The sequence below is a fragment of the Streptomyces sennicomposti genome (genome assembly GCF_019890635.1).
GTDB classification, from domain to species: domain Bacteria; phylum Actinomycetota; class Actinomycetes; order Streptomycetales; family Streptomycetaceae; genus Streptomyces; species Streptomyces sennicomposti.
This window is the reverse complement of sequence record NZ_JAIOAB010000027.1, coordinates 1-88,890: the sequence shown is the minus strand read 5'-3', so window position 1 is coordinate 88,890 and position 88,890 is coordinate 1. Positions and strand designations below refer to the sequence as shown.

Sequence of the window (88,890 nt, the reverse complement as noted above, 5' to 3'; positions counted from 1 at the left end):
ATTGGCGGCCCGGCATGTGGTCACGGCTCACGGCGTCCGGCGTCTGCTGCTGCTCAGCCGCCGTGGACCCGACGCGCCCGGGGCCGGCGACCTCACCCGTGAGCTGTCCGAACTCGGCGCGCATGTCACCGTCGTGGCCGCCGACGCGGCCGACCGCGACCAACTCGCCGCCGCCCTCGCGGGCATCGACCCCGACCACCCGCTCACCGCCGTCGTCCACACCGCCGGAGCGCTGAGCGACGCCACCTTCACGGCGCAGACCGCGCAGCACCTGGACGCGGTGTTCGCGCCGAAGACGGACGCGGCCCGCCACCTGTACGAGCTGACGAGGGACCAGGATCTGGCCGCGTTCGTCCTGTACTCCTCCGCGGCCGGCACCCTCGGGAACCCCGGGCAGGCCAACTACGCCGCCGCCAACGCCGCCCTCGACGCCTACGCCCACGCCCTGCGCGCCGACGGCTTCCCCGCCGTCTCCCTCGCCTGGGGACTGTGGGCGGACGCGAGCGGCATGACCGGGCACCTCGACGGGGGCGATCAGGACCGCATGAGCCGGCAGGGCGCGCTCGCCCTGTCCGCCGAGGAGGGCATGGCCCTGTTCGACGCGGCGCTGCGCTCGTCCGAGGCGGTCCGGGTGGCGAGCCGGATGAACTTCCCCGCGCTGCGCGCCGCGGCGGCCGAGCGCAGGCTCCCGGTCGTCTTCCGCGCGCTGGTGAGCCCGCCCCGCAAGGCGGCCCACGGTGCGCACGCCGACGGGGCGTCCCTCGCCGGGGAGCTGGCCGGCCTGCCCGAGGCGGACCGGCGGCGCCGCGTCCTGGAGCTGGTGCGCACCCACGCCTCGACGGTGCTGGGCGGCCAGCCGGTCCGGCCCGAACAGCCCTTCAAGGAGGTCGGCTTCGACTCGCTCACCGCGGTCGAGCTGCGCAACCGGCTCGCCACCGCGACCGGTGTGCGACTGCCGGCCACGCTGATCTTCGACTACCCGGCCCCGGCCGCGCTGGCCCGCCACCTGCTGGCCGAGCTGCTGCCCGACACCGCGCCGGAGCAGGAGACGCCGGCCGAGCCCGCCGCCCCGGCCGCCGCGGTGGCGGTGGAGGCGGAGCTGCACCGCATCGCCGCCATGGACGCCGACGACCTGGTGGCCCGTGCCCTGGGCGCCCTCGGCGCCTGACCAGCCAACTGACCGCCCCACACGGAGGATCTGATGGGTACGACGCCCAGCGACAAGGTCGTCGAGGCGCTGCGCGCCTCGCTGATGGAGAACGAGCGCCTCAAGCAGGAGAACCAGCGCATGGCCGCGGCGGCCCGCGAGCCGATCGCGATCGTCGGCATGGCGTGCCGGCTGCCCGGCGGGGTGAGCACCCCGGACGAGCTGTGGGAGCTGGTCGCCGAGGGCCGTGACGCCGTCTCCGGCTTCCCCGACAACCGGGGCTGGGACCTGGAGCGGCTCTTCGACCCCGACCCGGAGCGCCCCGGCACCTCGTACGTGAACCAGGGCGGGTTCCTCGACGGCGCCGCCGAGTTCGACGCGGGATTCTTCGGGATCTCGCCGCGCGAGGCGCTCGCCATGGACCCGCAGCAGCGGCTGCTGCTGGAGACGTCCTGGGAGGCCCTGGAGCGGGCGGGACTCGACCCGTCCGCGCTGGCGGGCGGCAAGGTCGGCGTCTACTCCGGCGTGATGTACCACGACTACGCGCCGGGCCTGGAGTTCACCCCCAAGGGACTGGAAGGCTTCCTCGGCACGGGCAACTCGGGCAGCGTGGCCTCCGGCCGGGTCTCCTACACGCTCGGTCTGGAGGGCCCGGCGATCACCGTGGACACGGCCTGCTCGTCGTCGCTGGTCGCCGTGCACCTGGCCGCGCAGGCGCTGCGCAGCGGGGAGATCGACATGGCGCTCGCGGGCGGCGTCGCGGTGATGGGCACGCCCGGAGTGTTCGTGGAGTTCTCCACCCAGCGCGGACTGGCCCGGGACGGCCGCTGCAAGGCGTTCGCGGACGCGGCCGACGGCACCGGCTGGGCGGAGGGCGTCGGCGTCCTCGCCCTGGAGCGGCTGTCGGACGCGCGGCGGCTGGGACATCCGGTGCTGGCGGTGGTGCGCGGCTCGGCCGTCAACCAGGACGGCACCTCCAACGGCCTGACCGCGCCCAACGGGCCGTCCCAGCAGCGCGTCATCCGTGCCGCGCTCGCCAACGCCGGGCTCACTCCGGACGGGGTGGACGCGGTCGAGGGCCACGGTACGGGCACCGCCCTGGGCGACCCGATCGAGGCGCAGGCGCTGCTCGCGACGTACGGCGGGAACCGCGGCTACCCGCTGTTCCTCGGGTCGCTGAAGTCCAACATCGGCCATGCGCAGTCGGCGGCCGGCGTCGCCGGGATCATCAAGATGGTGCAGGCGATGCGGCACGGCGTGCTGCCGAAGACGCTGCACGTGGACCGGCCGTCCACGAAGGTCGACTGGAGCGCCGGCGCGGTCGAACTGCTCACCGAACGCCGGGAATGGCCGCGGACCGGCCGCCCCCGCCGGGCCGCGGTGTCCTCGTTCGGTGTGAGCGGCACCAACGCCCACATCGTCCTCGAACAGGCCCCGGAGCAGCCCGAAGCTCGGAGCGCGCCCCGGCCCGTCGTCGTCCCCTGGATCGTGTCCGCCCGGACCGAGGCCGCGCTGCGCGCCCAGGCCGGCCGGCTGCCGGCGCCGTCGGAACGGCTCGACGCCGCGGCCGTCGCGCGAGGGCTGGCCTTCCACCGGGCCCGCCTGAACCGGCGGGCGGTCGTGTTGGGCTCGACGGACGCGGAACTGTCCGGCGGGCTGACGGCGCTGGCCGCGGGCGAGCAGGCGCCGAACGTGGTGACGGGCGCCGCGGACGTCGACGGCAGGACGGTGTTCGTCTTCCCCGGCCAGGGACACCAGTGGGCGGGCATGGGCGCCCGGCTCCTGGAGACCGAGTGGGTCTTCGCGCAGGCCATCGCCGACTGCGCGAAGGCGCTGTCGGCGTACGTCGACTGGGACCTGCTGGACGTGGTGCGGCAGGCGGAGGGCGCGCCGGACTTCGCCCGGGTGGACGTGGTCCAGCCGGCGTCGTTCGCCGTCATGGTGGCGCTGGCCCGGCTGTGGCAGCACTACGGCGTGCAGCCGGACGCGGTGGTGGGTCACTCGCAGGGCGAGATCGCCGCCGCGCACATCGCGGGCGCCCTCGGCCTGGACGACGCCGCCCGGGTGGTGGCGCTGCGCAGCCAGGCCATCGGCTCGCGGCTCGCCGGGCGGGGCGGGATGATGTTCCTGCCCGTCTCCCGGGCGGAGGCCGAGGACCGCATCGCCGAGTACGGCGGGAGCATCGAGATCGCCGCGGTCAACGGGCCGGCGTCCACCGTCGTCGCCGGTGACGCGGGCGCCCTCGGGGACTTCCGCGAGGCGGCGGAGCAGGCCGGGATCCGGGCCCGCGTGATCCCGGTCGACTACGCCTCGCACACCGGCCACGTCGAGGCCATCGAGGACGAACTCGCCACCGCCCTCGCGGGGTTGCGGCCCCAGACCCCGAAGATCCCGATGTACTCCACCTACCGGGACGCCTGGCTCGACGGCACGACCCCGCTGGACGCCGCCTACTGGTACGGCAACCTGCGCCACGAGGTCCGCTTCGCCGCCGCGGTCGACGCCCTCACCGCCACCGGCCACCACGCTTTCGTCGAGGTCAGCGCCCACCCCGTGCTCAACATGGCGCTGCGCGAGAACGTGGAGCGGTCCGGGGCGCCCACCGTCGTCGTGGGGTCGCTGCGGCGCGACGAAGGCGGCCCGGAGCGGTTCGCCGCCTCGCTGGCCGAGCTGTACGTGCGCGGCGGCAGCGTCGACTGGACGGGACTGCTCGGCCACGACGTGCCGGTCCCGCCCGAGGCGCTCGCCGCGCTGCCCACCTACGCCTTCCAGCACCGCTCCTACTGGCTCGAGCAGTTCCAGCCCGCGACAGCGGCATCCGACGTCCCCAACCCCCTGTTCCAGGAGAGCGACATGCCCACCGACGCCGACGACCAGCAGTCCTTCCGCGACCGCTACGCCGCCCTGCCCGCCGGCGAACGCCCCGCGGCGCTCCTCGACCTGGTGCGCGCCGAGACCGCCGCCGTGCTCGGCCACTCCGACGCCGGCGCGGTCGACGCCGACGAGGGCTTCTTCGACATCGGCTTCAACTCGCTGACCGCCGTCGAGCTGCGCAACCGCCTCGCCGCGGAGATCGGCGCCGAACTGCCCGTGATGCTCCTGTTCGACCAGCCCACGCCCGGTCTGCTCGCCGAGTACCTGCTCGACCACGTGGCGGCGCCGGCCGCCGAGTACGCCTGAGCCCCGACGACCGCGACCGCCCGGCACCGAAGAGAAACGGACCTCACCATGTTCGACCTCGACCACTACCTGTCCGTACTGGGCCACACCGGCCCCGTACCGGCCCCCACCGCGGAGACGCTGCGGCTGCTGCACAAGCGGCACCTGATGACCGTGCCGTTCGACAACTTCCTCAACGGGGAACGCGGCACGGCCATCTGGGACGGCGTCGACATCGACGTCGACGCCGTCTACCAGGAGGTGATCGTCGGCGGCCGCGGCGGCGTCTGCTACGAGCTCAACGGCCTCTTCCGGGCGCTGCTGACCCGGCTCGGCTACGAGGTCGTGGTGCTGTCCGCCGGAGTGCGCGGCCCGGACGGCTCCTACGGCCCGGACATGGAGCACCTGTTCAACGGCGTGCGGATCGACGGCGAGTGGTACCTGGCGGACGTCGGCTACTCCGGCCCCTCCCTGATCGAGCCGGTCCGCGTGTCGGCCGAGCCGCAGGAGCAGTACGGCACGGCCTTCCGGGTGCGCGAGGACGACGACGGCTTCCACTACCTGGAGCGCCGCCCCCGGGACGGCGAGTGGGGCGTCGTCCACCGCTTCCGGCTGCGGCCGCGGGCGTTCTCCGAGTGGCTGGACGCCGACCACCCCGAGCTGGACGCCTACGCCCGGATGCTCTCCGCCCATGTGACGTACATCCGCGGCCGGGCCCTGGAGAACGGGCAGATGACGCTGACCGGCCGGCGCCTGCTGATCGTCGAGGACGGCCGGGAACGGGTGCGGGTGCTGGTGAAGGCGGACGACTTCGAGGCCGTGCTCGACGACATCCTGCTGCGGACCCGTTCCGCGGCCGCCTGAGGGGGGTGAGGCGCACATGACGGCAACGGCTGCCGAAGCCCGCCGGTGGCCCGAGGAGACGGCGGACCTGCTGATCGTCGGCTACGGGCCGGTCGGCCAGGTGCTGGCCAACCTGATGGCGCAGCGCGGGCGGCGGGTGATCGTCGTGGAACGGCATCCGCGTCCGTACCCCATGCCGCGCGCCGTGGCCTTCGACGGCGAGGCCGCGCGGATCCTGGCCGCGGCCGGGGTCGCCGACCACCTCGCCTCGGTCGGCGAACCCTCCGGCGACTACCTCTGGCGCAATGGCGAGGGCCGCGACCTGCTGTACATCGGCGCGGCCGAGGTGAAGGGACGCAACGGCTGGCCGGAGTCGACCTCCATGTACCAGCCGGGCCTGGAGGCCGCCCTGATCGCCCACGGCGAGCGGCTGCCGAACCTGACGGTGCTGCGCGGCCAGGAGGCCGTACGGCTCGCGCACGACGAGGACGGCGCCGTCCTGCACGTCGTCGGCAAGGACGGCACGCCGCGGCTGCTGCGCGGCCGGTGGGTGGTCGGCTGCGACGGCGCGAACAGCCTCGTCCGCCGCACGATCGGCACCGACTTCGCCGACCTGGGCTTCCACCACGCGTGGCTGATCTGCGACCTGGCGCTGCACGACCGGCGCGCCTTCGTCCCCAACAACCTGCAGATCTGCGATCCGGCCCGGCCGCGCACCCAGGTCTCGGCGGGGCCGGGGCACCGGCGCTGGGAGTTCATGCTGCTGCCCGGCGAACGCAAGGAGGACATGGACGATCCCGCGACCGCCTGGCGGCTGCTCGCCGGGTGCGGCATCACCCCGGACGACGGGGTGATGGAGCGGCACGCGGTCTACACGTTCGAGGCCGCGACCGCCCGGCAGTGGCGCCTGGGCCGCCTGCTCATCGCCGGCGACGCGGCCCACCTGATGCCGCCGTTCGCCGGCCAGGGCATGAGCTCCGGCTTCCGCGACGTCGCCAACCTGGCCTGGAAACTGGACCTGGTGCTGGCCGGGCGGGCCGGCGAGGAACTGCTCGACTCCTACGCCGAGGAGCGGGCCGCCCATGTGCAGCACGCCATCCGGATGTCGGTGAACCTCGGCAAGGTCATCTGCCAGACCGATCCGAAGGCCGCCGCCGACCGCGACGAGGTGATGATCGCGGCCCGGGAGCGGCAGCTGGCGCGCCCGCAGCAGTCGCCGTTCCAGCCGCTGACCCGGGGCCTGGTGTGGCGCGACGGCACGGGCCGCAGACGGCGCGGCGCGGGCGACCAGGTGCCGCAGCCGCGCGTCGCCGCGGGGGCGACCGAGGACCTCTTCGACGAAGTCGTGGGCCGCGGCTTCGTCTTCGCCTCCCTCGACGACCCGCGGGAGCTGCTCGGCGCCGGGCGCACCGAGTTCCTGCGCTCGCTCGGCGCCCGCCTGGTGCGGCTGCTGCCCGCGGACGCCGACCCGGCCGCGGCGCCCGCGGGCAGCGTGGTCGACACCGAGGGCGGCTTCGCCGCCTACCTCCACGAGGTGGGGGCCCGCTGCGTGCTCGTACGCCCCGACGCCTACGCGTTCGGCGCGGCGGACGGGGCCGAAGGCGCACGGGAACTGGTCGACGCGCTGAGCGACGCCCTCGCCGAGGCCGGGCGACCCGTGCCGGCGGCCGGATGAGTGACCCGCGCACCGGCTCGGACCTGCGCGGTTACAGCGGGGTTTCCGTCCGATGGCCGCGCGCGTGGCGTACTGGTCCCACGCGCGGGCGCGTCGGCGGTGAGCCCTGGAGTCCGAGTGCGATCACGATGTGACGACGAAAGAAGTGAGTGATGACCCCCCCGACAGCACAGGGCCGCTCGCGCGGCCTCGCGCTCAGCATTCTCTGTGCGATGCAGCTGATGATCATCCTTGACGGGACGATCGTCACTGTCGCCCTCCCCACCATCCAGAGCGGTCTCGGTTTCTCCCAGAGCGGTCTGTCCTGGGTGGTGAACTCCTACCTCATCGCCTTCGCCGGTCTGCTGCTGCTGTCCGGCCGGCTCGGTGACCTGATCGGCGCGAAGAAGGTGTTCCTCAGCGGTCTGACGACGTTCACCGTCGCCTCCCTGCTGTGCGGTCTCGCGAACTCCTCGGAGCTGCTCATCGCGGGCCGGTTCCTCCAGGGCGTGGGCGCCGCGCTCGCCTCCGCCGTGGTCCTCGGCATGATCGTGGGCCTGTACCCGGAGCCGGGCGATCAGGCCAAGGCCATGGGCATCTACAGCTTCGTCTCGGCCGGCGGCGCGTCGGTCGGGCTCATCGCGGGCGGCGTCATCACCGAGGCGTTCGGCTGGCACTGGGTGTTCCTGATCAACCTGCCGGTCGGCGCGATCGCCCTGGTCCTCGGCATGCGCGAGCTGGCCGCGCAGCCGGGACTGGGGCTCGGCGCGGGCGCCGACGCGATCGGCGCGGTGCTGGTGACGGTCGGCCTGTCGCTGGGCGTCTTCACCATCTCGCAGATCTCCGAGGACCGGTTCGGCGCCGGTGAGCTGGCGCTGTACGGGGCGGTCGCGGTGGCGCTGCTCGCGGCGTTCGTGTGGCGGCAGGCCGCCGCACGGCGTCCGCTGCTGGCGCTGCGGATCTTCCGCAGCCGGGAGATCGTCGGCGCCAACCTCGCCGTCGTCCTGGTCTTCGCGGCCGGATTCGGCTTCCAGTTCCTCAACGCGCTGTACCTTCAGCGGGTGCTGGGCTTCGACTCGATGCAGACCGGTCTCGCGTTCCTGCCGGCGCCGCTGGTGATCGGCACCATGTCCCTGTTCTTCACGGCCAAGCTCACCGCGCGCTTCGGCACCCGGCGGGTCCTGCTGACCGGCCTGCTGTTCCTCGCGGGCGGTCTGCTGCTGCTCAGCAGGGCGCCCGTGGACGGCGACTACTGGGTGGACGTCGCGCCCACCCTCGTCATCCAGGGCTTCGGCATGGGCCTGACCGTGCCGTCGGTCATCATGCGCGCCATGTCGGGCGCCGCCCCCGAGGACGCGGGCCTGGCGTCCGGCCTGAACAACACGGCGCAGCAGGCGGGCGCCGCGGTGGGCCTGGCGGTTCTCGCCACGCTGGCCACCTCGCGCAGCAACACCCTGCTCCACGAGGGCCACACGCAGGTGCAGGCGCTGCGCGACGGATACAGCCTGGCGTTCCTCTTCGCCGCCGGGTTCGTGTTCGTGGCCTGGTGCGTGACGTTCCTGGTGCTCAGGGACACCGAGGCCGCGGCCCCCAACGAGGCGCCGGCCGCGGCCGACGCCCCGGCCGTCAACGCCCACATCTGACACAGCGACACCTGGTCGGAGCGTGACCGGACCACCGGTCGCGCTCCGACGCGTATCCCGTGCGGCCCCTCGCCGCGCGGGCCGACCCGTACAGACGAAAGAGGTTTCACCGTGGCGGACAGGATCCGAGTGGGAGTCGTCGGCGCGCACGCCGAACGGGGCTGGGCCCGGGCCATCCACCTCCCGGCGCTGCAGGCGCTGGACGACTTCGAGATCGTCGCCGTCGCCGGCACGAGCGACGCCTCGGCGCGCGCGGCGGCAGAGGTCTGGGGCGCCGCCCGGGCCTACGACGACGCCCGCGCCCTGCTGGCCGACCCGGACGTCGACCTGGTCACCGTCGCCGTCCAGCTTCCCCGGCGCGACGGCCTGGTGGAGGCGGCCGTCGACGCCGGCCGGCACGTCTACAGCGAGTGGCCGCTCGCCCTGGACGCGGCGACCGCCGAGCGCTTCGAGGCGAAGGCGCGGGCCGCGGGGGTCCGGCACGCGGTCGGGCTGCAGAGCAGGCACCACCCGGCGGTGCGCCTGCTGCGGGACCTGCTGGCGCAGGGGCTCGTCGGCGAGGTGCTGTCGGCGTCCCTGCTGTACTCGCTGAGCACCCCGGACGCGTGGTCCACCCGGTACGCGGACCTGTTCGACGAGACGAAGGGCGTCAACCACGTGGCGGTGGTCGGCGGCCACTCGCTGGACATGTTCCAGTACGCGGTGGGGGAGTTCGCCGAGGTGTCCGCGACCCTCACCACCCGGATCGACCGGATCACGATGCAGGAGACGGGCGAGCGGATCGAGGTGACGTCGCCGGACCAGATCGTGATGGGCGGTCTGCTGCGCTCGGGCGTGGCCGCGTCCGCGCACTTCATGACCGGCGGTCCGCGCGGTGACGGTTTCCGTATCGAGGTGCACGGCCGGGCCGGGCGCCTGGTGCTGGTCTCCTCGGACGACTCGCTGGTCGGCCCGCAGTTCACGCTGACCCACGCCGCGGCGAACGGCTCGCCCGCGGTCCAGGTGCCGGTGCCGGACGCCTACCGGCCGCTGCTGCCGGGGCCGCCTTCACCGGTGAGCAACGTGGCCCAGGTGTACACGGACCTGGCCCGGGCGATCCGCACCGGCGACGCCTTCGGCCCGGACTTCACCACCGCGGTGCGCGTCCACCGGCTGCTGGACGCCGTCAAGGCGTCGGCGCGCCACGGCGGCCGCGAGACCCTCCCGCTCTGACCACCGTCCACACCCCCGGCCGGCCCGGCCCGCCGCCCGCTGCACGGCGCCGGCGGGCCACCGTCCCCCCCCCCGGCGGGCCGGCGGGCCGCTGTCCTCCCGGCCGGTCGGGGCGGCGGGGCGCTGTTCCCGCGCGGGGCGGCCGGTACGCCGTCGGGGCCGCCTCCCGCGGGAGGCGGCCCCGTGGCCGTGTGCCGTGGTGCGGCGCCGCCGCGGACCTCACGTCCGCGGGGCCACCGCCTTCCGGCGGGCCGCACGCGCCCGGTGACGGGCCCCGGCTCCCCGCTCGACCAGCCACCACTCCGCGAAGAGCAGCGGCAGGATCCACCCCGGCCACGACGCCAGACCGGCCCGCTGCTGTCCCCAGGCGATCAGCTCCGCCACGTTCTGCGTGACGGGCGGCGGCAGGATCGTGTGGTCGTACACCACCCCGAGGACGCGGCTGAGGACGATCGACATGGTGAGCGCGAAGCTGCGCACCATCCACCGGCGGTGCTCGGCGATGCGGCCCTGCCGGGCCATGCGCAGGCCCGCGACGGCCGTGCCGATCCACAGCACCGACGTCGTCATGGTGCTCATCTGCATCGACAGCCCCGAAGGGCTCGCGTACGCCACGGCCAGGGCCGCCGGGCCGCCCGACAGGACGGCCGCCACATAGAGCCGGCCGCTGAGCCGGTGCACCCGCGGGTGGCGCCGGCGCAGGGCCGGCCACACCTGGAGGCAGCAGGTCACGATCGCGACCGTGCCGGCCAGGATGTGCACGACCAGCACCGGGTAGTGCCAGGGGTACTGCGGGTTCGGCGGAATCTTGGAGTCCGCCGGGTCGAAGGTGAGGTAGCGGGGGATGCCCATGACCAGGAACACCCCCACCACCAGGGCGAGCGGCCCGACCCAGGGGCGCCGCCACCAGCGCGGCGGCGCCTCGGCCCCGCCGGCCTCGCGGCGTGGCTCCGCCGCGCCGTCCGGGGACCGCCCCGGCTCCGTCGTCGTGATCGTCACGCGGTTCTCCTGTCCGCCCCCGGTCCGCCGCGGACCCGGGTCAGTCGGCGGCGACCAGGGCTTCGCCCGTCGCCTGGTCGGTGATGTGGATGGCCCGGTAGGGGCAGTAGTCCGCGGCGTCGAGCACGTCCTCGTCGGGCTCGATACGGGACTCGACGGGCTGCGCCTTGCCGTCGACGAGCCGGAAGCGGTCGGGGAGCGAGCCGTTGCACAGCCCGGCGCCCATGCACACGCGGCGGTCGACGTCGATCTGCCAGGTCATGACGGTCACCACCGCACCGGCAGCGCGGCGACGCCCCGTACGACGTGGTCGCGCTTCCACGGCACCTCGGCGGCGGGCACGGCCAGTTCCAGGGAGGGCAGACGGCGCAGCAGCGTGCCGAGCGCCACCTGGAGTTCCAGCCGGGCCAGCGGGGCGCCCAGGCAGTGGTGGATGCCGTGCCCGAAGGCGATGTGCGGGTTGTGCTCGCGGGTCAGGTCGAGTTCCTCGGGACGCTCGAAGACCCGGGGGTCCCGGTTGGCCACGGCCGGGAACACCATGACGGCCTCGCCGGCCCTGACCAGCTGCCCGCCGACCTCGATGTCCTCCACCGCGATACGGGTGTTCTCCGAGTACGGGCTGAGCGGGGTGACCCGCAGCAGTTCCTCGATGGCGGTCGGCAGCGACTCCGGCCGCTCGACCAGCCGTTCCCACTCCTCGCGCCGGCTGAGCAGGATGTACAGGTGGTTGGCGAGCTGGTTGGCGGTGGTGTGGTGGCCGGTGGCCAGGAGCGCGATCGACATGGTGATCAGCTCCTCCTCGCTGAGCCGGTCCTCCTCGTCGCGGGCGGCCACGAGCGCGGACAGCAGGTCGTCGCCGGGCTCGGCGCGCCGCTGGGCGATCAGCGCGGACATGTACTCGGGCAGCTTCTCGAAGCGCGCCTCGTTCATCTCCTCGAGCGTGTGCTCGTTGCCGATGGTCAGCCAGGTGTCGATCCAGCCGCGGAACTTGTAGTGGTCCTCCAGCGGCACGGCGAGCATCTCGCAGATCACGGTGATCGGCAGCATCCACGCGTACTGCGCGGCCAGGTCGCCGGTGCGGTCCTCGGCGGCCAGCAGGCGGTCCAGGAGGTCGTCGGCGATCTCCTGGGCGCGGGGCCTGATCTGCTCCACGCGGCGCACCGTGAACGCCTTGGCGACCAGCTTGCGCAGCCGCGCGTGCTCCGGGTCGTCCATGGAGACGATGTTCAGTTCCTCGTACGCCTTGCGGACCCGCGGCACGTCCTTGCCGACCGTGGCGGCCCGGCTGAACCGCGGGTCGGCCAGGACGGTCTTGATGTCGGCGTGCCGGGTGGCGAGCCATGCCTCGCCGCCGTACTGCATGGAGACCCGGGTCAGGGCCCGCTCTTCGCGCACTTCGGCGTACGCGGGATGCAGATCGGTGGCCACGGGTTCGGCGAAGGGGTAGTCGAGCACCCGGTGCATGGGGCACCCGGGCGGGGGAACGGCGGCGTCGCCGGGCTGGAGGCCGGCGTGGTCGGTGACCGTCATCGGAAGGTCGCCCTCTCTGGCGCGGTAGGGGTGGTGGTCGTCAGTTGCCGATGGCGCGGGGGAAGTCGAACAGGCGGTGCGGGTCGTACGCCTGCTTGAGCGCCTTCAGGCGGGCGTAGTTGGAGCCGTAGTAGGCGTTCTGCCAGCCGCCGAGGTACTTGTCGGGGAAGTTGATGTAGGACTGGCCCTCGGACAGCGGGTCGATGACGCCGAAGCCCTTCGTCGCCCACGCCACGGCCGCGTCGGCCTCCTCCGCGCCCGGCGTCGCGGTGCCGAGGGCCACGCCGTAGCCGACGTGGAACAGCGCGTCGCGGTGGACGAACGCGGTGGCGTCCGGAGCGAGGTCGGCCACGGCGCCGCCGAGCCCCATGAAGCTCAGGTACCGGGTCTGCCCGGAGCGCGGTGCGGCCTCGAACGCCGCGAGCGCGGCGGCGGTGCCGGACGCCCCGAGGGGCCTGCTGACCAGGCGGGCGCGCATGCGCTGCCACTCGGTGCGCGGGTGGGAGCCGCCGTCGGCGAGGCCGTACACGTACTGCATGCCCTCGTCGAACGGCAGGTCGAGGACCCGGCTGGTGGCGGGCTGCGCCCCGACCAGCGAGGCGAGTTCGGCGAGGCCCGCGTTCGCGTCGTCCTCGGTGGTGTAGTAGGCGCCCTGCTGGAGGATGACCGGCGGGTTCCCGGAGCCGGCGTCCGGCTGGATGACGATGACCTGGCCGGTGGAGCCGCGGGGCGTGTCGGCGTACCACTCCTGCCAGGCGGTGAGGAACCGCTCGGCGTGGGACCAGTCCCAGGTCTGCTCGTAGAAGACCATGCGCGGGGCGGCGACCGGCCGCAGCTCGAAGTCGACGACCACCCCGAAGTTGCCGCCGCCGCTGCCGCGCAGCGCCCAGAACAGATCGGGGTTGCAGCGCTCGCTCGCGGTCACCAGACGGCCGTCGGCCAGCACCACCTTGGCGGAGACCAGCCGGTCGGAGCCGATGCCGAAGGCGCGGCTCTGGTAGCCGACGCCGCCGCCGGAGACGTAACCGCCCACCGCGACGTCGTGGCAGGTGCCCGTCACCATCTGCTGGTTGAACGGCTTCAGGGCGTGGAGCGCCTCGATGCTGATGGTGCCGGGGCCCACGTGCACGGTCGGGGAGCCGCCGCCGGTGACGTGGTTGAGGCGGCGCACGTCGAGGATCATGCCCTCGCCGGAGGACCAGCCGAGGAAGTTGTGGCCGCCGCTGCGCACGCGCGGCTTGACGCCGTTGGCGGCCGCGAACCGGATCGCGGTCTGGACGTCCTCGGCGCTCTCGGCGTAGACGACGGCCTGCGGGGTGAGGCTGTCGAACTCGCCGATGGCCAGTTGCTTGGCGGTGCCGTAGGCGGCGTCGCCGGGAAGGACGACGTCGCCGCCGACGGCCGCGCGCAGCCCCTCCCAGTCGGGTGCGGCGCTCGCGCGGATGGCGGCGGACGCCGACGTGGTGGCCGCGGCACCGGCCGCCGCTGACACGGCGAGGGCGCCCCCGGCGCGGAGCAGGTTCCTTCGGTCCATCATTGATTCCTCCGTGTGGCGTGAATACGCGAGAACGCTAGGGTGCCGAGGCCGGGGATGAATTCCCCTAACACCCCCCTGGATTCGTCCGGTGAATTCGGCTGGGGGAATATACGGGTGCCCGCCGGCCGCACCGCTCTTCTAGGCTCCTGGCATTCCAGATCCCAGTCGTTCACCGCTCGGGCCGAAACAGGAGACCATCGTGACCGCAACCATTCCTGAGGTGGACACCGGTGCGCCCGGGCCACGGCGGAAAGCCCTCCCGTCCCTGACGGGCATGCGGTTCTTCGCCGCGCTCCTGGTGTTCTTCATCCACTCCCTGCAACCGATCGGGCCGGTCGACCCCACGGGGCCGGTCAACCCGTTCGCCGACCGGTCCGTCGCCCAGGGGCTGCTGAAGTTCTTCGGGCCGGCCGGTTACCTCGGCGTGTCCTTCTTCTTCCTGCTGAGCGGATTCGTCATCACCTGGTCGGTGCGTCCGGGAGAGCGGCTCACCGCCTACTGGCGGCGCCGTGTCGTGAAGATATTCCCCAATCACCTGGTGATGTGGGCGGCGGCCATGCTGCTCTTCGCGTCGGCGTACACCCCGGTGAGCACCTGGCTGCCCAATCTTTTCCTGGTGAACTCATGGATCAATGAATTCACCGTCCAGATGAGCGTGAACGCGCCGTCCTGGTCGCTCTGCTCCGAATTGCTCTTCTATCTGTCGTTCCCGTTCCTGCTGCTCGCGGTGCGGCGGGTGAAGACGGAACACCTGTGGTGGTGGGCCGGCTGTGCGGCGGCGGCCACGGCCGGGGTCGCCCTGGTGACGAAGACGCTCCTGCCCGACACCCCGCGGCTGCCCGTGATCCCGCTCTCGCCCACCCAGAACTGGTTCAACTACACCTTCCCGCCCATGCGGATGTTCGAGTTCGTGCTCGGCATGCTGCTGGCCCGGCTGGTCATCGCCGGCCGCTGGCCCCGCATCCCGGCCGGCTGGGTGGTGGCCCTGCTGGCGGCCGGCTACGCCGCCGCGATGTACGCGCCCGCGCCGTTCAACTTCGTCTCGGTGACGGTCGTGCCGTTCGGCGTCGCCATCGCCTCCGTGGCCCGCGCCGACGTGCACGGGGTGCGCACCCGCCTGGACGGCCGGGTCCTGGTGTGGCTCGGCAACGTCTCCTTCGGCTTCTACCTGTGCCAGGGAGTGGTCATCTTCTGGGGCCGCCAGAAGCTCCTGGGCAACGGGCAGTTCACCACGCCCGTCGCGATCCTCGTCATGATCGGCATGTTCGCGGCCACCCTGCTCGGCGGCTGGCTGCTGTACGCCTGCGTGGAGATGCCCGCGATGCGCCACCTCAGCCGGTCCCGCGCCGAGCGCGCCGAACGCGCCGCCGCACGGTCCGCCCCGGCCGACGCCGTGACCGCCGGCGCCGGGACGGCGGACGCCGTGGCCGCCGGGACCGTGATCCCCATGGCCGCCGACGCCGGGACCGTGATCCCCATGGCCGCCGGCACCGGCACCGGCACCGTGGCCGGCACGGTGGTCGCCGACGCCGGTGCGCCGGCCGGGCTCGTCGCCGAGGCCCAGGCCGCGCCGATCACGCCAATCACGCCGGCCGAACCCTCCGCCGCCGGCAGCGGACCCGTCCGCGCCTCCTGAAGACCCCCTTCGTGTCCCTCCGTTCCCCCGCCCGGACACGAAGGGCCCGCCCCGTGGCGGGCACGGCACCCGCCGCGCCCGCCACGGGGCTTTCCGGCCCGGGCATCGCGGGATGGTCATCCCCGCATCAAGTCGTTGACGAGCCAGGCGAGTTCCACGGACTGCTCGGCGTTCAGCCGCGGGTCGCACAGCGTCTCGTAACGCGCCGCCAGCGCCGTGTCGTCCAGGGCGCGGGCGCCGCCCAGGCACTCGGTGACCTGGTCGCCCGTCAGCTCGACGTGCAGCCCGCCGGGGTGGGTGCCCAGCTCCCGGTGCACCTCGAAGAACCCGCGCACCTCGTCGATGATGTCGTCGAAGTGCCGGGACTTGTAACCGCTCTCCGTCTCCCGGGTGTTGCCGTGCATCGGGTCGCACTGCCACACGACCCGGTGGCCGAGCGCGGTGACCTTCTCCACGATGGGCGGCAGCACCTCGCGGACCCGGTCCCGGCCCATCCGCGAGATGAGGGTGAGGCGGCCGGGCTCCCGGTCCGGGTCGAGCCGCCGCACGTACTCGACGGCCTGCTCGGGGGACGTCCCGGGGCCGATCTTCAGCCCGATCGGGTTGGCCAGCTGCGCGGCCAGGGCGATGTGGGCGCCGTCCAGGTCGCGGGTGCGCTCGCCGATCCACAGGAAGTGCCCGGACAGGCCGTACAGCGCCGTACGGCCGGTGCCGTCCTCGTCGACGCCGCGCAGCAGGCCCCGCTCGTAGTCCAGGAGCAGCGCCTCGTGGGCCGCGTACACCTCGGTGGTGTGCAGGGCCCGGTGGTCGGCGCCGCAGGCCTTCATGAAGCGCAGACCGCTGTCGATCTCGTCGGCGAGGGCGCGGAAGCCCTGGCCGGCCGGCGAGGCCCGGACGAAGTCGAGGTTCCACTCCCGCACCTGGTCCAGGCCGGCCATCCCGGAGTCGGTCATCGCCCGCAGGTGGTTGAGGGCGGCGGCGGAGTGCGCGTACGCCTCCAGCATCCGGCCCGGGTCGGCGACGCGGGCGGCGGGAGAGGGCTCGGCGGAGTTGACGATGTCCCCGCGGTAGACCGGCAGGTTCAGTTCGTCCGAGGGCTTGGAGCGGGGCTTGGCGTACTGTCCCGCGAGCCGCGCGACCTTGACCACGGGCAGGCTCGCCCCGTGCGTGAGGATCACGGCCATCTGCAACAGGGTGCGGACGTTCGCGCGGACGTGCTCCCCGGTGTTGCCCTCGAAGGTCTCCGCGCAGTCCCCGCCGTGCAGCAGGAACGCGCGCCCGTGGGCCACGTCGGCCAGCCGCCGGCGCAGCCGGTCGACCTCGCCGGGCAGCACCAGCGAGGGGAGCCGCGCCAGGGTCGCGCGCACCCCGGTGACCTGGGCGGGGTCCGGGTACTCCGGCTGCTGCGCCGCGGGCCGGGCGAGGGCGTCGGCCACCCGTTCGGCCACTGCGGGAGGCAGCGCGGCGTCGGGCGCCGCGACTGTGGTCTGTATGAGTGGAGGCATGTCCAGGACAGTAGGCAGGGCGCGACGCGCACCGGGCCACTGAGCGGTAACCCGGCTCCCATCTGCCACGAAGGGGGGCCGGCGTCAGCCCAGCCGGAAGAACTCGCGGTACAGCGAGAGCTGTTCGGCCAGCATCGGCTCGCCGTAGTGGTGGGGCAGTCCCGCCTCCCGCGCCGCCCGCAGCAGGGGCGTCGACCGCGGCTTCATGATGATGTCGGCGACCCGTGTGCCGGGGCGCAACCGGGCCGGGTCGAAGGGCAGCGGATCGTCGGGACGCAGCCCCATCGGCGTGGCGTTGACGGCGAGGTCCGCGTCGACGTGCCGGGGGGAGACGGCGAGACGCCCCGGGAAGTGCGGGGCGAGACGGGCCTCCAGGGCGGCGGCGCGTCCCGGGTCCACGTCCCAGACGGTGACGCGCGCGCCCGCCGTCAGCAGCGCCACCGCGATCGCCGACCCGGCGCCGCCGGCGCCCGCCAGGCACACCGTCGCGCCCCGCGGGTCGTGTCCCGCGGCGCGCAGAGCGCGGACGAAGCCCTCCCCGTCGAAGTTCGCGCCCTCCCAGCCGCCGTCCGGCAGCCGACGCATCGCGTTGACCGAGCCGCTCAGCCCGGCGGCCTCCGTGACCCGGTCGGCGAGCGCCCGGCAGGCGGGCTTGTGCGGAACGGTCACCAGCAGCCCGTCGAGATTGCGTACGGCGCCGAGCCCCCGCACGGCCCCGTCGAGCCCCTCCGGCGCCACGTCCACCGGCACCAGTACGGCGTCCTTCCCGAGCCGCGCGAAGAGCGGATTGAGCAACGCCGGGGCCCGCACCTGCGTCACCGGGGCGCCGAGCACGGCGTACAGACGGGTCGTCCCCGTGATGGTCACCGCGTCCATGTCCTGACCGCCTTCCCCACCGGACCGCCGAGCCGGGCGGACGGGACGACGATACGGCGACCCGCACGCCGGGCCACCCCCTGACGTCCCCCTGAACAGCGACGCGAACCGTCCGGGGCCCGCGCTCGCGTCCGCGCCGGCGGGAGGCGTCCGCCGGCGCGGAGTCACCCCGCGACCGCGAGACATGCCCGACCAGTCGGTCCCGGTCCGGGCCGACCGGATGGAGGCGACGAATCTCAAGGCCCGGGCGCGGGGGGAAGACGGAGGGCTTCGACGAGGAGCAGAGGAAGGCGACCTGCACCGCCGGTCAGACCATGGCCGAGGCCCAGACGGTCGGGTGCAGGCGCAGGATCCCAGCGCGGGCCGGGCGCCCGACCCCGCGCGGGTCAGGCGCCGGACCCCGCGTCGATCAGTAGGCGCGGGCCACGATGGCGACGTTGCCCGGCTGGTCGTCGCTGTCGGGGACCGAGCCGTCCGCGGCGACCAGGCACCGTACGGACACACCCTGCTCGGCGAGGGCCGCCTCGCCCTCCGGGCCCAGCGTGGCCCAGGGGATGCGGGCCCAGCCCGTGGCCGCCGCCTCCGCGGCCTCCTCGATCGTGGCCGTATCGACCGTACGGTCCTCGCGGCGCTCGCGGGACTGCGCGAGCAGCAGCGCCTGGTCCTCCTCCAGCACCTTCGGGAGCAGCGCCTCGATCTCCCCGATCCGCACCGGCGCCTTGCCGCCGGGGATGCGGCGGGCCAGCATCGCGGTGCCGTTCTCCAGGTCGCGCGGGCCCACCTCGATACGGACCGGCACGCCCTTCAGCTCCCAGTCCACGGCGCGCCGGCCGAAGGGGACGTCGGTGCGGTCGTCGACCCGGACGCGCACCCCGGCGGCCTTGAGCCGATCGCCGATCTCCCGGACCTTCGCGATCACCGCGTCGTCGTCCTTGACTGCGAGCACGACGGCCTGGACCGGCGCCAGCCGCGGCGGCACGCGCAGCCCGCTGTCGTCGCCGTGCGACATGATCAGCCCGCCGACCATACGGGTCGACGTACCCCACGAGGTCTGCCAGACCAGCTCCTGCCTGCCGTCCTTGGACAGATACTGAGTGTGGAAGGCCTTGGCGAAGTTCTGGCCCAACTCGTGGCTGGTGCCCATCTGGAGCGCCTTGCCGTCGCCCATCATGCCTTCGAGCGTGAGGGTGTTGATCGCCCCGGCGAAGCGCTCGCGGACGGTCTTGCGGCCGAGGACCACGTCGATGGCGAGGACGCCGACCATGAAGTCGTGGTAGACGTCCCGGTGGATGCGCGCGGCGTAGGCGCGGGCGTCCTCGTAGGTGGCGTGGGCGGTGTGCCCCTCCTGCCACAGGAACTCGGTCGTCCGGAGGAAGACGCGCGGACGCATCTCCCAGCGGACGACGTTCGCCCACTGGTTGATCAGCAGGGGCAGGTCGCGGTAGCTCTGCACCCACTTGGAGAAGTACTCGTTGACGATCGTCTCGGAGGTGGGCCGGACGACGATCGGCTCCTCCAGCTCCTTGCCGCCGCCGTGCGTGACGACCGCCAGCTCGGGCGCGAACCCCTCGACGTGCTCGGCCTCCCGGGTCAGGTACGACTGCGGGATGAAGAGCGGGAAGTAGGCGTTGGCGGCGCCCGCGTCCTTGATCCGGGCGTCCATCTCCTGCTGCATCCGCTCCCACAGCCCGTACCCGTACGGTCGGATGACCATCGTGCCGCGCACCGGGCCGTTGTCGGCCAGCTCGGCCTTGTTGATCAGTTCCTGGTACCAGCGGGGGAAGTCTTCCGCCCGGGGGGTGAGAACGGGTGCCTTTGCCATAGCGCGCATGCTAGAGCGCGCGCTCGGCCCCACGCGAACGGCTTTACGGCGGTGGGGATGGCGGGCGGGGGCGGCAGGTTCAGTAGCTCCCCTTCCTGGCGGCTCCCCGTCCCGGCAGGTCATCGTCCCGGCAGGTTCCAGGTCTCCGTCCCGGCAGGTCACCGGCTTGACCTTGACATGATGACAAGGTGTCCCCTGGAGGCAGGAGGTGGTTTCGATCAATCCGACAAACGGAACCCCGCGCGACACCCGTCTGGCCGGCGCCCTGAGCGCCGGCGACCCGTCGGTCCGGCTCCAGGCGGCCCTGGCGGCCGGTTCGAACCCCGGCCCCGCCCTCCTGGAGCCGCTCGTCGAGCGGTGCGCCGTCGAACCGGATCTCTTCGTACGGGACATGCTGTCCTGGGCGCTGACCCGCCTGCCGCCGGAGACCACCCTGCCCCGGCTCCGCCGGGAACTCGGCTCCGAACGCGCTCAGGCGCGCAGCCAGGCGCTGCACACGCTCTCCAAGATCGGTGACGAGCGCGCCTGGGGCTGGATCACGCACGCCATGCTGCGCGACCCCGACGACGAGGTCGCGCGGACCGCGTGGCGTGTCGCGGTCGCCCTGGCGCCCGAGGACGAGAAGAAGGACCTGGCGGGCGAACTGGCCGGGCAACTCGGGCGCGGGGACCGTGAGGTGCGGCTGAGCCTGAGCCGGGCCCTGGCCGGTCTCGGCGATGTCGCCGAGACCGCCCTGGCGACGGCCGCGGCGAGCCCCGACCCGGCGGTGTCCGCCCACGCCCGCGCCACCCAACTGCTCCGCCGGGACCCGGAGATCGGCTTCGACGCGGCGGTCGAGGAGGCGAAGCGCGTGGTGGCCCTCGGCCCGGAGCGAGCCGCTGCCGCGGGGGCGGGCACCGGCACCGGGGGCGGGCCGGGGGCCGACGGGGCAGGGGAGACCGCCGACGCAGGGGAGACCGCCGGGCCGATGGGGGCCACGGAGGCGAGGGGAGGGCGCGAACCCACGGGGCCGTCCCAGCCCACGGGGCTGACCGAGCCCGTGGGGTCCATCCAGCCCGTGGAACCGACCCAGCCCGTGGGGTCGATCCAGCCCGTGGAACCGACCCAGCCCGTGGGGTCGATCCAGTCCATGGGGCCGACCGAGCCGTCGGTGCCGTCCGAGGCCGTGAGGGATTTGAGGGCCGCGAGGGCCGAGGAGGCGGAGCGATCCGGGCGGGCCGACAACGCCGAGAGGGCTGACAACGCCGAGAGGGCCGACAACGCCGGGCGAGCCGAGAACACCCAGAAGGCCGAGAACACCGGGCGAGCCGAGAAGACCGAGAACGCCCGGCGGGCCGAGAACACCGGGGAGACCGCGGAGTGCTGATCGGCGAGGTGGCCCGTCGCTCGGGGGTGAGCCCCCGGATGCTCCGGCACTACGAGGCCCTGGGGCTGGTGCGGCCGACCGGCCGCACCGTCGGCGGCTACCGCGAGTACTCCGCCGGGGACGTCCGCAGGATCTTCCACGTGGAGAGCCTGCGTTCCCTCGGCCTCTCGCTCAAGCAGATCGGACGCGCGCTGGAGGACCCGGGCTTCTCCGCGTCCGCCCTGGTCGGCGATCTCGTCCGGCGGACGGAAGAGCGCCTGGAGCGGGAACGGGAACTGCTCGGGCTGCTCCGCGCCGTAGACGCGTCGGCGCCCGCCGGCTGGCCGGACGTCCTGCGCATCGTCGCGCTCATGCAGGGGCTCGACTCGTCCAGCGCCGCCCGCAGGCAGCAGGCGGTCCTGGCCCGGCCGGAGGGCGCCCCGGTCCCCGCCGAACTGCTGGCCGGGGCCGTCCTGACCGAGTCCGACCCCCATGTCGCCGGCGCCCTGCGCTGGGCGCTCGCCCGGTCGGGCGGCGACGCCGTGGCGTCACTGGCCGCCGGACTGCGCTCGGCGGACGTGGACATCAGACGGCGCGCGGTGCTGGCGATCGCCGAGATGCCCGAGGCCCCGGGAGCGACCGCGGCACTCGCGGACGTGCTCGGGGACCCGGACCCGACGGTGCGCGGACACGCCGCTCTGGCGCTGGGCAGGTGCGGCGAGACCGCGGCCGTTCCCGCGCTCGTGGGGATGGTGGTCGAGGGGGACCACGACGTCGAGGCGGCGGAAACCCTGGGCCTGCTGTCCCGGGACCCCGAGTGCGCGGACCGGGTCCTGACCGCGCTGGCCGGCCGGCTCGCCTCGCCCACCGCGGACTCCGCGACGCGGATCCGTCTCACCCAGGCACTGGTCGAGCTGTCGGGGACGTCCGTACGGGAGATCCTGCGCCGGCTGACCCACGACGACGACCGCGCCGTCGCCCTCGTCGCCTCGGCCTTCCTCACGCCCCTCGCCGAGCGCTCCGCAGACGACGAGGACGAGGACGACGGAACTTCCTGAGGACCCCCTGAAAAGCCAAGGACCCCCCGCAAAAGCCAAGGGCTCCCTGAAAGGGCGAGGACTATCCGAGGCGAGGACTTCCCGAAAGGGCGACGAGGCCTCCCGCACGGGGCAGCCGATCCACCGGACGCGCCCACGCGCCGATCTCCAGCAAGTACGCCTTCTCCACCCGCGGAAGCAGCCGCCGTCTCCGCGGGCGCCGCCGCGGGCGGAAGCCCGGACGAGGCTGTACGGCGGCTCGGCGAACGGCTGGCGCAGGAACTCGGCATCGCCGTGGACGTCCATGTCACGGGTACGCCCCGGCCGCTGCCGCCGGCCGTCGAGGTGGTGGCGCCGCGGGCCGCCCAGGAGGCGCTGGCCGACGTCCGCGAGTCCCCCGTCCACCGGCCTCACCGCGCCGGCGACCCCGTCCACCGGGGCCGCATGCTCGACGGGCGGCCCGACCCGGAGGTCGTCGGCACCGCCTCCTCCGGTCCCGAGGGCGTCGCCCTGTGCGCGCGGCTGCCGCCCGACATCGTGCCGATGGACCTGAGGATGCCCGGCGGGGACGGCGTGGACGCCACCCGGCGGATCGTCGCCGCGCACGCGGACGCCACCCGCGTAGCTTCGGCAAACTCGGCGTCTCCGACCGCACGGCCGCGGTCGCCCGTGCGATGAGACTCGGGCGGCTCGCGGCGGGCTGACCGCGAACCGCCCGCTCAGCGCCCTGAAGCCCCATCTCCCCGCCCCGTACGAGCAGTTCGCCTTGTCCAACCCCTTGACCGAGTGCGCTCCCCGAGTATGGTCTAGACCAAGTCCAGGGCAGGTCTAGACCTGTGCGCCTTCTTTCGGAGTGTGAGCGCCGACTCCCGCGCGGCGCCGGCTCCGGTCCATCGAGGAGAGTGGTATGGCATGAACACGAAAAGACGGGTGGCCTGTGTGATCGGCGCGCTGGCCGCGCCCGTGCTCGCCGTCAGCCTTCCCGCGAGCTCGGCCAGCGCCCACGGCTGGGTCACGCTGCCCACGAGCCGGCAGGAGCAGTGCGCCGAGGGCGTCGTCTCCTGCGGCCAGATCAAGTACGAGCCGCAGAGCGTCGAAGGGCCCAAGGGCCTGTTCAGCTGCAGCGGAGGCCACGCGGAGTACGCCGAGCTGGACGACGACAGCAAGGGCTGGAAAGCCACGCCGGTCGGCTCCTCGGCGACGTTCACCTGGCACAACACCGCCCGGCACGCCACCGCCAACTGGCAGTACTTCATCGGCGGCCAGAAGATCGCCGAGTTCGACGGCCACAACGCGCAGCCCGGCGCCGACGTCAGCCAGCAGGTGGACTTCGGGAGCTTCACCGGCCGTCAGAAGGTCCTGGCCGTCTGGAACATCGCGGACACCGCCAACGCCTTCTACTCCTGCGTCGACGTCGTCATCGGCGGCGGCGGTGACGGCGGCGGCAGCGGTGGCGGGACCGGGGGAGGCGACGGCGGCGGCACCGGCGGCTCGGACACCTGCACCGCGGCCGCCTGGGACCCCGCACGTGTCTACAACGGCGGCGACACCGTCTCCTACGGAGGCCACACCTGGCGCGCCAAGTGGTGGGTGACCGGCGACAAGCCCGGCACCACCGGCGAGTGGGGCGTCTGGGAGGACCTCGGAACCTGCCCTGCCTGACCGTCCCGGCGACACCCGGCCTCGGCCGACCCCTCCAAGGGGGTCGACCGAGGCCGTTCTCGTTCCACCGGCCATTCTCGTCGTCCCACCGGCGGTCCCCGTTCCGTCGGCTGTTCTCGTTCCACCGGCTGCCCACGTTCCACCAGCCCGTCGCGGATCGCCTTCGAAACATTCGCAAGCCGTCAGCGCGCCGATGATCCAGGCATCGGAGACCGCGCCATGTGATGCGCCGGCATTCGCCGTCCTGCCCCAACTGAGCTGCGCGTAACGCCATTTCGAGCGAATCGTCGGGTCGCGAAGCTTTCGAAACAATTACCGAAACCGTTGACACCCGACAGGGGCGGGCCAACACTCGGTCGTCGTCACCTCCTGGCGCCGGCGCCGCCCTCACGGGCCCGCCGTGCTGCCCGCCCCCACCTGCCCGCACGAGGAGGAAGCACGGACATGAACGCACTCGTACGGCTCAACCACCCGCAAGAAGGCCGCTTCAGACTGCTCGTCAGGAGCGTTTGGGCCGTCGCGCTGCTCGCCCTGGCCGTCCTGGCGATGCCGGGCGCCGCGAGCGCCGACACGGTCATCACCTCGAACCAGACCGGCACCAACAACGGTTACTACTACTCGTTCTGGACCGACGGCGGCGGCTCGACCTCCATGAACCTCGGCTCCGGCGGCAACTACAGCACCTCCTGGACCAACAGCGGCAACTTCGTGGCCGGCAAGGGCTGGAGCACCGGCGGCCGCAAGGCGGTCGGCTACTCCGGCAGCTTCAACCCGTCCGGCAACGCCTACCTGGCGCTGTACGGCTGGACGACCAACCCGCTGGTCGAGTACTACGTCGTCGACAACTGGGGCACCTACCGGCCCACCGGCACCTACAAGGGCACCGTCACCAGCGACGGCGGCACCTACGACATCTACGAGACGACCCGGGTCAACGCCCCCTCCATCGAGGGCACCAGGACCTTCAACCAGTACTGGAGCGTACGGCAGTCCAAGCGGACCGGCGGCACCATCACCACCGGCAACCACTTCGACGCCTGGGCCTCCCATGGCATGAACCTCGGCGCCTTCAACTACATGATCCTCGCCACCGAGGGCTACCAGAGCAGCGGAAACTCCAACATCACGGTGAGCGAAGGCGGTTCGGGCGGCGGCACGGGCGGCGGGGGAACCGGCGGTGGCGGTGGTGGTACGGGTGGTGGTTGTACGGCGACGTTGTCGGCGGGGCAGCAGTGGAGTGACCGGTACAACCTGAACGTGTCGGTGAGCGGGTCGAGCGACTGGACGGTGACGATGAACGTGCCGTCGCCGGAGAAGGTGCTCGCGACGTGGAATGTGAGCGCGAGTTATCCGAGTGCGCAGGTGTTGTCGGCGAAGCCGAACGGCAGTGGCAACAACTGGGGTGTGACCATCCAGACGAACGGCTCCTGGACCTGGCCCACGGTCACCTGCACGGCCAACTGACCGCCCCCGACGACCCGCGAAGGAGGACCCTTACCATGCGCGCTACCGCACACCCGTCGCCGCGTGCCCGGGCCGTGAGAGCGGCCGTCGCGGCGCTCGCCGTGACCGGCGCCGCCACCGTCGGCGCCACGCCGAGCCAGGCCGCCCCCGCGCCCCGGACCGCCCCCGCACTCAGGACCGCCGACGCGCCCCGGGCGGCCGCCGCCTGCACCGGATACGTCGGGCTGACCTTCGACGACGGCCCGTCCAACGACCACACCCCGGCCCTGCTCAACGCGCTGAGGCAGAACGGCCTGCGGGCCACCATGTTCAACGAGGGCCAGTACGCCGCAGCCTATCCGGCGCAGGTCAAGGCGCAGGTGGACGCCGGCATGTGGGTCGGCGACCACAGTTACACCCACCCGCATCTCACCCAGCAGAGCCAGGCGCAGATCGACTCGGAGATCTCCCGCACCCAGCAGGCCATCGCGAACGCGGGCGGCGGCATACCGAAGCTGTTCCGGCCGCCGTACGGGGAGACCAACGCGACGCTCAAGGCGGTCGAGGCGAAGTACGGTCTGACCGAGATCATCTGGGACGTCGACTCGCAGGACTGGAACGGCGCGAGCACCGACGCGATCGTGCAGGCCGTCAGCCGGCTCACCGACGGCCAGATCATCCTGATGCACGAGTGGCCCGCCAACACCCTCGCGGCGATCCCGCGCATCGCGCAGACGCTGGCGGCCAAGGGCCTGTGCGCCGGCATGATCTCCCCGCAGACCGGCCGCGCGGTCGCCCCCACCGGCGGCGGCACGGGTGGCGGGGGAACCGGCGGTGGCGGTGGTGGTACGGGTGGTGGTTGTACGGCGACGTTGTCGGCGGGGCAGCAGTGGGGTGACCGGTACAACCTGAACGTGTCGGTGAGCGGGTCGAGTAACTGGACGGTGACGATGAACGTGCCGTCGCCGGAGAAGGTGCTCGCGACGTGGAACGTGAGCGCGAGTTATCCGAGTGCGCAGGTGTTGTCGGCGAAGCCGAACGGCAGTGGCAACAACTGGGGTGTGACCATCCAGACGAACGGCTCCTGGACCTGGCCCACGGTCACCTGCACGGCGAACTGACCGCCCCGGCACACCCGTGCCGCTCACGGAGCACACCCACGTGTGACGCCGCGGTCCCGGCCGCCGCGTCACACGTGTCGCCCGTCCGGCACGTCATACGGACGTGACCGGCCCGCCCGGCCCCGCCGCCGTCGCCTCCATGACCGGGCCCGTACCGTACCCGGCCTCCGGCGGTTCCGTACGGCGGGTCAGGCGCCGTACGTCCGGGACGCACAGCACCGCAAGTGTCAGCAGCAGCACCAGCGCCGAGCAGCCCCACAGCGCGGCCGGGCGGCCCACCGCGTTCTGCACCGGACCGGCCGCCGCCGTCGCCAGCGGCACCAACGAGATCGAGCCCAGCCAGTCGTACGACGACACCCGGGAGAACTTCTCCTCCGGCACCTCCTGGTGCAGCGCCGACATCCACGCCACCGCGAACACCTCGACGCTCACCCCGGTCGCCAGCATCACCGCCACCAGCGCGGGCGCCGGCACCGGCACCGCCAGCGCGGCGGACGGCAGCGCCAGCGGCAGCACCGCGAGCACCCCCACCAGCAGCATCCGCCGCGGCGCCCAGCGGGTCATCAGCAGCCCGCCGAGCACCGTGCCCACCCCGAAGGCGGACAGCGCGAGCCCCCAGGGCTGCGGTCCGCCCAGCCGCTCCCGCGCGACCAGCGGGCCGTAGACCGTCTCGGCCGCCGCGACCATCGCGTTCACCACGGAGAACTGCAGCACGATCGACCACAGCCAGGGACGGCCGACCACCTCGCGCCAGCCGTCCCGCAGATCCGCGAACAGCCCGGCGCCGCCCCGCCGCTCGGGCATCCCGCGCACGTCGAGGAAGGCGCGCAGCGCACCCGCCACCGCGAAGGCCGCCGCGTCGATCGCCAGCACCCACCCCGGCCCGGCCACCGCGACCAGCGCGCCGCCGAGCCCGGTGCCGAGGATGCCCGCGCCGTTCACCCCCATCCGGAAGACGGCGAAGGCGCGCCCCGACCGGCTCCCGGAGACCGTGGCCAGCACCATCCCCTCGGCGGCGGGGGAGAAGAACGCCTGACCGGTGCCGCCCAGCGCGGACAGCGCCGCCATCTGCCACACCTGTGCCGAGCCGGTCAGCACCAGTACGGCGAACAGGGCCTGCGAGACGCAGTTGAGCGCGTTGGCCGCGACCATCACCCGGTGCCGGGGCAGCCGGTCCGCCAGCGCACCGCCGACCAGCAGAAACACGATCAACGGCACCGTCCGGGCGGCCGCCACCAGTCCCACGTCGGTCGCCGAGCCCCCGACGGCGAGCACCGCGAAGGCCCCCGCCACCAGCGCACCGGAACTGCCGAGGCCGGACACGACGGCGGCGGCGGTCAGCAGCGTGTAGTTGCGTCCCGCCCACGCGGGACGAGCGAGGCGGGCGGGGCGGGCGGGCAGGCGAAGGGGACTCACCCACGGATTATCCCCGCACCGCGCACCCGGCTCCCGCCGCACCCCTTGCCCGCCCCCTCCGTCCGCAGCCCGCCCCTCTCGTCCGCAGCCCGCCCGTCCGTCGGCAGGGCGCCCCCTCCGTCCGCAGGCCACGTTCTCCGTCCGCAGGCCGTCCGGTCCCGTCCGCACGCCGGCCGGTCCCTCCGCCGGCCGGTCCCTCCGCAGGCCGGCCGGATTCGCCGGGGGCGGGGATGGCCTCCGGGGGACGGGGCAGGCGTCCGGGGGCGGGCGTGACGTTCGCCTCGTGTTCGTCGCCCAACGTGTCGCTGTTGGGCCGAACAGGTGACATGGCGTAAGAATTGGCTGGTGCAGGCGATGAGTGCGAGGCAGATCGGGGGGAGCCGGTGAACAGCCACGATGTCACCGATGAACAGTGGGAAGGGCTCGCCCAGGTCGTGCCGCTGCGCGGCCGCGACTCATGGCCGTCCGCGGTGGACCACCGCGCCCTGCCGGAAGCGGCGACGGAGATGCGCCGCCGCTTCGTCGTCCTCCGGGTCAACGTGTTCGCGGACGCGCGCGACGTCGCCGAGACGCTGATGGCGGGGATTCCGGTGCTGCTGGACCTCACGGGCGCCGAGGGCGAGGTCGCCAAGCGCATCCTGGACTTCAGCACGGGCGTTGTGTTCGGCCTGGCGAGCGGGATGCACCGGGTCGACCGCAACGTCTTCCTGCTGACCCCGCCCGGCACCGAGGTGAGCGGGCTGATGGAGAGCGCCGCCGTCCCCGGCATGTGAGCCCGGCGCGGCGGGCCGGGGCCGGTCCTCATGGGCCCGCGTCGTCAAGTCCCGCTGACGCGGCCGGACTCGGGGCCGTCCCCCGATCGTGGGAAGGCGGTCCGGGCGGAACGGTTCGCCCTGGTCGCGGGGTTCTACGGTCCGGACATGACCGCGTTCCCGGCGCCCGCCACGCCCGCCTCCCCGACCATGCCGTCCCCGCTCCGGTCCCCGGACCCGTCCCCTTCGTCGCCGGGTCCGTCCCGGCCGGAGCGGGCATGCGTCACGGAACTGCGGCTGTCCGCCTTCGCCCGCCACCGCGGGCTTCGTCTCCCGTTCGACCCGCTCACGCTGCTGGCCGGGCCCAGCGGGTCGGGCAAGACCGCGGCGCTGCGCGCCTACGAGGCGCTGGCCCGGCTCGCCGGCGGGGCCGCGCTGGACGAGGTGTTCCCCGATCCGTCGGCCTGCGTACCCGAGGGGGCCCGGCCCGACGCCCAGCGCCGCCGCGGCTTCCGTATCGGCTGTACGGTCGACGGCCCCCGGGGACCGGTGCGGCTGGACCTCGCCGTCCAGGCGGAGCCGACGCTGCGGGTGGTGGGGGAGCGGCTGAGCGCGGGAGGCCTCGTCCTGCTGGAGACCGCGCTGCGCGATCCGGGGCGGCGGACGGTCGAGGCATCCTGGTACACGGGCGGGCCCGCGGCGGTGACCCGTGCGGCGCTGCCCGACGACCGGCTCGGCACCGCGCTGCTGCCGCTGCGGGTGGCCGGACGCACCGAGGGGCAGCGGCAGGTCCTCGCCGCGGCCGAGCAGACGGTCGTCGCCCTGCGCTCGGTGTACGTCTGCGCACCGCGCCCCGGACGGATGCGCGCGCCCGCTCCCGTGGACGCCGGGCGGCTGACCCGCGGCTGCGACAACCTCGCCGCCGTGCTGTGGCGCACCCGCGCCGAGTGCGGGCGGCGGCACGCGCTGCTGGTGGAGGCGGTGCGGGCCGGCTGCGCCGGGCCGGTGGCCGATGTCCGCGCCGAACCGGCGGGCGAGGGGCGGGTACGGGCGGTGCTGGATCGCGGGGACGGGACGCGCACCGGGTTCGAGCGGCTGGGCGACGGCGAACTGCGGTACATCGCACTGGCGTTGGTGCTGCTGACCGGACCCGGGGTACTGGAGGTCGATCCGGCGGGCGAGGTGCCGGAGGCCCTCCAGACGCTCACGGTCCTCGTCGACGGTCTCGACCTGGGCCTGGACCCGCGTCAGCGGGCCGCGCTGCTGGGACTGGCGGCGCGGATGTGCGAGCGGGGGCACATCCGGCTGGCCGGGGCGGTGAGCGACGGGGGCCTCCTGGGCGAGGAGCCCGCGGCGCGGGTGGTAGACCTGGTGCCGTGACCGATCACCACGACTCCGCGTCCGCCGGCTCCGCCGCCCCGCCGGACCTGGCGGCGCTGCGGCGCAGGCTGGCCGAGTTCGCCGCGGCCCGCGACTGGCAGCCGTACCACACCCCGAAGAACCTGGTCGCCGCGCTCAGCGTCGAGGCCTCCGAGCTGGTGGAGATCTTCCAGTGGCTGACTCCGGAGGAGTCGACGCGGGTCATGGCGGACCCGGACACCGCGTTCCGCGTCCGCGACGAGGTCGCCGACGTCCTCGCCTACCTGCTCCAGCTGTGCGAGGTCCTCGACATCGACCCCCTGGCGGCCCTGTCCGCGAAGATCGACCGGAACGAACAGCGGTTCCCGCCCCGGTCCGCCGGTTCGGCCCGGGGCGCAGCCCCCGCCCCGGGTGGCCGTCCCGCCCCGGGCGGCCGTCCCGCCCCCGGTGAACGGCCCGAGCCGGGCGAGCGGCCCTAGCCGTCCCCACCGCACCCGCCGGCGGCACGGCGTCCGGTACGGGCCGGTTTCGGCCTGCCCGGAGGGGTACGGGGAGGGGCGACCACCCCGGCATCGTCACGTTCAGTAGTCATTCACTGAGTCGAAACCGATTTGTTGTCCATGAATTTCCGTCTTGCTCTGGCTTTTCGACTCAGTCACCCTCACTCTGGGTAGTGAACTGAACAAGGCAGTTCGGGCTGACGTGCGAGGAGCATGTCGGGAGAGACGGGGGCAGCGCATGGACGCGGTGCGGCTCATCCTGGCGAGCAGGCGTGGCCTGGCGGGGAGCGACGGCGCCGCCGCCATCCTCACGGAGGTGTGGCAGGCGCAGGCCCTGGCGCAGGCGATCGGCAGTCGGCTGGCGGTCTCCGGACCACCCGAACTGCGCGGCGAGGCACTGGGGTTGACCGAACTGGCGGGCCGGGGCTGCGGAGTCCTGGACACGCCGGACCTGGACCCGGACGACCTGCTGGCCGCTCAGCTCACCGAACTGAGCGACGCCCGCCGGACGTTGCTCAGCCTCGGCGGTCTGCTCGGCGAGGTCGGCATCGCCCTGGTCGGCGTCGCCGGCTCGGCCGTGGACGAGCGGACGTACTGGCAGTGCGTGGAGGCCATCGACGCGGCCGACGAGTCCCGCGACCGGGTCCGCGAGATGCTGCGGAAGCTGGCGGCCCGCGACCAGTCGGCCCTGCCGGAGCGCGAGCCGGGCTGACGACGCGGTCCCGCCGGTGCCGACGGCGGCCGGGTCGACGGCGGCCGGGTCGGCGGCAAGAGGCCCGAGCCATCCCGTGGGCCCGACGGACGCGCGCCCGCCCGCCTCAGCCGCCCCCGCCCCGGGCGCCCCGCGGCCGCCAGTCGCGGTGGGTCGGCAGCCGCCACCCCCAGGACAGCGAGGCCAGCCGCAGCAGCGTGCCGGTGACCACACCGGCCAGGATGCCGACGACGGGCGCGCCGAGCCGGCTGCACACCACCATCACCGCGCCCGCCAGCGCCGCGACCGTCGCGTACAGGGTCCTGCCGCCCAGCACCCGGGGCATCTCGCCCAGCAGCAGATCCCGTACGGCCCCGCCGCCGACCGCCGTGATGGTGCCGAGCAGCACCGCCGGCAGCCAGCCCAGACCGACCGCGAGGGTCTTCTGCGCCCCGGCGACGCCCCAGACGCTGAGCGCCGTGGCGTCCAGCAGGTTGAAGGCGCGCCCGGAGGTGTGGCGGCTCACGTCGTACAGGAAGGACAGCAGGGTCCCGGCGACGGCGACGGTGAGATACGTGTAGTCGGTCAGGGCGACCGGCGTGCCGTGCTGCAACAGGGTGTCGCGGATGATGCCGCCGCCCAGGCCGGAGACGACGCCGATGACCAGGAAGCCGAACAGGTCCAGGTCGCGCTCGCGGGCGAGGACGCCGCCGAGCATGCCGTTGGCGAAGACACCGCTCAGGTCCAGCGCACGGGTGGCCTCCGAGACGTTCTCCGGCGACAGCAGACCGGACACCGGCACCGCACCTCCCTCACCGTCACCTCAGCCCTCACCCGCCCCCTCACCCCTCAGCGAACCACCCGCGACGGCCCCCCGCCCGCCGGCACGACACGATCGGCCGCACGCCCCCACCGTCCGCCCCCGCCCCCGCACACACCCGCGTCATCCCTCCACGCCCGCCACCGACCACTCCCCACGCCCGCCATCCACCATCCCCCAAGCCCGCCACCGACCACCCACCACACCCACCACACCCACCGCAACCCCTGGCTGCCCCCGCCCCTCACCCCACCCCCCACCAGCAGAAACACCCGCATCCCCGGACCCGTCGGCAAGGGCGACGGGGCCGGTGGGTGCAGGATGGAGACATGGATCTTCGCATCTTCACCGAGCCCCAGCAGGGGGCCACCTACGACACACTGCTCACCGTGGCCAAGGCCACCGAGGACCTCGGGTTCGACGCCTTCTTCCGCTCGGACCACTACCTCAGCATGGGCAACACCGACGGCCTGCCCGGCCCCACCGACGCCTGGATCACCCTCGCGGGCCTCGCCCGCGAGACCAAGCGCATCCGCCTCGGCACGCTGATGACCGCCGGCACCTTCCGGCTGCCCGGCGTGCTCGCCATCCAGGTCGCGCAGGTCGACCAGATGTCCGGCGGCCGGGTCGAGCTGGGCCTGGGCGCGGGCTGGTTCGAGGAGGAGCACAAGGCGTACGGCATCCCCTTCCCGAAGGAGAAGTTCGCCCGCCTGGAGGAGCAGCTGGCCATCGTCACCGGGCTGTGGGCGACGGAGGTCGGCAAGACCTTCGACTTCCGCGGCGCCTACTACCAACTGACCGAGTCGCCCGCGCTGCCCAAGCCCGCGCAGGCCAGGATCCCGGTGCTCATCGGCGGGCACGGCGCGACCCGCACCCCGCGGCTCGCCGCCCGGTACGCCGACGAGTTCAACATCCCGTTCGCCTCGATCGAGGACAGCGAGCGGCAGTTCGGCCGGGTGCGGGCCGCCGCGCAGGAGGCCGGCCGCGACCCCGGCGACCTCGTCTACTCCAACGCCCTGGTGGTCTGCGTAGGCCGTGACGAGCAGGAGATCGCCCGCCGGGCCGCCGCCATCGGCCGCGAGGTGGACGAGCTGCGCGCCAACGGCCTGGCCGGCACCCCGGCCGAGGTCGTCGACAAGATCGGCCGCTACGCCGAGATCGGCTCCCGGCGGATCTACCTCCAGGTCCTCGACCTCGCCGACCTGGACCATCTGGAACTGATCTCCACGCAGGTGCAGTCGCAGCTGTCGTAGCGGCCGCGGCCGCCCGGGACGGCCCCTTCGAAGGGCCGTCCGAAAACCAAGCGCGCCGGTCAGCAGCCCTGTGCCAAGGTGGACGCGTCGTGCTGCCGAGCCCCCGGGGCGAGTGTTCTCGGGGGCTCTCGCGCGCACGGCGACCCATTCGTCGTCCACCGGCCGGAGAGGCCCTCCGCATGTTCCTGACCATCACCACCACCGGCACACCCGACCGCCCCGCGACCGACCTCGGCTACCTGCTGCACAAGCATCCCGGCAAGGCGCAGGCGTTCTCCACCTCCTACGGCACCGCGCACGTCCTCTACCCGGAGGCGGACGAACAGCGCTGCACGGCGGCGCTGCTGCTGGAGGTCGACGCGGTGGCCCTGGTGCGGCGGGGCAAGGGCAAGGGCCGGGGCGGAGCCCCCGACGCGGCACTCGCGCAGTACGTCAACGACCGCCCCTACGCGGCCTCTTCGCTGCTCGCCGTCGCGCTGAGCGGCGTCTTCTCCAGCGCGATGCGCGGAGTGTGCCGAGCCAGGCCCGAACTCACCGCGCGGCCACGGCCGTTGCACATCGAGATACCCGCGCTGCCGGCCCGTGGCGGACCCGCGCTCGTCGAGCGGCTCTTCGCGCCGCTCGGCTGGACGGTCGCCGCCGAACCGGTGCCGCTGGACACCGAGTTCCCCGAGTGGGGCGCCTCCCGCTACGTACGGCTGACCCTGGACTCCGAGACCCTGACCCTCGCCGCGGCGTTGCGCCATCTGTACGTCCTGCTCCCCGTCCTGGACGACGCCAAGCACTACTGGGTCTCCTCCGACGAGGTCGACAAGCTGCTGCGGGCGGGCGAGGGCTGGCTGCCCGGCCACCCGGAGCAGAAGCTGATCACCAGCCGCTATCTGACCCGCCGCTGGTCGCTGACCCGGCAGGCGATGGAGCGCCTGGAACTGGTCCGGCTCGCCGAGACCGACGACAGCGACGTCGCCGAACTCGACAACGCGGTGGCGGACGAGGCGGAGACCGAGGAGCGGCCCACCCCGCTCGCCGTGCGGCGGCGCGAGGCGATCACCGCCGCGCTGGCGGCGGCCGGCGCGGCCCGGGTGCTCGACCTCGGCTGCGGCGAGGGCCAGTTGGTGCAGGCACTGCTCAAGGACACGCGGTACACCGAGATCGTCGGCGTCGACGTGTCGGTGCGGGCGCTCACCATCGCCGGACGGCGGCTGAAGCTGGACCGGATGAGCGAGCGGCAGGCCGCGCGCGTCAAACTCCTCCAGGGCTCCCTCGTCTACACCGACAAGCGGCTCAAGGGGTACGACGCCGCGGTGCTCAGCGAGGTGATCGAGCACCTCGACCTGCCCCGGCTGCCCGCCCTGGAGTACGCGGTGTTCGGCGCCGCCCGCCCCCGCACGGTCGTGGTGACCACCCCGAACGTCGAGTACAACGTCCGCTGGGAGTCCCTGCCCGCCGGGCACGTCCGGCACGGCGACCACCGCTTCGAGTGGACCCGCGCCGAGTTCCGCGCCTGGGCGGACGCCGTCGCCGAACGGCACGGCTACGCCGTGGAGTTCGCCCCGGTCGGCCCCGACGACCCCGAGGTGGGCCCGCCCACCCAGATGGCCGTGTTCACCCGCACGGCCGGCCACGAGAAGACCGGCGCGACCGGCAGCACCGGCGAGACCAGCAGCACCGGCGAGACCAGCAGAACCAGCGGTACCGGCACGGCCGGTGAGACCAGTGGTACCGGCACGGCCGGCGAGAGCGAGAAGGAGGCGAAGGCGGCATGAGCGAGACCACCACCCGGCGGGAGCGCGTCCTGCCCGTCACCGACCTGTCCCTCGTCGTCCTCGTCGGGGCCTCCGGCTCGGGCAAGTCCACCTTCGCCCGCCGCCACTTCAAGCCCACCGAGGTCATCTCCTCAGACTTCTGCCGCGGTCTGGTCAGCGACGACGAGAACGACCAGAGCGCCAGCCGCGACGCCTTCGACGTGCTGCACTACATCGCCGGCAAGCGCCTCGCCGCCGGCCGCCGCACCGTGGTCGACGCCACCAGCGTGCAGTCCGACGCCCGCAAGCAGCTGATCGAGCTGGCCAGGCGGTACGACGTGCTGCCCATCGCCGTCGTGCTCGACGTGCCCGAGGAGGTGTGCGCCGAGCGCAACGCGGCCCGCACCGACCGCGCCGACCTGCCCCGCCGGGTGATCAACCGGCACGTCCGCGAACTGCGCCGTTCCCTGCGCCACCTGGAGCGGGAGGGCTTCCGCAAGGTGCACGTCCTCAGGGGCGTCGAGGAGGTCGAGCACGCCACCGTCGTCACCGAGAAGCGCTTCAACGACCTCACCCACCTCACCGGCCCGTTCGACATCATCGGCGACATCCACGGCTGCTCCGCCGAACTGGAGGCGCTGCTCGGCAAACTGGGCTACGTCGACGGTGTGCACCCCGAGGGCCGTACGGCCGTCTTCGTCGGCGACCTGGTCGACCGCGGGCCCGACTCGCCGGGCGTACTGCGCCGGGTGATGGCGATGGTCACGTCGGGCCACGCGCTGTGCGTGCCGGGCAACCACGAGAACAAGTACGGCCGCCACCTCAAGGGCCGCGCCGTCCAGCCCACCCACGGACTGGCCGAGACCATCGAGCAGATGGCCGGCGAGAGCGAGGAGTTCCGGCAGGAGGTACGGGAGTTCATCGACGGCCTGGTCAGCCACTACGTCCTCGACGGCGGCCGGCTGGTGGTCTGCCACGCGGGACTGCCGGAGAAGTACCACGGCCGCACCTCCGGCCGGGTCCGCTCGCACGCGCTGTACGGCGAGACCACCGGCGAGACCGACGAGTTCGGCCTGCCGGTGCGCTACCCGTGGGCCGAGGACTACCGCGGCAAGGCCGCCGTGGTCTACGGCCACACCCCCGTCCCGGAGGCCACCTGGCTCAACAACACCATCTGCCTGGACACCGGCGCCGTCTTCGGCGGCAAGCTGACCGCGCTGCGCTGGCCGGAGCGCGAGCTGGTCGACGTACCGGCCGAGCGCGTCTGGTACGAGCCGGTCAAGCCGCTGCGCACCGCGGCGCCCGGCGGGCACGACGGACGGCCGCTCGACCTCGCCGACGTGCACGGGCGCCGGGCGGTGGAGACCCGCCACGCGGGCCGCGTCGCCGTGCGCGAGGAGAACGCGGCGGCGGCCCTGGAGGTGATCAGCCGGTTCGCGGTGGACCCGCGGCTGCTGCCGTATCTGCCGCCCACCATGGCGCCGACCGCCACCTCCGGGGTGGACGGCTATCTGGAGCACCCGCGGGAGGCGTTCGCCCAGTACCGGGAGGACGGCGTCGCGCGGGTGGTGTGCGAGGAGAAGCACATGGGCTCGCGGGCGGTGGTCCTGGTGTGCCGGGACGCCGACGCCGCCCGCCGCCGCTTCGGCGTGGACGGTCCCACCGGCTCGGTCTACACCCGCACCGGCCGCCCCTTCTTCGACGACCCCCAGGTCACCGAGGAGATCCTGGACCGGCTGCGCACGGCGGCGACCGGCGCGGGACTGTGGACGGAACTCGGCACCGACTGGCTGCTGCTCGACACCGAGCTGATGCCGTGGTCGCTGAAGGCGGCCGGCCTGCTGCGGGGGCAGTACGCGGCGGTGGGCGCGGCGGCCGGGGCCGCCTTCCCCGGCGCGCTGGCCGCGCTGAGCGCCGCGGAGTCCCGGGGCGTGGACGTCTCCGCGTTGCTGGGCCGCCAGCGGCAGCGGGCCGAGGACGCCGCCGCGTTCACGGCCGCCTACCGGCGCTACTGCTGGACCACCGAGGGACTGGACGGCGTGCGGCTCGCGCCGTTCCAGATCCTGGCCGCACAGGGCCGCAGCCTCGTGGAACTCCCGCACGACGAGCAGCTGGCGCTGATCGACCGGCTGGTGGACCACGACGCCACCGGCCTGCTCCAGATCACCCGCCGCCTCTACGTCGACACGGCGGATGCGGAGTCGGTCCGCGCGGGCGTCGACTGGTGGCTGGAGATGACCGGGCGCGGCGGCGAGGGCATGGTCGTCAAGCCGCTGGGCGCGCTGGTGCGCACCGAGCAGGGGCGGCTGGTCCAGCCGGGCATCAAGTGCCGCGGCCGCGAGTACCTGCGGATCATCTACGGTCCCGAGTACACCCGGCCGGACAACCTCGCCCGGCTGCGGCAGCGGTTCCTGAACCACAAGCGGTCGCTGGCGCTGCGCGAGTTCGCCCTCGGCGCGGAGGCCCTGGCCCGCCTCGCCGACGGCGAGCCGCTGTGGCGCGTGCACGAGGCGGTGTTCGCCGTGCTGGCCCTGGAGTCGGAGCCGGTGGACCCCCGCCTGTAGCCCCGCAGGCAGCCCCGCCGGCGGTGCCGCCTGCGGCCCCGTCGGGCCGCACCCTCGCCCGGACGCCCGTACCCGTACGGGCGTCCGGGCGGGGAACAACCGGGCGCGGAAACCGGGAAGCGGTGGGTGAAGTCCCGGTTCGGTGGTCAGGATGGAGGCATGGGATTCCATGTCGACTCCGAGGCCGGGCGGCTGCGCCGCGTCATCCTGCACCGGCCCGATCTCGAGCTCAAAAGGCTCACCCCCAGCAACAAGGACGCCCTCCTCTTCGACGACGTGCTGTGGGTGCGCCGGGCGCGCGCCGAGCACGACGGGTTCGCCGACGTGCTGCGCGACCGCGGGGTCGCCGTGCACCTGTTCGGCGATCTGCTGACCGAGACGATGGAGAACCCGTCGGCGCGGTCGCTCGTCCTGGACCGCGTCTTCGACGAGAAGGAGTACGGCCCGCTCGCCACCGACCATCTGCGGGCCGCCTTCGAGACCCTGCCCGCGCAGGAACTGGCCGAGGCGCTGATCGGCGGCATGACCAAACGGGAGTTCCTCCAGGCGCACGCCGAGCCGGCCTCCGTGCGCTTCCATGTGATGGACCTCGACGACTTCCTGCTCGGGCCGCTGCCCAACCACCTGTTCACCCGGGACACCTCCGCCTGGATCTACGACGGCGTCTCCATCAACGCGATGCGCTGGCCCGCCCGGCAGCGCGAGACCGTCCACTTCGAGGCGATCTACCGCTACCACCCGCTCTTTCGCAGCGAGCCGTTCCACGTGTGGTCGGAGGGGCAGGCCGATTACCCGTCCACCATCGAGGGCGGGGACGTGCTGGTCATCGGCAGCGGGGCCGTGCTCATCGGGATGAGCGAGCGGACCACCCCGCAGGCCGTGGAGATGCTCGCGAACAAGCTGTTCGCCGCCGGTTCGGCCCGCACCATCGTCGCGCTGGACATGCCGAAGCGGCGCGCGTTCATGCACCTCGACACGGTGATGACCATGGTCGACGGCGACACCTTCACCCAGTACGCGGGGCTCGGCATGCTCCGCTCGTACACGATCGAGCCGGGCTCCGCCGACAACGAGCTGAAGGTCACCGACCACCCGCCGGAGCACATGCACCGGGCGATCGCCGCGGCGCTCGGGCTGAGCGAGATCCGGGTGCTGACCGCCACCCAGGACGTGCACGCGGCCGAGCGCGAGCAGTGGGACGACGGCTGCAACGTCCTCGCCGTCGAGCCGGGCGTCGTCGTCGCCTACGAGCGCAACGCCACCACCAACACGCATCTGCGCAAGCAGGGCATCGAGGTGATCGAGATCCCCGGCAGCGAGCTGGGCCGGGGCCGCGGCGGCCCCCGCTGCATGAGCTGCCCGGTCGAACGGGACCCGGTGAGCGGCCGGGGCCTCGCCTGAGGACGAGTCCTCACCCGAGAGGCGCGGCGCGGGGCAGGCGGGCGCCAGGAGGAAACCCCGCCCCGCCGACCCCCGGCGGCTCCGCGCGCTCCCCGATGCTCCCGCGTCCTCCAGCGGTCCTGCCCGGCCTCCCGGCGGTCCCGCGATCTCCAGCGGCTCCGCCCCGGCACCCGGCCCCCGGCCGAGTCACCTCTCGCATACCTGTTGCATAGAAATTCTGTCGGTCGTATAGAATTCCAGAGTCTCTGTCCCTCACCCGTTGGAGCGCCCCCATGGCGACAGTCCCGACCGCCCTCGCCGGCCGCCACTTCCTCAAGGAGCTGGACTTCACCGGGGAGGAGTTCCGCGGTCTGATCGAGCTGGCCGCCGAGCTGAAGGCCGCCAAGCGGGCCGGGGCCGAGACGCGGTACCTGACCGGCAAGAACATCGCGCTGATCTTCGAGAAGACCTCGACCCGCACCCGCTGCGCGTTCGAGGTCGCCGCCGCCGACCAGGGCGCCTCGACCACGTATCTCGACCCGTCCGGATCGCAGATCGGGCACAAGGAGTCCTTCAAGGACACCGCCCGGGTCCTCGGCCGGATGTTCGACGCGATCGAGTTCCGGGGCGACAGCCAGGCCGCCGTCGAGGAGCTGGCCGCCCACGCCGGCGTCCCCGTCTACAACGGGCTCACCGACGACTGGCACCCCACCCAGATGCTCGCCGACGTGCTGACGATGACCGAGCACACCGCCAAGCCGCTCAACGAGATCGCCTTCGCCTACCTCGGCGACGCCCGCTTCAACATGGGCAACTCCTACCTGATCACCGGCGCCCTACTCGGCATGGACGTCCGCCTGGTCGCGCCCAAGAGCTACTGGCCCGCCCCGGAGATCGTCGACCGGGCGCGGGAGCTGGCCGGGACCAGCGGTGCGCGCGTCACCCTCACCGAGTCCGTGGCGGAGGGCGTGCGCGGGGCCGACTTCGTCGCCACCGACGTGTGGGTCTCCATGGGCGAGCCCAAGGAGGTCTGGGAGGAGCGCATCGAGGCGCTCGCGCCGTACGCGGTCACCATGGACGTGCTGCGCGCCACCGGCAACCCGGACGTGAAGTTCCTGCACTGCCTGCCCGCCTTCCACGACCTCGGCACCAAGGTCGGCCGCGAGATCCACGCGCGGTACGGCCTGGAGTCGCTGGAGGTCACCGACGAGGTCTTCGAGTCGGCCCACTCGGTCGTCTTCGACGAGGCGGAGAACCGTCTGCACACCATCAAGGCGGTCCTGGTCGCCACCCTCGCCTGACCGAAGCCCACCCAAGCCCACCGGAGCCCCGCCAAGCCCTCTCGGCCGGCCCGCCGGCCGAGGCTCCGCCGCCGCCCCGCCTCCGCTCCCCACAGCGGCGGCCCGCGGCCCCTGTCCCACGGCCCCACCAGGCCGTATCCTGGCCGACGGCGCGGAACCACCCATTCCGCCCGTCGCGCGATCTCATCCCGATCGCCCCGCACCACCAGAAACGAGCACCACACCCCCCATGCCCGCTCCCCGCATCAAGTCCCCCCAGCGTCTGCTGGCCGAGTCCGGCGCCGACCGCGAGGGCCACGGCCTCAAGCGCACGATGGGCCTCTTCCAGCTCGTCTGCTTCGGCGTCGGGGCGATCGTCGGCACCGGCATCTTCGTCGGACTGTCCGACTCGGTCGCCCAGGCCGGTCCCGCCGTCGTCGTCTCCTTCGTCCTCGCCGCGATCACCTGCGTGCTGACCGCGTTCGCCTTCGCCGAGCTGGGCGGCGCCATCCCCGTCTCCGGCTCGTCGTACTCCTTCGCCTACGCCGGTCTCGGCGAGTCCACGGCCTTCCTGGTCGGCTGGTGCCTGCTGCTGGAGTACGGCGTCTCCGTCTCGGCGGTCGCGGTCGGCTGGAGCCAGTACGTCAACGAGCTGCTGCACAGCCTCACCGGATGGCAGCTGCCCGCCGTCCTGTCCGCGGGACCCGGCGACGGCGGCGTCGTCAACCTGCCCGCCGTCATCGTGATCGCCCTGGCCGCCGTGCTGCTGGTGCGCGGCGTGCGCGAGAGCGCCCGCGCCACCGCCGCGATGGCGATCCTGAAGCTGGTCATCCTCGTCGCGTTCTGCGCCATCGGCTTCACCGCGTTCAAGCACGGCAACCTCACCCCCTTCTCCCCGGCCGGGCTCGGCGGCATCGGCGCGGGCACCACCGCCGCGTTCTTCTCCTACATCGGCTTCGACGCCATCACCACCGCCGGCGAGGAGGCCAAGAACCCCCGCCGCGACATCCCGCTCGCCATCCTGGTCTGCATCGGCGTGGTCACCCTGCTGTACTGCGCGGTCGCGCTCGCCGCGATCGGCGCCATCGGCGGCGGCCAGGTCGGCGACCGGCCCGCCGCGCTGAGCTACGTCGTCAACGTGGTCACCGGCTCCTCCGCCGGCGGCGCGGTGATCGCCTTCGGCGCGGTCGTCGCCATCGCCTCCGTGGTGCTCGCCGTGATGTACGGGCAGACCCGCATCCTGCTGTCGATGTCCCGGGACGGCCTGGTGCCGCGGGTCTTCGAGAAGGTCTCGCCGAAGACCTCGACGCCGGTCGCCGGCACCCTCGTCGTCGCCGTCGTCTTCGCGCTGCCCGCCGCCTTCGCCTCCCTGGACGCGGTGGTCAACCTCTGCACCATCGGCACCCTGGCCACCATGGCCGTCGTCAACGTCGCGGTGATCGCGCTGCGCCGCCGCCAGCCGGACCTGGCGCGCAGCTTCCGGGTGCCGCTCTACCCCGTGGTGCCGCTGCTCGGCGTCGTCTGCTGCCTGTACCTGATGTACGAGACGGGCTGGTCGACCTGGCTCCAGTTCGCCGGCTTCCTCGCCGCCGGAGCGCTGGTCTACGTCCTCTACGGCCGCCGCCACTCGCGGCTCGCGGCCGGCGCCGAGGTCACGCCGGACCCGGCAGCCCAGGAGCTGCAAGCAGTCTGAACCACACCGCCTTGCCCGACCCGGTGGGCCGGTGCCCGCAGGAGGAGCTGAGGGCGCGGATCAGCAGCAGCCCGCGCCCGCCCTCCCGCCACGGGTCGGGCGGGGTGAGGTCGGGGCGGGTCAGATCGCCGGGCGGCGCCGGGTCCGGGTCGCGCACCTCGACGTGGCAGCCGCTCGGCAACAGCTCCACCAGCAGTTCTATCGGCCCGCCGCCCGCCGTGTGCTCGACGGCGTTGGCGACCAGTTCCGCCGTGAGCAGCTCCGCGGTGTCGCTGTCGGCCGAGTGCTCCAGTTCGGCCAGCGCCGTACGCACCAGGGCGCGGGCCACCGGCACGGCGCCGGCCGAGTGCGGCAGCGCGACGTGCCAGGAGGCAAGGGGGGAGTGGGGCACCGTGTGTCCGTTCATGACGCAGAACGTCCCAGTGGTCGCCATGAGGCTGTCCTGCTTTCGACGTGAGGAATGGTACGGGGGCCGCCGCCGGCGGTGCGCGGCGCCCTCCGCCCGGAGCCGCCCGGGCCCCGGCACGGGCGGAACTACCCACGTCAGCCGCCCCGCTCCCGTCTCTCGCGCCCGCCGTTACCCGGCCATCGCCGAGCTGTGACGAAGCCGCCGGAAGCGACGGGTCCCGGCCACATTGTCACGGCCCCTATCGCGTACTCGTGACGACGGTCACAGATGGGTGATAACTTCGTCGGGAGAGCTGAGCGCGCACCGACCAAGGCCGTTCGCCGAGGAGGCCGCCCGTCATGAGTCCCTTCACCGGCTCCGCCGCCCGCACCGCCGACTGGCGCCATCTGCGGGTCGCCCACGACGACGGCGTCGCCACCGTCACCCTCGCCCGCCCCGACAGGCTCAACGCGCTCACCTTCGGCGCCTACGCCGACCTGCGCGACCTGCTCGCCGAACTGTCCCGCGAGCGCTCCGTGCGCGCCCTCGTGCTGGCCGGCGAGGGGCGCGGCTTCTGCTCGGGCGGCGACGTGGACGAGATCATCGGCGCCACCCTGGCCATGGACACCGCCGAGCTGCTCGACTTCAACCGGATGACCGGCCAGGTGGTGCGGGCGGTGCGCGAGTGCCCGTTTCCGGTGATCGCGGCGGTGCACGGCGTGGCCGCCGGCGCCGGGGCCGTGCTCGCGCTGGCCGCCGACTTCCGGGTGGCCGACCCGAGCGCCCGGTTCGCGTTCCTGTTCACCCGGGTCGGACTGTCCGGCGGCGACATGGGCGCCGCCTATCTGCTGCCCCGCGTGGTCGGTCTCGGCCACGCCACCCGGCTGCTGATGCTGGGCGAGCCGGTGCGGGCGCCCGAGGCCGAGCGGATCGGCCTGATCAGCCTCCTCACCGACGAGGGCCACGCCGACGAGGAGGCCCAGTCCCTCGCCCGCCGCCTCGCCGACGGCCCCGCCCTCGCGCACGCCCAGACCAAGGCCCTGCTCACCGCCGAACTGGACATGCCCCTGTCCGCGGCCGTCGAGCTGGACGCCGCCACCCAGGCCCTGCTGATGAACGGCGAGGACTACGCCGAGTTCCACGCCGCCTTCACCGAGAAGCGGCCCCCCAAGTGGCAGGGGCGGTGAGGGCGCGGTGACCGGCGCGCCCCGGCAGGAGACGACCGGCGCACCCCGAGGCGGGGCGAACGGCCCGCTCAGGGTCGCGGTCGTCGGCGGCGGCCCCGGCGGCCTGTACACGGCGGCCCTGCTCAAACGGCTCGACCCGGCCCGCGAGATCACCGTCTTCGAACGCAACGCGCCCGACGTCACCTTCGGTTTCGGCGTCGTCCTCTCCGACGAGACGCTCGGCGGCATCGAGCACGCCGACCCGGTGGTCCACGAGGCGCTCCAGCGGGACTTCGTGCGCTGGGACGACATCGACATCGTGCACCGCGGCACCCGGCACACCTCCGGCGGCCACGGCTTCGCCGCGCTCGGCCGGCACCGGCTGCTGCACATCCTCCAGGAGCGCTGCCGCTCGCTCGGCGTCGCGCTGCGCTTCCGCACCGAGGCCCCGGACCCGGCCCGGCTGAAGGAGACGTACGACCTGGTCGTCGCCGCCGACGGTGTGCACAGCGCCACCCGCGCGGCCCACGCCGACGTGTTCCGGCCCCGGCTGACGCAGCACCGCTGCCGCTACATCTGGCTCGCCGCCGACTTCGCCTTCGACGCCTTCCGCTTCGAGATCGCCGAGACCGAGCACGGCGTGATGCAACTGCACGGCTATCCGTTCGCCGCCGACGCCTCCACCGTGATCGTGGAGATGCGCGAGGAGGTGTGGCGGGCGGCCGGCTTCGCCGAGCTGGACGAACAGGGCTCGGTGGAGCGCTGCGCCAAGATCTTCGCCGACGCCCTGGGCGGCCGCCCGCTGCGCTCCAACAACTCCGCCTGGACCACCTTCCGCACGGTGGTCAACGAACGCTGGTCGCACGGCAACCTCGTCCTGCTCGGCGACGCCGCCCACACCGCCCACTTCTCCATCGGCTCCGGCACCAAGCTCGCCGTCGAGGACGCCCTCGCGCTCGCCGCCTGCCTGGACGAACAGCCCACCCTCGCCGAGGCGTTGACCGCCTACGAGGACGAACGCAAACCCGTCGTCGCCTCCACCCAGCGGGCCGCCCGGGCCAGCCTGGAGTGGTTCGAGAACCTGGACCTCTACCTCGGCCAGCGGCCCCGCCAGTTCGCCTTCAACCTGCTCACCCGCAGCCGCCGGGTCACCCACGGCAACCTGCGGCTGCGCGACGCCCGCTTCACCGACGCCGTCGAGCGCGACTTCGGCTGCCCGCCCGGCACCCCGCCGATGTTCACCCCGTTCCGGCTGCGCGGCCTGACCCTGCGCAACCGGGTCGTGGTCTCGCCCATGGACATGTACTCCGCCGTCGACGGCGTCCCCGGCGACTTCCACCTCGTCCACCTCGGCGCCCGCGCACTCGGCGGGGCGGGGCTGGTGATGACCGAGATGGTGTGCGTCAGCCCCGAGGGCCGGATCACCCCCGGCTGCGCCGGACTGTGGACCGGCCGGCAGACCGAGGCCTGGCGGCGGATCACCGACTTCGTCCACCGGCAGGCGCCCGGCGCCGCGATCGGCGTGCAGCTCGGCCACAGCGGACGCAAGGGCTCCACCAAAGTCATGTGGGAGGGCATCGACGAACCGCTGCCCGAGGGCAACTGGCCGCTGGTCGCCGCCTCCCCACTGCCCCACCGCCCCGGCGGCCAGATCCCGCGCGAGGTGACCCGGGCACAACTCACCGACATACGCGAGCAGTTCGCCACCTCCGCCTGGCGGGCCGCCCGGGCCGGCTTCGACCTCCTCGAACTGCACTGCGCCCACGGCTACCTGCTCTCCGGCTTCCTCTCCCCGCTCACCAACCACCGCACCGACGCCTACGGCGGCTCACTGGACAAACGGCTGCGCTTCCCGCTGGAGGTGTTCGACGCGGTGCGCGCGGTGTGGCCGGAGGAACGGCCGATGACCGTCCGGCTGTCGGCCACCGACTGGGCCGAGGGCGGCACCACGGCCGAGGAAGCGGTGGAGATCGCCCGCGCCTTCGCCGCGCACGGCGCCGACGCCGTCGACGTGTCCACCGGGCAGGTGGTGGCCGAGGAGCGGCCGGAGTTCGGGCGCTCGTACCAGACGCCGTTCGCCGACCGCATCCGCAACGCGGTGGGCGTCCCGGTGATCGCGGTCGGCGCGATCTCGTCCTGGGACGACGTCAACTCCCTGATCCTGGCCGGGCGCACCGACCTGTGCGCGCTGGCCCGCCCGCACCTGTACGACCCGCACTGGACCCTGCACGCCGCCGCCGAGCAGGGCTACGAGGGCCCCGCCGCCGTCTGGCCCGCTCCCTACCGCGCCGGCAGCCGCCGCCCCCGGACCGGCCGCACGGACGCGCCCAAACCCCGCCTCACCCTGCGTAGTTGAGCCGAGGCGCGGGCGTCACACCCGGCCGGCCGGAACGGACACCCCCGCGTAGACCGCGCCCGCCTCGTGCAGCCGCTCGTGCAGCGCCCGGAACACGGCCGCCGAACGGGCGCCCGGCCAGTTGGCGGGCAGCAGCCGGGCGGGCAGGCCCGGGTCGGCGTAGGGGAGATGCCGCCAGGAGTCCAGGGCGAGCAGATAGTCCCGGTACGCCTCCTCCGGCGGGGTGTCGGCGCGCTCCTCCCAGGCGCGCAGCACCGGCGCGTGCCGGTCGAGGAACGCCTCGTGCTGCGCGGCCAGGGCCGCCAGGTCCCACCAGCGGGCCACCGCCTGGGCCGTCGGCGCGAACCCCAGGTGGTCGCCGCGGAAGAAGTCCACGTACACGTCCAGGTCCAGCCGCCGCAGCGTGTTGCGGGTCTCCTCGTACAGCCGGGCCGGGGCGATCCACACCCCGGGCGCCGCCGTGCCGAAGCCGAGCCCGGCCAGCCGGGAGCGCAGCACGTGCCGCTTCTGCCGCTGCGACTCCGGCACCGAGAACACCGCCAGCACCCAGCCCTCGTCCTCGCCGGGCGCCCCCGCGTACACCCGGCGGTCGCCGTCCTCCAGCAACTGGAGTGCCTGTGGCGAGAGTTCGTAGCCGGCCGCGCCCTGCCCGGTGCGGGCCGGGAGCAGCAGCCCGCGCCGTTTGAGGCGGGACACCGAGGAGCGCACGGAGGGCGCGTCCACGCCCACCGCGGCCAGCAGCCGGATCAGCTCCGCGACGGGCACCGGGCCCGGCACGAAGCGGCCGTACGCGCCGTACAGCGTGACGATGAGGGATCTCGGGGCGGGTTGCGCGGACTGCTCGGACACGTTGATCATTTTAGGTCGTCGGGTGTCACCGCCCGTCGTGGGTGTCCGGGGCGCGCAGTCTGAACCGCTGGAGTTTCCCGGTCGCCGTGCGCGGCAGCGCGTGGACGAAGACGATCTCACGCGGGCACTTGTAGGGCGCCAGCTCCTCCTTGACGTACGCGCGCAGCGCCCGGGCGTCCCGCGCCGCGCCCTCCCGTACGACCACGTACGCCACCACCACCTGGCCGCGGGCGTCGTCCGGCCGGCCGACGACCGCGGCCTCGACCACGTCCGGGTGGCGCAGCAGCGCGTCCTCGACCTCCGGTCCCGCGATGTTGTAGCCCGCCGAGATGATCATGTCGTCGGCGCGGGCGACATAGCGAAAGTAGCCGTCGGCGTCGCGGACGTAGGTGTCGCCGGTGACGTTCCAGCCGTCGCGCACGTACGCGCGCTGGCGGGGGTCGGCGAGGTAGCGGCAGCCGACCGGGCCCTGCACGGCGAGCAGCCCCGGCGTCCCGTCGGGCACGGGCCGCCCGTCCTCGTCCTGCACCCGCGCCCGCCAGCCCGGCACCGGCACACCCGTGGTCCCCGGCCGGATGTCCGCGTCCGCCGCCGAGATGAAGATGTGCAGCAGCTCGGTGGCGCCGATGCCGTTGACGATGCGCACACCCGTCCGTTCGTGCCAGGCGTGCCAGGTGGCGGCGGGCAGGTTCTCACCGGCCGACACACACCTGCGCAGCGAGGAGAGGTCGTGGGCGGCCGGCTCCTCCAGCATCGCCCGGTAGGCGGTCGGCGCGGTGAACAGCACGGAGACCCGGTGCTCGGCGACCGCGCCCAACAGCTGCCGCGGATGGGCCTCTTCGAGCAGCAGGGCGCTGGCGCGGGCCCGCATCGGGAAGACGACCAGGCCGCCGAGGCCGAAGGTGAACCCGAGCGGCGGACTGCCCGCGAACACGTCGTCCGGGCGCGGCCTGAGCACCCGCGCGGAGAAGGTGTCCGCGATCGCCAGCACGTCCCGGTGGAAGTGGACGCAGCCCTTGGGGCGGCCGGTGGTGCCCGAGGTGAACGCGATCAGCGCCACGTCGTCCGCTGCGGTGTCCACGGCCGGGAACGGGGTGCCGGGCGCCGGACGGCGCAGCAGGTCGTCGGGCCCGTCGCCGCCGTACGTCGCCAGGCGCAGCCCCGGCACCTCGGCCTTGACCAGGTCGTCCACCGATCTGATGTCGCACAGCGCGTGCCGGACGCGGGCGATCTCGCAGAGGGTGCTCAGCTCGTGGGCGCGCTGCTGGGCCAGTACGGTGACGGCGACCGCGCCCGCCTTGAGCACGGCCAGCCAGCAGGCGGCCAGCCACGGCGTGGTGGGGCCGCGCAGCAGCACCCGGTTGCCGGGCACCACGCCGAGGCCGGCGGTCAGGACGTGCGCGACGCGGTCCACACGGGCGCGCAGCTCGCCGTAGGTCCAGACGTCGCCGGCGGGCGTGCGGAACACCGGCCGCCCGGCGTCGGCGTCGCCCGGTGGGCCGAGCAGCTCGGCGGCGCAGTTCAGCCGGGCCGGGTAGCGCAGCTCCGGCAGGTCGAACCGCAGCTTCGGCCACTGGTCCGGGGGCGGGAGATGATCGCGCGCGAACGTGTCGACGTGGGCGGACGGGTGGTCCATGGCGGTTCGCCCCCTTGGTGTGGTGGGCTCGCACCTGGAGCGTAGCGCGTTGGTGACGACAGTCAACGGTACGCGATACCGTGGGGGCGAGCCCCGGCCGCGCGGGCGGCCCGGCGGAGGGAGGACCGGCGGATGCCCGCTTTCTCGCTCGAACCCGAACAGCAGGCATGGTGCGCCGAGTTGCGCACACTGGCCGCCCAACGGCTGCGGCCGGTCGCCGAGAAGGGCGAGCCGGGCCGCGTCGACCGCGCCCTCCTCGCCGAACTCGGCCGACTGGGTCTGCTGGAGCGCCTGTTCACCTCGGGCGCCCTGGACCTGTGCCTCATGCGGGAGTCCCTGGCCCACGGCTGCACCGAGGCCGAGACCGCGCTCGCCCTCCAGGGCCTCGGCGCCCACCCCGTCCACGCCCACGGCACCCCCGCCCAGCGCGCCCGCTGGCTGCCCGCGGTGGCCGACGGCAGCGCGGTGGCGGCCTTCGCCCTGAGCGAGCGGGCGGCGGGCTCGGACGCGGCGGCCCTCACCCTGCGCGCCGACCCCGACCCCGACCCCGACCCCGGCGCGGGCGGGGGAGCGGGGCGGGGCTGGCGGCTCACGGGGGAGAAGTGCTGGATCTCCAACGCCCCCGAGGCCGACTTCTACACCGTCTTCGCGCGCACCGCACCCGGCGCAGGCTCCCGCGGGATCACCGCCTTCCTGGTCCCCGCCGACCGCCCCGGCCTCACCGGCAGCGCGCTGGACATGCTCTCCCCGCACCCGATCGGCGCCCTCGCCTTCGACGGCGTCCCCGTCACGGCCGACGACGTGCTCGGCGAGGCGGACCGCGGCTTCCGGGTCGCGATGGGCACCCTCAACCTCTTCCGGCCCAGCGTCGGCGCCTTCGCCCTCGGCATGGCGCAGGCCGCGCTGGAGGCGACCCTCGCCCACACCGCCCGCCGGGACGCCTTCGGCGGCAAGCTGAGCGACCTGCAGACCGTCGCCCACCAGGTCGCCGAGATGGCCCTGCGCACCGAGGCGGCCCGCCTGATGGTCTACGCGGCGGCCACCGCGTACGACGACGGCGCACCCGGCGTGCCCCGGCGCGCCGCGATGGCGAAGCTGCTCGCCACCGAGACGGCGCAGTACGTCGTCGACACCGCCGTCCAGCTGCACGGCGCCCGCGCCCTGCGCCGCGGCCACCTCCTCGAACACCTCTACCGCGAGGTGCGCGCACCCCGGATCTACGAGGGCGCGAGCGAGGTGCAGCGGGGCATCATCGCCAAGGAGCTGTACGCCGAGACTCCGCCGCCGGCCGGGGAGGCCCCGTGACCACCGAGCGCGTCAACCCGCCCGAGCTGTCCCCGCCCACCGGCTTCTCGCACGCCGTCGTCGCCACCGGCTCCCGCGTGCTGTTCCTGGCCGGCCAGACCGCCCTCGACGGCGAGGGCAAGGTGGTCGGCGACACCCTGCCCGAGCAGTTCGCCCGCGCCCTCGCCAACCTCCTCACCGCCCTGCGCGCCGCCGGCGGCTCACCCGCCGACCTGGCCCGTGTCACGGTCTACGCCACCGACGTCGCCGCCTACCGCGCCCACGCCTCCGAACTCGGCCGCATCTGGCGCCAGTCGGCGGGCCGCGACTACCCGGCGATGGCGGTCGTGGAGGTCGTCCGGCTGTGGGACGAGCGGGCCTTGGTGGAACTCGACGGGTTCGCGGTGCTGGCCTAGCCCGGGCCTCTCGTCCGGATCATGCCGGGCTCGCGGGGACCGGCGCCGCACCTCGCCACCACACCCGCGCACGGGGCGCTCGGCCCCGGTGCGGGCTGCGCGCCCGGGCGGACGCCCTGCGGGCAGGGCCTGTGCCCGGAGGACCGGCCGGCGTCCTGCGGGCAGGCCCTGGGCCCGGAGGGCTGCGGCGGGCGTCCTGCGCGCGAGGTCGCGCCGGTGGCGGCGAACGGGCCGGGGGGCAAGTCGCATGGGCCGTTAGACGGAAGTCCGAGTGGACTCGCGTCGTGAGGGCGAGGATCACGGACGCCCGCCCGGTACCAGTGGAACCCCGCATTCCAGTTCCTCGGGAGGCCCCCATGTCCGTAGCGTCAGCGTCCTTCGGATCAGCCCGCCGTGTGCTCGGCACCCTCGGCGCGGTCGCGGCCACGCTGCTCCTCGCCGCGCCGGCCGCCACGTCCGCCGTCGCCACCGCGTCCACCACCGACGCCGAGACCGTGACCGTGGACCGCACGGTCCGCCAGGCGGCGGACGGCACCGTCACGATCTCCGGCACCTACCGCTGCACCGGCGCCACCGGCGCGGTCTTCATCAGCTCGGCCATCAGCCAGGGCGACTCGGACGAGACCCAGTCCATCGGCGGCACGCAAGCCGTCTGCGACGGCGGCACGCACCGCTGGACCAACCGGGGCATCGCCTACCACACCTTCGCCCACGGCCGCGCGCACGTCCAGGCCATCATCACGGAGCTGGTCCCGCAGGGCATCCTGCTGGTGCCCGCCTTCCACGCGCTGCGCGACCAGGACGTCACCGTGGCCGGGGCCTGACCGCGCCCGCGCCCCGCTCAGCCCGGCGGGCCGTCGTAGACGAGGAGGCCGTCCTCGCGCAGCCGGGCGCCGGCCGTGGGGACGTGCGGGACGGTCCGCCCGTCGTGCATGAGGTGGCGCACGGGCACCCCGCGCGCGAGTTCCGCGAAGTCGGCGATCAGCCGGCGGTGGCAGCGCCACCACACCGCCTCGCCGCACATCACCGCCGTCCGCCGCCCGGCCGCCTCGCCGAGCAGCCGGTCCATGGCGGCGACGAACCCGGGGGTGCGCGTGTACCCGGCGTAGCCGCGGAAGGAGTCGTTGCGCCAGAAGGTGTCCGGGCTGTCCGGGGCCGGCTCGCGGAACCCGCCGAGGTCGGGCTCCCAGCGGTAGTCGATGCCGTCCTCGGGCAGCCACCGGGCGAGCCGGTCCCGCAGCAGGTCCGGGTCCCGGCGGCTGCCCGGGGCGGTGCGCACGTCCACGATCGCGGCGACCCCGGCCCCGTGCAGCAGGCCGGTGATCTCCTCGCGCCCCGCGGTGCCGTGCCCGAAGGTGTACAGGGGTTCGTTCATGGCGGCGCACCTTCGCGATCGGGGCCGCGACCGTGGGGTACGGGTCACCAGGACGGCGCACGCCATGCCGGCCGCCCGCACCCCCCGTGACCCCCCCCGCGAGCCCGCCGCACCCCGAGCCCGCCGCACCCCGCCGCACCGCTGGGGCCGCCGGTGCCCTGCGGGGCTCGCGACCGTCCCCGGGACTCCCGACCCCGTCCCCGGGACTCCCGACCGCCTCCGGGACTCCCGACTGCCTCGGGGCTCGCGACCGCCCCGGGGCCGCCGCCACGCCCCCGGCCCGCCGCGGGGCCTCACATGTTGATCATGTGCCCCGCGAGCCCGTGCACCGCTTCCTTGACCGCCTCGCCCAGCGTCGGGTGGGCGTGCACGTTGCGGGCGACCTCGTGCACCGTGAGGTCCCACTGCTGCGCCAGGGTCAGCTCCGGCAGCAGCTCGGTGACCTCCGGCCCGATCAGGTGAGCGCCCAGCAGCTCGCCGTGGGCGCCGTCGCTGATCACCTTCACGAAGCCGACCGGCTCGCCCAGCCCGTGCGCCTTGCCGTTCGCGGTGAACGGGAACTTGGCCACCTGGACGTCGAAGCCCGCCTCGCGGGCCTGCGCCTCGGTGTGGCCGAAGCTGGCGATCTGCGGCTGGCAGTAGGTCGCGCGCGGGATCATGCGGAAGTCGACCTCCATGGTCTCCGCGCCGCCGATCGTCTCCGCGGCGATCACGCCCATGGTCTCGGCCGCGTGCGCCAGCATCAGCTTGCCGGTCACATCGCCGATCGCGTACAGGCTCGGCACGTTGGTGCGGCCGCGCCCGTCGACCTCGATGGCGCCCCGGTCGGTGAGCCGCACCCCGGTCGTCTCCAGGCCGTAGCCGGTCACCCGCGGGGCGAAGCCGATCGCCTGGAGCACCTTGTCGGCCTCCAGCACCTGCCGGGCGCCGTTCTTGTCCACGGTGACCCGGACCGGCCGCGCGGGGTCGGAGTCGTCGATGGACTCGACGCGCGTGGAGGTGTGCACCTCGATGCCGAGCTTGCGGTAGTGCTTGGCGAGTTCTTTGGACACGTCGGCGTCCTCGGCCGGCACGATCCGGTCGGCGAACTCCACCACGGTCACCTTCACACCGTAGTTGTGCAGCACGTACGCGAACTCGACGCCGATCGCGCCGGCCCCGGCGATGACGATGCTGCCGGGCAGTTCCTCGGTGAGGATCTGCTCCTCGTAGGTGACGACGCGTTCGCTCAGCCCGGTGCCGGGCAGCAGGCGCGTGGTGGCGCCCGCCGCGATGACGCAGTGGTCGAACGTCACGGTCCGGGTGGTGCCGTCGGACAGGGCGACCTGGAGGGTGTGCGCGTCGCTGAAGACGCCGCGGCCGTCGTACTCGGTGATCTTGTTCTTGCGCATCAGGTAGTGCACGCCGGCCACCCGGCCCTCCGCCACGTCCCGGCTGCGCTTGAAGGCCGCGCCGTAGTCGAACGTGATGGGGGAGTCGGACCGGATCCCGAACGTCTCGGCCCGCCGGGTGACGGTGTGCGCCAACTCGGCGTTGCGCAGCAGGGCCTTGGAGGGGATGCAGCCCACGTTCAGGCACACCCCGCCCCAGTACTTCTCCTCGACCACGGCGGTGGACAGGCCGAGTTGAGCGGCACGCACCGCGGCGGTGTAGCCGCCGGGCCCCGCGCCGAGAACCACGACATCGTAATGATCGCTCATGCACGTCACTCTGCGGGATGCCGCGGCCCCGCGCAACGAACCCGGGCGGCACGTGACGTACGGCGCAGTGGACCCGGCGGCGGGGGAGGCGGGTGCGGCGCGCGACCCGGTCCGGTACGTGACGTACCACGCGGCGGCCCCTCGCCATCTGGCCCACTCGGCAAGGCTGTTCGACGCCCCGGCCGCCGCCCGGCGCGTCCCGAGGCGGGCATGACATCCTGTGTCGCCACAGGACGTCATGGAATGCCGGACGACGAGGGCGGGCGTCCGGAGGGTCGGGGTAGATCGATGAAGCTCTGCTTTCTGGTGGAGGAGCAGTACCGCCACGACGGCATGCCGGTCGAGGTGATCCGCCAACTGACGTCCTGGGGACACCAGGTGGACGTACTGCGGCCGGGCGGCGCCCTGCTGCGCATGACGGAGGCGCTGCAGGACGCCGCCCATGACGCGTGGGTGCTCAAGACGGTCTCCGGCGGCCCGGGCCTCACCCTGCTGGAGGCCGCCGCCGCGGCCGGGACGACGACCATCAACGACGCCCGCTCGATCCGCGGCGTCCGGGACAAGGCGCTGGCGGCGGCGATCGGCCGCGGCCGCGGGCTCCCGCTGCCGCCGACCTACGCGGCGGCCGGACCCGAACTCCTCGCGCAGATACCGGAGTCGGAGTACCCGATCGTGGTCAAGCCCGCCGACGGCAGCTCCGGACGGGCCGTGCACCTGGTGCGATCGCCGGACCGGCTCGCCGCGCTCGCCCCCGAACTGGCCGGCGAGGGCCTGCTCATCGCCCAGCCCTACATCCCCAACTCGGGCGTGGACATCAAGGTGTACGGCGTCGGCGGCGAGCTGTACGCGACCGAGCGCCGCTCCCCGCTCCACCCCGACCACGCGGCGCCCGAACGCCGGGTGCCGCTGTCGGACGAGGTGGCCGCCGTCGCCGCCCAGGCCGGGGTGGTCTACGGCCTCGACCTGTACGGCGTGGACGTGGTGCTGGGACCGGACGGCCCCGTGGTGGTCGACGTCAACGACTTCCCCAGTTTCCGCCAGGTCCCCGACGCCACCGCGCGGGTGGCCCGCGCCGTGCTCGCCCTGGCCGCCCGCGGCGCCCGGACCGCCGAACCGGCCGAGCCCGTGCGGCCGCGGATGCCCGAACAGCGCGGGGCGGCCGAGGCGGCCGGAACGGCCGTACCGCCCGCCGGAGACGCCGGGTCGCCGGCCGGGGCGGCCGGGGCTTCCGCGTCGCAGGGCCCGGCGGCCGGGTCGGCGCGGCGTGCCGGCCAGGCGGCGCAGGTTCCCGTGCCGGCGGGCAAGGCCGGATGAGGAGCCGTATGAGGATCGGCCTGATCACCTCCGACCCCGCCCACCCGCTGCTGGCCGCGACCACCGCGCTGCTCGCCGCCGAGCACACGGTGCAGACGCTGGACCCGGCGACCGCCGAACCCCCGGAGCCGCCCGAGGGCCCCGCCGACGTGTATCTGCTCAAGGCGCGCACGCCGCGGGCGATCTCCCTCGCCCGCGCGCTGGAACGGCGCGGCGCCCGGGTGCTGAACTCGGCCGCCGCGACCGAGCTGTGCCAGGACCGTACGGCGATGGCGGAGCAGGCCCGGCGGGCCGGCCTGCCGTTCGCGGCCACCCGCACCTACCCCACGCTCGCCGAATGCGCCGAATGCGCGGACGCGCAGGGGCGGGACGGCCGTTCCGGCCTCCCCGGACCGGTGGTGGTCAAGAGCCGGCACAGCCGCAAGCACGATCTGGTGACCCGCGTGGACAGCGCCGCGCAGCTGCGCGAGCTGGCCGCCGCGCACCCCGAAGAGCCGGTCGTGGTGCAGGAGTTCGCGCCCAACAGCGGCTGGGACCACAAACTGTGGGCGATCGGGGACCGCGTCTTCACGGCCCTGCGCCGCTCCGAACTCTCACCCGGCGGCCGCGGCCCCACACGGCCGCTCGCCCCCGACAGCCTGCCGCCCGGCTGGACCGCCCTGGTCCACCGGGTCGGCGAGGTGTTCGCCCTGGACGTCTACGGCGTGGACGTCATCGACCGGGGCGACGGCGTCCCGCTGATCGTGGACGTCAACGCCTTCCCCGGGGTCCGCGACCAGCCGGGCGCCCCGCAGGCCCTGGCGGCCCTGACCCTGTCGAGCGCGGGCGCGGGCGCGGGCGCGGGCGCCTGACGCCTGACACCCGGACGGCGCGGGTGTGCGGGGCGCGACGGGGGGAGGCGGGATGTCCCGACACCGCACGCCGACCCCCCGGAAGGAGCAGCGACCGTCCGTCGGACGGTGGGCGTGCGCCCGTCACGACCGCCCCCTCACACCTCCGACTCGCTCGCGATGGCGTTCACCGCGGCGGCGGCGATGGCGCTGCCCCCGCGACGGCCGCGTACGACCAGATGGTCGAGGCCCGCGGGGTGGGCGATCAGCGCGTCCTTGGACTCGGCGGCCCCGACGAAGCCGACCGGGACGCCGATGACGGCGGCGGGCCGGGGCGCGCCCTCGTCGATCATCTCCAGCAGCCGGAACAGGGCGGTGGGCGCGTTGCCGACCGCGACCACGGCGCCCTCCAGCCGGTCCCGCCACAGCTCCAGCGCGGCGGCGCTGCGCGTGGTGCCGAGCTCGGCGGCCAGCTCCGGGACGGCCGGGTCGGAGAGGGTGCACAGCACCTCGTTGCCGGCGGGCAGCCGCCCCCGGGTGATGCCGCTGGCCACCATCCGCACATCGCACAGGATCGGCGCCCCGGCGCGCAGCGCCTCGCGGGCGCGGGCCACGACGGCCGGGGTGTGGGCGAGGTCGCGGACGAGATCGACCATGCCGCAGGCGTGGATCATCCGCACCGCCACCCGGGCGACGTCGGCGGGCAGGCCCGCGAGGTCCGCCTCGGCGCGGATGGTGGCGAAGGACCGGCGGTAGATGGCCGCGCCGTCCTTCTCGTAGTCGTAGCTCGTCACGCGCTCTTCCCGCCGCTCCCGGTCGTCGTGCGGCTCGGGTCTCTTCGCCGCCGGGTCGGACGGAGATCAGCCGTGGACATGGCGGCGAGCATACCGAGGCCGGGATGGGGCCGCGCCGACACGGGAGGGGGTCCTAGGCCCATCGTCCGACGGCGCGTTACCGTTCTTGCTGTTAGCGTGCAGCTGCATACCATTGGCAATAAGGAGGACGCCGGACATGGCGCTTTACACGCTCCCCGAGCTTCCGTACGACTACGCGGCGCTGGCCCCGGTCATCAGCCCCGAGATCATCGAGCTGCACCACGACAAGCACCACGCGGCGTACGTGAAGGGCGCGAACGACACGCTGGAGCAGCTCGCGGAGGCGCGGGACAAGGAGTCGTGGGGCTCGATCAACGGCCTGGAGAAGAACCTCGCGTTCCACCTCTCCGGGCACATCCTGCACTCCATCTACTGGCACAACATGACCGGCGACGGCGGCGGCGAGCCGCACGAGAAGGACGGCGTGGGCGAGCTGGCCGACGCCATCGCCGAGTCCTTCGGCTCCTTCGCCGGCTTCAAGGCTCAGCTGTCCAAGGCGGCGGCCACCACCCAGGGTTCGGGCTGGGGCGTCCTCGCCTACGAGCCGCTGAGCGGCCGCCTGATCGTCGAGCAGGTCTACGACCACCAGGGCAACGTCGGCCAGGGCTCCACCCCGATCCTGGTCTTCGACGCCTGGGAGCACGCCTTCTACCTGCAGTACAAGAACCAGAAGGTGGACTTCATCGAGGCCATGTGGCAGGTCGTCAACTGGCAGGACGTGGCCAAGCGCTACGCCACCGCCAAGGAGCGCGGCAACAGCCTCCTCCTCGCCCCCTGACCAGGCGTGACCACCCCTTGGCCGGGGACCGTCCCCTGGCGGGGCGCCACCCCTCGACCGGGGTCACCCCCCGACCGGGGTCACCCCCTGACCGGGGGCTGACACGGCACACCTGCCGGTGACCGTCTTCTCCTCCACCACCACCGGCACAGCCTCACCGAAGGGCTCCCCGGCCTGACCGCCGCGGGAGCCCTTCCCCGCCTGCGGCCCGTGAGTTCCTGATGGAGACGGGCCCTGCTGCTATGGTCCCGGCATGTTCCTCCTCCGCGCGTAGACCGAAAGACAGCCTCCGCCCTGCCGCGGATCAAGGCTGCGCCGTCTTCGGCCTGCTTCCGGCGCGCGTACGCGTGCCACATCCGATGAGGAACGTCCTATGCCTTCCCCTGCGCGAAAACCTTCGTATGCAGCGGTGGTGCGCCAGCCCTGTGCGCTGCGCACCTTCGCTGCGGCCACCGTCGGCCGCTTCTCGTACTTCCTGGCCCCACTGCGCGCCCGACTGCTCGACCGGCGAGGACCCCGGCGGGTCCTGCCGGCCCTGTCGACGGCCTACCTCGTCGCGGACGAGTGCGCCACGGACAAGACGCGCATCCAGGCCGGAACCTGGGTCAACGGCGCTTTCAACGCGGGCAGTTCCGGCGGGACCACGACCGTGGGCCTGCTCCTGGGACAGCTGTCCCTGCCCGTGTGCTTCGTGGCGGCGGCGGTTCCCGCCCTGGCCTCCACCGCCACCGCACTCGTACGACCCGGGCGGACCCTTCGACCGGCGGCGGCGGCGAAGACCGCGACCGCAGCCGCCGACATGTCCGCGGACGTCCGGTGACGCGTGGGCGGAGGGGGAGCCGCCGCTCACCTCGGGGCGCGGCCCCCCGAGCCGTGCCGGATCGGCATGTGTTGTCCGCGCCGGAACCGGGCGCTCACCGCGCCGCGTGAGTCCGCTGCGCCGCGATCCCCGTCGTCGCCCGCGAGCGCCGGGCGAGGAGGCGTTGGCGGCGGGCCTCGTAGAGGACGACGGCGGCGGCGTTGGACGCGTTCAGGGAGCTGGCCGAGCCGGTCATCGGGATGCTGACCACGTGGTCGCAGAGGTCGCGCCAGGCCGCGCTGAGGCCCGCGGTCTCGTTGCCGATCAGCAGGAGGACCGGCTGGGTCAGGTCGAACTCCGAGACGTCGGCCTCCCCGTCCTCGTCCGTGCCGACGACGGCCACCGGCCGCCCCTGGGCGCGCTCCTTCGCCAGCCACTCCACGACCTCGTGGTGCGAGGGGCTGCGCACCACGGGCACCGCGAAGAAGGAACCCGTGGAGGCGCGCACCGACTTGGGGTCGTAGGGGTCGGCGGCGTGCCCCGTCACGATGAGGCCGTCGGCGCCGAACGCGTCCGCCGAGCGCACGATGCTGCCGATGTTGCCGGGCTGCGTCGGCCGGTCGAAGAGCAGACCGAGGAAGCCGTCGTGGACCGCGATCCGCGACAGGTCGTCCGGCTCCATCGCGACGACCGCCAGCACCTCCGCCGCCCCGTCCGCCTTCTCGCTCAGCTCCGCGAGCAACCGCGGCGCCATCGCGACGCGTTCGGCGTCGGTGCGGCGCAGCAGGTCCTCGGCCCAGCGGGAGAGCGGGCGGTCGGCGTCGTAGAGCAGGGACCGGACGGTCCAGCCGTGGTCCACGGCCATCGTGATCGGCCGCACGCCCTGGACCAGGAACTCCCGGGCGCGCCCCCGCTTGGTGCGGTTGCCGAGCAACGTCTGCAGCTGCTGGAAACGGGCATTGCGGGTCGAGATCCGCTGTACGGCCACCCGTCCTCCAAGCCGAGATGATCGGTGCGCCCGTCATCATCCCATGGCGTCGGCCCGGGCCCGCCGACCCGGGCCGACGGCGCCGGACCGCCCAGACGTCCTGGATGTCCCGGAACCCTCAGATGTCCCGGAAGATATCGATCTGCGCCCCGATCGAGTTCAGGCGTTCCGCCAGGTCCTCGTAGCCGCGGTTGATGACGTAGACGTTGCGCAGGACCGAGGTGCCCTCGGCGGCCATCATCGCCAGCAGGACGACGACCGCGGGGCGCAGGGCCGGCGGGCACATCATCTCGGCGGCGCGCCAGCGGGTCGGGCCCTCGACCAGGACCCGGTGCGGGTCGAGGAGCTGGAGGCGGCCGCCGAGGCGGTTGAGGTCGGTCAGGTAGATCGCGCGGTTGTCGTAGACCCAGTCGTGGATCAGGGTCTTGCCCTGCGCGGTGGCCGCGATCGCCGCGAAGAACGGGACGTTGTCGATGTTCAGGCCGGGGAACGGCATCGGGTGGATCTTGTCGATCGGCGCCTCCAGCTTGGAGGGCCGCACCGTGAGGTCGGTGAGCCGGGTGCGGCCGTTGTCCGCGAAGTACTCGGGGCTGCGGTCGTGGTCGAGCCCCATCTCCTCCAGCACCGCCAGCTCGATCTCCAGGAACTCGATCGGCACCCGGCGCACCGTCAGCTCGGACTCGGTGACGACCGCCGCGGCGAGCAGGCTCATCGCCTCGACCGGATCCTCGGAGGGGGAGTAGTCCACGTCCACGTCGATGACCGGCACGCCGTGCACGGTGAGCGTGGTGGTGCCGATGCCCTCGACCCGCACCCCGAGGGCCTCCAGGAAGAAGCACAGGTCCTGGACCATGTAGTTGCTGGAGGCGTTGCGGATGACGGTCACGCCGTCGTGGCGGGCCGCCGCCAGCAGCGCGTTCTCGGTCACCGTGTCGCCGCGCTCGGTCAGCACGATCGGCCGGTCCGGGCGCACCGCCCGGTCCACCACCGCGTGGTACTGCCCCTCGGTCGCCGCCACGTCCAGCCCGAACCGGCGCAGCGCGATCATGTGCGGCTCGATGGTGCGGGTGCCGAGGTCGCAGCCGCCGGCGTAGGGCAGCTTGAAGCGGTCCATGCGGTGCAGCAGCGGGCCGAGGAACATGATGATGGAGCGGGTGCGGACGGCCGCCTCGGCGTCGATGGCGTCGAGGTCGAGGTCGGCCGGCGGCACGATCTCCAGGTCGGTGCCGTCGTTGATCCAGCGGGTGCGGACGCCGATGGAGCCCAGCACCTCCAGGAGGCGGTAGACCTCCTCGATGCGCGCCACCCGGCGCAGCACCGTGCGCCCCCGGTTGAGCAGCGAGGCGCACAGCAGCGCGACACACGCGTTCTTGCTCGTCTTCACGTCGATCGCGCCGGACAGCCGACGGCCGCCGACCACCCTCAGATGCATGGGGCCCGCGTAGCCCAATGACACGATCTCGCTGTCCAGGGCCTCGCCGATACGGGCGATCATCTCAAGGCTGATGTTCTGGTTGCCGCGCTCGATGCGATTGACGGCGCTCTGACTGGTGCCGAGCGCTTCGGCGAGCTGCGCCTGCGTCCAGCCGCGGTGCTGCCGGGCGTCACGGATGAGCTTGCCGATGCGTACGAGGTAGTCGTCTGCCATGAGGTTGAGGTTATCTCAGATATGAGATGGCACCTCTTAAGGGGGGCCATTCGAGTGATGAGCTGTCAATCAGCCCTGGACCGACGGGTGCGACGCCAGCCGAAAGGTCCGGGCAAATCCACCGATGTCGTATGACGTCCGGTGCTGCTGTGGGTGTGTCGCGGACCGTGCTTCCCGCCGGTCGTGAGGGACCAGGAGTGCCTGTTGATGTTCAGCCGCACTCCCGGCAGGATCCGGAAACTCTTGCGGAACGTGAGCGGCATGCCGTGCCTCCTTCCGAACGCCGCTGAATGCGCCAACGCCCCTTCCGGATACCCCCGTTCGGCGTTCCGATCCGCCGGCCGGCGCCGGAGCCCGCCCGATGCGCCGGCGGCGGGCCGGTCGCCGGCCCTTCGCCGCAGCCGACTCCGCAGTCGTCTCCGCCACCGTCTTCGCCGTCGTCCTCGCCGGGCCGGCACGTCCACGTGGCCGTGCCTCCCGTCGTGGGCGCGCTCTCGTCCCAGCCGTCGCCACCCGTGCCGTCTGGCGTCTGCCGTCTGCCGCCACGTCCGTCGTCCCGTCGGCGTACGGGTCGTCCGAGTCCTGCTGGTCGTCCCGGGTCCCGGCCTGCCCTGCGCCGCTCCCGCCCCCGTGGTTCGATGAGGCGAACCGTCCCCCCCTCGCCCACGAACGTCCACGAACGCCCACGAACGCTCCGCGCCCGAGCGCGCCGAAGCCGGGCCGGGCATGACCATCCGGCCCCCATGTACTAGAGTTATCTCGACATCGAGATATCTGCCGAGGAGCACCGCAGTCGCACCCCGGTAAGGGTTACCTAACTTAGCCCTACCTTAGCTGATGGGGCGAGCGCCGTGGCGGCACTATGCGGTGGTCGCCGCATAGGGTTTGCGGTGTGGTGGTACGCGCACATCAATGAAGGAGACTGTCGTGTCGGCGAACAGCTTCGACGCCCGCAGCACGCTGCAGGTGGGCGACGAGTCGTACGAGATCTTCCGGCTTGACAAGGTCGAGGGCTCGGCCCGACTGCCTTACAGCCTGAAGGTCCTGCTGGAGAACCTGCTCCGCACCGAGGACGGCGCGAACATCACCGCCGACCACATCCGCGCCCTCGGCAACTGGGACTCCCAGGCCCAGCCGTCGCAGGAGATCCAGTTCACGCCGGCCCGCGTGATCATGCAGGACTTCACCGGCGTGCCCTGTGTCGTCGACCTCGCCACCATGCGCGAGGCCGTCAAGGAGCTGGGCGGCGACCCGGCGAAGATCAACCCGCTCGCCCCGGCCGAGCTGGTCATCGACCACTCCGTCATCGCCGACAAGTTCGGCACCAACGACGCCTTCAAGCAGAACGTCGAGCTGGAGTACGGCCGCAACCGCGAGCGCTACCAGTTCCTGCGCTGGGGCCAGACCGCCTTCGACGAGTTCAAGGTCGTCCCGCCCGGCACCGGCATCGTCCACCAGGTCAACATCGAGCACCTGGCCCGCGTCGTCATGGTCCGCGACGGCAAGGCGTACCCCGACACCCTGGTCGGCACCGACTCGCACACCACCATGGTCAACGGCCTCGGCGTCCTCGGCTGGGGCGTCGGCGGCATCGAGGCCGAGGCCGCCATGCTCGGCCAGCCGGTCTCCATGCTGATCCCGCGCGTCGTCGGCTTCAAGCTGACCGGCGAGCTGCCCACCGGCACCACCGCCACCGACCTGGTGCTCACCATCACCGAGATGCTGCGCAAGCACGGTGTGGTCGGCAAGTTCGTGGAGTTCTACGGCGAGGGCGTCGCCGCCACCTCGCTGGCCAACCGCGCCACCATCGGCAACATGTCGCCGGAGTTCGGCTCCACCGCCGCGATCTTCCCGATCGACGACGAGACCATCAACTACATGCGCCTGACCGGCCGCCCGGAGCAGCAGCTCGCGCTGGTCGAGGCGTACGCCAAGGAGCAGGGGCTCTGGCTGGACCCGAAGGCCGAGCCCGACTTCTCCGAGAAGCTCGAGCTGGACCTGTCCACGGTCGTGCCGTCCATCGCCGGCCCGAAGCGCCCGCAGGACCGCATCGTCCTGGCCCAGGCCGCCCAGCAGTTCAAGTCGGACGTCCTCAACTACGTGGACGTGGTGGACGAGGCGGGCAAGGAGTCCTTCCCGGCCTCCGACTCCCCGGCCGTCGCCCCCAACGGCGCCCCGTCCAACCCGGTCCAGGTCACCGCCCCCGACGGCACGACCTACGAGCTGGACCACGGCGCGGTCACCGTCGCGGCCATCACCTCCTGCACCAACACCTCCAACCCGTACGTCATGGTCGCCGCCGCGCTGGTGGCCAAGAAGGCGGTGGAGAAGGGCCTGACCCGCAAGCCGTGGGTCAAGACCACCCTCGCCCCGGGCTCCAAGGTCGTCACCGACTACTTCGACAAGGCGGGCCTGACCCCGTACCTGGACAAGGTCGGCTTCAACCTGGTCGGCTACGGCTGCACCACCTGCATCGGCAACTCCGGCCCGCTGCCGGAGGAGGTCTCCAAGGCGGTCAACGACCACGACCTCGCCGTCACCTCGGTGCTCTCCGGCAACCGCAACTTCGAGGGCCGGATCAACCCCGACGTCAAGATGAACTACCTGGCGTCCCCGCCGCTGGTCGTCGCCTACGCGATCGCCGGCTCCATGAAGGTGGACATCACCAAGGACGCCCTCGGCGTGGACCAGGACGGCAACCCGGTCTACCTGAAGGACATCTGGCCCTCGGAGTCCGAGGTCAACGACGTCGTCGCCAACGCCATCGGCGAGGACATGTTCTCCAAGTCCTACTCCGACGTGTTCGCCGGCGACGCCCAGTGGCAGTCGCTGCCGATCCCGACCGGCGACACCTTCGAGTGGGACGCCGAGTCCACCTACGTCCGCAAGCCCCCGTACTTCGAGGGCATGGCGATGGAGCCGGCCCCGGTCGAGGACATCACCGGCGCCCGGGTCCTGGCCAAGCTCGGCGACTCGGTCACCACCGACCACATCTCCCCGGCCGGTGCGATCAAGGCCGACACCCCGGCCGGCCAGTACCTCACCCAGCACGGCATCGAGCGCCGCGACTTCAACAGCTACGGCTCGCGCCGCGGCAACCACGAGGTCATGATCCGGGGCACGTTCGCCAACATCCGCCTGCGCAACCAGATCGCGCCGGGCACCGAGGGCGGCTACACCCGCGACTTCACGCAGGACGGCGGCCCGGTCGCCTTCATCTACGACGCCTCGCAGAACTACCAGGCGGCCGGTGTGCCGCTGGTCGTCCTGGCCGGCAAGGAGTACGGCTCCGGCTCGTCCCGCGACTGGGCCGCCAAGGGCACCGCGCTGCTCGGCGTGAAGGCCGTCATCGCCGAGTCCTACGAGCGCATCCACCGCTCGAACCTGATCGGCATGGGCGTGCTCCCGCTCCAGTTCCCGGAGGGCCAGTCCGCCGCGACCCTCGGCCTGACCGGCGAGGAGACCTTCTCCATCACCGGCGTCACCGAGCTGAACGACGGCACCACCCCGCGCACGGTGAAGGTCACCACCGACACCGGCGTCGAGTTCGACGCGGTCGTCCGCATCGACACCCCCGGTGAGGCGGACTACTACCGCAACGGCGGCATCCTGCAGTACGTGCTGCGCAGCCTGATCCGCAAGTAAGGGATCCACTGCGGCAGTCGGGCCGCATCCCCGGTGACGGGGGTGCGGCCCTTCGCGTTTCGCGTCCCAGGCGTTTACAGCCGTCACGGGGCGCGCTAGGTTCGTCCGGCGAGGTGGGAGCGCTCCCAATGGGCGGTGGACCGGAACCCCCCGTCCGGTCGCTCCCGCCTCGCGCCACCGCCTGTCGAGGCGGCGCGGAGGGACGGCTCGGCTTCGGCGGAACCAGGGCCTCTCGTTCGGATCACGCCGGGCGCGCGATCACGCCGGGCTCGCGCCTCGTCCGAACGAAAGACCCCAGGGGCTCGGGGCGGACCCGGCGGCCCCACGAGCGGACGGCCGCCGGGTCCGCGAGCCGGGCAGGCGAAGGGGGGAAGACGCCTGGTCCGGAGTGGTGCCGGCTTGTGACGACCATGAGCGCGACAACGTTGTCGGATGGTCTGTACATGACTCTACCGCGTCAACGGACAACGATGTCAACCCACTTGGCCCGCAAGTCACCCTGGTGAGTGGGTGCGGCCGGCCCCGGGGGCGGTACGCGGTCTTCCGGGGGGCCGCCGGGGCGCGCTACCGTCTCCGAGGCTTGTGCGACCCGTGGTGCGCGACCCGTCCCCGAAGGAGGGGCCGCCTCCCATGCGTTTCCGTCCGACCTCCCTGCTGCTGGCCGCGGTGCTCGCGGCCGGCGGCGCCACCCCCGCCCTCGCGGCGCCCGCCGCCCCCGACAGAGCCGGCCCCGCGCTGGTGAACGACCCGACGCCCTACGTCGATCCGCTGATCGGCACCAAGAACGGCGGCGACACCTTCCCGGGCGCCGTCACGCCGTTCGGCATGTTCTCCTTCAGCCCCGAGAACACCCGCGGCGACGCGACCCGGACCACCGCGCCCGGCGGCTACCAGTACGACGCCACCCGCATCCGCGGCTTCAGCCTCACCCACATGTCCGGCACCGGCTGCGCGGGCGGCAGCGGCGACATCCCGCTCTTCCCCTACGCCGGCCAGGTCACCACCTCCCCGGCCGCCGACACCAAGGACGCCGTCTACGCCGCCGACTTCCGGCACGCCGACGAGACGGCCGAGCCCGGCCACTACAAGGTCGGCCTCGCCTCCGGCGTCACCGCCGACCTCACCGCCACCGCCCGCACCGGCTCCGCCCGCTTCACCTACCCGGCCGACAAGCCCGCCTCGCTGCTCATCCGCACCGCCAACTCCGAGGTCGGCTCCACCACTTCCTCGGTCACCATCGACCCGAGGACGCGTACCGTCTCCGGCTCGGTCACCTCCGGCAACTTCTGCGGCTACCTCGACCCCGAGGGTCAACGCGCCTATTACACGCTCTACTTCACCGCCCGCTTCGACCGCGCCTTCAAGGCCACCGGCACCTGGCAGGACGACAGGCTGAACCCCGGCTCCACCTCCGCGACCGGCGGCACCGGCGGCTTCGCCCAGGGCGGGCGGCCGGTCGCGGGCAAGGGCGCCGGCGGCTACGTCGAGTTCGCGCCCGGCGCCGGCCCGGTCGGCGTCAAGATCGGCATCTCCTACGTCAGTCAGGCCGGCGCCGCGGCCAACCTCGCCGCGGAGAACCCGCCGAAGCGCTCCTTCGAGTCCGTCGAGAACGCGGCCCGCCGCGCCTGGCGCGACCGGCTGGCCGCCATCCGCGTCGGCGGCGGCACCGACGCCGAGCGCACCACCTTCTACACCGCGCTCTACCACGCCCTGCTGCACCCCAACGTCATCAGCGACGCCGACCGCCGCTACCGCGGCCCCGACGGGAAGACACACACCGTCGCCCGCGGCCACCAGGCCCAGTACGGCACCTTCTCCGGCTGGGACGTCTACCGCGACCAGGTGCAATTGCTGACCCTGCTCAGCCCGCGCACCGGCTCCGACATCGCCCAGTCGCTCTACGAGCTGGCCCGGCAGAACGGCGGCGTCTGGGACCGCTGGCTGCACGGCGCGAGCGGCACCCATGTGATGAACGGCGACCCCTCGCCCACCGCCCTCGCCGGCATCCGCGCCTTCGGCGGCACCGACTTCGACCTGAAGGGGGCGCTGGCGTCCCTGGTGAAGGCGGCCACCGTGCCCACCGCGCAGGACCTGTCGGCGGCCGGCAAGCCGGTGCTGTCGGCCGGCCAGCGGCCCTCCCTCGACAAGTACCTGAAGCTGCACTACATGCCGTCCGTCTCCAACGCCTGGGGCGGCGCGGCGGAGACCCTGGAGATGTCCACCGCCGACTTCTCCCTCTCCCAACTCGCGTCCGCGGCAGGGCAGAAGCGCACCGCAGAGACGTTCGCCGAGCGCGCCCAGTGGTGGCAGAACAACTTCGACATCGCCGCGGACGCCACCGGCGGCTACATCGCCAACCGCAAGGCCGACGGCAGCTGGGTCACCGGCTTCACCCCCAACACCGGCAACGGCTTCGTGGAGGGCACGGCCGCCCAGTACACCTGGATGGTGCAGCACGACCCGGCCGGGCTGTTCGCCGCGATGGGCGGCCGCGACAAGGCCCTCGCCCGCCTCGACGCCTTCTTCCACAACAGCGACGGGAGCTGGGCGTTCACCGGCGCCGGCGGCGACAAGGCCGCCCTGGACAACGAGCCGTCCATCAACGTGCCGTACCTCTACGCCTACGCGGGCGCGCCCTACAAGACGCAGGAGACCGTCCGCGCGGCCATGCGGCAGCTGTGGACCACCGAGCCGGGCGGCATTCCCGGCAACGACGACCTCGGCGCCATGTCCGCCTGGTACGTGTTCTCCGCGCTCGGCATGTATCCGCAGGTCCCCTCCCGCTCCGAACTCGTCCTCGCCTCACCGCTGTTCGAGCGGGCGGAGATCCACCGCCCGGGCGGCAACGACATCTCCGTCCACGCCACCGGAGCGGCGGCCGCCTCGCCCTACGTCCAGTCGCTGAAGGTGAACGGCCGCGGCAGCGACCGGCCCTGGCTCCCGGCGTCGTTCGTCCGGGACGGCGGACGGCTCGACTACACCCTCTCCTCGACCCCGAACACCGCCTGGGGCAGCGCCCCGTCCGCCGCGCCGCCGTCCTTCCGGCAGGGCGAGCAGCCGTACCAGATCGGCGTCGGCCCGACTGCGGCCACCCTCGCGCCCGGCGACAGCGCGAAGATCGGCGTCCGCGCGCTGTCGCTGAGCGGCGGGCAGGGTCCCGAGGTGCGGTTCCGCGTGGAGGCCCCGGCCGGCGTCACGGCGACCCCCGCCGAGGGCACGGTGACCGGCGGCGCCCAGGAGATCACCCTGGCCGCCGCACCGGACGCCGCCCAGGGCTACTACGACGTCAAGGTCACCGTGACCTCGGGCAGCCAGTCCTACGAGCAGCCGGTCGCCCTGACCGTCGCGGCCCCCGGCACCCTGCTCGCCGCCCGCGACAACACCGGCGTCTCCGACGACGAGGGCGACCACGACGAGGCCGACTACGACGGCGGCGGCTGGAGCTACTCCCGCCAGGCCCTCGCCGCGGCCGGACTCACCCCGGGCGGGCAGGGCACGGTGGACGGACTGACGTTCACCTGGCCCGACGCCCCGGCCGGCCGCCCCGACAACGCCTCCGCCGCCGGCCAGAGCATCACGCTCGCCGAACCGGCCGCCGCGCTCTCCTTCGTCGGCAGCGCGGTCAACGGCGACCAGCAGGCCGAGGCCACCGTCACCTACACCGACGGCAGCACGGCCCAGGCCGACCTCGCCTTCACCGACTGGACCGTCGGCGGGGGCGGCGGCGCCGTCCAGTACGGCAACCGGGTGGTCGCCAAGACCGCGTACCGCAACGTCGCCGGGGCCGACAAGGACCCGGTGGCCACCTATGTGTTCGCCACCCGGCCCTTCGAGGCCCCGGCGGGCAGGCGGATCGCGTCGGTGAGGCTGCCGGCCGACACCGATCTGCACGTCTTCGCCCTCGCGGTGAAGTGACCGGCCCGCAGACCGGCTGAGCACGCGAAAGGGGCGGGTCCCGGAAAGGACCCGCCCCTTCGTCACTCGGGAGTGCCCGTCAGGCCAGCAGCTCCACCTCCGCCAGCGTGGCGGGGCCGTCGAACACCAGCCGGTACTGCGTGTAGCCGCCCGGCGAGGCGATGGTGAACGGGCGGGTCTGCCTGTCCCAGGCGAAGGTCTCGCCCGAGCGCCGGTCCAGCGTCCTCCAGTGCGTGCCGTCCGAGGACGCCTGGAGCGTCCAGCCGGCCGGGGCCTTGGTGCGGTCCGCCGACGAGGTCAGCGTGTACTGGACGGCCTTGGCCGAGCCGGTCACCGGCAGGTCCACCGTGCTCACCGTGGCGTCCGTCGCCGAGGTGTCGTCGAACAGCGCGCCGTCGCCCTTCAGCACGTCCGCGCGGGGAGTCGGCGCCTTGTCGCCGGTCGTGATGGACACCGGCGCGGCGTTCTTGCCCGTGCCCCACTTCGAGGGCCTGGAACCCATGTCGAACTCCAGCACGCCGCCCTTGGACAGCAGCGAGTGCGGCAGGTTGGTGGAGTTCCACGCCTTGCCGTCGAACCGCACGCCCTGGACGTAGATGTTCTTCGCGCTGTTCTTCGGGGCCTTGATCACCAGGTCGTGGCCGTTCTCCAGGTGGACGGTGGCCTTGGTGAACAGCGGGGAGCCGATGGCGTACTCGCCGCTGCCCATGACCAGCGGGTAGAAGCCGAGCGAGGAGAAGAGGTACCAGGCGGACTGCTCGCCGTTGTCCTCGTCGCCGTGGTAGCCCTGGCCGATCTCGCTGCCCACGTAGAGCCGGGAGAGGACCTCGCGGATCTTCTCCTGCGCCTTGTAGGGCTCGCCGGCCGCGTCGTACATGTACGTGACGTGGTGGGCGACCTGGTTGGAGTGGCCGTACTGGCCCATCCGCACGTCCCGCGCCTCGGTCATCTCGTGGATGACGCCGCCGTAGGAGCCGACGAACTCGGGGGAGGCCGTCTCCGGGGTGGCGAAGTAGGTGTCGAGCTTGTCGCCGAGCGCCTTCTGGCCGCCGTAGAGGTTGGCCAGGCCCCGGCTGTCCTGCGGGGCGGTGAAGGCGTAGCCCCAGCCGTCGGTCTCCGTGTAGTCGTAGCCCCACACGCGCGGGTCGTACTTCGCGGAGTCCACGCGCCATTTGCCCTGTGCGTCCTTGCCCTGGAAGAAGCCCGCCTGCGGGTCGAAGAGCTTCACGTAGTCCTGGGCCCGGTTGCGGAAGTACTGCGCCTCGTCCCGGTAGTGCTTCTGGCCGGTCTTCTTGTAGAGGGCCTCGCCCATCTGCGCGATGCCGTAGTCGTTGACGTAGCCCTCCATCGCCCACGACAGGCCCTCGCCGGTGGCGGTGCTGGTGTAGCCGAGGAAGGGGGAGGTGCTCATGCCCTTGCGGCCGACGCCGGAGGACGGGGGCACCACGGTGGCGTTCTTCAGGGCCGCCTCGTACGCCGCCTTGGCGTCCATCGGGACGCCCTTGACGTAGGCGTCGGCGAACGCCACGTCCGAGGAGGTGCCGGTCATCAGGTCGGCGTAGCCGGGGGAGGACCAGCGCGAGGTCCAGCCGCCGTCCTTGTAGCCCTGCACGAACCCGTCGACCATCTCACCGGCCTGGGACGGCGTCAGCAGCGAGTACGCCGGCCAGGTGGTGCGGTAGGTGTCCCAGAAGCCGTTGTTGACGTACACCTTGCCGTCGACGATCTTCGCGCCGGTGTGCGTCGGCGTGTCCTGGCTCGTCATCGCCGAGAACGGGGAGGCGTACTTGTCCTTGCCGCCCACCTTCTCGGAGCCGGAGTTCGGGTACAGGTACAGCCGGTACATGCTGGAGTAGAGCGTGGTCAGCTGGTCGGGCGTGGCGCCCTGGACCTCGACCTTGCCGAGCAGCTTGTCCCAGGTGCGCTGGGCGCGTGCCTTGACGGTGTCGAAGGAGGTGCCGCCGGGGATCTCCTGCGCCAGGTTGTCCTTGGCCTGGTCGACGCTGATCAGCGAGGTGGCCAGGCGCAGGGTGACGGTGCGGTCCTTGCCCGCGTCGAAGCGCAGGTAGCCCTTGACGCCGGAGGCCGAGCCGTCCTCGACGGGCTTGTCGAACACGCCGTAGACGAACAGCCGGGTCGCCCCCGTGGACAGCCCGGACTTCACGTCCGAGTAGCCGGTGACGACGCCGTGCTCCTTGTCCAGGGTGAGGCCGGCCTGCTCGGTGACGTTGTCGAAGAGGACGCTCGCGTCGTCGCCCGGATAGGTGAAGCGCAGGGCGGCGGCGTGGTCGGTCGGCGTCATCTCGGCCTTGAGGCCGTTCTCGAAGGTGACGCCGTAGTAGTAGGGGCGCGCGGTCTCGTTCTCGTGCCGGAACGCGAGGGCGCGGGCGGTGCGGTCGGTGGACGGGGTTCCGCTCGCGGCCGACGGCATCACCTGGAAGGTCTGCCGGTCGCCCATCCAGGGGCTCGGCTCATGGCTCGCGCTGAACGCCTGGATCGTCGGCAGGTTGTCCGTGTTGTTCGCACGTGCGTATTCGTACAGCCAGCTCAGCGAGGACGCGTTGGTCACCGGCGTCCAGAAGTTGAAGCCGTGCGGCAGCGCGGTGGCGGGGAAGTTGTTGCCGCGCGAGAAGCTGCCGCTGGAGTTGGTGCCGCGGGTGGTGAGCGCGTAGTCGGACAGGTGCGCCTTGGGCTTGTCGGGCGCGGCCTTCTGGATCGTCACGTCGTCCAGCCAGCCGCGGAACTTCGCCGGTCCGGCGGGGGAGTCGTAGGCGAGCAGAATACGGTCCACGGTCTTGCCGGCCGCGACCGAGCCGATGCGCGAGACGACGTTGTTCCACTGGTTGACGTAGAGCGTCTTGGCCGCGCCCTGCGCCTGCGGGCTCAGCCCGAAGCCGTGCTGGTCGACGGCGCCCAGTTGGCTCAGATAGGTGCCGTCGGTGAAGGCGAGGTCGACGGAGACGTTCGTGGCGTCGTAGTCGCGGTCGCCGTCGGCCATCGACGGGTAGAGCCGGTAGGACAGGGCGGTGTCGCGGTCGACTTTGACGTGGACGTCGAAGATCTTGTTGTACGAGTAGGCCCGGCCCTTGGCGGTGTGCCGGCCGGCGTAGCGCAGGGCGCGCTTGCCGGTGAAGCCGGCGCCGGACTTGGCGGTGGGCGAGCCGCTGGGGCCGCGGTCGACCAGCGAGAGCATGTCCTTCGGCACCGAGCCGTCGCCATCGCCCGTGGAGAACTGGACGTCGGCGAGCTGGAGTATGCCGGAGGCGCCGTTGTTCTTGGTGACCTCGAGCCGGAAGTGCTGGTATTCGGCCGGTTGGGCCAGATCGTACGTCTTCGTCTGGAACCGCTCGGTGAAGCTCTCGCCGGTGCGGGCGTCGACGTCCTTCCAGTCCTTGCCGTCGGCGGAGGCCTGGAGGGTCCAGTCCCGGGGGTCCCGTTCGGCGTAGTCGTTGGCGGAGGTGAGGGCGTATCGGGTGATCTTGACGGGTGCGTCGAAGTCGAACTCGACCCAGCCGGTGGACTCGAAGGTCAGCCACTTGGTGCCCGACTCGCCGTCGACGAGGTTCTCCTTGACCTCGCCGCCGCTGGTGTTCTCACTGCTGGCCCGCAGGTCCGTGACGTGGTCGTCCACATTGCCCGGGATGCCGGTGCTGTAGCCGCCGTCCACGCCCGAGGCCCGCTTGGCGCCGCCGGGGGTGGTGTCGACGGTGTTCAGCCAGTCCGGCGCCGGGTCGCCCGCCTCGAACGAGGAGCTGAACTCGCGGTCGGCTCCCGGGGCCTTGCCGGGCAGGGCGATCGCCGCCCCCTGGGAACCGACGGCCATGACGAAGGCGGCCGTGAGGACGACCGCCGGGCTCCATCTGTGCCGTGCTCTGCGTTGCATACGAGGGCACCCTCCCTGGTCCCGAAGCACCGGACAACGTGCCGGACAACGTTGTCAAATTCGGCGCAAGCTCCAGTAGGGAGTCAAGTGACCAGTGGTGTCAAGGGTGTTGGGTGCGGCATTCGGGCGTGAAGTCATGGATATTTCCGACGAGAGGCCCACAGGCGGTTCATATTTCCGCGAGGTCTCAACTCGGAAAAGACCGACAGGGAACCTTGTGTTCGATCTTGCTCCGCCGCCTGAAAGTGGACTATACCTGTCGGCGTCCGCGCAGCCGTTCTACCTGACGGCGCGCGGTGCCGGGGGGAGCCGGAAAGGTGGTTCGGCGTGCGAAACGCGCCCGCCTCCTTGTTTTCTCCGCAATCCCGGTGGATGACGCACGAAGTACTTCCTGCACGACCCAGCTTGGCCTACCGCGGTGCCGGGGAGGATCCGGTTCACCGCCTGAGTCCTGGAGAAGGCGAGGACTTGCGCATGGGATCCACTTCCGCCGCACGCCACGGGGGCGTCGGCCGCCGCGACCTGATCAAGAGGTCCGCGGCCCTGGGGCTGATCTCCGTACCTGCGATGAGCCTCCTGTCCGCGTGCGCCAGCGGTGGCGGCGACGGGCAGGACAAGGCCAAGGCGGGCAAGAAGACGGCGAAGAATCCGCTCGGCGTCAATGACACCGCGCAGATGGAATTCGTCCTGTTCGACGGCGGTTTCGGCAAGGAGTACGCCGAGGACGCCACGAAGATCTACCAGAAGAACTTCCCCAAGGCGAAGGTGAAGTTCGCCGCCACCCAGAAGATCCAGTCCACTCTCCAGCCCCGCTTCAACCAGGGCAACCCGCCGGACCTCATCGACAACTCCGGCGCCGAGCAGATGGACATGGGCGTCCTGGTCGGAAAGAACCAGCTCGCCGACCTCACCCCGCTGCTGGACGCGCCCTCCTACGACGACCCGCAGAAGAAGGTCCGCGACACGCTGCGGCCGGGCATCGTGGAGATGGGCCAGTTCGACGGCGACCCGGTCTGGATCCTCTACTACGCCTACACGGTCTACGGCGTCTGGTACTCGCAGAAGGCCCTGGAGTCGCTGGACGCGACGTACCCGGAGACCTGGGACCAGATGCTCGCGCTGTGCGAGAAGGCCAAGAAGAAGGGCATGGCCGGCTGGACCTACGCCGGCAAGTACCCCTACTACCTCCCCTTCTCGCTCTACCCGATGATCGGCAAGGTCGGCGGCCGCCAGGTGCTGGACGCCATCGACAACCTGGAGCCGAACGCCTGGAAGCACCCGGCCGTCAAGGCCTGTCTCGAGGCGTACTACGAGCTGTACCAGAAGGGCTACATCCTCAAGGGCACGCCGGGCCTGGACCACATCCAGTCCCAGACCGCCTGGGCCAAGGGCAAGGCGCTGTTCATCCCGAACGGCTCCTGGGTGGAGAACGAGTCGGCGAACGTCATCCCGGTGGACTTCGACCTCGCCGTCTCCGCGCCGAGCGGGCTCGACGGCTCGGACAAGATGCCCTTCGGGACCATCTGGGCCTCCGGCGGGGAGCCCTTCATCGTCCCGGCCAAGGCCGCCAACGCGGCCGGCGGCATGGAGCAGCTGCGCATCATGCTCAGCGAGGCCTCCTCCAAGAACTTCACCGCCAAGGTGAAGTCGCTGACCGCCTACAACGGCGGCACCGACGGCATCGACCTGACCCCGGGTCTGAAGTCGGGCGTGGCGGCGCTGGACAAGGCCGGCTCCAATGTGCTGAACCCGCGCCTGCAGGACTGGTACGTGCAGCTCCAGAAGGAGAAGATCGGTGTGGCCGGTCTGGGCGAGATGATGGCCGGCCGCGCCACCCCGGCGGAGACCATCAAGAAGATCCAGGGCTTCGCCGACGAGGCCGCCAAGGACACGTCGATCAAGCACTACAAGCATCAGTGAGGGTCCGTCGCCAGGGACCGCCCGGCACCGGCCGGGCGGTCCCTGGCGACGCCGTCCGCCCTTCAGATCGGGGTCACCAGCAATGCAGCACGGCAAATACCGGTTCATCGTGGGGTTCCTGGCGCTGCCCCTTGCGCTGTACGCGCTCTTCGTCGTCTGGCCGTTCATCCAGTCGATCTACTACTCCTTCACGGACTGGACCGGCCTGAGTCCCGACTTCAAGATGGTCGGCTTCGACAACTACAAGAGGATGCTCGACGACGAGATCTTCTGGAAGTCGCTGCAGCACAGTCTGCTGTTCGCGCTGGTGCTGCCGGTGGTGACGCTCAGCCTGGCGCTGTTCTTCGCCTTCATGATCAATGTCGGCGGCCGGCGCCGGAAGGGCGGACCGGTGATCACCGGCGTCCGCGGCTCCGGCTTCTACAAGATCGTCTACTTCTTCCCACAGGTGCTGTCGATCGCCATCGTCGCACTGCTGTTCGCTTTCGCGTACAACCCGGACAGCGGAGCGATCAACTCGCTGCTGCGCGGGCTCGGGCTCGACAGCCTCCAGCCGCTGTGGCTCGGCGATCCGAACCTCGCCCTGTGGTGCGTGATGGCCGTGCTCGTCTGGTCGCAGGTCGGCTTCTTCGTGGTCCTCTTCTCGGCCGGCATGGCCTCCATCCCGGCCGACCTCTACGAGGCCGCGCTGCTGGACGGCGCCAGCCGCTTCACCACCTTCTTCCGGATCACCCTGCCGCTGCTGTGGGACACCGTGCAGTCCGGCTGGGTCTACATGGGCATCCTCGCCCTCGGCGCGGAGTCGTTCGCGGTCGTGCAGATCATGACGACCGGCCCCGGCGGCCCCGACTACTCGACCACCGTCATGGTCCTGTACGTGTACCAGAAGGCGTTCCGTGACGGTCAGGCCGCCTACGCCACCACGATCGGCGTCGCCCTGCTCCTGGTCACCCTGGCCTTCGCGGCCGTGGTGATGCGGCTGGGACGACGCGAGCGGCTGGAGTTCTGAGCATGAAGACGACCGAGCCCCCCGCCCCCGTACCGGCCGAGTCCTCGGCCGCCGTCGCCAAGGCCGGCGCTCCGGCCGGCGCCCCGTCCCGGAAGACGAAGGAGGGCGGCGCCCTCAACGTCTTCTCGCACGGCATCCTGATCATCTGGGCGATCATGGTCGTGATGCCGCTGGTGTGGGCGGTGATGACGTCCTTCAAGAGCGACGGGGCGATCTTCAGCTCGCCCTGGGCGCTGCCCGACAAGCTGCACTTCGACAACTGGTCGCGGGCGTGGACCGACGCCCACATGAGCGACTACTTCGTCAACACCGTCCTGGTGGTCGGCGGCTCGCTCGTCGGCACCCTGGTGCTCGGGTCGATGGCGGCGTACGTCCTGGCCCGCTTCGACTTCCCGGGCAACCGCTTCATCTACTACCTCTTCGTCGGCGGCATGAGCTTCCCGGTGATGCTGGCGCTGGTGCCGTTGTTCTACGTCGTGAACAACATGGGGCTGCTGAACACGATCCACGGCCTGATCCTGGTCTACATCGCCTACTCGCTGCCCTTCACGGTGTTCTTCCTGACCGCGTTCTTCCGCACCCTGCCGGCCTCGGTGGCGGAGGCCGCGTTCGTGGACGGGGCCTCGCACACCCGGACGTTCTTCCAGATCATGCTGCCGATGGCCAAGCCCGGCCTGATCAGCGTGGGGATCTTCAACTTCCTGGGGCAGTGGAACCAGTACATGCTGCCGACCGTGCTCAACACGGATCCGGACAAGCACGTGCTCACCCAGGGCCTGGTCCAGCTGGCCGTCAGCCAGGGCTACAAGGGCGACTGGTCCGGGCTCTTCGCCGGTCTGGTGATGGCGATGCTGCCGGTCCTCGCGGCCTACATCATCTTCCAGCGCCAGGTGGTGCAGGGGCTGACGGCGGGCGCGCTGAAGTAGCCCGGGGCGCGCGGGGCCCGCCCCTGCCCCCGCCACGGCCGCGCTTCCGCGTCCTTCGCGATCGAGCCGCCTCCGGTCCGCCGGGGGCGGCTTCGGCGTGTCCACATCACATCCGTGTCCCGTCGGCTGCGTGTCCGTATCACGCCCGCCCGGGTGTGTCCAAGTACCCGGAAACGGTTCAACCTCTTGACGGGAGGCAACCCGAACGGCTCATCTTAGAGTTCACTTGTTGGACATGGACGGGGCCTCGCCGAAGCGGCCCCGCGCTCAGGAGGTCGTCGTGGAGACTCCAGGGTCGCAGTCATCGCTGCACCGAGCCAACCTGGAGCGGGTCGTACGTGCCGTGCGCCTTGCCGGATCCCTCACGCAGGCGGAGATCGCACGGACCACCGGTCTGTCAGCGGCGACCGTCTCCAACATCGTGCGGGAACTGAAGGACGGCGGAACGGTCCAGGTCACGCCCACGTCCGCGGGCGGCCGCCGGGCGCGCAGCGTCTCCCTGAGCGGGGACGCGGGCATCGTGATCGGGGTCGATTTCGGACACGCGCACCTACGGGTGGCGATCGGGAACCTGGCCCATCAGGTCCTGGCCGAGGAGTCCGAGCCGCTGGACGTGGACGCGTCCTGGGTACAGGGCTTCGACCGGGCGGAAGAGCTGGTCAACCGGCTGATCTCGGCCACCGGCGTGGACCGGTCCAAGGTGGCCGGCGTCGGTCTCGGCGTGCCCGGCCCGATCGACGTGGAGTCCGGCACGCTCGGCTCCACCGCCATCCTGCCGGGCTGGGGCGGGATCAAGCCCGCCGAGGAGCTGCGGGGGCGCCTCGGCGTGCCGGTGCACGTGGACAACGACGCCAACCTCGGCGCCCTCGGCGAGCTGGTCTGGGGCAGCGGGCGCGGGGTGCGCGACCTGGCCTACATCAAGATCGCCAGCGGTGTGGGCGCCGGTCTGGTGATCAACGGCAAGATCTACCGCGGCCCCGGCGGCACGGCGGGCGAGATCGGGCACATCACGCTCGACGAGTCCGGCCCGGTCTGCCGCTGCGGCAACCGCGGCTGCCTGGAGACGTTCACCGCCGCCCGCTACGTGCTGCCGCTGCTCCAGCCCAGTCACGGCAGCGACCTGACCATGGAGGGCGTCGTACGGCTGGCCCGGGACGGGGACCCCGGCTGCCGCCGGGTGATCGCCGACGTGGGCCGGCACGTCGGCAGCGGGGTAGCCAATCTCTGCAACCTCCTCAACCCCAGCCGGGTCGTCCTCGGCGGCGACCTCGCCGAGGCCGGCGAGCTGGTCCTGGGGCCCATCAGGGAGTCCGTGGGCCGCTACGCCATCCCCAGCGCGGCCCGGCAACTGTCCGTCCTTCCGGGGGCACTTGGCGGCCGGGCGGAGGTGCTCGGCGCGCTCGCCCTGGCGTTGAGCGAAATGGGCGATTCAACCCTTTTGGACGGTGCGCTGACCGCCGCCGCCCCCGCCTTCACTTAGAGAACGGATGGCACCGTTGCCATCTCGTTAAGGATTTACTTCTTGACGTCGCACGTGTGGCCGAGTTGACTTCCTCGCACCTCGGCCGCAACGACGCGGCCTCGTCAGGGAGGTTTGAAGAAGTGAACACGCGTATGCGTCGTGCGGCCTTCGCCGTTGCTGCTGGTGCCATGGCCGTCTCGCTCGCCGCCTGTGGCAGCGCCAAGGAGTCCGGCGACAAGGGCGACAGCACCAAGAGCACCGCCCCCAAGGGCGACGACATCACCGTCGGCCTGCTGCTGCCGGAGAACCAGACGGCTCGTTACGAGAAGTTCGACAAGCCGATCATCGAGAAGCAGATCTCCGAGCTGACCAACGGCAAGGGCAAGGTCGAGTACCTCAACGCCAAGCAGGACGCGACCCTCCAGTCGCAGCAGATCGACACGATGATCACCAAGAAGGTCGACGTGCTGATCCTGGACGCGGTCGACTACAAGGCCGTCGCGCAGGGCGTGAAGAAGGCCAAGGAGGCCGGCATCCCGGTCGTCGCCTACGACCGCCTCGCCGAGGGCCCGATCTCCGCCTACACCTCGTTCGACAACGAGGAGGTCGGCAAGACGCAGGGCGAGGCCCTGCTGAAGGCCCTGGGCGACAAGGCCAAGTCCGGCCAGATCGTCATGATGAACGGCTCCGTGACCGACCCGAACGCCGCGCAGTTCAAGAAGGGCGCCCACAGCGTCCTCGACGGCAAGGTGAACGTCGGCAAGGAGTACGACACCAAGGAGTGGAAGCCGGAGAACGCCAACGCCAACATGGAGGGCGCCATCTCCGCCCTCGGCAAGGACAAGATCGTCGGCGTCTACTCCGCCAACGACGGCATGGCGGGCGGCATCATCACCGCGCTCAAGAGCGCGGGCCTGAAGACCCTTCCCCCGGTCACCGGCCAGGACGCCGAACTCGCGGGCGTGCAGCGCATCGTGGCGGGCGAGCAGTACATGAGCGTCTTCAAGTCGTACCCGCAGGAGGCCCAGACCGTCGCCAAGATGGCCGTCTCGATCGCCAAGACGGGCAAGATCGACAGCTCGCTGCAGACCAGCACCGTCGACAGCGGCACCGAGAAGGGCATCCCGTCCGTGATCGTCCCCGTCGTCTCGCTGACGAAGGACAACATCAAGGACACGGTCATCAAGGAGGGTTACTACTCCGTGGGCGAGATCTGCACGGCCAAGTACAAGGCCGCCTGCGACAAGATCGGCCTGAAGTAACACCCTCTGGGCCGCCCCCGCGGCGGCCCCGCTGACCTGCACGGAAGAGCGCGGCCACCGAGCGCGCGTCCGTGTCAGCACGTCCGGCGCCCCGCCGCCGACAGCCCCGCAAGCACAACGGCGGGGCGCCGGACGGAACGCACCCCCCTCACTCTTCTTGTTCAACCTCCCGCCGGGGTCAGGCTCAGGCGGCGAAGGAGATGGTTCACGTGTCCGCTACGCCCGTGCTGGCGTTGCGCGGGGTCTCCAAGCGATTCGGTGCCGTCCAGGCGCTCACCGACGTAGAGCTTGAGGTCCACGCCGGAGAGGTGGTCGCCCTCGTCGGCGACAACGGCGCCGGCAAGTCCACCCTTGTCAAGACGATCGCCGGCGTCCACCCCATCGATGACGGCGTCATCGAGTGGGACGGCAAGCCCGTCGCGATCAACCGGCCGCACGACTCCCAGAACCTGGGCATCGCGACGGTGTACCAGGACCTCGCCCTGTGCGACAACATCGACGTCGTCGGCAACCTGTTCCTCGGCCGCGAGATCAAGCGCCGCGGCGTGCTGGACGAGGTCGAGATGGAGCGCCGCTCGCGTGAGCTGCTCCAGACCCTGTCCATCCGCATCCCCAGCGTGCGCATCCCGATCGCCTCGCTCTCCGGCGGTCAGCGCCAGGTCGTGGCCATCGCCCGCTCCATGCTCGGCGAGCCCAAGCTGGTCATCCTCGACGAGCCGACGGCAGCCCTCGGCGTCGAGCAGACCGCACAGGTCCTCGACCTCGTCGAGCGACTGCGCGAGCGCGGCCTCGCGGTCATCCTCATCAGCCACAACATGGCCGATGTGAAGGCCGTCGCCGACAAGGTCGCCGTCCTCCGACTCGGCCGCAACAACGGCGTGTTCGAGGTCAAGACCACCTCGCAGGAAGAGATCATCTCCGCCATCACCGGCGCCACGGACAACGCCGTGACCCGTCGTGCGGCGCGCACCACCGCGGAGGCTCAGAAGTGAGCATCGACAAGACCCAGGCCACCGCCGAAGCGGCCGTGGACGCGCCCGCCGCCGCCGCCGACGCGGCCCCCGCCGTCGACCCCCGCCTGCTCGTGCGCGAGCAGGGCTTCGCCGGCTACGTCGGCGAGTTCAAGCGCAAGATCCGGGCCGGCGACCTCGGCGCGCTGCCGGTCGTCATCGGCCTCATCGTCATCTGCGCCATCTTCCAGAGCCTCGACTCGGCCTTCCTCGGCGCGGAGAACCTCAACAACATCTTCGTCGCCATGGTGGCCACCGGCATGATGTCGGTCGGCATCATCTTCGTGCTGCTGCTCGGCGAGATCGACCTGTCGGTCGGCTCCGTCTCCGGCGTCTCCTCGGCGATCATGGCCGTGATGAGCGTGACCCACGGCGTCAACGAGTGGCTGGCCGTCGTCACCGCCCTCGCGGCCGGCGCGGTCATCGGCGCCCTGCACGGCTTCTTCTTCGCCCGGATCGGCGCGCCCGCGTTCGCCGTCACCCTGGCCGGCCTGCTGTTCTGGAACGGCTTCATGCTCCAGATCCTCGGCTCCAACGGCACGATCAACATCGACGGCGACGGCGTGGTCGGCAAGCTCACCACGTACTACTTCTCGGACGTGGCCGCCGCCTACCTGCTGGCCGTCGTCGCGGTCGCCGGGTACTTCCTGTCGGCCTTCTTCGGCAACCGCCGCCGCGAGGCCGCCGGCATCCCGTCGCGCCCGCTGAGCGACATCGTGCTGCGCACGGTGCTGCTGGCGATCGCCGCCTTCGGCGTCGCGATCATCTTCAACCAGTACAAGGGCCTGCCGCTCGCGGTGCTGCTGTTCGCGGTCGTCCTGGTCGGCAGCGACTTCCTGCTGCGCCGCACCGCGTACGGCCGCAAGGTGTTCGCGCTCGGCGGCAGCGTCGAGGCGTCCCGCCGCGCCGGCATCAACGTCACCCTGGTGCGGGTCTCGGTCTTCGCCATCGCGGGCTTCTTCGCCTCGGTCGGCGGTCTGTTCTGGGCCTCCAAGATCGCGGCCGCCAACCAGAGCGCCGGCTCCGGCGACCTGCTGATGAACGTCATCGCCGCGGCCGTCATCGGCGGCACCAGCCTCTTCGGCGGCCGGGGCCGCACCTGGAACGCGCTGCTCGGTGTGCTGGTGATCACCTCGATCCAGTACGGCCTCGCGCTGCAGGGCATCGCCACCCCGATCCAGTACATGATCACCGGTGGCGTGCTGCTCGCCACGGTCGTCATCGACTCGGTCACCCGCAAGACCCAGAAGTCGGCCGGCCGCGCCTGAGCGACCGCCCCACGAGGAGTGTGCCCGGCGCCGGGGGACGGCGCCGGGCACAGCCGCGTCCGGGCCCGCGGGGGTGCGGGGCGCGGCCGTGTCCGGTCCCGCGGGGGTGCCGGGTGCGGGCCGCGACCGGATCCGGCGGGCGTGAGGCCGGTCACGGTTCAATGATCAACGGTTCTGGCGTGCGCAGGTCATAGGACCCCTCCCCGCGGGGTACAGCCGTTCGCGTGACCTGTGACCCGCCGCCCGGACACCGGGCGCCGAGGCGGAACATTAGACTCGACAAGCCCGCCGAAAGCTCGATCAGCTCTACTGCAAGGAGGCACGGGTGCCGCTGCTGACCCGCATCAGGGGACCGCGCGATCTGGACCGGCTCAGCCTGGAGGAGCTGGACCAGCTGGCACAGGAGATCCGGACCTTCCTGGTCGACGCCGTCTCCAAGACCGGCGGCCACCTCGGGCCCAACCTCGGTGTCGTCGAGCTGACCATCGCCCTGCACCGCGTGTTCGAGTCCCCCAGGGACAAGGTCCTCTGGGACACCGGCCACCAGTCCTACGTCCACAAACTCCTCACCGGCCGTCAGGACTTCTCGAAGCTCAAGATGAAGGGCGGCCTGTCCGGCTACCCCTCGCAGGCCGAGTCCGAGCACGACGTCATCGAGAACAGCCACGCCTCCACCGTGCTCGGCTGGGCCGACGGCATCGCCAAGGCCAACGAGGTCCTGGAGCGCGACGCCCACGTCGTCGCGGTCATCGGCGACGGCGCGCTGACCGGCGGCATGGCCTGGGAGGCGCTCAACAACATCGCCGACGCCAAGGACCGCCCGCTCGTCATCGTCGTCAACGACAACGAGCGCTCCTACGCGCCCACCATCGGCGGCCTCGCCAACCACCTCGCCACCCTGCGCACCACCGACGGCTACGAGCGCTTCCTCGCCCGCACCCGCGAGGTCCTCGAGCGCACCCCCGTCGTCGGCCGGCCCCTGTACGAGACGCTGCACGGCGCGAAGAAGGGCCTGAAGGACTTCATCGCCCCGCAGGGCATGTTCGAGGACCTCGGCCTGAAGTACGTCGGCCCGATCGACGGCCACGACATCGAGGCCCTGGAGTCCGCGCTGACCCGCGCCAAGCGCTTCGGCGGCCCGGTCATCGTGCACTGCCTCACCGAGAAGGGCCGCGGCTACCAGCCCGCCCTCCAGGACGAGGCCGACCGCTTCCACGCCGTCGGCAAGATCCACCCCGACACCGGCCTGCCCATCGCCACCTCCGGCGCCGACTGGACCTCCGTCTTCGGCGAGGAGATGGTCAAGCTCGGCAAGGAGCGCAAGGACATCGTCGCCATCACCGCGGCCATGCTCCAGCCGGTCGGCCTCGACAAGTTCGCCAAGGCCTTCCCCGACCGGGTCTACGACGTCGGCATCGCCGAGCAGCACGGCGCGGTCTCCGCCGCCGGCCTCGCCCACGGCGGACTCCACCCCGTCTTCGCCGTCTACGCCACCTTCCTCAACCGCGCCTTCGACCAAGTGCTGATGGACGTGGCCCTGCACAAGTGCGGCGTCACCTTCGTCCTGGACCGGGCCGGCGTCACCGGCACCGACGGCGCCTCCCACAACGGCATGTGGGACATGTCCATCCTCCAGGTCGTGCCCGGCCTCAGGCTGGCCGCCCCGCGCGACGCCGACCAGGTCCGCGCCCAGCTGCGCGAGGCCGTCCAGGTCGACGACGCCCCGACCGTCGTCCGCTTCTCCAAGGGCGCCGTCGGCCCCGCCGTGCCCGCCGTGGGCCGCGTCGGCGGCATGGACGTCCTGCGCGAGCCCGGCACCGACACCCCGGACGTGCTGCTCGTCTCCGTCGGCGCGCTCGCCCCGATGTGCCTGGAGATCGCCGCCCTGCTCGACAAGCAGGGCATCTCGGCCACCGTCGTGGACCCGCGCTGGGTCAAGCCCGTGGACGAGGCCATGGCCCCGCTGGCCGAACGCCACCGCGTCGTCGTCACCGTCGAGGACAACTCCCGCGTCGGCGGCGTCGGCTCGGCGATCGCGCAGGCGCTGCGCGACGCGGACGTGGACGTGCCGCTGCGCGACTTCGGCATTCCGCCGCGCTTCCTCGACCACGCCTCCCGCGCCGAGGTCATGGCGGAGATCGGCCTCACCGCGCCGGACATCGCCCGCCAGGTCACCGGCCTCGTCGCCAAGCTCGACGGCCGTTTCGAACGCCCGGCCGCGGAGATCGACCAGACGGCGCAGCCGGCCCGCGACTGACGCCACCGGCCGGCTCCGGCCGCCCCCGACCGATCCGGCCGCGCCCTCCGGCGCGGCCGGAGCCGTTCGGGCGTGCCGGCGGGCCCGTCCGGGTGGCCCGCCACAGGTGGCGGAACCGGCGCGGCTGCGTGAACCTGCCTGTGCGGGGGCATACGCATCCCCAGCCCTCTCGATCATGTCGAGCCATGTCGAGGACGACGCGCGTGGGAGGTAGGCCCGTGAGCAATTCGCTGTTCCGGACGAAGAACGTCGAACAGTCGATCCAGGACACCGAGGAACCCGAGCACGCGCTGCGGAAGTCCCTGTCCGCCCTCGACCTGACGGTCTTCGGCGTCGGCGTCATCATCGGCACCGGCATCTTCGTCCTCACCGGCACGGCCGCCAAGAACACCGCCGGCCCCGCCGTGGCCCTCTCCTTCGTCGTCGCCGGCGTCGTCTGCGCCCTCGCCGCGCTCTGCTACGCCGAGTTCGCCTCCGCCGTCCCCGTCGCCGGATCGGCGTACACCTTCTCCTACTCCTCCCTCGGCGAGTTCCCCGCCTGGATCATCGGCTGGGACCTGGTGCTGGAACTCGCGCTCGGCACGGCGGTGGTGTCCGTCGGCTGGTCCGGTTACATCCACTCGCTGCTCGACAACGCGGGCTGGCACCTGCCCGAGTACCTCGCCGGGCGCGACGGCGCCTCCGGGTTCGGCTTCGACATCCTCGCCGCCGCCCTCGTCCTGGTCCTCACCGCGATCCTCGTCGTCGGCATGAAGCTCTCCGCCCGCGTCACCACGGTCGTCGTCGCGATCAAGGTGGCCGTCGTGCTCGTCGTCATCATCGCGGGCGCCTTCTTCGTCAAGGGCGGCAACTACGACCCGTTCGTCCCCAAGTCCGAGCCGGTGCCCGCGGGCGGCAACCTCAAGGCCCCGCTCATCCAGCTGATGTTCGGCTGGGCGCCCTCCAACTTCGGCGTGATGGGCATCTTCACCGCCGCCTCCGTCGTCTTCTTCGCCTTCATCGGCTTCGACGTGGTGGCCACCGCCGCCGAGGAGACCCGCAACCCGCAGCGCGACGTGCCGCGCGGCATCCTCGGCTCGCTCGTCATCTGCACCACGCTCTACGTCGCCGTGTCCATCGTCGTGACGGGCATGCAGAAGTACAGCAAGCTCTCCGTGGACGCCCCGCTCGCCGACGCGTTCAAGGCCACCGGGCACCCCTGGTTCGCGGGTCTGATCAGCTTCGGCGCCGCCGTCGGCCTGACCACGGTGTGCATGATCCTGCTGCTCGGCCAGGCCCGCGTCTTCTTCGCGATGAGCCGCGACGGACTGCTGCCCCGGTTCTTCTCGCACACCCACCCGCGCTTCCGCACCCCCTACCGCCCGACGATCCTCCTCGGCGTCGTCATCGCGATCGTCGCGGGCTTCACCAGCCTCAGCGTGCTGGCCGAGCTGGTGAACATCGGCACGCTGTTCGCCTTCGTCGTGGTCGCCATCAGCGTGATCATCCTGCGCAACACCCGCCCCGACCTGCCCCGCGCCTTCCGCACCCCCTGGGTCCCCATCGTCCCGATCCTCTCGGTCTGCGCCTCCCTGTGGCTGATGCTGAACCTGCCCGCCGAGACCTGGGTCCGCTTCGCCGTCTGGATGGCGATCGGCTTCGTCGTCTACTTCGTCTACGGCCGCACCCACAGCCGCCTCGCCGAACGCGAACGGACGGCGGGCAGGACCCCGGGCGCGCCGGGACCGGACACGTCGGGCACCGGGAGCGGCGGGACGGCGTAACGGGGCGTCAGAGCGCCCCCGGACGGCCCGTACGGGCCCGCCGTGCCGCCGGATGCCGTACGGCCGTCAGCGCGCCGTACGGCCCCGCCCGCGCACCGCACGGGCCGCGCCGCGCCCTCAGTCGCGTACCGCGCGCGGGCCCGTGACCTCGGCGCCGAGGTCCGTGACGCGGCGCCGCAGCTCCCGGTCGGCCGTCACCACCACGACGTCCCGGTCGCCCGCCCGTCCGACCAGCTCCACGATCAGGTCGTCGCCGCTGCCCGGCGCCGCCTCCACCCGCACCCCGGGCACCGGCTCCACCCCGCGCGCCGCGCCCTCCACGACCAGCACGATCTCCGCCCGCTCGGCCAGGCGCGGCACCCCGTCGGCGGCCAGCCGGTCGCGCAGCCGCTCCGCCGCCGCCCGGCGGTCGCGCCACCAGCCGTCGGGCACCGACCCGACGGTGTTCGCACCGTCCACGATCACGAGCAGGGCGGGGTCCTCGGGGCTGGTCTCCATGGCCTCAGCGTAGGCCGCCCGGCGACGTGAAGAGGGCCCCCGCCACGGCGGGGGCCCTCTTCACGTCCGGTGAGCGTTACGCCGGGACCGACGCGACGCCCGGCGCGAGGAACCGCTTGCCGTTCACCCGCTCCGACACGCCCTCACGGTCCAGATACGGCGTGATGCCGCCCAGGTGGAAGGGCCAGCCGGCGCCGGTGATCAGGCACAGGTCGATGTCCTGCGCCTCGGCGACGACGCCCTCGTCCAGCATCAGACCGATCTCCTGCGCCACCGCGTCCAGGACACGGGCGCGGACCTGCTCCTCGGTCAGCACGGTGTCGCCCTGCTTCAGCAGCGCGGCGACCTCCGGGTCCAGCTCCGGCTTGCCGCTGTCGTAGACGTAGAAGCCGCGCTTGCCGGCCTCGACGACCGCCTTCAGGTTGGGGGAGACCGTGAAGCGGTCCGGGAACGCCTTGTTGAGCGTCTCCGAGACGTGCAGGCCGATCGCCGGGCCGACCAGCTCCAGCAGCACCAGCGGGGACATCGGCAGACCCAGCGGCTCGACCGCCTTCTCCGCCACCTCCACCGGGGTGCCCTCGTCGATGACGTTCTGGATCTCACCCATGAAGCGGGTCAGGATGCGGTTGACCACGAACGCCGGGGCGTCCTTGACCAGGACCGCGGTCTTCTTCAGCTTCTTGGCCACCGCGAACGCCGTCGCCAGCGAGGCGTCGTCGGTCTGCTCGCCGCGGACGATCTCCAGCAGCGGCAGGACCGCGACCGGGTTGAAGAAGTGGAAGCCGACGACCCGCTCCGGGTTCTTCAGCTTCGACGCCATCTCGGTCACCGACAGCGAGGAGGTGTTGGTGGCGAAGATCGCGTGCGCCGGGGCGACCGCCTCGACCTCGGCGAACACCTGCTGCTTGACGCCGATCTCCTCGAAGACGGCCTCGATGACGAAGTCGGCGTCCGCGAAGCCCTCGGCCTTGTCCAGGACACCGGTCACCAGCGCCTTGAGGCGGTTGGCCTTGTCCTGGTTGACGCGGCCCTTGCCGAGCAGCTTGTCGATCTCGGCGTGGACGTAGCCCACGCCCTTGTCGACGCGCTCCTGGTCGATGTCCGTGAGGACGACCGGCACCTCCAGACGGCGCAGGAACAGCAGGGCCAGCTGCGAGGCCATCAGGCCCGCGCCGACCACGCCGACCTTGGTCACCGGGCGGGCCAGGTTCTTGTCCGGCGCGCCTGCGGGGCGCTTGCCGCGCTTCTGCACCAGGTTGAACGCGTAGATGCCGGAGCGCAGTTCGCCGCCCATGATCAGGTCCGCGAGGGCCTGGTCCTCGGCGTCGTAACCGGCCTGCAGGTCACCGTCCTTGGCGGCGGCGATGATGTCCAGGGCGCGGTAGGCGGCCGGGGCCGCGCCGTGCACCTTGGAGTCGGCGATGAACCGGCCGCGCGCGACGGCCTGGTCCCAGGCCTCGCCGCGGTCGATCGCCGGACGCTCCACGGCGATCTCGCCCTTGAGGACCGACGCCGTCCAGATCAGCGACTGCTCCAGGAAGTCCGCGCCCTCGAACAGGGCGTCGGCGATGCCCAGTTCGTAGACCTGCTTGCCCTTGAGCTGACGGTTCTGGTTGAGGCTGTTCTCGATGACGACCGTGACGGCCTTGTCCGCGCCGATCAGGTTCGGCAGCAGCGTGCAGCCGCCCCAGCCCGGGACCAGGCCCAGGAAGACCTCCGGCAGGGAGAACGCCGGCAGGGCCGCGGACACCGTGCGGTAGGTGCAGTGCAGGCCGACCTCGACGCCGCCGCCCATCGCCGCGCCGTTGTAGTACGCGAACGTCGGCACGGCCAGCGCGGACAGACGCTTGAAGACCTCGTGGCCGCCCTTGCCGATGGCCAGCGCGTCCTCGTGCCGCTTCAGCAGCTCGACGCCCTTGAGGTCGGCGCCGACCGCGAAGATGAACGGCTTGCCGGTGACGCCGACGCCGACGATCTCGCCGTCCGCGGCCTCCTTCTCGACCTGGTCGATCGCGGCGTTCAGGTTCGCCAGCGACTGGGGGCCGAAGGTGGTCGGCTTGGTGTGGTCGAAGCCGTTGTCCAGGGTGATGAGCGCGAAGCGCCCGGCGCCCAGCGGCAGGTCGAAGTGGCGTACGTGCGCCTGCGTGACGACCTCGTCCGGGAACAGCTCGGCCGCGCCCTTCAGGAGTTCAGCGGTGGTGCTCACTTGTCGCCTCCGTCGAAGTGCGGGTTCTCCCAGATGACCGTCGCGCCCATGCCGAAGCCGACGCACATGGTGGTCAGGCCGTAGCGGACCTGCGGCTGCTCCTCGAACTGGCGGGCCAGCTGCGTCATCAGCCGGACGCCGGAGGAGGCCAGCGGGTGGCCGAAGGCGATCGCGCCGCCGTACTGGTTGACGCGCTCGTCGTCGTCCGCGATGCCGTAGTGATCCAGGAAGGCCAGGACCTGGACGGCGAACGCCTCGTTGATCTCGAACAGGCCGATGTCCGAGATGGACAGGCCCGCCTTGGCGAGCGCCTTCTCGGTGGCCGGGATCGGGCCGTAGCCCATGACCTCGGGCTCCACGCCGGCGAAGGCGTAGGAGACCAGGCGCATCTTGACCGGCAGGCCGTTCTCGCGGGCGAAGTCCTCGCTAGCGATCACGGAGGCGGTGGCGCCGTCGTTCAGACCGGCCGCGTTGCCCGCGGTGACCCGGCCGTGGACGCGGAACGGCGTCTTGAGGTTCGCCAGGTTCTCCAGGGTGGTGCCCGGGCGCATCGGCTCGTCGGCGGTGACCAGGCCCCAGCCGGTCTCGCCGCCCTCCGGGTTGGTGCGGCGCACCGAGATCGGCACCAGGTCGGCCTGGATCTTGCCGTTGGCGTACGCCTTGGCGGCCTTCTCCTGGGAGCGCACGGCGTATTCGTCGGCGCGCAGCTTGGTGATCTGGGGGTAGCGGTCGTGCAGGTTCTCCGCCGTCATGCCCATGAACAGGGCCGACTCGTCGACCAGCTTCTCGCTGACGAACCGCGGGTTGGGGTCGACGCCCTCGCCCATCGGGTGGCGGCCCATGTGCTCGACGCCGCCCGCGATGGCGACGTCGTACGCGCCGAAGGCGACGGAGCCGGCGACCGAGGTGACGGCGGTGAGCGCGCCGGCGCACATGCGGTCGATGGAGTAGCCGGGGACCGAGGTGGGCAGGCCCGCGAGGATGCCGGCCGTGCGGCCGATGGTCAGACCCTGGTCGCCGATCTGGGTGGTGGCGGCGATGGCGACCTCGTCGACCTTCTTCGGGTCGAGACCGGGGTTGCGGCGCAGCAGCTCCCGGATCGCCTTGACGACGAGGTCGTCGGCGCGGGTCTCGTGGTAGATGCCCTTCGGGCCCGCCTTGCCGAACGGGGTGCGGACGCCGTCGACGAAGACGACGTCCCTGACGGTACGAGGCACGATGGCTCTCCTCCAGGGTGCGGGATGGCACTGCTGCGGCGCGCAGATGCTGAGCGCGCGCTCAGCACTCATGCTACTCGTGGGTAATGTGCCTGCACAGTCCCCCCGCCGGGAGCGGCGAAGGTCACACCGGGGGGGCGCGGGGATGCCCCTACGGCTCCTACGGCTCCTACGGCTCCTACGGCTCCTCGGCCCACCCACCCGCCCGACTCGGTGGGGACCAGGGCCCCGCCCCCGGGTCTCCGCCCCGAACCCCCACGGGGGCTCCCGCCCCTGACCTCTGCCCGCCCGACTCGGTACGGAGCAAGCCTCCGGCTCGGGACTCCGCCCCGGCCCCGCGGGCGTCTCCGTCCCCAGCACCGGCAGGATCGGAGCCCCGCCCTTGCCCTCGGCGGGGCTCCGCCCCAGCCCTTGCCCACCCGGCTCGGTGGGCAAGGGGGCTTCGCTCCGGCCCCCGCGGGGGCTCCGCCCCCTGCACCCCGGGGGGCGCCTGTGCGTCGTCCGGCGCGGTGGAAGCCTCCGGGGCTTGACCCCAGGTCCTCGACCGGGGGCTCCGCTTCGGCCTTCGCCCGTTCACCTGAACTGAGTGGGGTGCAGGGGACGAAGTCCCCGCGCGGGGACCG

General features: G+C 72.5%; 64 protein-coding genes and 1 pseudogene. 43 read left to right on the top strand and 22 right to left on the bottom strand.

Features of this window, described 5'->3' with window-relative positions; translation table 11 throughout:
* The 6 genes and pseudogenes from K7787_RS17220 to K7787_RS32285 all read left to right on the top strand — a co-directional run.
* The coding region (locus K7787_RS17220) for a beta-ketoacyl reductase (protein WP_223001986.1) at positions 1 to 1,168 on the top strand (1,168 nt) is incomplete at its 5' end.
* A gap of 42 nt (positions 1,169 to 1,210) precedes the next feature.
* Positions 1,211 to 4,327: pseudogene (locus K7787_RS17215) on the top strand (type I polyketide synthase); the annotation flags it as partial.
* Between the two features lie 48 nt (positions 4,328 to 4,375).
* A complete protein-coding gene (locus tag K7787_RS17210; protein WP_223001982.1) occupies positions 4,376 to 5,170 on the top strand; it encodes an arylamine N-acetyltransferase family protein in 795 nt (264 codons plus the stop codon).
* A gap of 16 nt (positions 5,171 to 5,186) precedes the next feature.
* Complete coding sequence (gene mhpA, locus K7787_RS17205) at positions 5,187 to 6,824, top strand: bifunctional 3-(3-hydroxy-phenyl)propionate/3-hydroxycinnamic acid hydroxylase MhpA (protein ID WP_223001980.1); 1,638 nt, start codon at positions 5,187 to 5,189, stop codon at positions 6,822 to 6,824.
* 212 nt (positions 6,825 to 7,036) lie between these two features.
* Positions 7,037 to 8,446 (top strand): MFS transporter, encoded by a 1,410-nt coding sequence (locus K7787_RS17200; protein ID WP_247720983.1) that lies wholly within the window; start codon positions 7,037 to 7,039, stop codon positions 8,444 to 8,446.
* Positions 8,447 to 8,557: 111 nt separating this feature from the next.
* A complete protein-coding gene (locus K7787_RS32285; RefSeq protein WP_308036378.1) occupies positions 8,558 to 9,658 on the top strand; it encodes a Gfo/Idh/MocA family protein in 1,101 nt (366 codons plus the stop codon).
* Between the two features lie 219 nt (positions 9,659 to 9,877).
* On the opposite strand, the gene K7787_RS17190 is transcribed toward K7787_RS32285, so the two are convergent.
* The 4 genes from K7787_RS17190 to K7787_RS17175 are packed head-to-tail and all read right to left on the bottom strand — an operon-like array spanning position 9,878 to position 13,721.
* Positions 9,878 to 10,657, bottom strand: coding sequence for a DUF2306 domain-containing protein (locus tag K7787_RS17190; protein ID WP_223001976.1), 780 nt, complete (start codon positions 10,655 to 10,657; stop codon positions 9,878 to 9,880).
* Positions 10,658 to 10,697: 40 nt separating this feature from the next.
* On the bottom strand, positions 10,698 to 10,919 hold the full coding sequence (locus tag K7787_RS17185; RefSeq protein WP_027758448.1) for a ferredoxin: 222 nt from the start codon (positions 10,917 to 10,919) through the stop codon (positions 10,698 to 10,700).
* 5 nt (positions 10,920 to 10,924) lie between these two features.
* A complete protein-coding gene (locus tag K7787_RS17180; RefSeq protein WP_019984111.1) occupies positions 10,925 to 12,187 on the bottom strand; it encodes a cytochrome P450 in 1,263 nt (420 codons plus the stop codon).
* Positions 12,188 to 12,227: 40 nt separating this feature from the next.
* Positions 12,228 to 13,721 (bottom strand): FAD-binding oxidoreductase, encoded by a 1,494-nt coding sequence (locus tag K7787_RS17175; RefSeq protein ID WP_233359381.1) that lies wholly within the window; start codon positions 13,719 to 13,721, stop codon positions 12,228 to 12,230.
* Positions 13,722 to 13,923: 202 nt separating this feature from the next.
* Here K7787_RS17175 and K7787_RS17170 point away from each other — a divergent pair, with 202 nt between their 5' ends.
* Positions 13,924 to 15,360: an acyltransferase family protein gene (locus tag K7787_RS17170; RefSeq protein WP_308036377.1), complete on the top strand. Its 1,437-nt coding sequence runs from the start codon at positions 13,924 to 13,926 to the stop codon at positions 15,358 to 15,360.
* A 116-nt stretch (positions 15,361 to 15,476) separates the two neighbouring features.
* On the opposite strand, the gene K7787_RS17165 is transcribed toward K7787_RS17170, so the two are convergent.
* The 3 genes from K7787_RS17165 to proS form a co-directional block, all read right to left on the bottom strand.
* Complete coding sequence (locus K7787_RS17165; protein ID WP_009191185.1) at positions 15,477 to 16,865, bottom strand: class II 3-deoxy-7-phosphoheptulonate synthase; 1,389 nt, start codon at positions 16,863 to 16,865, stop codon at positions 15,477 to 15,479.
* Positions 16,866 to 16,949: 84 nt separating this feature from the next.
* Complete coding sequence (locus tag K7787_RS17160; protein WP_164390999.1) at positions 16,950 to 17,741, bottom strand: shikimate dehydrogenase family protein; 792 nt, start codon at positions 17,739 to 17,741, stop codon at positions 16,950 to 16,952.
* Between the two features lie 409 nt (positions 17,742 to 18,150).
* Entirely contained in the window at positions 18,151 to 19,563 is a 1,413-nt protein-coding gene (gene proS / locus K7787_RS17155; RefSeq protein WP_223001974.1) for a proline--tRNA ligase, read from the bottom strand.
* Between the two features lie 208 nt (positions 19,564 to 19,771).
* Here proS and K7787_RS32450 point away from each other — a divergent pair, with 208 nt between their 5' ends.
* The 6 genes from K7787_RS32450 (at position 19,772) to K7787_RS17125 (ending at position 26,171) form a co-directional block, all read left to right on the top strand.
* Complete coding sequence (locus K7787_RS32450; protein WP_223001972.1) at positions 19,772 to 20,929, top strand: HEAT repeat domain-containing protein; 1,158 nt, start codon at positions 19,772 to 19,774, stop codon at positions 20,927 to 20,929.
* Complete coding sequence (locus K7787_RS17145) at positions 20,923 to 21,966, top strand: MerR family transcriptional regulator (RefSeq protein ID WP_223001970.1); 1,044 nt, start codon at positions 20,923 to 20,925, stop codon at positions 21,964 to 21,966. The genes K7787_RS32450 and K7787_RS17145 overlap by 7 nt, the downstream gene beginning before the upstream one ends.
* Before the next feature lie 273 nt (positions 21,967 to 22,239).
* On the top strand, positions 22,240 to 22,623 hold the full coding sequence (locus tag K7787_RS32280) for a response regulator (protein ID WP_308036376.1): 384 nt from the start codon (positions 22,240 to 22,242) through the stop codon (positions 22,621 to 22,623).
* A 234-nt stretch (positions 22,624 to 22,857) separates the two neighbouring features.
* Positions 22,858 to 23,607: a lytic polysaccharide monooxygenase gene (locus K7787_RS17135; protein ID WP_027758452.1), complete on the top strand. Its 750-nt coding sequence runs from the start codon at positions 22,858 to 22,860 to the stop codon at positions 23,605 to 23,607.
* A gap of 444 nt (positions 23,608 to 24,051) precedes the next feature.
* Entirely contained in the window at positions 24,052 to 25,071 is a 1,020-nt protein-coding gene (xynA, locus tag K7787_RS17130) for an endo-1,4-beta-xylanase XynA (protein ID WP_223001968.1), read from the top strand.
* Positions 25,072 to 25,106: 35 nt separating this feature from the next.
* A complete protein-coding gene (locus K7787_RS17125) occupies positions 25,107 to 26,171 on the top strand; it encodes a polysaccharide deacetylase family protein (protein ID WP_223001966.1) in 1,065 nt (354 codons plus the stop codon).
* Positions 26,172 to 26,264: 93 nt separating this feature from the next.
* On the opposite strand, the gene K7787_RS17120 is transcribed toward K7787_RS17125, so the two are convergent.
* Entirely contained in the window at positions 26,265 to 27,587 is a 1,323-nt protein-coding gene (locus tag K7787_RS17120) for an MFS transporter (protein ID WP_223001964.1), read from the bottom strand.
* A gap of 383 nt (positions 27,588 to 27,970) precedes the next feature.
* On the opposite strand from K7787_RS17120, the gene K7787_RS17115 reads away from it, so the two are divergent.
* The 4 genes from K7787_RS17115 (at position 27,971) to K7787_RS17100 (ending at position 30,910) form a co-directional block, all read left to right on the top strand.
* A complete protein-coding gene (locus K7787_RS17115) occupies positions 27,971 to 28,360 on the top strand; it encodes a cell division protein SepF (protein WP_009191194.1) in 390 nt (129 codons plus the stop codon).
* A gap of 147 nt (positions 28,361 to 28,507) precedes the next feature.
* Complete coding sequence (locus K7787_RS17110) at positions 28,508 to 29,719, top strand: AAA family ATPase (protein ID WP_223001962.1); 1,212 nt, start codon at positions 28,508 to 28,510, stop codon at positions 29,717 to 29,719.
* A complete protein-coding gene (locus K7787_RS17105) occupies positions 29,716 to 30,177 on the top strand; it encodes a nucleotide pyrophosphohydrolase (RefSeq protein WP_223001960.1) in 462 nt (153 codons plus the stop codon). Before K7787_RS17110 ends, K7787_RS17105 begins: the two co-directional genes overlap by 4 nt.
* Before the next feature lie 259 nt (positions 30,178 to 30,436).
* Entirely contained in the window at positions 30,437 to 30,910 is a 474-nt protein-coding gene (locus tag K7787_RS17100; RefSeq protein WP_223001958.1) for a DUF6099 family protein, read from the top strand.
* Positions 30,911 to 31,016: 106 nt separating this feature from the next.
* Here K7787_RS17100 and K7787_RS17095 read toward each other — a convergent pair whose 3' ends face one another.
* Positions 31,017 to 31,691 carry a trimeric intracellular cation channel family protein gene (locus tag K7787_RS17095; RefSeq protein ID WP_169436471.1) on the bottom strand — a complete coding sequence of 225 codons (675 nt, stop codon included), beginning with the start codon at positions 31,689 to 31,691 and terminating at the stop codon, positions 31,017 to 31,019.
* 347 nt (positions 31,692 to 32,038) lie between these two features.
* On the opposite strand from K7787_RS17095, the gene K7787_RS17090 reads away from it, so the two are divergent.
* The 6 genes from K7787_RS17090 to K7787_RS17065 all read left to right on the top strand — a co-directional run bounded on the left by K7787_RS17090 (position 32,039) and on the right by K7787_RS17065 (position 41,624).
* Complete coding sequence (locus tag K7787_RS17090; protein ID WP_019984128.1) at positions 32,039 to 32,962, top strand: LLM class F420-dependent oxidoreductase; 924 nt, start codon at positions 32,039 to 32,041, stop codon at positions 32,960 to 32,962.
* A gap of 179 nt (positions 32,963 to 33,141) precedes the next feature.
* Positions 33,142 to 34,728, top strand: a complete 1,587-nt coding sequence (locus K7787_RS17085; protein ID WP_223001956.1) for a 3' terminal RNA ribose 2'-O-methyltransferase Hen1 — start codon at positions 33,142 to 33,144, stop codon at positions 34,726 to 34,728.
* A complete protein-coding gene (locus K7787_RS17080) occupies positions 34,725 to 37,271 on the top strand; it encodes a polynucleotide kinase-phosphatase (protein ID WP_223001954.1) in 2,547 nt (848 codons plus the stop codon). Before K7787_RS17085 ends, K7787_RS17080 begins: the two co-directional genes overlap by 4 nt.
* A 159-nt stretch (positions 37,272 to 37,430) precedes the next feature.
* A complete protein-coding gene (locus tag K7787_RS17075) occupies positions 37,431 to 38,672 on the top strand; it encodes an arginine deiminase (RefSeq protein WP_009191202.1) in 1,242 nt (413 codons plus the stop codon).
* Between the two features lie 272 nt (positions 38,673 to 38,944).
* Complete coding sequence (gene argF, locus K7787_RS17070) at positions 38,945 to 39,952, top strand: ornithine carbamoyltransferase (RefSeq protein ID WP_223001952.1); 1,008 nt, start codon at positions 38,945 to 38,947, stop codon at positions 39,950 to 39,952.
* Positions 39,953 to 40,181: 229 nt separating this feature from the next.
* Positions 40,182 to 41,624, top strand: a complete 1,443-nt coding sequence (locus K7787_RS17065; protein WP_223001950.1) for an amino acid permease — start codon at positions 40,182 to 40,184, stop codon at positions 41,622 to 41,624.
* Here the strand turns inward: K7787_RS17065 and K7787_RS17060 are convergent.
* Entirely contained in the window at positions 41,584 to 42,030 is a 447-nt protein-coding gene (locus K7787_RS17060) for an ATP-binding protein (protein ID WP_247720982.1), read from the bottom strand. The genes K7787_RS17065 and K7787_RS17060 overlap by 41 nt on opposite strands.
* Before the next feature lie 341 nt (positions 42,031 to 42,371).
* Between K7787_RS17060 and K7787_RS17055 the strand changes: the two genes are divergently transcribed.
* Entirely contained in the window at positions 42,372 to 43,199 is an 828-nt protein-coding gene (locus K7787_RS17055; protein WP_223001946.1) for an enoyl-CoA hydratase family protein, read from the top strand.
* A 7-nt stretch (positions 43,200 to 43,206) separates the two neighbouring features.
* Entirely contained in the window at positions 43,207 to 45,534 is a 2,328-nt protein-coding gene (locus K7787_RS17050) for a bifunctional salicylyl-CoA 5-hydroxylase/oxidoreductase (RefSeq protein ID WP_223001945.1), read from the top strand.
* Positions 45,535 to 45,549: 15 nt separating this feature from the next.
* Here the strand turns inward: K7787_RS17050 and K7787_RS17045 are convergent, their stop codons facing one another.
* The gene (locus K7787_RS17045) at positions 45,550 to 46,392 is read right to left on the bottom strand and encodes a PaaX family transcriptional regulator (protein ID WP_019984137.1); all 843 of its coding nucleotides are present in this window, start codon (positions 46,390 to 46,392) and stop codon (positions 45,550 to 45,552) included.
* Positions 46,393 to 46,408: 16 nt separating this feature from the next.
* Positions 46,409 to 48,019, bottom strand: coding sequence for an AMP-binding protein (locus K7787_RS17040; RefSeq protein WP_223001943.1), 1,611 nt, complete (start codon positions 48,017 to 48,019; stop codon positions 46,409 to 46,411).
* A gap of 132 nt (positions 48,020 to 48,151) precedes the next feature.
* Between K7787_RS17040 and K7787_RS17035 the strand changes: the two genes are divergently transcribed.
* The 3 genes from K7787_RS17035 (at position 48,152) to K7787_RS17025 (ending at position 50,543) form a co-directional block, all read left to right on the top strand.
* On the top strand, positions 48,152 to 49,324 hold the full coding sequence (locus K7787_RS17035) for an acyl-CoA dehydrogenase family protein (RefSeq protein ID WP_223001941.1): 1,173 nt from the start codon (positions 48,152 to 48,154) through the stop codon (positions 49,322 to 49,324).
* The gene (locus K7787_RS17030) at positions 49,321 to 49,719 is read left to right on the top strand and encodes a RidA family protein (protein WP_223001939.1); all 399 of its coding nucleotides are present in this window, start codon (positions 49,321 to 49,323) and stop codon (positions 49,717 to 49,719) included. The genes K7787_RS17035 and K7787_RS17030 overlap by 4 nt, the downstream gene beginning before the upstream one ends.
* A 356-nt stretch (positions 49,720 to 50,075) precedes the next feature.
* Positions 50,076 to 50,543, top strand: coding sequence for a DUF6299 family protein (locus K7787_RS17025; RefSeq protein ID WP_199293230.1), 468 nt, complete (start codon positions 50,076 to 50,078; stop codon positions 50,541 to 50,543).
* Positions 50,544 to 50,560: 17 nt separating this feature from the next.
* Here K7787_RS17025 and K7787_RS17020 read toward each other — a convergent pair whose 3' ends face one another.
* On the bottom strand, positions 50,561 to 51,094 hold the full coding sequence (locus K7787_RS17020) for a DUF488 domain-containing protein (RefSeq protein WP_223001937.1): 534 nt from the start codon (positions 51,092 to 51,094) through the stop codon (positions 50,561 to 50,563).
* Positions 51,095 to 51,387: 293 nt separating this feature from the next.
* Positions 51,388 to 52,794, bottom strand: coding sequence for a dihydrolipoyl dehydrogenase (gene lpdA / locus K7787_RS17015; protein ID WP_223001935.1), 1,407 nt, complete (start codon positions 52,792 to 52,794; stop codon positions 51,388 to 51,390).
* A gap of 288 nt (positions 52,795 to 53,082) precedes the next feature.
* Here lpdA and K7787_RS17010 point away from each other — a divergent pair, with 288 nt between their 5' ends.
* Positions 53,083 to 54,108, top strand: a complete 1,026-nt coding sequence (locus tag K7787_RS17010) for an ATP-grasp domain-containing protein (protein WP_223001933.1) — start codon at positions 53,083 to 53,085, stop codon at positions 54,106 to 54,108.
* Positions 54,109 to 54,116: 8 nt separating this feature from the next.
* Positions 54,117 to 54,959, top strand: a complete 843-nt coding sequence (locus K7787_RS17005) for an ATP-grasp domain-containing protein (protein WP_223001931.1) — start codon at positions 54,117 to 54,119, stop codon at positions 54,957 to 54,959.
* Between the two features lie 137 nt (positions 54,960 to 55,096).
* Here K7787_RS17005 and K7787_RS17000 read toward each other — a convergent pair whose 3' ends face one another.
* Entirely contained in the window at positions 55,097 to 55,732 is a 636-nt protein-coding gene (locus tag K7787_RS17000; RefSeq protein WP_223001929.1) for a precorrin-8X methylmutase, read from the bottom strand.
* A 217-nt stretch (positions 55,733 to 55,949) separates the two neighbouring features.
* On the opposite strand from K7787_RS17000, the gene K7787_RS16995 reads away from it, so the two are divergent.
* Positions 55,950 to 56,591, top strand: a complete 642-nt coding sequence (locus K7787_RS16995; protein ID WP_223001927.1) for a superoxide dismutase — start codon at positions 55,950 to 55,952, stop codon at positions 56,589 to 56,591.
* Between the two features lie 412 nt (positions 56,592 to 57,003).
* Positions 57,004 to 57,411 carry a hypothetical protein gene (locus tag K7787_RS16990; RefSeq protein ID WP_223001925.1) on the top strand — a complete coding sequence of 136 codons (408 nt, stop codon included), beginning with the start codon at positions 57,004 to 57,006 and terminating at the stop codon, positions 57,409 to 57,411.
* A 94-nt stretch (positions 57,412 to 57,505) separates the two neighbouring features.
* Here the strand turns inward: K7787_RS16990 and K7787_RS16985 are convergent, their stop codons facing one another.
* The 3 genes from K7787_RS16985 to K7787_RS16975 all read right to left on the bottom strand — a co-directional run bounded on the left by K7787_RS16985 (position 57,506) and on the right by K7787_RS16975 (position 60,289).
* Complete coding sequence (locus tag K7787_RS16985) at positions 57,506 to 58,378, bottom strand: RNA methyltransferase (RefSeq protein WP_223001923.1); 873 nt, start codon at positions 58,376 to 58,378, stop codon at positions 57,506 to 57,508.
* A gap of 118 nt (positions 58,379 to 58,496) precedes the next feature.
* On the bottom strand, positions 58,497 to 60,026 hold the full coding sequence (locus K7787_RS16980) for a helix-turn-helix domain-containing protein (protein WP_223001921.1): 1,530 nt from the start codon (positions 60,024 to 60,026) through the stop codon (positions 58,497 to 58,499).
* 65 nt (positions 60,027 to 60,091) lie between these two features.
* Positions 60,092 to 60,289, bottom strand: a complete 198-nt coding sequence (locus K7787_RS16975; RefSeq protein ID WP_009191222.1) for a DUF4236 domain-containing protein — start codon at positions 60,287 to 60,289, stop codon at positions 60,092 to 60,094.
* A gap of 664 nt (positions 60,290 to 60,953) precedes the next feature.
* On the opposite strand from K7787_RS16975, the gene acnA reads away from it, so the two are divergent.
* Positions 60,954 to 63,671: an aconitate hydratase AcnA gene (gene acnA / locus K7787_RS16970; protein ID WP_009191223.1), complete on the top strand. Its 2,718-nt coding sequence runs from the start codon at positions 60,954 to 60,956 to the stop codon at positions 63,669 to 63,671.
* A gap of 630 nt (positions 63,672 to 64,301) precedes the next feature.
* Complete coding sequence (locus tag K7787_RS16965; protein WP_223001919.1) at positions 64,302 to 67,586, top strand: GH92 family glycosyl hydrolase; 3,285 nt, start codon at positions 64,302 to 64,304, stop codon at positions 67,584 to 67,586.
* A gap of 79 nt (positions 67,587 to 67,665) precedes the next feature.
* Here the strand turns inward: K7787_RS16965 and K7787_RS16960 are convergent, their stop codons facing one another.
* A complete protein-coding gene (locus K7787_RS16960; protein WP_223001917.1) occupies positions 67,666 to 71,469 on the bottom strand; it encodes a GH92 family glycosyl hydrolase in 3,804 nt (1,267 codons plus the stop codon).
* Between the two features lie 474 nt (positions 71,470 to 71,943).
* Here K7787_RS16960 and ngcE point away from each other — a divergent pair, with 474 nt between their 5' ends.
* The 9 genes from ngcE (at position 71,944) to K7787_RS16915 (ending at position 84,346) form a co-directional block, all read left to right on the top strand.
* Positions 71,944 to 73,389: an N-acetylglucosamine/diacetylchitobiose ABC transporter substrate-binding protein gene (ngcE, locus tag K7787_RS16955; protein WP_223001916.1), complete on the top strand. Its 1,446-nt coding sequence runs from the start codon at positions 71,944 to 71,946 to the stop codon at positions 73,387 to 73,389.
* Positions 73,390 to 73,471: 82 nt separating this feature from the next.
* A complete protein-coding gene (locus K7787_RS16950) occupies positions 73,472 to 74,398 on the top strand; it encodes a carbohydrate ABC transporter permease (RefSeq protein ID WP_169436450.1) in 927 nt (308 codons plus the stop codon).
* A gap of 2 nt (positions 74,399 to 74,400) precedes the next feature.
* Complete coding sequence (locus K7787_RS16945; RefSeq protein ID WP_009191228.1) at positions 74,401 to 75,324, top strand: carbohydrate ABC transporter permease; 924 nt, start codon at positions 74,401 to 74,403, stop codon at positions 75,322 to 75,324.
* Between the two features lie 280 nt (positions 75,325 to 75,604).
* Positions 75,605 to 76,804, top strand: coding sequence for an ROK family transcriptional regulator (locus K7787_RS16940; protein WP_009191229.1), 1,200 nt, complete (start codon positions 75,605 to 75,607; stop codon positions 76,802 to 76,804).
* A gap of 134 nt (positions 76,805 to 76,938) precedes the next feature.
* The gene (locus tag K7787_RS16935; protein WP_223001988.1) at positions 76,939 to 78,048 is read left to right on the top strand and encodes a sugar ABC transporter substrate-binding protein; all 1,110 of its coding nucleotides are present in this window, start codon (positions 76,939 to 76,941) and stop codon (positions 78,046 to 78,048) included.
* A 200-nt stretch (positions 78,049 to 78,248) separates the two neighbouring features.
* Positions 78,249 to 79,040 carry an ATP-binding cassette domain-containing protein gene (locus tag K7787_RS16930; protein ID WP_009191231.1) on the top strand — a complete coding sequence of 264 codons (792 nt, stop codon included), beginning with the start codon at positions 78,249 to 78,251 and terminating at the stop codon, positions 79,038 to 79,040.
* Positions 79,037 to 80,326 (top strand): sugar ABC transporter permease, encoded by a 1,290-nt coding sequence (locus K7787_RS16925; RefSeq protein WP_223001915.1) that lies wholly within the window; start codon positions 79,037 to 79,039, stop codon positions 80,324 to 80,326. The genes K7787_RS16930 and K7787_RS16925 overlap by 4 nt, the downstream gene beginning before the upstream one ends.
* A 325-nt stretch (positions 80,327 to 80,651) precedes the next feature.
* The gene (gene dxs / locus K7787_RS16920; protein WP_223001914.1) at positions 80,652 to 82,583 is read left to right on the top strand and encodes a 1-deoxy-D-xylulose-5-phosphate synthase; all 1,932 of its coding nucleotides are present in this window, start codon (positions 80,652 to 80,654) and stop codon (positions 82,581 to 82,583) included.
* Positions 82,584 to 82,801: 218 nt separating this feature from the next.
* Positions 82,802 to 84,346: an amino acid permease gene (locus K7787_RS16915; RefSeq protein ID WP_223001913.1), complete on the top strand. Its 1,545-nt coding sequence runs from the start codon at positions 82,802 to 82,804 to the stop codon at positions 84,344 to 84,346.
* A gap of 117 nt (positions 84,347 to 84,463) precedes the next feature.
* Here the strand turns inward: K7787_RS16915 and K7787_RS16910 are convergent, their stop codons facing one another.
* The 3 genes from K7787_RS16910 to K7787_RS16900 form a co-directional block, all read right to left on the bottom strand.
* Complete coding sequence (locus K7787_RS16910) at positions 84,464 to 84,844, bottom strand: PIN domain-containing protein (RefSeq protein ID WP_019981733.1); 381 nt, start codon at positions 84,842 to 84,844, stop codon at positions 84,464 to 84,466.
* A 76-nt stretch (positions 84,845 to 84,920) separates the two neighbouring features.
* Positions 84,921 to 87,050: a 3-hydroxyacyl-CoA dehydrogenase NAD-binding domain-containing protein gene (locus K7787_RS16905; protein ID WP_009191235.1), complete on the bottom strand. Its 2,130-nt coding sequence runs from the start codon at positions 87,048 to 87,050 to the stop codon at positions 84,921 to 84,923.
* Positions 87,047 to 88,267: a thiolase family protein gene (locus K7787_RS16900; protein ID WP_164389830.1), complete on the bottom strand. Its 1,221-nt coding sequence runs from the start codon at positions 88,265 to 88,267 to the stop codon at positions 87,047 to 87,049. The genes K7787_RS16905 and K7787_RS16900 overlap by 4 nt, the downstream gene beginning before the upstream one ends.
* Positions 88,268 to 88,890: the final 623 nt, after the last annotated feature.

Excerpts from the sequence above, each read along its gene's own strand:
- K7787_RS17210 (WP_223001982.1), top strand. The coding sequence starts at position 4,376 with ATGTTCGACCTCGACCACTACCTGTCCGTACTGGGCCACACCGGCCCC.
- mhpA (WP_223001980.1), top strand. The coding sequence starts at position 5,187 with ATGACGGCAACGGCTGCCGAAGCCCGCCGGTGGCCCGAGGAGACGGCG.
- K7787_RS17200 (WP_247720983.1), top strand. The coding sequence starts at position 7,037 with ATGCAGCTGATGATCATCCTTGACGGGACGATCGTCACTGTCGCCCTC.
- K7787_RS17185 (WP_027758448.1), bottom strand. The coding sequence starts at position 10,919 with ATGACCTGGCAGATCGACGTCGACCGCCGCGTGTGCATGGGCGCCGGG.
- K7787_RS17180 (WP_019984111.1), bottom strand. The coding sequence starts at position 12,187 with ATGACGGTCACCGACCACGCCGGCCTCCAGCCCGGCGACGCCGCCGTT.
- K7787_RS17175 (WP_233359381.1), bottom strand. The coding sequence starts at position 13,721 with ATGGACCGAAGGAACCTGCTCCGCGCCGGGGGCGCCCTCGCCGTGTCA.
- K7787_RS17165 (WP_009191185.1), bottom strand. The coding sequence starts at position 16,865 with ATGCCTCCACTCATACAGACCACAGTCGCGGCGCCCGACGCCGCGCTG.
- K7787_RS17160 (WP_164390999.1), bottom strand. The coding sequence starts at position 17,741 with ATGGACGCGGTGACCATCACGGGGACGACCCGTCTGTACGCCGTGCTC.
- proS (WP_223001974.1), bottom strand. The coding sequence starts at position 19,563 with ATGGCAAAGGCACCCGTTCTCACCCCCCGGGCGGAAGACTTCCCCCGC.
- K7787_RS17135 (WP_027758452.1), top strand. The coding sequence starts at position 22,858 with ATGAACACGAAAAGACGGGTGGCCTGTGTGATCGGCGCGCTGGCCGCG.
- xynA (WP_223001968.1), top strand. The coding sequence starts at position 24,052 with ATGAACGCACTCGTACGGCTCAACCACCCGCAAGAAGGCCGCTTCAGA.
- K7787_RS17125 (WP_223001966.1), top strand. The coding sequence starts at position 25,107 with ATGCGCGCTACCGCACACCCGTCGCCGCGTGCCCGGGCCGTGAGAGCG.
- K7787_RS17110 (WP_223001962.1), top strand. The coding sequence starts at position 28,508 with ATGACCGCGTTCCCGGCGCCCGCCACGCCCGCCTCCCCGACCATGCCG.
- K7787_RS17100 (WP_223001958.1), top strand. The coding sequence starts at position 30,437 with ATGGACGCGGTGCGGCTCATCCTGGCGAGCAGGCGTGGCCTGGCGGGG.
- K7787_RS17090 (WP_019984128.1), top strand. The coding sequence starts at position 32,039 with ATGGATCTTCGCATCTTCACCGAGCCCCAGCAGGGGGCCACCTACGAC.
- K7787_RS17085 (WP_223001956.1), top strand. The coding sequence starts at position 33,142 with ATGTTCCTGACCATCACCACCACCGGCACACCCGACCGCCCCGCGACC.
- K7787_RS17080 (WP_223001954.1), top strand. The coding sequence starts at position 34,725 with ATGAGCGAGACCACCACCCGGCGGGAGCGCGTCCTGCCCGTCACCGAC.
- K7787_RS17075 (WP_009191202.1), top strand. The coding sequence starts at position 37,431 with ATGGGATTCCATGTCGACTCCGAGGCCGGGCGGCTGCGCCGCGTCATC.
- argF (WP_223001952.1), top strand. The coding sequence starts at position 38,945 with ATGGCGACAGTCCCGACCGCCCTCGCCGGCCGCCACTTCCTCAAGGAG.
- K7787_RS17065 (WP_223001950.1), top strand. The coding sequence starts at position 40,182 with ATGCCCGCTCCCCGCATCAAGTCCCCCCAGCGTCTGCTGGCCGAGTCC.
- K7787_RS17060 (WP_247720982.1), bottom strand. The coding sequence starts at position 42,030 with ATGAACGGACACACGGTGCCCCACTCCCCCCTTGCCTCCTGGCACGTC.
- K7787_RS17055 (WP_223001946.1), top strand. The coding sequence starts at position 42,372 with ATGAGTCCCTTCACCGGCTCCGCCGCCCGCACCGCCGACTGGCGCCAT.
- K7787_RS17045 (WP_019984137.1), bottom strand. The coding sequence starts at position 46,392 with ATGATCAACGTGTCCGAGCAGTCCGCGCAACCCGCCCCGAGATCCCTC.
- K7787_RS17040 (WP_223001943.1), bottom strand. The coding sequence starts at position 48,019 with ATGGACCACCCGTCCGCCCACGTCGACACGTTCGCGCGCGATCATCTC.
- K7787_RS17035 (WP_223001941.1), top strand. The coding sequence starts at position 48,152 with ATGCCCGCTTTCTCGCTCGAACCCGAACAGCAGGCATGGTGCGCCGAG.
- K7787_RS17025 (WP_199293230.1), top strand. The coding sequence starts at position 50,076 with ATGTCCGTAGCGTCAGCGTCCTTCGGATCAGCCCGCCGTGTGCTCGGC.
- K7787_RS17020 (WP_223001937.1), bottom strand. The coding sequence starts at position 51,094 with ATGAACGAACCCCTGTACACCTTCGGGCACGGCACCGCGGGGCGCGAG.
- lpdA (WP_223001935.1), bottom strand. The coding sequence starts at position 52,794 with ATGAGCGATCATTACGATGTCGTGGTTCTCGGCGCGGGGCCCGGCGGC.
- K7787_RS17010 (WP_223001933.1), top strand. The coding sequence starts at position 53,083 with ATGAAGCTCTGCTTTCTGGTGGAGGAGCAGTACCGCCACGACGGCATG.
- K7787_RS17005 (WP_223001931.1), top strand. The coding sequence starts at position 54,117 with ATGAGGATCGGCCTGATCACCTCCGACCCCGCCCACCCGCTGCTGGCC.
- K7787_RS16995 (WP_223001927.1), top strand. The coding sequence starts at position 55,950 with ATGGCGCTTTACACGCTCCCCGAGCTTCCGTACGACTACGCGGCGCTG.
- K7787_RS16980 (WP_223001921.1), bottom strand. The coding sequence starts at position 60,026 with ATGGCAGACGACTACCTCGTACGCATCGGCAAGCTCATCCGTGACGCC.
- K7787_RS16975 (WP_009191222.1), bottom strand. The coding sequence starts at position 60,289 with ATGCCGCTCACGTTCCGCAAGAGTTTCCGGATCCTGCCGGGAGTGCGG.
- K7787_RS16965 (WP_223001919.1), top strand. The coding sequence starts at position 64,302 with ATGCGTTTCCGTCCGACCTCCCTGCTGCTGGCCGCGGTGCTCGCGGCC.
- K7787_RS16960 (WP_223001917.1), bottom strand. The coding sequence starts at position 71,469 with ATGCAACGCAGAGCACGGCACAGATGGAGCCCGGCGGTCGTCCTCACG.
- ngcE (WP_223001916.1), top strand. The coding sequence starts at position 71,944 with ATGGGATCCACTTCCGCCGCACGCCACGGGGGCGTCGGCCGCCGCGAC.
- K7787_RS16950 (WP_169436450.1), top strand. The coding sequence starts at position 73,472 with ATGCAGCACGGCAAATACCGGTTCATCGTGGGGTTCCTGGCGCTGCCC.
- K7787_RS16945 (WP_009191228.1), top strand. The coding sequence starts at position 74,401 with ATGAAGACGACCGAGCCCCCCGCCCCCGTACCGGCCGAGTCCTCGGCC.
- K7787_RS16935 (WP_223001988.1), top strand. The coding sequence starts at position 76,939 with ATGCGTCGTGCGGCCTTCGCCGTTGCTGCTGGTGCCATGGCCGTCTCG.
- K7787_RS16930 (WP_009191231.1), top strand. The coding sequence starts at position 78,249 with ATGGTTCACGTGTCCGCTACGCCCGTGCTGGCGTTGCGCGGGGTCTCC.
- K7787_RS16910 (WP_019981733.1), bottom strand. The coding sequence starts at position 84,844 with ATGGAGACCAGCCCCGAGGACCCCGCCCTGCTCGTGATCGTGGACGGT.